This window comes from Rhodococcus sp. MEB041 (assembly GCF_030208955.1).
Taxonomy (GTDB): Bacteria; Actinomycetota; Actinomycetes; order Mycobacteriales; family Mycobacteriaceae; genus Rhodococcoides.
This window is the reverse complement of the sequence record NZ_JARVSZ010000002.1, coordinates 517,173-632,515: the sequence shown is the minus strand read 5'-3', so window position 1 is coordinate 632,515 and position 115,343 is coordinate 517,173. Positions and strand designations below refer to the sequence as shown.

Here is a 115,343-nt window from a genome sequence, read left to right as displayed (position 1 = left end):
ATGTCGCGCGCGCGGCGGGTGCCGATGATGCGGGGGAGAGCCCACGTCAGACCGCCGTCCGGAGTGAAGCCGAGCGCCGGATACGCGGGACGGAGCCGGGTGGATCGACCGCCGATCGCGATGTCGGCGTGACACACGAGCGACATGCCCGCGCCCGCTGCCCAGCCCGGTACTCCCGCCACGACGGGGACCGACACCGAGGTGAGCGCGCGGACGAAATCGTGGAACGTGTCGGCGAGCTGCCGGACGAACGCGCTTCTGTCGGGCGCCCCGTGGAAGGCGCGCACGTCGCCACCGGCGCAGAAGTTGGATTCGGCGCCGACGAGCAGCACGGCCCCCACGGACTCGTCGAGATCGGACAGCGACGCAGCGCCTGCGGCCATCGCCTCGCCGTTCAGCACGTTGCCGCCGCGGGGCGTCGCCACCCGTACGTACAGGACACCGTCCTCGACGGTGACGGGGGACGTGGCCGGGGGGTCGACTGATTCGGTCATCGTTCGAACTTAGACCAGGACCGCTCGGCTCCGGAAACGACAGAGTCGCCGGAGATGACAGAGGCCCCGATACCGAGGTATCGGGGCCTTGCCGTGAAAATGTCGTGCGGGAACGTCAGCCCCGGACCACCTTGCCGGCCTTGAGGCACGAGGTGCACACATTGAGCCGACGAGAGTTACCCGGCGCGACCTGCGCGCGGACGGTCTGGATGTTGGGGTTCCAGCGACGGTTGGTACGGCGGTGCGAGTGCGAAACCGACTTACCGAAGCCGGGTCCCTTGGCGCATACGTCGCAGACGGCAGCCATAGTCGCGAACTCCTTGGTTTTCGAGGTGAGACCGGGACACGATTCGAACCGTGGCCGGTGTGGGGCAAGATCTTCGTACAACTGCGCCCGATACCTCCGGGCATGCCGGACGCGTCAGACGCAACCGTGCAAGACTAGCCGCTCGGGTGCCCCGAGTCCAAACCGGCCCGCACGCGCCGATGCCGCAGGTGCCTGGTGGAATGGTCGTACGGATGGCGGCAGCATCAGGACGGGAGCAGCGCGGTGGTTCAGCTCGGTGACCGGCTCGACCACGTACTGGGTCGCAGGGCCGCCGATCCGCTCGAGACGGCGTTCGGTCTCGTCACGGTCGAGGACCTGCTGCGTCACTACCCCTTCCGCTACGTGACACAGGGTCAGGAGCTGGCCCGCAAGGACCCGGACGACGGTGAACGCATCACCGTCGTGGGGACGGTGTCCAAGGCGGACCTCGTGCCCATGAAGGCGCGCAAGGGCCACATGCTCAAGGTCGTGCTCACGTGCGACGGTCAGAACGTCTCCGCCACCTTCTTCAACGGTCACAAGGTGCGTCACAACATCACGGTGGGGTCGCGCGCGATGTTCTCGGGCACGGTCAAGTGGTTCCGGACGTCCTGGTCGCTGAACCACCCCGGTTACCTGATGCTCGACGGCGACGAGGACGACCTGGTGGGGCGCCCGCACGGCGGCGGCGAGCTCGCCGGCATGGCTCGCGGCGCCACGGACAGTTCCGGTGCGGTGAACATGTCCATGCTGTCGCTTCCGTTCCTTCCCATGTACGCGGCGACGCGGGAGGTCGAGAGCTGGACCTTCCTGCGCTGCGTGCGTCAGGTCCTGGACCAGCTCGATCGCGTCGAGGATCCGCTGCCCGAGACGGTGCGCGCCGAGCACGCGCTGATGAGCCTCGACGACGCACTGCGGGTCGTGCACTTTCCGGAGTCCGAGGACGACATCGAGAACGCGCGCTACCGTCTGCGCTTCGACGAGGCGACGGCGTTGCAGTTGGTGCTCGCCGAACGGCGCCACTCGGTGGCGGTGCGCACGGCGCCGGCCTGCGCGCGCGTGGCCGACGGTGTCGCCGCCGCCTTCGACGAGGTGCTGCCGTTCGAGCTGACCGACGGGCAGAAGGAGGTCGCCGAGGAGATCGAGAGCGACCTGTCCCGCACTCGGCCGATGAGCCGGCTCCTGCAGGGTGAGGTGGGATCGGGCAAGACGATCGTCGCTCTGCGCGCCATGCTGCAGGTGGTGGACGCGGGACTGCAGTGCGCGTTGCTGGCACCCACCGAGGTGCTCGCCACACAGCACCACCGGTCGATCACGCGGCAACTCGGGGCGCTCGCGACGGCCGGGGAACTGGGTGCGCCCGACCGCGCCACCCGAGTGGTGCTGCTGACCGGATCGATGTCGACGGCCGCGAAACGTGCCGCGCTGTTGTCGATCGTGACCGGAGACGCAGGCATCGTCATCGGCACTCACGCACTCATCCAGAGCACGGTGTCGTTCTTCGACCTCGGGATGGTGGTGGTCGACGAGCAGCACCGCTTCGGAGTCGAGCAGCGGGACGCGTTGCGCGCGAAGGCGAGAGAGGGCGTCAGCCCGCACCTGCTGGTCATGACGGCCACGCCCATTCCGCGGACGATCGCCATGACCACGCTGGGCGATCTCGAGACGTCCACCCTGCGTGAGCTTCCCCGCGGACGCGCGCCCATCCGCACCTCGGTCGTTCCCGCCCAGCACAGACCTGCCTGGGTCGAGCGAGCGTGGAGCCGGATCTCCGAGGAGGTGGCGGCCGGCCGCCAGGCCTACGTGGTGTGTTCGCGGATCGGCGACGAGAAGCCCGAGGATCTCGGCAAGGACACTCCGGACACCGCGTCGGCGGTCGATGTGTACGAGTCGCTCCGCGCCGGCGCTCTGTCGAACCTGCGCGTCGGGTTGCTGCACGGGCGGCTGCCCACGGAGGAGAAGGACGAGGTGATGTCCGCGTTCAACGACGGCGACATCGACGTCCTCGTCTGCACCACCGTGGTGGAGGTCGGTGTCGACGTCCCCAACGCCACGGTCATGGTCATCGTGGACGCCGACCGGTTCGGCGTGAGTCAGCTGCATCAGTTGCGTGGCCGCATCGGTCGTGGCGGCCACCAGGGTCTGTGCATCCTGCTCACCGAGCTCGCACCGGGCACCCCCACCTACGCGAGGCTCGACGCCGTCGCGGCGACGACCGACGGGTTCGAGCTCGCCGTTCTCGATCTACGGCAACGCCGGGAGGGTGACGTGTTGGGCGCAGCGCAGTCGGGCACCACGACGACCCTGCGACTGTTGTCGCTCCTCGATCACCTCGACATCATCACCGCGGCCCAGACCTTCGCCCGCGACGTCGTCGATCGGGACCCGGGGCTCGTGGAGCACCCCGGTCTCGCGGCGATGATGCGATCCGCCGTGGACGCGACCAGGGTGGACTTCCTCGACAAGGCGTGAACGCCCGACCCGGTCAGTGCATGTGGCTTCCCCCGTTGATGTCCAATGTGGTGCCCGTCAGGTAGGACGCGTCCTCCGACGACAGGAACGTGATGATCGCGGCGACCTCACGAGCAGTGGCGACGCGTCCCACCGGGATGCCGTCGGCGATCGCCTGCTCCTGCTCGGGCGTGCTCCCCACCCGGATGGCGGTGTCCGCGGCGCCCGGAGTGACAGCATTCACCGTGACCCCGGTGTGTCCGATCTCGCGGGCCAGCGCCTTGGTGAAACCGAGAACCGCCGCTTTCGCCGAGGAGTAGGGCACCTTGCCGAACACGCCGCCGCCGCGTTGAGCCGACACCGACGACATGTTGACCACGCGTCCCCACCCGGCATCGATCATCGCGGGGAGGAAGGCCTTCGTGACGAGGTAGGTGCCGGTCGCGTTGACCGCCATCACCTTGTTCCACAGGTCCAGCGTGGTCTCGAGAAACGGCACCGGTGACGTGATGCCGGCGATGTTCGCCAGGGCGCCCACGGTGGGGAGCGATCCCGACTCGACCTCGGCGGCCACGGCCGCACGAGCTCGCTCCACGGACGACTCGTCCGCCACGTCGACCTCGTGGCCGAAGGCCCGGACGCCGTACGCATTCGCGATGTCCGCGGCGACCTTGGCCGAGGCCTCCCCGTCGAGATCGAGGACGACGACTGCCCAGCCCTGCTCGGCGTACAACGCCGCGGTCGCGCGGCCGAGGCCCCGTTCCGAGGCAGCTCCCGTGACGACGGCGGTACGGCTGACGGTGGCCGGTCGGGCCAGAGTGTCGAACATGGTGATCTCCGATACGGGTGTGGGGGAACGGCTGTCGAGGCTGGTGTCACGGTTCGAGAGGGGCGACGGCCGGTGTCGGCCGCCTGCGAAGGCTCGTCGTGATGCAGCACACAGTAAGACCCGAACTGCGGTTCAGTCAACTGTTGCACACCAACAGTTGACTGTTGACAGTGAACGTGTGGTGGGTCACACTCGTAATCGATGACGGCATCCGTCACCCTTTCCTCACACCTCCAACACCTCGAAAAGGGGTAGTCATGAGCAGCGAGACTCTGGCCATGCGCGGGCAGGTCCACGGCACACCCGACGCCAAGCGCGTCGCCGTGGGGTCGTCCGTCGGCGCGGTGATCGAGACGTACGACTTCATCGGTTTCGGCACCGCCGCGGCGCTCTACTTCGGAACGGCGTTCTTCCCGGGCCAGAGTTCGGTGGCCGGCACCCTGGCCGCCTTCGCCACGCTCGGCGTCGGCTTCGCGGCACGCCCGATCGGAGGCATCATCGGCGGCCACCTCGGTGATCGTGTCGGGCGCAAGCCCGTTCTGGTGGCGTCGCTCATCGTGATGGGACTCGCGACGTTCGTCATCGGTCTGTTGCCCACCTACGCCCAGGTCGGCGTCGTCGCGCCCGTGCTGCTGGTCATCGTCCGCATCGTCCAGGGACTGGCGTTCGGTGCCGAGTGGGGCGGAGCGATTCTGATGAGCTACGAACACGCCCCGTGGCGGCGCAAGGGCGCGTTCACCGGCATCGTGCAGGCGGGATTCCCGGTGGGTCTCCTGCTCGCGAACCTGGTGTTCCTGTTCAGCGTGCACCTCGGCGGCGACTGGGCCTGGCGCGTTCCGTTCCTCGCCAGCATCGTCCTCGTCGTCGTCGGGCTGATCATTCGATCCAAGGTCCCGGAGTCCCCGGTGTTCGACGAGGTCAAGGAGTCCGGCCAGGTCCAGCGTGCGCCGATCGTCGAGTCCGTGAAGCAGGACTGGCGCAACATCCTGCGGGGTATCGGACTGCGCATCGCCGAGACCGCCGGCTACGCCGTGTCCATCACCTACATGATCTCGTACCTGCACAACGAGGAACTGGCGACGAAGTCCGAGACCCTGACCGCTCTCTGCATCGCGTCGGCGCTGGGCATCGGCGCGACCGTCGGTTGGGCGACTCTGACGGACAGGATGGGCCGCCGACCCGTCTACATCGGAGTGTGTGCGTTCGGGGTGTTGTTCGGAATCCCGATGTTCCTCCTCGTCAACACGGGCACCTTCATCCTCGTGGCCGTCACCTTCGTCCTGGCCTACACCGTGTGCCAGAACGCGCTCGCCGGTGCGCAGGGCGCGTGGTTCCCCGAACTCTTCACGGCGAGTCGCCGAGCGTCCGGAGCCTCACTGGCCTACCAGATCTCGGCCATGGTCTCCGGCTTCACTCCGTTCATCACCACGCTGCTCTTCGTCTCCTACGGCTGGATGGGGCCGGCAATCCTCTTCAGCGTCTACGCGCTGATCGGTCTCCTCGCCGCCCTGTCCACCCGTGAGACGTGGGGCCCCACCGAACGACGACTCGCACTGCAGGCCGAGCTCGACGAGAACCTCGTCGCGACCGCCACCTCTCGAAAGGAATCGCTGTGACCGTCACTGACAGCATCACCACCGACCGCACGACACGGATCCGCGCCGCGGAGCGATTCGCCTACGCCATGCGCCATCACGTCCTCGACATGGGCGAAGCGCAGGGTCAGGGATACGTGGGTCAGGCACTGGGAGCGGCGGACATGTTCGCCGCCGTCTACAGCGGACGGCTGCGCTACCGCCCGGCGGATCCGCACTGGGCGGAGCGGGACCGCTTCCTGCTCTCGACGGGCCACTACGCCATCGGGCTCTACGCGGCGCTCGCGGAAGCGGGCACGGTGAGCGTCTCCGAACTCGAGACCTACGGCTCCGACGATTCGCGGCTCCCCATGTCCGGAATGGCGTCCTACACGCCCGGGATGGAGATCAGCGGGGGCTCGCTGGGACACGGACTGCCGGTGGCGGTGGGAATGGCTCTGGGACTGCGTCACCAGGGGTCGCCGTCACTCGTGTTCAACTTCCTGTCGGACGGGGAACTGGACGAGGGCTCCACGTGGGAGGCCGCGATGGGAGCCGCTCATCACCGACTGGGCAACCTCGTCGCACTCGTCGACATGAACGCACTGCAGGCCGACGGACCCACCGCGGGAGTCCTGGGCATCGAACCGGTGCAGGACAAGTGGGCGGCCGCGGGATGGTCCGTCCACCGTGTCGACGGCAACGACGCGGGCGCGTTGCTGGACGCCCTGGACGACATCGCGACGCGGACGTCGCCGACCGGCACCCCGTCGGTCGTCGTGTGCGACACGCGGATCGGGTTCGGCGTACCCATGCTCGAGACCCGCGAGAAGGCGCACTTCATGCGTATCGACGAGGACGAGTGGAGCGTGTGCCGGGATCAGCTCACCGCTCGCTTCCACGACGCAGAATTTCACGAGGGAGACCACTCATGACCACCGCATCCGCCCCCAAGCTCAAGACGTCGGCGATGATCGCCTCGTTCGTCGACGAGGGTCAGCGCACCACGGCGGCCCCGTTCGGACACGCGCTCGTCCGTGCAGCGGAACAGGATTCGCGCATCGTCGGCCTCAGCGCCGACCTGGCGAAGTACACCGACATGCACATCTTCGCGCAGGCCTGCCCCGACCGTTTCTTCCAGATGGGGATGGCGGAGCAATTGCTGTTCGGCGCCGCGGCGGGCATGGCGGAGACCGGCCTGATTCCTTTCGCGTCCACCTACTCGGTCTTCGCGGCGCGCCGCGCGTACGACTTCCTGTGCCTCGACGCGGCCGAGCCGAATCTGAACGTCAACATCGTCGGGGGACTCCCGGGCCTCACCACCGGCTACGGGCCGAGTCACCAGGCGACCGAGGACATGGCGATCTTCCGCGGAATGCCGAACCTCACCATCGTCGACCCGTGCGATGCCGTGGACATCGAGCAGGCCGTTCCCCAACTCGCCGCGACTCCGGGCCCGACCTACCTCCGGTTGCTCCGCGGGAAGGTCGCGTCGGTACTCGACGAGTACGACTACACCTTCGAACTGGGCAAGGCCAAGGTCATTCGACCGGGCAACGACGTCGTGCTGGTGTCGTCCGGTCTGATGACCATGCGTGCGCTCCAGGCCGCCGAGCGACTCGCGAAGCACAGGGTGGACGTGTCGGTCGTGCACGTGGCGACGATCAAACCGTTCGACGCGGAGACCGTCCTGCGCGAACTCTCGACCGACCGGGCCGCATTCACCCTCGAGAACCACACCCGCATCGGTGGGCTCTTCGAGACGGTCGCCTCGGCGTGCGTCGAGTCCGGCACGGTGCGTCAGGTGACTCCCATCGCGCTGCCCGACGAGTTCCTGGCCGCCGGCGCACTCCCCACGCTCCACGATCGTTACGGGTTGTCCACCGACCGCATCGAGGAGCGTGTTCTCGCGGCGTTGCGGTGAGCAGTGCCGGATCGACACGGGCGGCCGTTACCCTGAGATCACTGTCGACCGGCAGCTGTCGACATCACCGTTTCGAGGAGGTCTCCATGGCCGCACAGCCCGCCACGCTCCTGGGGTTGCAGAAGACGAATCTGCGCGATCAGGCTCTCGACGCGCTGCGTCGGGCCATCACCAGTGGCGAGCTGCGTCCGAGTTCCGCGCTGGTGGAGACGGAGTTGTCGGAGCGCCTGCAGATCAGCCGAGGCACGTTGCGCGAGGCCCTGCGGCAGCTTCAGCAGGAGGGGCTCGCTGTCATCGGCGCTCGGGGTCGGCTGTACGTGCGGCATCTGGACGACAAGGAGATCAGGGACATCTTCGTCGTGCGCGCCGCGCTCGAGTCCACCGCTGCCGCACTGCTCGCGGAGCGAGACGACCGGCAGGAGTCGGTCGCCGGCCTGTCGAGCGCGCTCGACCTGATGGACGCCGCCGGTGACGGTGATCTCGAGGCCCGGATCGAGTCCGATCTCAGTTTCCACCGACTGCTCTGCCGGCTCACCGGCAACGAGACCCTGGTGCACTCGTGGACGTCCCTCGAGGGTTCGATCCGCATGTCCATCATGTGGGCCGGCAAGTCTCGCGCGGTCGGGAACATGGACACCGACCGACACCGCCGCATCGTCGAGGCGATCGGATCGGGCGACGGCGCGGCTGCCAGCGCCTCGGTGGCGGAACACATGACGTGGGCCGCCGCGAATCTCTCCGCCGACATTTCTGCATAGGAGATGCGAGCGGCGTGGACGTGATCGGCGCTACTGTCCCGGCACCACGACGGCTGCTCGCTGCGTTCCGCACATGTCTCATATCTGGACAAGTCATAGCTCCGTCTCGCCCGTACTGAAGGTAGGTTGACCGGAATGTTCTCCAAGGTGCTGGTGGCAAATCGCGGCGAGATCGCGATCCGTGCGTTCCGTGCGGCGTACGAACTCGAGGCGCAGACGGTGGCGGTGTTCCCGTTCGAGGACCGCAATTCGGTGCATCGGACGAAGGCCGACGAGGCGTACGAGATCGGCGAGCCGGGGCATCCGGTGCGCAACTACCTGTCGGTGGATCTGATCGTCGACGCGGCGGTGCGTGCGGGTGCGGACGCGATCTATCCGGGGTACGGGTTCCTGTCGGAGAATCCGGAGTTGGCGGCGGCGTGTGCGGCGGCAGGGATCACATTCGTGGGTCCGTCGGCGGAGGTGTTGGAGCTGACGGGGAACAAGGCGCGGGCGATCGCGGCGGCGAAGGATGCCGGGTTGCCGGTGTTGGCGTCGTCGGAACCGTCGACGGACGTCGATGCGTTGGTGGCGGCGTCGGAGTCGATGACGTTCCCGGTGTTCGTCAAAGCGGTCGCGGGCGGTGGTGGCCGCGGTATGCGGCGGGTTGCGGAGCCGTCGGGTTTGCGTGCGGCGATCGAGGCGGCGGCGCGGGAGGCGGAGTCGGCGTTCGGTGACGCGACGGTGTTCCTGGAGCAGGCGGTGGTCGAGCCGCGGCACATCGAGGTGCAGATTCTCGCGGACACCCACGGCGATGTGATCCATCTGTTCGAGCGTGACTGCTCGGTGCAGCGCCGTCACCAGAAGGTGGTGGAGCTGGCGCCGGCGCCGAACATCTCGGACGAGCTGCGGGCCCGGTTGTGCAGTGACGCTGTGGCGTTCGCGCGGAAGATCGGGTACTCGTGTGCGGGCACGGTGGAGTTCCTGGTGGACCGGGACGGTAACCATGTGTTCATCGAGATGAATCCGCGGATCCAGGTCGAGCACACGGTGACCGAGGAGATCACCGATGTCGACCTGGTGCAGTCGCAGTTGCGGATCGCCTCGGGGGAGTCACTCGAGGATCTGGGGTTGCGGCAGGAGGACATCCGGATCCGGGGTGCGGCGATGCAGTGCCGCATCACGACGGAGGACCCGGCGAACGGGTTCCGCCCGGACACCGGCCGTATCACCGCGTACCGCACCCCGGGCGGTGCGGGCATCCGTCTCGACGGCGGGACGACGTTGGGTGCGGAGGTGTCGGCGTACTTCGACTCGATGCTGGTGAAGCTCACCTGCCGTGGTCGCACGTTCGAGGACGCGGTGGCGCGGTCGCGGCGGGCGTTGGCGGAGTTCCGTATCCGCGGTGTCTCGACGAACATCGGCTTCCTGCAGGGACTTCTGCAGGACGAGGACTTCCGTGCGGGCAACGTCACGACGTCGTTCATCGAGGAGCGACCCGAGCTGTTGACGGCGCGGTCGTCCGGCGATCGCGGTACCAAGATCCTGACCTACCTCGCGGACGTGACGGTGAACAAGCCGCACGGCGAGCGTCCGAGCACGGTCTACCCACAGGACAAGCTGCCGGACATCGATCTGTCCGTCGCGCCGCGCGACGGGTCTCGGCAGCGGCTGCTCGAGCTCGGTCCCGAGGGCTTCGCCCGCGACCTGCGTCAGCGAAAGGCGTTGGGCGTCACCGACACCACGTTCCGCGACGCCCACCAGTCCCTGTTGGCCACGCGGGTGCGGACCTCGGGACTGCTGATGGTCGCCCCCTACGTCGCGCGGACCACACCCGAACTGTTGTCGATCGAGTGCTGGGGCGGTGCGACGTACGACGTGGCGCTGCGGTTCCTGCACGAGGATCCGTGGGAGCGGTTGGCGGCGCTGCGGGAGGCGGTGCCGAACATCGCCCTGCAGATGTTGCTGCGCGGGCGTAACACCGTCGGCTACACCCCCTACCCGGAGCGGGTGACGACAGCATTCGTCGAGGAAGCGGCGGCGACGGGTGTGGACATCTTCCGCATCTTCGACGCGCTGAACAACGTCGACCAGATGCGCCCCGCGATCGACGCCGTCCGCGAGACCGGCACGACGATCGCCGAGGTGGCGATGTCGTACACCGGTGACCTGTCGAACCCCGACGAGAAGCTCTACACCCTCGACTACTACCTGCGGTTGGCGGAGCAGATCGTCGACGCCGGCGCGCACGTGTTGGCGATCAAGGACATGGCGGGGCTTCTGCGGGCGCCGGCGGCGACGACGTTGGTGACGGCGCTGCGCAAGAATTTCGATCTGCCGGTGCACGTGCACACCCACGACACCCCGGGTGGTCAGTTGGCGACGTACCTGGCGGCGTGGCAGGCCGGCGCGGATGCTGTGGACGGGGCGTCGGCGTCGATGGCGGGCACGACCAGTCAGCCGGCGTTGTCGGCGATCGTGGCGGCGGCGGCGCACACCGAGCGGGACACCGGGTTGGATCTGGCGGCGGTGTGCGATCTGGAGCCGTACTGGGAGGCGATCCGAAAGGTGTACGCCCCGTTCGAGTCCGGGCTCCCCGCTCCGACCGGGCGGGTCTACACGCACGAGATTCCGGGTGGGCAGCTGTCCAATCTGCGTCAGCAGGCCATCGCGTTGGGCCTGGGGGACCGGTTCGAGGACGTGGAGAAGGCGTACGCGGACGCGGACCGGTTGCTGGGCCGGCTGATCAAGGTGACGCCGTCGTCGAAGGTGGTGGGCGATCTGGCGTTGCACCTGGTCGGTGCGGGGGTGTCGATGGAGGACTTCGCGGCGGATCCGGGGAAGTTCGACATTCCCGATTCGGTGATCGGGTTCCTGCGCGGCGATCTGGGCACCCCGGCCGGTGGGTGGCCGGAGCCGTTCCGCACCACCGCGTTGGCGGGGCGCGGCGCCGGGCGTGGGGAGGCGACGTTGACGACGCAGGACGAGGTGCTGCTCTCCGGCACCAGTGCCGAGCGGCGTGATCGTCTCAATCATCTGTTGTTCCCGGGGCCAGCGAAGGAGTTGGCGGAGCACCGGGAGAAGTACGGGGACACCTCGGGGTTGTCGGCGAATCAGTTCTTCTACGGATTGCGTCAGGGCGACGAGCATCGGGTGCGCCTGGAGAAGGGTGTGGATCTGCTGATCGGGTTGGAGGCGATCTCGGAGCCGGACGAGGCGGGGATGCGGACGGTGATGTGCATCCTCAACGGTCAGTTGCGGCCGGTGTCGGTGCGGGACAGGTCGATCTCGGCGGATGCGCCGACGACGGAGAAGGCGGATCGGGACGATCCGTCGCATCTGGCGGCGCCGTTCGCGGGTGTGGTGACGTTGACCGCGGAGGTGGGGCAGTCGGTGTCGGCGGGAGAGACCGTCGCGACGATCGAGGCGATGAAGATGGAAGCAGCCGTCACCGCGCCGCGGGCGGGCACCGTCACCCGTCTGGCTCTGTCCGGTGTCGCGCAGGTCGAGGGCGGGGACCTGATCTGCGTCATCGCCGTCGGCGACACCACCGACCGCTCCTGACAGGGTTCTCGCAGTGACCAGGATCGTGGCCGGGACGGCCGGCGGGCGTTCGCTCGTCGTGCCGTCCCGCGGCACCAGACCCACCGCGGACCGGGTCCGAGAGGCGCTCTTCAGTGCGCTCGAGAGCCGGATGTACCTCGACGGTGCGTCGGTGCTGGACCTGTACGCGGGGTCTGGCGCTCTCGGTCTCGAAGCGCTCTCGCGCGGAGCCGAGCACGTCCTCCTCGTCGAGAACGACGCGCGCGCGGCGGCCGTGGTCGCCCGGAACATCGAATCCGTGGGACTGCCGGGAGCGCAGGTGCGTACCGCGCCCGTCGCGGCCGTCGTCGGCGGGACACCGGAGCGCCGCTACGACCTCGTGCTCGCCGATCCTCCGTACTCCGTGTCGGACGGCGCCGTGTCCTCGGTGTTGGACCGACTCGTCGAGGGCGAGTGGCTCGCCGAGGACGCCCTCGTGGTCGTCGAGCGGTCCTCGCGCTCGCCCGCAACGGTGTGGCCCGCCGGGCTCGTCGAACTGAAGGCCAAGCGCTACGGCGAGGCTCGCATCGACATGGCCCGGTTCGAGGTCGCGCAGATCGAGCACCCCGCACGGGGAAGCTGATACGTTCACCCACCATGAGCCGCGCCCTGGTCCCGGGATCCTTCGATCCGATCCACAACGGTCATCTCGACGTGATCTCGCGCGTCGCAACGCAATTCGACGAGGTCATCGTCACGGTGGTGGTGAACCCCAACAAGAGTGGACTCTTCACCGTCGACGAACGGGTCGAGATGCTGGCGCAGGCCACCACTCATCTGCAGGGTGTGCGCGTCGCGACGTGGCAGGGGTTGCTCGTCGACTTCGCGTCGGAGTCCGGGGCCACCGCCATCGTCAAGGGTCTGCGCAACGCCGCCGACTTCGACTACGAGGTGCAGATGGCGCAGATGAACCGGCGACTCACCGGCGTGGACACAGTGTTCCTCGGAACCGACCCGGTGCACAGCAGCTTGTCGAGCTCGCTCATCAAGGAGATCGCGCGATTGGGCGGAGACGTCACGACGATGGTCCCGGCCGCCGTGCACGACCGACTGCTGGCCCGGCTCGCCGAGCGCTCCTGACCGGGCCGGACGGCGACACACCGGGGGACAATCGTGCGGACCGGTGCGCGTACCGGGCACACTGACACCGGAGATCGCGCCCGACGGGTGTGGTCGCCGAACTCAGAGACTGTCGATCGAAGTGAGGGCCGAGCACGGTGTACCGGGTATTCGAGGCGCTCGACGAGCTCGTCGCGATCGTCGAGGAGGCGCGCGGCGTCCCGATGACCGCGGGATGCGTCGTCCCGCGTGGTGATGTGCTGGAGCTGCTGGACGACGTCCGAGACGCCATTCCGGGTGAGCTCGACGACGCGCAGGACGTGCTGGACCACCGCGACAAGCTGGTGTCGGACGCACGGACCGGTGCCGAGAAGACGATCTCGTCGGCCGACGCGGAAGCCACCAGCACGGTGGAGAACGCGCGGGACGAGGCCGATCGACTCCTGGCCGACGCGAAGGCCCACGCCGACCGGATGGTCGCCGAGGCCACCGCGCACGCCGAGAGCCTCGTCGCCGACGCCACCGCGCGCGCTGACGCCACCATCGCGGACGCGGAGCACGAGTACGAGACGCTGACCGAGCGCGGCCGCGTCGAGTCCGCTCGCTCGATCGACGCCGGCAAGGCGGCCTACGAGCGTTCCGTCGCCGACGGTCTCGCCGAGCAGGAGCGCCTGGTCTCGCAGACCGAGGTGGTGCAGTCCGCGCACGCGGAGTCCGCTCGGGTCATCGACGCGGCGCACGCCGAGTCGGATCGTCTGCGTACCGAATGCGACCTCTACGTCGACACGAAGTTCGCGGAGTTCGAGGAGATCCTCTCCGGCACGTTGCGGTCCGTCGGTCGGGGACGGCAGCAGCTCCGCACCGGCAGTGGCGTTCCGAGTTACGACACCGATTTCGCCGACTCGCGTGGTGAGGGCCGCTCGCGCTACTGACCGCCACGCAGATCCCTCCTCGCAGGGTGGGCTGGTGTGATTTGGCGCTGACCTGACGCTCCCGTATCGTGGAGTGGTTGCCCGCACCGCCCGTGAAAGGATCGTTCGTTGTCTCCCGCTGCTCGTCGCCACTCCGCCGAACCCGTCTCGGGGCTGGTGGTGGACACCCGTCGTCTGGGTCGCCGCGCAGGGTCGATGATGCCGGTCGCTCGCACCGTTCCCTCCCCGTCGCGCATCGGTCTGGACCTGATCGCGATCCAGGAGGGGGCCGACATCGATCTCGATCTCCGGTTCGAGTCCGTGTCCGAGGGTGTGCTCGTCAGCGGCACGGTCGACGCCGACACCGTCGGTGAGTGCTCGCGGTGCCTCGAGCCGTTCACGTCACACGTGCAGCTCCACCTCACGGAGCTGTACGCGTACCCGAACAGCGTCACCGAGGCCACCACGGACGAGGACGATCTCTACCGGGTCGAGGACGACGCGATCGATCTCGAACCACTGATCGTGGACGTGGCGGGGCTCACCCTGCCGCTGCGACCCCTGTGCACCGAGGACTGCCAGGGACTGTGCCCGGAGTGCGGCATCCGCCTGTCGATTGCGGAACCGGGTCATGCGCATGAGACAATTGATCCTCGCTGGGCCGGTCTCGCGGCGAAGCTGCAGACCGACACCGACCAGACCTAGTCGGCCGGCGCACCCTGCGCCTGCACGACCCGTGCTTCACCAGCACGACATTGCACCGAACGAGTACGAGGAGAAGTAGAAGTGGCTGTTCCGAAGCGCAAGATGTCGCGGTCCAACACCCGATCGCGACGCAGCCAGTGGAAGACCACTGCACCCACCCTCATCACCTGCCCCAACCGCGGGTGCGGCGAGAAGACCCTGCCCCACACGGTGTGCCCGAACTGCGGCACCTACAAGGGTCGCCAGGTCACCGCGGCAGTCTGACGGTGACCTCTCAGTCGCCAGCGACAGACCGGAGCGGCGAGGACGATCATGCATCGCTTCTCGCCGCTCTTGGCGTGTCTCTGGACCACGACCTGCTCGTCCACGCTCTCACCCACCGCTCGTACGCGTACGAGAACGGTGGGCTGCCCACGAACGAACGCCTCGAGTTCCTCGGAGATTCCGTTCTGGGTCTGAGCATCACCGAGCAGCTGTACAGCGCCCACCCCGACAAGTCGGAGGGCGAGCTGGCCAAGATCCGCGCGAGCGTGGTCAACATGCACGCGCTCGCCGAGGTGGCTCGCCAACTGGGTGACGGCGGACTCGGTGCGCACCTGCTTCTGGGCAAGGGCGAGGAGATGACCGGTGGGCGCGACAAGCCGTCGATCCTCGCGGACGGCATGGAATCGCTTCTCGGCGCCATCCACGTCGAGCACGGCATCGACGTCGCACGCGAGGTGGTGCTGCGTCTGTTCGACGCGTTGCTCGAGCGTGGACCGCGTCTCGGTGCCGGCCTCGACTGGAAGACCAGCCTGCAGGAGCTCACGGCCGAGAAGGGTCTCGGTGTTCCCGCGTACGAGATCACCGCGACGGGACCGGACCACGACAAGGAGTTCACGGCCACCGTGCTCGTCGGCGGATCGCCGCACGGGCAGGGCGTGGGTCGCTCGAAGAAGGAAGCCGAGCAGCGCGCCGCCAGCGCGGCCTGGAACGCTCTCAGTGAATCGGCCTCCGCAGCGCTGATCGCCGGCCCGACCCCGGAGATGTCGTCCGACCGGAATGCCTGAACTTCCCGAGGTCGAGGTGGTGCGACGCGGACTCGCGTCGCACGTCGTGGGGGAGACCCTCGTCGACATCGAGGTCCTTCATCCGCGTGCCGCTCGACGGCATCTCGAGGGAAGTCTCGATCTCCAGTCGCGACTGGCCGGCACCACCGTCGTGTCCGCCGAGCGCCGTGGCAAGTACCTCTGGCTCGTGGTCGCCGCGAACGACGACGCGACCGGGCCGCTCGAGTCGATCGTGGTGCACCTGGGCATGAGCGGGCAGATGCTCGTCCAGCCCGCGGACGCACCCGACGAGAAGCATCTCCGCATCCGCGCCCGACTGGGCAGCGGCACGGATCTGCGATTCGTCGATCAGCGGACGTTCGGCGGGTGGGCCGTCGCCGACCTCGTGGAGGTCGACGGCTCCCGGGTCCCGGTTCCCGTGGCGCACATCGCCCGCGACCCACTCGACCCCCAGTTCGACGCGGAGTCCGTGGTGACGGCGATGCGGGGGAAGCACACCGAGATCAAGCGCGCGCTCCTCGATCAGACCGTCGTGTCGGGCGTGGGCAACATCTACGCCGACGAGTCGTTGTGGCGCAGCAAGATCCACGGCAATCGACTCACCGATTCACTGACTCGCCCGGCGCTGCGCAGGTTGCTGAACAACGCGCACGCTGTCATGGGGGAGGCACTGGCGCAGGGCGGCACCTCGTTCGACGCGCTGTACGTCAACGTGAACGGTCAGTCGGGGTACTTCGACCGGTCACTGGCCGCATACGGCCAGGAGGGACTCCCGTGCCCTCGCTGCGGCGCTCCCATCCGCCGCGAGAAGTTCATGAATCGGTCGTCCTTCAGCTGTCCGAAGTGTCAGCCGGCGCCGAGGGTTCGGCGGGGGTAGGGCGACTCCCGGCACGTCGGTCGTAAAGATCTCATAAACACGCCTGCTCGCAGCGTCAACAGAGTGTCAGTGAGGCCGAGATGGGCGCGTAGGGGGTGGACGCTGGCGTAGCTGCCGAGCAACCGCCGGCAGTTCGTCGCCGTTTCACGAGGATTGCATCCATGGCTGACCTGGCCTATCTACTCACCGCCGCAGCAGGTTTCGCTGTGCTGGTATTCACCGTTCTTCGACTCGGGCGATCCGCATGACCGCCGCCGGAATCGAGAGCGTGATCTTGATCGTGGTGTCCGCGGCACTTGCGGTGTACCTGCTGATCGCGTTGCTCGACCCCGAAAGGTTCTGAGCCGTGACCCCCGCACTTGCGGCCGGCGTGCAGATCGCGGCCGTCGTGATCGTGCTCGCTGCCGCCTACGTTCCACTCGGCGACTACATGGCGCGCGTGTTCACCACCCCGCGAGATGCACGTGCTCGTGAAGAATTGGTCAGCTCTGCCGCGAACCAGGCAGAGGGATCGACGATCACCACGACCACTGCTCTCGACCCTCCGCAGCCGACGAGCAGGTCGGTATCGGCAACAGCGGACTGGCGGGTGGAATCCCTGCTGTATCGCGTGTGCCGGATCGACCCCCGCTCGGAACAGACGTGGGTCGGCTACGCCTTGTCGCTGCTGGGCTTCTCTGCGGCCGGCGTCTTCTTCCTCTATGCCCTCCAACGCGTTCAAGGTGTTCTGCCGCTGAACAATTCGCTGCCCGGTGTCAGCCCGTCGGTTGCGTTCAACACCGCCATCTCCTTCGTGACCAACACCAACTGGCAGTCGTATTCACCCGAGACAACGATGAGCAACCTCACGCAACCGCTCGGCCTCGCAGTGCAGAATTTCGTCTCTGCCGCAGTGGGATTGGCCGTGGCGGTTGCAGTGATCCGCGGGTTCGTTCGTGTGCGCAGTGGAGGCGAACTCGGAAACTTCTGGGTCGATCTCACACGCGGCGTACTTCGGATCCTGCTGCCGTTGTCGTTCGTCGTGGCGCTGATCCTGCTGACGCAGGGCGTGGTCATGTCGTTCCACAGCAGCTTCGCGTCGACGGGTCTGGACGGTAGCTCGATCACGAATGCTCTCGCTCCCGTCGCCTCTCAGGAAGCGATCAAAGAGCTCGGCACCAACGGCGGCGGAATCCTGGCAGCCAACTCGGCGCACCCGTTCGAGAACCCGACGCCGTTGTCCAACATCGTCGAGATCATCGCCCTGTTGTTGATCCCAGTCGCGTTGACGCGAACCTTCGGAACCCTTGTCGGAGAACGTAAGCAGGGTCTGTCGATCCTCGCCGTCATGACGCTGCTGTGGGGCGCCGTTCTCGCCGTGACCCTTGCGGCGGAATCCGGTACTCGCGGTGTCGCCGCGCAGGCCGCGGGCGCCATGATGGAGGGTAAGGAACAGCGTTTCGGCATCCCCGCGTCCGCCCTGTGGGCAGTCAGCACCACGGGAACCTCGACCGGCGCAGTGAATTCGGCGCACGACTCGATGTCGCCCCTGGGCGGTGGAGTCGTCATCCTCAACATGCTTTTCGGTGAGGTCGCTCCCGGCGGAGTCGGGACCGGCCTCTACGGAATGCTGGTCCTGGCCATCATCGCCGTGTTCGTCGGTGGGCTCCTGGTGGGACGCACGCCGGAGTACCTCGGTAAGAAGCTCGGCAAACGCGAGATCACCATGGCGGCACTGTCGGTGCTCGTCATGCCGGCGCTCGTTCTGATCGGGACCGGTATCACGGTGATCCTGGGTTCCACGAGCGGAGCGCTCGGCAACAGCGGGGACCCCGGAACTCCGGGTTCGATCCACGGATTCAGCGAGGTGCTCTACGCCTACGCGTCCGCGTCGAACAACAACGGAAGTGCGTTCGGCGGACTGACCGTGACCAACGACTGGTTCCAGACCTCCCTTGGCATCGCGATGCTGCTGGGCCGGTTCCTTCCGATCGTGTTCGTTCTGGCCCTGGCCGGCTCACTGGTCACCAAGCGTCGAAGTCCGGCTGGACCCGGCACCCTGCCCACCACGGGACTGCTGTTCACCGGCCTTCTCACCGGCACGATCGTCCTCGTCGCTGCGCTCACATTCTTCCCAGCGCTCGCGCTGGGCCCCTTCGCGGAGGCTTTGCAATGACCCTCGTCAACGACCATCCCACTCTGTCGGAGGCGACACCCGACAACGGCGCGCCGGCTCCCGTCAAGTCCGGCTACTTCAGCCCCAAGCAGCTGTGGACCTCGTTACCCACCGCATTCCGCAAGCTCGATCCGCGTCACCAGGCCCGCAACCCGGTCATGTTCGTCGTTCTGGTCGGCTCGGTCATCACCACTGTCATGGCGATCGCCGACCCGTCGGTGTTTTCCTGGCTCGTCACCGGGTGGCTCTGGTTCACCGTGTTGTTCGCGAACCTCGCCGAGTCCGTTGCCGAGGGTCGCGGCAAGGCCCAGGCGGCCAGTCTGCGCAACGTCAAACGGGACACGCTTGCCAATCGTCGGCTGCCCGACGGGTCCGTCGAGAGCGTGCCCGGCACCGAACTGAAGGTCGGTGACGAGGTGGTCGTCACCGCAGGGGAAGTCATTCCTGGTGACGGTGACGTGGTCGACGGCATCGCATCGGTGGACGAATCCGCCATCACGGGTGAATCCGCACCGGTGGTGCGTGAATCGGGCGGTGACCGAAGCGCCGTCACCGGCGGCACCACCGTGCTGTCGGACCGGATCGTCGTGAAGATCACCGCCGCACAGGGTGAGACGTTCGTCGACCGGATGATCGCGCTCGTCGAGGGTGCGTCGCGACAGAAGACTCCGAACGAGATCGCTCTCAACATCCTGCTCGCGTCCCTGACCATCGTGTTCTTGCTTGCCGTCGTGGCCATCGGTCCCATGAGCATCTACGCGGGGTCGGCGCAGGATCCGGTCAAGCTCATCGCACTTCTCGTCTGCCTGATCCCGACGACCATCGGCGCACTCCTGTCCGCCATCGGCATCGCCGGCATGGACCGACTGGTGCAGCGCAACGTTCTCGCCATGTCGGGCCGCGCGGTCGAGGCCGCCGGTGACATCGACACCCTGCTGATGGACAAGACCGGCACGATCACCTTCGGAAATCGCAGAGCCACGGCACTGCATCCGGCACCAGGGGTCGAGGTTCGGGAACTCGCCGATGCGGCTCGCCTGTCTTCGCTCGCTGACGGAACACCCGAGGGACGCAGCATCGTCGAACTCGTCGCACGCGACTTCGGCGGGGAAGCAGATCCCGCAGCAGGGGGTGAGTTCGTTCCGTTCACCGCTCAGACCCGCATGAGTGGGCTGGACGTCGACGGTCGGCAGATCCGAAAGGGCGCCTCCGACAGCGTGTTCGCCTGGGTCCGTGAACGCAGTGGCGACGCCACCGACACTGCGGTACGTGATTCGGTCGAGTCGGTGTCCGAAGCGGGCGGTACTCCGCTCGTCGTTGCGGTCGCCGAATCCGGTTCGAGCGCCCGAGTTCTCGGAGTCGTCGAGTTGTCCGATGTGGTCAAGCCTCACATCGCCGAACGATTCGAACGGTTGCGCGCCATGGGCATTCGGACCGTGATGGTGACCGGTGACAACCCCCTCACCGCTCGGGCCATCGCTGCTGAAGCCGGGGTCGACGATTTCCTCGCCGAAGCGACACCGGAAGACAAACTCGCATTGATCCGCCGTGAACAGAACGGTGGTCGGCTGGTCGCAATGACGGGGGATGGCACCAACGACGCTCCCGCGCTGGCTCAGGCCGACGTAGGCGTGGCAATGAACACCGGCACGTCCGCAGCGAAAGAGGCGGGCAACATGGTGGATCTCGATTCCGATCCCACCAAATTGATCGAGGTGGTCGAGGTCGGAAAGCAACTCCTCATCACCCGCGGAGCGCTCACCACGTTCTCGTTGGCGAACGACCTCGCCAAGTACTTCGCGATCCTGCCGGCAATGTTCTCCACGGTGTATCCCCAGCTCGACACGCTGAACATCATGCGGCTGGCAACTCCACAATCAGCGATCGTCTCGGCCGTGGTGTTCAACGCACTGGTCATCGTGGCGCTGATTCCCCTTGCGCTGAAAGGTGTTCGGTACACGCCGTCCACCGCGTCGACACTGCTCGGCCGCAACCTCGCCGTCTATGGCGTCGGAGGCGTGATCTCGCCCTTCGTCGGCATCTGGCTGATTGACCTCGTGGTCCGACTTATTCCTGGAATGGGCTAGCAATGCGTATTACTTCGGTGTTCTTCAAACAGGTCGTCGCCGGGTTCACGGTCCTGTTGGCGTTGACGGTACTTCTCGGCATCGGGTACCCGGCTGCGGTGTGGGCGGTCAGCCGGATCGGGTCCGATTCGGCGGAAGGCTCACCCATCCGCGATGCCTCGGGATGTGTTGTCGGCAGCTCGCTCATCGGCGTCGACACCACTGTCGCAGACGGACAACCCGATCCGTATTTCCACACGCGCGTCACGGGGTCGGTCGCCGATGACGACGCCTTTGCCGCGGGCGACCCCTCCGCCGCTCTCCCTCTGAACCAGGGTCCGAGCAGTGACACTCTCGCGTCGTTCATCGAGCAACGTCGCGCTGCGATCGCCGAGCGTGAGAACGTCGATCCGGCGGCGGTGCCCGTCGACGCGGTGACGGGTTCGGGTTCGGGTATCGACCCGGACATCAGCCCGGCGTATGCAGAGCTTCAGGTCGCCCGCGTGGCGGCAGCAACAGGGAAATCACAGGACGAGGTGCGCACGCTGGTCGCGGAGAACACCGACGGTCGGCAGCTCGGTTTCCTCGGACAATCGGTGGTGAACGTCGCCACGCTGAACGTCGACCTGGGACTGACTGCACCCGACTGCTCGACTACGGGTGGATGATGAGCAGGTGAGCATGCACGCCGACGCCGCAGACGAACGCACGACTCCGGGGGGCAGGGGAGAACTGCGTATCTATCTCGGCGCGGCGCCGGGCGTGGGAAAGACGTTCGCGATGCTCGGCGAGGCGCACCGTCGCCAGTCCCGCGGGTGTGACGTCGTCGCCGGTGTCGTCGAGACTCACGGACGCACTCGAACGGCAGAGATGCTGGACGGCATCGCGGTACTGGCGCCGAAAATGGTCGAGTATCGCGGAGCCTCGGTGCCCGAACTCGACGTCGACGGCGTCTTGGCCAGAATGCCGGAATTGGTGCTCGTCGACGAACTGGCCCACACGAACACTCCGGGCAGTCGTAACGCCAAGCGCTGGCAGGATGTCGAGGAGTTTCTGGCCGCCGGGATCGACGTGGTGTCGACTCTGAACGTGCAGCACCTCGAGAGTCTCAACGACGTGGTCCAGCGCATTACCGGTGTGGTGCAACGGGAGACGGTTCCCGACGCCATCGTGCGGGCCGCAGCCCAGGTCGAGCTGGTCGACATCACCCCGGAAGCGTTGCGGCGCAGGCTGTCACACGGGAACGTCTACGCGCCCGAGAAGGTCGACGCAGCGCTCAGCAACTTCTTCCGACGGGGTAATCTCACTGCGCTGCGGGAGCTGGCACTGCTGTGGCTGGCCGATCAGGTCGACGCGGCGCTGGCCCGCTACCGTGCGGACAACGCCATCAAGGACACGTGGGAAGCACGAGAACGTCTCGTTGTCGCGGTGACCGGCGGTCCCGAATCCGAGACGCTGCTGCGCCGGGCGAGCCGAATCGCCGCCAAGTCCAGCGCGGAACTGATGGTGCTGCATGTGGTCCGAGGCGACGGACTCTCCGGTGTCTCCGCCTCGCACATGGGCAAGGTCCGTACCCTGGCCACCGCGCTCGGTGCCTCCGTGCACAGCGTCGTCGGCGACGATGTTCCGGCGACGCTTCTCGAGTTCGCGCGGGGCGTCAACGCGACACAGCTGGTGCTCGGGACGTCACGTCGCTCGCGGTGGGCCCGCATCTTCGACGAAGGCATCGGATCGTCGGTGGTGCAGCATTCCGGCAAGATCGACGTGCACATGGTCACTCACGAGGAGGCGCGCCGCGGAATCAGACGCACTGCCGCGCCGGCGTTGCGACGCCCGTTGGCGTGGGCCGCGTCGGTCGTGGTTCCTGCACTTGCGGCCGCGATCATCTCGCTGTTCGACGATTCCCTCGAACTCGGCGGTGAGAGCGCCCTGTTCTTCGTGGTGGTGCTGGCGGTGTCCCTGCTCGGCGGTGTCGCTCCGGCCGCGCTGTCGGCACTGTTCTCGGCTCTGCTGTTGAACTACTTCTTCACCGATCCGCGCTACAGCTTCACCATCGCCGAACCGGACAACTTCGTGACGACAGTGGTGCTGCTCGTCGTCGCCGTGGCGGTGGCCGTGCTCGTCGACGCGGCCGCCCGGCGGGCACGGGACGCCCGCAGCGCGTCGCAACAGGCGGAACTGCTGGCGCTGTTCGCCGGATCGGTGCTGCGTGGAGCCGACCTGCCCGCTCTGCTCGAGCGGGTGCGCGAGACGTACGGGCAGCGCGCCGTGGCGGTGCTGCGCTCGGGGCACGGCGTCGTCAGTGCAGTGGGGGAGAACCCGCCCACGAGCGTGGACGCCGCCGACACCGCGGTGGAGGTGGGCGACGAGGAGTACGCCCTCGTCCTCGCGGGGCACCGCACCCGCGCGACCGACCGGCGTGTCCTCACGGCGGTCGCCAATCAGGCGGTCGGCTTGATCCGCCAGAGCGAACTGGCCGCGGAGGCGAGCACCGCCGCGGCCGCCGTCGAGTCGGACACACTGCGGCGGGCACTGCTGTCCGCCGTGGGACACGACCTGAGGACGCCGCTGGCCGCGGTCAAGGCCGCCGCCTCGAGTCTGCGCAGCGAGGACGTCACCTTCTCGCCCGAGGACACCGCGGAGTTGCTGGCGACGGTCGAGGAGTCGGCGGATCAGCTCACCGCGCTGGTGGAGAACCTGCTCGACTCCTCGCGCCTGGCCGCCGGCGTGGTGCGGCCGGTGTCGGCGCGTGTGTTCCTCGACGAGGTGGTGCACCGCGCCTCGGCCTCCGTCGGTCCGGCGCGGTCCCGCCTGCAGGTGGAGGTGGGGGATCTGTCGGTGCTGGCGGACGAGGGTCTGCTGGAGCGAGTGGTGGCGAATCTGATCGACAACGCTGTGCGGTACGCACCCCACGGCGAGATCCGCGTGTCCGCTCGTGTGGACGACGACCGCGTCCGGCTCGCCGTGGCCGACCACGGGCCCGGTATCGCGGACGGCTCGGAGGAGACCGTCTTCGACGCGTTCCAGCGGCTCGGGGATCGCGACAACACCACCGGCGTCGGCCTCGGACTGTCCGTGGTGCGCGGCTTCGTCGAGGCCATGCACGGCACGGTGTCGACGCAGCGCACCGTCGGCGGCGGGCTGACCGTCACCGTCGACCTGCCGGCGGCGTCGTGACCGAGGACGGGGGAACGACCGAGACGCCGCGGCCGGGACCGCCGCCCACCCGTGTCCTCGTCGTCGACGACGAGCCGCAGTTGCTGCGGGCGCTGCGCATCAATCTCGGGGTGCGGGGCTACGACGTGTCGACGGCGTCGACCGGAGCGGGAGCTCTGCGCGCCGCCGCCGAGAGGCATCCGGACGTGATCGTCCTCGACCTGGGTCTGCCGGATCTCGACGGCCTGGAGGTGCTCGCCGGACTTCGCGGGTGGACCACCGTGCCCGTGATCGTGCTGTCCGCCCGTTCGGACTCCGGCGACAAGGTCGACGCGCTGGACGCGGGTGCGGACGACTACGTGACCAAGCCGTTCGGCATGGACGAGTTCCTCGCCCGGCTGCGCGTCGCGGTTCGGCGCGCCGCACGCACGGCGGACGGCGACGGCGAGGCGGTCGTCGTGACCGACTCGTTCACCGTGGATCTGGCCGCGAGATCGGTGACGCGCGACGGGCAGCCGGTCCACCTCACCCCCACTGAGTGGGGCATGCTCGAGATGCTGGTGCGGCACCGCGGCAAGCTGGTCGGACAGCGAGAACTGCTGCGCGAGGTGTGGGGTCCGGCGTACGAGACCGAGACCCACTATCTCCGGGTGTATCTCGGTCAGCTGCGGCGCAAACTCGAGCCCGATCCGGCGCATCCACGCCACCTGCTGACCGAGGCCGGCATGGGGTATCGCTTCCGAACCTGATGCGCCTCACCGCCGGCGGCCCACCGCTCCGATAGGTTGGCCGGTGTGCTGGTCGACGGAAGAGACATCCCGGTCACCGGGAGCGTCCTGCAACCGTTGACCCGGCGAACGAGCGACATCCTGCGGGTCGTGACCGCGGCGATCGTCCTGGGGGCGATCGTCGTCGGTTCGTTGGTGACCCGCAACGAGTGGACAGCGCTGGAGCGCTCGATCTCCGACATCGTCGGCGTGCTCACCCCGAGCCAGTCCAATGCCGTCTATCTCGTGTACGGCGTCGCCATTCTGGCTCTTCCGTTCACCGTGCTCGCCGGACTGGTGGCGGCACGCCGCTGGCGGCTGCTCGCGGGTTACGTCGCTGCGGCCGTGGTGGCCGCACTGGCGTTGTCGGTCAGTGGCAGCGGGATCTCCGCGCCGAAGTGGCACATCGACGAATCGACGCGCCTGGACACCCTGCTCTCGCAGATCCTCGACGATCCGCGCTGGATCGCCATCGTCGCGGCCGTGCTCACCGTCTCCGGCCCGGGGCTGCCGATCCGCTGGAAGCGGACGTGGTGGGTGCTGCTGCTGGCTTTCGTCCCGATCCATCTGCTCATCAGCACCGTCGTCCCCGCGCGCTCGCTGCTCGGTCTCGCCGTGGGGTGGCTCGCCGGATCGCTCGTGATCTGGGTGGTGGGCACCCCGGCACTCGAGGTGCCGCTCGCCGAGGCCGTCCGTGCCCTGAAGCGCCGGGGAGTCGACATCGCCGGGTTCGTCGTTCTGCGCCCGGCGGGTTCGGGTCCCCTGGTGCTCTCGGGACGGATCGGGCCGGTGGGCCACGACGTCGTCGTCGAGCTGTTCGGTCCCAATCAGCGCAGCCGCGGCGCCCTGCGTCTGCTGCGCCGACTGGTGACTCTGCGGTCGTCGGAGAGCCCGCCCCTGCACGCCTCACAGCGCCGCGCGGTGGAGCATCGCGCGTTGATGGGCATCGCGCTGAACGACCTGGGCGTGGCGGCCTGTGTCCCGACGGCGGTGTCGGCCCTCGAGCGTGGCTGGGTCCTGTACGCCCACAGCGTTCCCCGCGGTCGGCGCGTGGACCCCGAGCGTCCGGAGGATGCGCACGCACTGTGGCGGACTCTGGGAGTGCTGCGCTCCCGGCAGATCTCGCACGGAGACCTCCGGGTCGACGACATCCGGATCGACGAGGACGGCACCGCGTTGCTCGGTGGCTTCGACACCGCGGAACTCGGCGCGTCGCAGGCCCAGTTGCACTCGGACGCCGCGCAGCTGATGCTGACCACCGCATCGCTGTACGGGCCCGACGTCGCCGTCGACGCCGCGATCGACAGGCTCGGCCCGGCGGACGTTCTCACCGCCTCACGCCGGCTGACGCCGTCCGCTATCCCGACCCGCGTGCGCCGGGCGGTGCACGACGCCAAGGGGGTGCTCACGGCGACGCGGGACACGGTGCTGGCCCGGACCGGGACCTCGGCGATCGCCACCGAGCAGGTGACGCGGTTCTCGCGTAACCAGGTCGTGCAGTTGGTCCTGCTCATCGCGCTGGTCTACGTCGCGTATCCGTTCATCAGTCAGGTCCCGACCTTCGCCTCCGAGCTGGCCTCGATCAACTGGTGGTGGGCACTGCTCGGTCTCGCGATCTCCGCCGCGACCTATTTCGGAGCGGCCGCGGCGCTGTGGGCGTGCGCCTCGGGCGCCGTGGGTTTCCTGAACACGACGATCATGCAGGTGGCCAACACGTTCGCGGCGACGACGACTCCGGCGGGTGTCGGCGGACTGGCGCTGAGCGTCCGCTTCCTGCAGAAGGGCGGTTTGACGCTCACGCGCTCGACCGCCGCGGTAGCTCTGCAGCAACTGGTGCAGGTGATCTCGCACGTGACGCTGCTCGTGGTGTTCAGCGTCGCGGCGGGCCAGTCCGCCGACCTGTCCCGCTTCGTCCCGAGCGCCACGATCCTGTACCTCATCGCCGGTGTCGCGTTCGGCGCCCTCGGCGCCTTCCTGTTCGTGCCCACCCTGCGGCGCTTCCTGCGCACCGCGGTGCGGCCTCAGCTCGCGGAGGTCTACTCGGACCTCTCGGAGCTCGTGCGGCATCCGGCACGCTTCACCGTCATCGTGCTGGGCTGCGCCGCAACCACTCTCGGTGCTGCCTTCGCGCTGTGGGTGAGCATCGAGGCGTTCGGCGGGGGAACCACCTTCATCACGGTCACCATCGTCACGATGATCGGTGGGACGCTCGCCTCCGCAGCCCCGACGCCGGGTGGCATCGGCGCCGTGGAAGCCGCTCTCATCGGCGGTCTGGCGGCGTTCGGGTTGCCCGCCACCATCGCGGTGCCGTCCGTTCTGCTCTATCGCGTGCTCACGTGCTGGATCCCGGTGTTCCTCGGCTGGCCGATCATGCGGTGGTTGGCGCGCAAGGACATGATCTGATCCCGGCCGTCACGACATCCGCAGTGCCAGATAGAAGTTCACGCGGTCCTCGAGTCCGGAGAGATCCCGACCGGTGAGTTCCTCGATGCGCTGGATGCGGTAGCGCACCGAGTTGACGTGCAGGTGCAGCCGGGTCGAGCACGCCGTCCACGATCCGTTGCAGTCGAGGAAGGCTCGCAGAGTCGGGACGAGATCGCTCTGATGGCGGTCGTCGTACTCCACGACAGGATCCAGCAGACGCGAGCGGAACAGCCGTCTCATCTCGTCCGGCACGCTCGCCAGGAGCAGCACCAGATCCGCCAGTTCGTCGTGCCCCACGATGCGGACCCCGTCGCTGCGGCCGGCCGCGAGCCGGCGGGCATACCTGGCTTCGTCGACGGCGCCGCGGAGTTCGCCCGCCGTCACCGCGCTGCTGACGCCGAGCGAGACGTCGCTGCCGGCAAGTCCGGGAACGAGGCGATCCATCCCCGACCGCACTCGCGGCGTCAGGTCGTCGTCGGTGGGAACGATCGCGACCACCTCACCGTCCGTCACACCGATCGCGCCGCCGCTCGGGAGCAACTCGCGCAGGACCACCCGGAGTTCGCCGGGGCGGAGGGGGCCACTCGCGACGGCCGCGGCGACCACCGCGTACCGAGCGTCGGTGTCGAGGCCGACCACCGTCATCTGGGCGAGGGTGTCCGCGACCGATCCGCCCGCGGTGATCACGCGGATCAGCTGGTGCGCCGAGCGTCCGGACGACCCGAGGCGGTCGTCGGTGCGCTCACGTTCGAGCGCGACGATCGACGCCACGTCCTCGGCGAGTGCGAGCCGCTCGGGAGTCCAACTGCGCCAGTCGCTGCGGAAGGCCACCATCGCGTCGGCGACGCGCGACGTCCGGTCACCGTCGACGGCGAGGAGGGACAGGCCGTGGGACACCACGGGAAGTCCTCGTGCCGTGAGGAAGTCGTGCGCCAGATCGTCGGGACGGATCTCGTCGGGAAGCGGATGGGACGAGGCCACGACGCGCCCGCCGGGGGTGAGCACCCAGCATTCCAGTCCGAGATCCTCGGACACCAGGTCGAGAAGTGGCCCGATGCCGTCCCCGGCGCCGGCGCCCGACACCAGGCGGCGGTGCCGGTCGAGGACCGACCGGAGATCGGTCGCGCGCTCGCGCGAGAGCGAGCGCACCACGCTCTCCGTGATCGTCGCGAAGGCCACGGCGGCGGACACCCGGAACAGGGGCAGCCCGTGTCGGCGGCACGACTCGACGAGATCGGCGGGCACCACGCCGTCGTACGAGGCCGCCAGTGCGGCGACGCCGGCACCGGTGATCGCACGGACGAAGACGTCTGAATCCTCGGGTCTCGTGTGCCACATCAGTCCGGTGAGGACCAGTTCTCCGCCCTCGAGATAGCGACCGGGATCGAGCATGTCGGTCGTCACGACCCATCGGATGACCGTGTCTCGTCCGTCGTCGGACACGAGGGGGTCGAGTCCGAGATGGGGCATGTCGAGTAGGTCGTGCACCTTCATTCGGAGGAACCTACAGTGATTCGCGTGTGATGCGGGTCATAGTCTGTCGTTCCTGCGTCTCGTCCGCCGGACGGCGGGCGGGTGTACTTCTCCCATGGACTTTCTTCGGCCACAGACCTGGGCGGACGCACTCGCCGCCGCAGCCGATCGACCCGATGTCGTCCCCGTGCAGGGGGGTACCGACGTCATGGTCGAGATGAACTTCGATCTGCACAGACCGACGGCGCTGCTCGACCTGAACCCGATCACGGAGCTCACCACCTGGGAGGAAAATCCAGACGGGTCGCTCCGCGTCGGTGCCGGCATGCCGTACGTGCGGATCATCGCCGAACTGGGCGATCGGCTGCCGGGAATCGCGCAGGCCGCGCGCACGGTCGGTTCGCCCCAGATCCGCAACAGGGGGACGGTCGGCGGCAATCTCGGGGGCGCATCCCCCGCCGGCGATCTGCACGCGCCGCTGCTCGCGTGCGGCGCGATCGTCGAGGCCGAGTCGGCCGCTCGGGGCACACGCATGATTCCGGCCGAGGAGTTCTACGTCGGCGTCAAGCGTCACTGCCTGGAACCGGACGAGTTGATCCGCGCGTTCCACGTGCCGCCGGCCACCGGGCCGCAGTACTTCTCGAAGGTCGGCACGCGCAACGCCATGGTCATCGCGGTGTGTTCGTTCTCGCTCGCCCTGTTCCCGGCCGAGCGACGTGTCGGCACGGGTATCGGTTCGGCCGCCCCGACGCCGCGGCGGGCCACCGCCGCCGAGGTATTTCTCGCTGCGGAACTCGACTGGGACGGCCCGCTCGACGACGCCGTCGCCCGCCGGTTCGGCGACCTGGTCCGTGAGGCGGCGAGCCCGATCGACGACGTACGCGGTACCGCCGACTATCGGCGACATGCGCTGGCGGTCATGGCGAGACGCACTCTCGCCTGGTCGTGGCGCGACCACAGGAACAACGGAGAGGCGGCGTGAGCATGAGAGTGAACTGCACGGTGAACGGCACCGACCAGAGCGCGGACGACGTGTGGGAGGGCGAGAGTCTTCTCTACGTGTTGCGCGAGCGCATGGGCCTGCCCGGATCGAAGAACGCGTGCGAGCAGGGGGAGTGCGGTTCCTGCACCGTCTATCTCGACGACGTGCCGGTGTGCTCGTGCCTGGTGGCGGCCGGCCAGGTCGAAGGTCGACGCGTGCGCACCGTGGAGGGACTCTCCGACGGGGAGGCGCTGGGCCCGATCCAGAAGGCCTTCGTGGAGTGCGGCGCCGTCCAGTGCGGCTTCTGCACACCCGGGCTGGTGGTCCAGGCGCACGACCTCGTCGAGCGGGTGCCCGATCCGTCCGATGCGGAGATCCGCGAGGCCCTCGCCGGAAACCTCTGCCGCTGCACCGGTTACGAGAAAATTCTCGACGCCGTCCGACTCGCCGCCTCACGAAGGGCCGATTCCCGATGAGTGTTCGCATCGTCACCAACGCCTACATCGCACCCGTGGTCGGTGCCGAGATCCCGCACGGGTACATCGTCGTCGACGGGCCGCTCGTGACCGCGATCGGCGCGGGTCCTGCGCCGATCGTTCCCGGCGCCGAGATCATCGACGCGCGTGGCGGACTGGTCACGCCCGGTCTGGTCAATGCCCATCACCACCTGTACCAGTGGGCGTCGCAGGGACTGGCGAAGGACAGCACCCTCTTCGAGTGGCTCGTGACCCTGTACCGACCATGGGCGAAGATGGACGCCGAGGTGGTCGGCGGGGCCGCGCTGGCGGGGCTCGGCTGGCTCGCGAAGTCCGGGTGCACCACCAGCACCGATCACCACTACATCTTCCCGAAGGGACGGGGCGATCTGTTCGCCGCCGAGATCGACGCGGCGGCGCGGATCGGAGTGCGTTTCCACCCCTGCCGCGGGTCGATGGACCGGGGCGTGTCGGACGGCGGGCTCCCTCCCGACGAGGTGGTGGAGAAGCTCGACGACATCCTGACCGCCACCGCGGATGCGATCGACACGTACCACGACGCGTCGTTCGGCTCGATGCTGCGGATCGCCGTCGCGCCGTGCTCCCCGTTCTCGATCAGCAAGGACCTGCTCGTGGAATCGGCGAGCCTCGCCCGAGTGAAAAGTGTTCGGCTGCACACACATCTGTCCGAGACGGTGGACGAGGAGGAGCACTGCCTCGCCCAGATGGGCTGCACGCCCGTGCAGTACATGGAACAGGTGGGGTGGCTGGGCGACGACGTGTGGTTCGCCCACGCCGTCCACCTCCACGATTCCGACATCACCTCGCTCGCGGCAACGGGTACCGGCGTCGCGCACTGCCCCAGTTCGAACGCGCGACTCGGCGCGGGAATCGCCCGTGTCGCCGATCTGCTGCACGCCGGCGCGCCGGTCGGTCTCGGCGTGGACGGATCGGCGTCCGCCGAGATGGTCTCGCTCGCCGGCGAGATCCGTCAGGCCGTGTACATGCAGCGGGCACGCTACGGGCCGACCGCGTTGAGTGCTCGCCAGGCTCTCGAGGCCGCGACACTCGGTGGCGCCACGGTCCTCGGCCGGCAGGACGAGATCGGGTCCCTCGAGGTGGGCAAGCTCGCCGACCTCGCGATCTGGCGTACCGACGGCTTCTTCGCCGCGATAGACGATCCCGTCGTCGCGCTCGCGTACGGGCAGACGCCGCCACTGGGCCACCTCATGGTCGGCGGTCGGACGATCGTGGAGGACGACACGCTGATCAGCGTGTCGCAGGACGAGGCGGCGGCGGCCGGAGCGAACGCACACCGTCGTCTCATGGCTCTCGCGAAGGACGTCCTGTGAGCGCCCCCGGACGGACGCGCCCCGGCGCCTTCCCCGCACCCGTGGACGCACCGGGCCTCGGACGCGTGGGAGACAGTCCACTCCGCCCCGACGGGACCCTGAAGGTCAAGGGAGAGTTCGCGTACTCGTCCGATCTGTTCATCGACGGCATGCTGCACGGCGCCACCCTGCGGAGTCCGCATCCCCGCGCGCGCATCGTGTCCGTGGACATCTCGGCGGCGCTCGCCCTCCCCGGCGTGGAGGCCGTGCTCACCCACGAGGACGTGCCGGGACGCCCGTGTTTCGGCCTCGACGGCACATGGGACCAGCCTGTCCTCGCCTTCGGCGAGGTGCGTCACGAAGGCGAGCCCATCGTCCTCGTCGCGGCGGATCACCCCGAGACCGCGCGCCGGGCGATGGAACGGATCGAGGTGGTCTACGAGGTGCTCGAGCCACTGTGCGACGCCCGCCGTGCCGCACTGGATCCGACCTACCCGAAGGTGCAGGAGCGCGGCGGAATCGCACGCCACCAACCGGTGCGCGTCGGCGACGTGGCCGCTGCGCGTGCGCGGGCCGACGTGATCGTCAGCAGCGCCTTCTCGGTCGGCATCCAGGACCAGGCCTTCCTCGGACCCGAATCGGGTCTCGCGGTTCCCGGCGACGACGGCGGGGTGGACCTGTACGTCGCGACGCAATGGATGCACAACGACCTCGAACAGATCGGGCCGTGCCTCGGACTGCCGAAGGAGAAGATCAGGATGACGCTCTCCGGAGTCGGGGGAGCGTTCGGCGGGCGCGAGGACCTGTCCATGCAGATCCACGCGGCCATGCTCGCGATGTACACGGGCAAGCCGGTCCGGATGGTCTACAACCGCTACGAGTCGTTCTTCGGGCATGTGCACCGGCACCCGGCGCAGATGCACTACGAGTACGGCGCCACGAGCGACGGCCGGCTGTTGTTCGCGGACGTCGAGATCATCCTCGACGGCGGCGCCTACACGTCGGCCACGCTGAACGTCGTCGGCAACGCTGCGTCGCTGGGCGTGGGACCGTATGTCATCCCGAACATCGAGATCGACGCGTACGGCGTCTACACGAACAACCCGCCGTGCGGCGCGATGCGCGGATTCGGCGCCGTACAGGCATGTTTCGCGTACGAGTCGATGATGGACCAGCTCGCCGAGGCGTGCGGTCTGAGCCCGGTCGAGGTCCGCCGCGTCAACGCCGTCGCACAGGGTTCGCTCCTCGCCACCGGTCAGGTGATCGAGGCTCCCGCGCCCCTCGCCGAGATGCTCCTCCGGGCCGAGGCGATGCCCATGCCCGCGCCACTGGACACCTCCGACATCCGCAACCTTCCCGGAGGCGCGTCGCAGACCACGCACGGTGAGGGCGTCGTGCGGGGAGTCGGCTACGGAGTGGGACTCAAGAACATCTGCTTCTCCGAGAACTACGACGACTACTCGACGGCGCGGGTCCGACTCGAGGTCATCGGCGGCGAGGTCACCGCTCTGGTGCACACGGCCGCCGCCGAGGTGGGACAGGGCCTGGTGACACTCGAGGCGCAGATCGCCCGCACCGAGCTGGGGGTGTCGCGCGTGACGATCCATCCTGCCGACACCACCGTCGGGAACTCCGGGTCGTCGTCCGCGTCCCGCCAGTCCTACATGACCGGCGGTGCGGTGAAGGCCGCGTGCGAGGCGGTCCGGGAGGCCGTGTTCGTCCTCGCCGGACTGCATCTCGGTCGCGCCGCGACGGACCTGACTCTCGACGGCGGCAAGGTCGTCTCCCGCACCGACGGCGTCCTGGCCACGATCGAGGACGTTCTCGGCGACCGAGTGGTAGAGCAGACCCGCGAGTTCCACCACCGTCCCACCACCGGCATGGATCCGGTGACCGGGCAGGGCGCGAGCCACACCCAGCTCGCGCTGTGCGTGCACCGCGCGGTGGTCGACGTCGACGTCGAGCTCGGTCTGGTGAAGGTCGTCGAGATGGCCGCCGTCCAGGACGTCGGCAGGATCCTCAACCGGCTCTCCCTCGAGGGGCAGATCCACGGCGGATCGGCTCAGGGACTGGGCCTGGCTCTGATGGAGGAGATCGTCGTCGTGGACGGGCTGGTGAAGAACCCGTCGTTCACCGACTACCTCATCCCCACCATCCTCGACATGCCGCCGATGAAACTCGACATCCTGGAGAACCCGGACCCGCTGGCGCCGTACGGCCTTCGCGGCGCCGGCGAGCCTCCGACCCTGTCCTCCACCCCCGCAGTCGTCGCTGCCGTTCGCGACGCCACCGGTCTCGCCCTCACACGAGTACCGATACGACCCGAACACATCACGGACCCGGGAAGGCCCTGACCTCATGACGAAACTCGATCCCGCGACGACGGTGGGCAGCGGCGGACGCCGCTCCCGACTCGACACCTTCTTCTCCATCACGATGCGCGGCTCCACGATCACCCGTGAGATCCGCGGCGGCATCACGACGTTCGTCGCGATGGCCTACCTGATCGTGCTGATCCCGCTCATCATCGGCGACGCGCAGGACGTCACCGGTGCGACCCTCGACCCGGCACAGTTGAGCACCATGGTCGCGCTGTCGGCGGGGCTGACGACCGTGCTGATGGGCGTGGTGGGCAACGCGCCGCTCGCCATGGCGGCAGGGCTGGGAGTGACGCCGATCGTGGTGTTCCAGGCCGCGCCGTTCATGACCTGGCCCCAGGCGATGGGGCTGGTCGTCCTCGAAGGTGTCATCATCGTCGTCTTCGCGCTGACCGGTGTCCGCCAACTCATCATGGACGCGATCCCGCGCGTGCTGAAGCAGGCCATCGGAGTGGGCATCGGAGCGTTCATCGCTCTCATCGGTCTCGTCGACGCCGGGTTCGTCGGCTACGGCGACAACGCCTCCACCGCAGTCACACTCGGAATCTTCGGCAAGCTCGCAGGCTGGCCGGTCCTCGTATTCTGCGTCGGCCTCGTGGTCATGATGGTGCTGTTCGTCCGGCGCGTCCCCGGTGCGATGCTCATCGGCATCTTCGTCGCCACCAACCTCGCCATCGTGCTGAACTCCGTGGTCGACATCGACCCACGCGCATGGGGTCCCGTGGTGCCCTCGGTACCCGATTCCATCGTCGCCACACCGCGATTCGACCTGCTGTTCGAGGTGGACGTGTTCGGCGGCTTCGCCCGCGCCGGCGTCGTCACCGCGTCGGTCGTGTTGTTCACGCTGGTGCTCTCGGGCTTCTTCGACGCCATGGGAACCATTCTGGGAGTGGGCGAGGAAGCCGGTCTCGTCGACAAGCAGGGCCGGCTGCCCGGACTGAGCCGCATCCTCACCGTCGACGGCATCGGCGCCATCCTCGGCGGCGCGATCAACGGTTCTGCCAACACCGCGGTGGTCGAATCGGCCGCCGGAGTCGCGGAGGGTGCTCGCACGGGACTGGCCAGCGTGGTCACCGGTGGACTGCTCACCAGCCTCATCTTCTTCACACCACTCGCCGGCGTCGTCCCGGTCGGCGCGGCAGCACCTGCCCTGGTCCTCGTCGGCGCGTTGATGATGACCCACGTCCGCAAGATCGACTGGGAGGACACCGAGATCGCGATCCCGGCCTTCCTGACCATCGTGCTCATGCCCTTCACGTACTCGATCACGGTCGGTGTGGCGGCAGGGGTGTTGTCTTACACGATCATCCGCCTGGCCAAGGGAAAGGTGCGGCAGACGCACTGGCTGCTGTACGTCATGAGCGCGGTGTTCGTCGTGTACTTCGCACTGCACCCCATCGAGGAAGCGCTGGGCATCTCCTGATGCGGGACATCGCGGACCGGTTGATGGCCTGGCACGACGCGGGACTGGCGTACGCCGTCGCGACCGTCGTCGCCGTCTCGGGCAGCGCGCCCCGGTCACCCGGTGCCGCGATGGCCGTCGCCTCCGACGGGCGGGTGGTGGGGAGCGTGTCGGGCGGCTGCGTCGAGGGTGCCGTCTACGCGCTCTGCCAGGAGGTCCTGGACACCGGCGTCGCGGTCCGGCAGAGTTTCGGCTACAGCGACGACGACGCGTTCGCCGTCGGGCTCACCTGCGGGGGCGAGATCGAGGTGTTCGTCTCGCCGGCGCCCGACCCCGCGGTCCTGCGGTCGTTCGACGGCGCCGTCGCCACCGTTCAGCTCCTCGACTCCGTCGGCACGGTCCTGGCCGTGCGGCCGGACAGGCACCTCGGATCGACCGGCTTCGCCGACATCGACCGCATCGCTGTCGACGAGGCTCGCGCGATGCTGGACGCCGGCAGCACCGGAATCCGTTCCGTCCGATGCCGGCCCGGAGTGGAGATGTTTGTCGTGTCGTACGCCCCACCGCCGCGGCTGCTCGTGTTCGGGGCGATCGACCATGCCGGCGCCCTCGCCCGCCTCGGCAGCTTCCTCGGCTACCGCGTGACGGTGTGCGACGCGCGCCCGGTGTTCGCCACACGGGCACGGTTTCCGGACGCCGACGAGGTGATCGCCGAATGGCCGCACTCCTATCTCGCGCGCACCGAGGTCGACGCGCGCACGGTGGTGTGCGTCCTGACCCATGACGCGAAGTTCGACGTGCCGCTGCTCGAGATCGCGCTCAGGTTGCCGGTGGCGTTCGTCGGGGCGATGGGATCGAGGCGGACCCAACGTGACCGGCTGGCACGGCTGCGCGAGGTGGGGATGACCGAGACCGAGCTGTCTCGACTGCGGTCACCCGTCGGCCTCGACCTGGGTGCGAGTACACCCGAGGAGACCGCGGTGGCCATCGCGGCGGAGTTCGTGGCAGCGCGGCGCGGCGGCAGCGGCATGTCCCTGACACTCGGGGACGGCCCGATCCACCACGCGACCGTGCCCGACCGTCGTCAGGCGTAGCCGAGTTGTGTGCAGTGATCCGCGGTGGGCGCGGATCACTGCACACAGGCGGACCGGGAACGACCGTGCCGCCCTGCGCGTCGAACCACTCGTGATCGACAGACTGCTCGCGGCTCAGGACGGCGTGGTCACGTCCGCACACGCTCGAGCTGCCGGCCTGAGCTCGGACGCTCTCGAACGACGAGTCCGCTCGGGACGGTGGCGACGGGTGAGTCCCGGCGTGTACGTCGCCCTCGACCGACCGTTCACCGACACAGCGCGGGTGCGGTGCGCAGTGTGGTCGACCACCAGCGGAGTGCTCACCGGGACGAGCGCCGCGTTCTGGTTGGGCCTGACGACGCATCTCCCGCCGCTGGTCGAGGTCACCGTTCCGCTCACCGCGTCGGGACGCCCCGCGCCGGGGGTTCGGTTGCGCCGCCGCACTCTCGACGCGGCAGACATCGTCGAGGTCCGCCGTGTCCGCGTCTCCGGTCTGGCGCTGACGGTGCTCGAGGCGTCGGTCGTTCTCGGCCAGGAGGTCATGGACCGGCAGCTGCAGCGGCACGCGACTCTTCTGGGCCTACGGCGGGCGCAGGACCGCAATCGCGGACGACACGGCAGCACGAAAGCAGAGCGATTATTGCGGGCGGCCGAGTCCGGCGCTCGATCGGAGGCGGAGCGGCTCGTTCTTCGCCTGCTCACCGCATCCGGGCTCCGCGGGTGGGTGGTGAACCATCCGTTCGGCGGGTACGTGCTCGACATCGCGTTCCCGTTGCAGCGCTTGGCGATCGAGATCGACGGGTGGGCATTCCACTCCGACAGCGCGGCCTTCCACCGTGACCGTATCCGGCAGAACGTGCTGAGCGCGTCGTGGACGGTGCTGCGCTACACCTGGCGCGACCTGACCGAGCGTCCCGGCGACGTGATCGCGGAGATCCGCGCGCTCGTCGATCGTGTGCAGTGATCCGCGGTATCCGCGGATCACTGCACACAAGCCAGCGCTACTCGGTGGGACGCGAGGACGACCAGCGTTCGCGGGCCGCGGTGGCCGAGGCGTCGTCGAGCTCACCGAACAGCCGCAGCCTCGACAGTCCACCGTCCGGGTAGACGTCCAGACGCAGGTGCGTCGCGGCAGGCGAGGTATCCAGGGCGAACCGGTGCCGCGTGTCCGGAGCGACGGCCGTTCGCGGTAGCAGTTCGTGCCACGCGCCCTCGTCGTGGACGTCGGCGGTGCGCGCGTCCACGGTGGTGACACGGACCCACCCGGGGGCATTGCCGACGTAGTAGCTCGTGTCCACCTCGAGGTGGCGGAGAACGCCGGCGGCCGCCATCGCGAACACCGCGAAGTCGTTGCCTCCGTGTCGTCGTCGCGCGTTCTCCCAGCCCTCACCCATGTTGCGGGCGCGGCCCGGCATGATGATGTTGGCCGGCGAGGAGTAGAACGCGTCGGAGCACTCCGTCAGGACAGCGCCGTTCTCCGCGGCGAGCAGGTCGACCGTCCCCGTCAGGAACCTCGGGTCCGGGACCACCTCGCCGTGCACCCGGAGTCGGGCCACGCCCCCGTCGGGAAAGATGTTGAGGCGCAGATGTGTCCACCGGTGGTGATCGTCGACGCTGTAGGCGTTCGCGGTGCCGCCGAGTGCCGGCGATCTCTCGACGAGGGTGTGCCAGTCGGCCTTCTCCAGCTCCTCGCTCGACGGGTGGCCCTCGACGCAGGCTCCGTCGACGGACACGAACGGCGGGTAGTTGCCGAGGAAGTGTGCCGTGTCGACGATGACGCCGTGCACGATGCCGGCGGCACCGAGTCGAACGATCGCCCAGTCGTGTCCGTCGTCCCGGCGGCGACGGGTCTCCCACCCGTCGTAGACCTTGCCCTTGTGCCCGAAGTCGTGGGGATCGAAGAACGGGGGTTCGGGCCGGATCAGGTTCTCCCGCTGGGCGAACAGTTCGTCGTTCGCCGCGCTGACGCTTCCTCCCAGGGCGCGGGAGGCGAGGTCGACATGGGCGGTGAACGCAGCGGTGGTCATGAAACTCCTTCGGTAAAATACGAGGTGGCGATGGTCGCGCCGATCCGCTGGAGCAGCGTCGGAGCGTGGCGCATCGACGCGGCAAGATCGGGTTCGAGATCGGCGAGCGAGTAGGAGCGGACGATGCCGTGGTCGAGTAGGCGATCGAGTGCGAGCGTGATTCGGCCGGCGACGGCGAAAACCGGGATGCCTTCGTCGCGGGCGACCTGGGCGACGCCGACCGGGACTTTGCCGTGCAGGCTCTGCTCGTCCAGTGATCCCTCACCGGTGACCACGAGGTCCGCCGACGCCAGCCGGCGACGGAAGTCGACCAGGTCGAGCACGGTGTCGATTCCGGACCGCACCGTCGCTCCGAGCACTGCCATCGCGCCGAAGGCAGTTCCGCCGGCTGCGCCCGCACCGGGCCGATCGGCGTGGGCAGCGCCCGCGACCTCCGCCCATCGCGTCATCGCCTGCTCGAGGACACGCACTGCGTCCGGGCCGGCGCCCTTCTGTGGTGCGTACACGGCGGTGGCGCCTGCCGGGCCGAGCAGTGGATTGTCGACGTCGCACGCGAGCTGGAAGGAGACGCCGGCCACCGCGGACGTCATCGCGTCGAGATCCAACGTCGCCGCCTCGCGCAACGCCGCACCGCCGCCGGTGATCTCACGGCCACGGGCGTCGAGGATGCGCACACCCAGTCCGCGGAGCATGCCGGCGCCGCCGTCGGTGGAGGCGCTGCCGCCCAGTCCGATGACGATGGTCCTGGCGCCGTCGCCGAGAGCGTGTAATACGACCGTCCCCAGTCCGAACGTGCTGGTTTCCAACGCGTTCGGGGCACCGCCGGGCAGTCGCGACAGTCCCACCGTCGACGCGAGTTCGACGACGGCGGTGGATCCCCGGCGCGCATACGAGGAGTCGACAGGCATGCCCGTCGGACCGGTCGTGGACACGGGCACGCGGTCCCACCCGGCGGCGACGGCGGCGTCGACCGTGCCGTCGCCGCCGTCCGCCACCGGCAGTCGCACGACGTCCCACGACGGTGCGGCGGTCGCGATGCCCTCGGCCAGGGCATCGGCGACCTCGATCGCCGTCGCCGACCCCTTGAACTTGTCGGGCGAGAGGAGAACGCGCGGCATCCTCAGTCCAACATCAGCAGTGCCGTGGGTGCATCGGCGGACGATCGCGCGAGATCCTCGAACTCGCCGACATTGTCCAGCTCGGTGCCCATCGCGATGTTCGTGACGCGCTCCAACACGATCTCGACGACGACGGGGACCTTGTGCTCGGCCGCCAGGGTGCGGGCCGAGGCGAGTGCGTCCGCGATCGCATCCGGGTCGGTGACGCGCAACGCCTTGCAGCCCAGCCCCTCCGCGACGGCGACATGATCGACGCCGTAGCCCTTGGGGATGCCCGGTTCACCGTCGACCGGGTCGTGGTGATTGATGTTGTCGAAACCGAGCTGCACACAGAAGTCCATGTCGAAGGCACGCTGGGCCTGTCGGATCAGACCGAGGTACGAATTGTTCACCAGCACGTGCACGTAGGGCAGGTTGAACTGCGCGCCGACGGCCAACTCCTCGATCATGAACTGGAAGTCGTAGTCGCCCGAGAGACCCACGACGGGGGTGCTCGGGTCCGCCGCGACCACACCGAGCGCGGCGGGGATCGTCCACCCCAGTGGACCGGCCTGGCCACAGTTGATCCAGTTGCGCGGCTCGTACACGTGCAGGAACTGCCCGCCGGCGATCTGCGACAAGCCGATCGTGGTGACGTAGCGGGTGTCGCGGCCGAAGACACGGTTCATCTCCTCGTACACCCGTTGCGGCTTGATCGGGACGTCGTCGAAGTGCGTGCGACGCTGCATGGTCCGCTTCCGCGTCGCGCACTCCTCCACCCAGCCCGTGAGGTCGCGGAGCGCACCGGCCGCGCGGCGGTCCCGTGCGACGGCGACGAACTGTTCCAGTGCTGCCGCCGCGTCCGAGATGATGCCGTAGTCGGGGGCGAACACCCGTCCGATCTGAGTCGGCTCGATGTCGACGTGGACGAACGTCCGCGTCCCGCGGTAGGTGTCCAGGCCACCGGTGTGCCGGTTGGCCCACCGGTTCCCGATGCCGATGACGAAGTCCGAGGCAAGCAGCGTCGCGTTGCCGTAACGGTGCGAGGTCTGCAGCCCCACCATGCCCGCGGCGAGACGATGATCGTCGGGAATAGTGCCCCAGCCCATCAGCGTGGGGATCACGGGGACGTTCAGGATCTCGGCCAACTCGACCAAGAGGTCCGATGCGTCGGCGTTGACGATGCCGCCGCCGGCGACGATCAACGGTCGCTCGGCGGCGAGCAGCATGTCGATCGCCTTTTCGGCTTGTGCCCGCGAGGCACGCGGCTTGTGCACCGGCAGTGACTGATACGTGTCGGGGTCGAACTCGATCTCGGCCATCTGCACGTCGATGGGCAGGTCGATCAGGACGGGACCGGGGCGCCCGGACCGCATCAGGTGGAACGCCTGCGCGAAAGCGCCGGGCACCTGCGCGGGCTCGAGGACCGTCATGGCCATCTTCGTCACCGGTGCGGCGATCGACGCGATGTCGACGGCCTGAAAGTCTTCCTTGTGCAGTCGGGCCACCGGTGCCTGGCCCGTGATGGCCAGTACGGGAACGGAATCCGCCATCGCGGAGTAGAGACCGGTGATCATGTCGGTGCCGGCCGGCCCGGAGGTGCCGATGCAGATGCCGATGTTGCCGGCCTTCGCTCGGGTGAATCCCTCCGCCATGTGTGACGCGCCTTCGACGTGGCGGGCCAGGACGTGCCGGATCCCGCCGTGCGCCCGCATGGCCGAGTAGAAGGGGTTGATCGCAGCGCCGGGGAGACCGAATGCTGTGGTTGCACCCTCGAGTTCGAGAATCTTCACCGCGGCGTCGGCCGCGCGCATGCGGGTCATCGGCTCGCCTTCCCGGACAGCTGCTCGACGCCGCGGAACAGGGCCGAGTGGTCGAGTCCGCCGTCACCGTTCGCGCGTGCCGACGCCATCAGTTGGGCGAGCAGGGCGCCCATCGGCGTGACGACACCCGCCTCGCGTGCCGCGGAGCCGACGATGCCGAGGTCCTTGTGGTGCAGGTCGATCCGGAACCCGGGCTCGAACGATCGGTCGAGCATCTTCTGTGCCTTCTGCTTCAGGACTGCCGATCCGGCGAGGCCGCCTCCCAGAACCTCGACGGCGGCGCGCATGTCGACGCCGTAGGCCTCGAGGAAGACGATCGCCTCCGCGAGCACCTGGATGTTGCCGGCCACGATCAATTGGTTGGCGGCCTTGACGGTCTGCCCGGAGCCGTTGGGTCCGACGTGGACGACGGTCGAGCCCACCACGTCGAGAATGGGCCTGGCCGACTCGACGTCCTCGGCGCTGCCGCCCACCATGATCGACAGGGCCCGGTTCTCGGCGCCGGCCTGACCGCCCGACACCGGCGCGTCGATGATGCGGAACCCTCGTGACCGGGCCTCCTGCGCCAGCGCGCTGGTGACGTCCGGTCGGATGCTGGAGAAGTCGATGATCAGGGCGTCTGCAGGTGCGTTGTCGAACACCCCGCCCTCGCCGGTGAGGACGTCCTGGACGTCGGGGGAGTCGGGCACCATGACCGCGATGACGTCCGCGCCGGTCACCGCCTTGGCGATCGACTCGGCCGCGGTGCCGCCGGCCTCGACCAGTGGTGCGGTGCGGTCGGGTGTGAGGTTGTACCCGACCACCTGATGGCCGGCCTGTGCGAGGTGGACGGCCATGGGGCTGCCCATGATGCCGAGTCCGATGAATGCGATGGTGCTCATGGCGGATCCTTACGTGGAGTGCGAGTGGGTGAGCCAGTCGAAGGCGGTGTCCCGAGCGGCCTTGTATTCGAGTCCGATGACACCGCGGTAGCCGTTCTCGGCGAGGCGCGCGAGGTGCGCGTCCAGATCGAGGGCGCCGCTGCCGGGTGCACCGCGACCGGGCGCGTCAGCAATTTGGACGTGTCCGATCAGGGCGGCCCGGGTGTCGATGACCGCGGCGACGTCGTCACCGTTGACGTCGAGGTGGTACAGGTCGGCGAGCAGTCGGAGCGAGTCGACGCCGCGGGCGGCGACCCGGTCGATCACGGCGACCGCGTCCGCGGCCGTCGTCAGCGGGTAGGCGGGAGCTCCGCTCACCGGCTCGATCAGGACGACTCCACCGAGTCGGGCGACGGCGGTGCCGGCGGCCACCAGGTTGTCGGTGCCGACGCGGTCCTGTTCGACGGGATCGACCCCCTCGAGCCGATTGCCGTAGAGCGCGTTGAACGCTCGGGTACCGAGTCGCTCACCGATTCCGACCGTGACGTCGATGTTGTCGCGGAACGCCGCGATCTGTGCCGGGTCTGACAGGATTCCCCGATCACCGGCCGGCATGTCGCCCGCGGCGAAGTTCAGCCCGGTCAGTCGGACCCCGGCATCCTCGACCGCGGTGACGAAGGCGTCCACCTCGCGGTCGGCGGGCACGGGAGAGGCGAAGGGCCACCAGAACTCGACGGCGTCGAAGCCGAGATCCCGAGCGAGCCGAGGGCGTTCGAGGAGGGGCACCTCGGTCAACAGGATCGAGCAGTTGACCGCGTACGTCCACGTCTCGCCGCCGCTCACGAGACGTCGCCGGACGACGGGGCGGTGAGCCCGCGATACCGCCGCCAGCTGCCGGCGGCGGTGATGTCCGTCAGGCCCGTGTGGTCGTCGAGCAGTATGCCGGGCCGAAGACCCACGGCGAGAACGGAATCACCGTTCTCGAGCTGCACGACCGTCAGTTCGAGCTCGGGTGGCTCGTCGGGCAGGAACCGAGCGCGGATGTCGTTCATCGGGACGTCGTACAGCTCACCCTCGATGGCGGCGCCGACGTTCGGGGCGAGCACCAGGGCCGGGAACTCGTCCCGTACCGAGTAGAAGCGGTAGTCGGGTGTGGTGCGCACGGTGCCGAGGAAGGTGTGGGCGGCGACGTTGTGGTGCAGAACGCCACCACGCATAGCGTCGCCGTTGCAGAAGAGTCGAGCCATCGAATGGACCTCCAGAATCCGTATTGTGGAATAATTATTCCGCGGATACGTCGAGTGTCACGGGTCACAGTGGGGATGTCAACTCCTGGACCGCGCCGTGCGAGGCGCTGCGGATCGAGGGTTGACAGCGCGTGTGACCGCTGTCACTCTTCGTTCTATGGAATTGCTGTTTCGCGATACGGAATCCAAGACCCCCGCGAATGACGGCGGAGAAGAGCACCTCCGACACTGCCTCGACATCCCCCGGTGGGGCCGGGCGCTGCTCGCGCTGACGCCCTTCGCGGACGAGAGATCGCTGCACACCGCGGTGATGTCGGTGGCCGCCCCGTTCACGCCCGCCGAGATCGACGGTGCGCTCCGGCACCATCCGCGCATCGGGGACCGGCCCGTCGGTGACGGCGCCGGCGCCGCGTTCGCACGCTCGGAGCAGTCCGGCGTGGACAGCTCCGATGCGCGGGTCGGCGCTCGGCTCGCCGCCGGCAACGAGGAGTACGAATCGCGATTCGGTCGGGTGTTCCTCGTCAGAGCGGCCGGCCGGAGTGCTGCCGACGTGCTCGCCGAGCTCGATCGGCGGCTGGGTCACGACGAGTCGACCGAACTCCGCGAGATCGAGGACGCTCTGCGTCAGATCGCCGCTGTGCGGCTCCTGGGACCGGGTGTCCTGTGACCGAGCCCGCTCACGTCACGACGCACGTACTCGATGCAGCCGATGGTGTTCCCGCACAGGGCGTGTCGGTGGTACTGGTGCGTGAACGCGACGGCGTGACGCTGGCCTCGCGCGTGACGGACGCGCAGGGGCGCATCACCGATCTCGGTCCCGCCCGCCTCGAACCGGGCGTCTACCGGCTGACCTTCGACACCGCGTCCTACTTCACGCGCGGGGGCCGTCCGACCTTCTATCCACGGATCGACATCGCCGTCGACATCCGTTCCGCCGACGAGCACTACCACGTACCGATCCTTCTCAGCCCGTTCGCGTACACGACCTATCGAGGGAGCTAGACATGAGCACGATCGTTCTCGGAGCCAACCAGTACGGCAAGGCCGAATGCCGCCTCGTGCGCATCGACAGGGAGACCCCGCGCCACCGCATCACCGACATCTCGGTCACGTCGCAGTTGCGAGGAGATCTGTCCGCGGCGCACACCGACGGCGACAACGGTCATGTCGTCGCGACCGACACACAGAAGAACACCGTGTACGCGTTCGCACGCCACGGGATCGGTGCCATCGAGGAGTTCGCACTGCGTCTCGGGCGGCACTTCACCACCGATTTCGACTGGATCACCGGCGGCCGCTGGGAGATAGAGCAGTACTCGTGGGACCGCATCCCGACGGGACCGGAAGGGCACGATCACTCCTTCGTCCGTGCCGGCGACGAGAAGCGCACCACCATCGTGACCGTGGACGGCGACGACACCTGGATCGTCTCGGGCCTCAGCGATCTTGTGGTGCTCAAGTCGACGGGCTCGGAGTTCTGGGGCTTCCCCACCGACAGATACACCACTCTGCAGGAGACGACGGATCGCATCCTCGCCACCTCGGTGAGTGCACGGTGGCGGTACCTCACCACCGAGCTCGATTTCGACAAGACGTTCACCGACGTCCGCTCCATCATGCTCGAGACCTTCGCGACGGTGCATTCACTGGGGTTGCAGCAGAGCCTGTTCCAGATGGGGACGAAAGTTCTGGAGGCGCATCCCGAGATCGGCGAGATCAGGTTCTCGATGCCCAACAAACACCACTTCCTCGTCGACCTGGAACCGTTCGGGCTCGACAACCCCGGCGAGGTGTTCTACGCCGCGGACCGGCCCTACGGGCTCATCGAGGCCACCGTCGAACGTGACGACGCCCCCGACGCCGGCCGGGCGTGGGACACCGTTCCCGGATTCTGCTAGGAGACGGCGATGACACGCGCAGCGCACGATCCCGCCCGCCCGGAGGACGAGCGGCTGAGTCTCGGCAAGACCTACGTCTACGGCCTGCAACACATCCTGACGATGTACGGCGGGGTCATCGCGCCTCCGCTCATCGTCGGCGGCGCCGCCGGTCTGTCCGGTACCGACATCGCGATCCTGGTGTCGGCGGCCCTGTTCGTCAGCGGCGCGGCGACTCTTTTGCAGACACTCGGGTTGCCGTTCGTGGGCGCCAAGCTACCTCTGGTGCAGGGCATCTCGTTCGCCTCCGTGTCCACGATGGTGGCCGTCGCGAGTGGGCCCGGTGGGCTGAACGCGGTGTTCGGCGCCATCATCGCCGCCGGTGCCATCGGCATCCTCGTCACACCGTTCTTCAGCAGGATCGTCCGCTTCTTCCCACCGGTGGTCACCGGCACCATCATCACGGTCATCGGAATCTCGTTGCTGCCCGTGGCCTGTCGGTGGGCCATGGGTGGGACGGAGTCCGCGCCGGACTGGGGGTCGACCTCGAACATCGGGTTGGCCGGTGTCAGTCTCCTCGTCGTCCTCGTCGTCAGCCGGTTCGCGCAGGGCACATTGTCGCGCCTGTCCATCCTGATCGGCATCGTCGTCGGCACAATTGTCGCGTCGCTCGTCGGCGAGGCCGACTTCGGTGACGTGGGCACGGGCGCGATCTTCAGTCTCCCGGAGCCGTTCGCCTTCGGGACGCCCGTCTTCCAGATCGGGGCGATCATCTCGATGGTCGTGGTCATCCTGGTGATCATGACCGAGACGACGGCCGACATCCTCGCGGTGGGCGAGATCGTCGGCACCGACGTCGATTCCCGCCGCGTCGGGGACGGTCTCCGGGCCGACATGCTCGCCACCACCGTTGCCCCGATCTTCGGAACGTTCCCCGCGAGTGCCTTCGCACAGAACGTCGGCCTCGTGGCGGTGACGGGCATCAAGAGCAGGTTCGTGGTCGCCGCCGGTGGATCGGTACTGCTGGTGCTGGGGTTGTTTCCCGTCCTCGGACGTCTCGTCGCCGCGGTACCACTGCCCGTGCTGGGCGGCGCCGGCATCGTGTTGTTCGGTTCGGTGGCGGCGAGCGGCATTCGCACCCTGTCGAAGGTCGACTTCGACGGCAACCTGAATCTCGTGATCGTGGCCGTGGCCATCGGATTCGGCGTGCTTCCCATCGCCGTGCCCGGATTCTGGTCGGCGTTCCCGGAGTGGGTGCACGTGGTGTTCGACTCGGGAATCAGCGCGGCGAGCATCGTCGCGGTGATCCTCAACATCTTCTTCAACGAGATCACTGCCGGTCGACGGTCGTCGCCGTCGGTGGTCGCAGCGGCACCACCCATCGTGGTCGAGCGAAGGGAATGAGCCGTTTCTTCCGCCTGGTGGAATAGGCTCGGCGGCATGGAGTCCAGTGGCGGCGTGCAGTCGGTCGAGCGCGCGTTCGACCTTCTCGAGATCATGGCCGGTGCGGGCGGGTCGGTCGGTGTCAGCGAGCTGGCCGAGGCGGCCGAGCTGCCGATGCCGACCATCCACCGTCTGCTCAAGACCCTGGTGGCGCTGGGATACGCACGCCGACTCCCGTCGCGCCGGTACGCCCTGGGGACACGGCTCATCGCCCTCGGTGAGCGATCCGCCAAGCTCATCGGCTCGTGGGCTCGTCCCTATCTGGCGGAGCTCGTGTCGATCACGCACGAGACGTCCAACATGGCGTTCCTCGAGGACGACATGGCCGTGTACGTCGCGCAGGTGCCGTCCGAGCATGCGATGCGCATGTTCAACGAGGTGGGTCAGCGCGTGTTCCCGCACAGCACCGGGGTGGGGAAGGCGTTGCTCGCGCAGTTGCCCGACGAGGAGGTGCTCGCACTGCTCGCCCGGACGGGGATGGCGCCGAAGACGGTGAACACCCACACCACACCCGCGGCGCTCCTCGCAGATCTCGCCGTGATCCGCGAGCGCGGGTATTCAGTGGACGAGGGGGAGCAGGAGGTGGGGGTGCGGTGCTTCGCGGTTCCGGTGATCGGCGCCCCGACACTCACCGCGATCTCGATCGCGGGCCCGTCCGCCCGCGTCACCCCCGACACCGCGAACGACTATGTGCCACTGCTCGTCTCGGCCGCCGAACGACTGGCGAAGGACCTGGCCGCGGACGGTCTCGGTCGCCGCTGACTAGACTCGATCCATGGCTGAACTGTGGGTCGATCGCACCGGGACACGTCGTTACACCGGCAAGAGTTCGCGCGGTGCCGAAGTGCTCATCGGGTCCGAGGACGTCGAGGGTGTCTTCACTCCCGGTGAGCTGCTCAAGATCGCTCTCGCGGCGTGCACGGGCATGAGCTCCGACCGTCCCCTCGCCCGCCGACTCGGTGACGACTACGACGCGACCGTCCGGGTGTCGGGCGTCGCCGATCGTGACGAGGAGCGCTACCCGCGGCTCGAGGAGGTGCTGACGGTCGACCTCAGCGCCCTCGATCCGGAGGCCAGGGAACGGTTGCTCACCGTCGTCACCAAGGCAGTCGACAAGGTGTGCACGGTGGGGCGCACGTTGAAGGCGGGCACCGAGGTGGACCTCCGTATCGAGGTCGAGGAGTGACGGCAGTCGACCTCGAACGGCTGAGCGCGTGGGTCCACGGCAGTGTCCAGGGCGTCGGTTTCCGCTGGTGGACGCGGTCGCGCGCGTTGGAACTCGGGCTCGTCGGATCAGCGACCAACACGTCCGACGGCCGGGTGCACGTGGTCGCCGAGGGAGATCGAGCTGATCTCGAGGCGCTGCTCGCCGCTCTGCGATCGGGTGACACCCCGGGCTCGGTGACCACCGTGGTGGACAACTGGGAATCCGCGCGCGGCGGACTCGACGGGTTCGTCGAACGCTGAGAGAGCAGGGCTGGGTAGTCTGAACCGCCATGCACCTCAAGAGTCTGACGCTGAAGGGCTTCAAGTCCTTCGCCTCGGCGACGACTCTGCGTTTCGAGCCCGGCATCACCTGCGTGGTGGGGCCCAACGGATCGGGCAAGTCGAATGTCGTCGACGCGCTGACCTGGGTCATGGGGGAGCAGGGCGCGAAGGCGCTGCGCGGCGGCAAGATGGAGGACGTCATCTTCGCCGGCACGTCCGGCCGCGCCCCGCTGGGCCGGGCCGAGGTGACGCTGACCATCGACAACAGCGACGGCGCGCTGCCGATCGACTACTCCGAGGTCTCGATCACCCGCCGCATGTTCCGCGACGGTGCCGGCGAGTACGAGATCAACGGCAGCTCGTGCCGACTGATGGACGTCCAGGAACTGCTCAGCGACTCGGGTATCGGCCGTGAGATGCACGTCATCGTCGGTCAGGGTCGGCTCGCCGCCATTCTCGAGTCGCGGCCGGAGGACCGTCGCGCCTTCATCGAGGAGGCCGCCGGCGTCCTCAAGCACCGCAAGCGCAAAGAGAAGGCCGTCCGCAAGCTCGACTCCATGCAGGCCAACCTCGCGCGTCTGACGGACCTCACCACAGAACTGCGTCGGCAGCTCAAGCCCCTGGGCCGACAGGCCGAGGTGGCCCGGCGCGCGCAGACCGTGCAGGCGGACCTCCGCGACGCGCGCCTGCGCATCGCCGCCGACGATCTGGTGACACGCCGGACCGAACTGGCGGAACAGTCGCACGACGAGACGAAGGCTCGCGAGGAGTACGCCGCTGTCCAGGACGCGTTGGCCGAGGGCGAGGCGGTGCTGGCCGAGGGCGAGCAGGACCTCGCGCGACTCACCCCGAGCGCGGAGGCGGCGGCGCAGACGTGGTTCCAGCTGTCCGCTCTCGCCGAGCGTGTCGGCGCCACCGTACGCATCGCGACCGAGCGGGCACGTCACCTCGGTGACGAGCCGGAGGACCGCCGCGGTCCCGACCCGGACGAGCTCGAGCAGCGTGCGGACCGGGTCGCCGAGGAGGAGCTGCAGCTGACCGAGGCGGTGGAGTTCGCGCGCGCCACCCTCGATGCCGCGAGGGAGCAGCTCGCGGAACGGGAAGCGGCCGCGGCGGACGCGGAGCGCGCCCACGCCGCTGCCGTGCGCGCCGTCGCCGACCGCAGGGAGGGCCTCGCGCGGCTCTCCGGTCAGGTGGACGGGCTGCGCGCTCGGGCCGAGTCGTACGACACGGAGGTGGCCCGTCTCGCGACCGCGATCGAGGACGCGAGGCACCGCGGCGACGCCGCACAGGCCGAGTTCGACATCGTCCAGGAGAAGGTCGGCGAACTCGACGCCGGTGAGGCGGGACTGGACTCGCAGCACGAGAATGCTGTCGAGGCACTGGCCATCGCTGACGCCCGCGTCGCGGAACTGCAGACGGGAGAACGGGAGTCGAGCCAGCGAGTGGCATCGCTGCGCGCCCGGATCGACGCTCTCACGATGAACCTGGAACGCGGCGACGGCGGTGCGTGGCTGGGGGAGAAGCAACAGCACGGCGTCGTCGGCAGGTTGGGCGATCACCTCTCCGTGCGGCCGGGCTACGAGGTGGCGGTGGCCGTGGCGCTGGGAGCCGCGGCCGACGCCGTGGTGGTCTCGTCGGTCGAGAACGCCCGCGAGGCGGTGTCGGCGCTCAAGAGCGAGGACGCCGGCCGCGCGGCGATCGTCTACCCCACGGGCGCGGCGTCCGAGGAGCGGAGGATCGGCTCCGGCACCTCGATCCTGTCGGTGATCGAGGCGTCCGAGTCGGCGCGCGGCGCGCTCGCCTCGTTGTTGGCGGGCACCAGCGTCGTCGACACGCTGGAGGAGGCCACCGCCCTGGTCGAGGACAGCGCCGACGTGCGCGTCGTGACACGCGGCGGCGACCTGGTGGGGCGCGGGTGGATCACCGGTGGGTCGGACCGCCGACCCAGCACGCTCGAGGTGCAGGCGGCCATCGACGAGTCGGTGACCGAACTGGCGGCGACGGAGCGTCGGACCGAGGAACTCGCCGCGGCGCTGTCCGGGGCGCTCGCCGAACAGGCGGACCGCCGGGAGGCCGCCGATCAGGCGTTGGCCGCGCTCACGGAGTCCGACGCCGCGATGTCCGCGGTGTACGAGCAACTCGGCCGACTGGGCCAGGTCGCCCGTGTCGCGCATGCCGAGTCGACCCGGCTGCAGTCCCAGCGCGAACGGGCCGAGCATCAGCGGGACGAGGCGGTGACCGCGCTCGCCGAACTGGAGGAGCGCGTGCGCCGGGCCGAGGACGACCAGGGCGGCGACGCCGACGGGGACGGTGAGGCGGAGGAGTGGGCGCGGGCCCGCGAGGACGCTGCCGCAGCGGTCACCGAGGTGCGGTCCGTCGAGGTCGACGCCAGATTGTCCCTACGCACCGCCGAGGAGCGCGCCGACTCGGTCCGCGGCAAGGCCGACCAGCTCCGTCGGCAGGCACGGATGGAACGAGAAGGCCGTGCGCGGGCCGAGCGGGCACGGGCACGCCGCGTGCAGTCCGCTGCGGTGGCCGCCGCGGTCGCCGAGGCCGGGACTCGTGTCGCCGGACGGCTGGAGCGCGTCGTGGCGGACGCTGCCGTGCGCCGCGACGAACTGGCTCGCCGTCGTTCCGGCCGAGCGGCCGAGCTGGACCGGACGCGGGAACAGGTTCGCGCCCTCGCCGCGCGCGCCACGCAGTTGACCGACGCGGTGCACCGCGACGAGGTGGCCAAGGCGCAGGCGGTGCTCCGCATCGAGCAGCTCGAACAGAACGTGGTGGAGCAGTTCTCCATCGCGCCCGACGACCTGATCGCCGAGTACGGACCCGACGTCACGCTGCCGCCGACCGACCTCGAGATGGCGGAGTACGAGCAGGCGAAGGAACGCGGCGAGCAGGTGGTGGCCCCGGCCCCGATGCCGTTCGACCGCGCGGAGCAGGAGCGCCGGGTCAAGCGTGCGGAGAAGGACCTCGCGACGCTGGGCAAGGTCAACCCGCTGGCTCTCGAGGAGTTCGCCGCCCTGGAGGAGCGCTACAACTTCCTGTCCACCCAGCTCGAGGACGTGAAGTCGGCGCGCAAGGATCTGTTGGGCGTGGTCGCGGACGTCGACGCCCGCATCCTGCAGGTGTTCACCGAGGCCTACGCCGACGTCGAGCGCGAGTTCGTCGGCGTCTTCGCCAAGCTCTTCCCGGGCGGTGAGGGCCGACTGGTACTGACCGACCCCTCGGACATGCTCACCACCGGCATCGAGGTCGAGGCCCGTCCGCCGGGCAAGAAGGTCAAGAGGTTGTCGCTGCTGTCCGGCGGCGAGAAGTCGCTCACCGCGGTCGCGATGCTCGTCGCCATCTTCCGGGCCCGGCCGTCCCCGTTCTACGTCATGGACGAGGTCGAGGCGGCGCTGGACGACACGAACCTCCGTCGCCTCATCGGCCTGTTCGAGCAGCTGCGGGAGAAGTCGCAGCTCATCGTCATCACGCACCAGAAACCCACCATGGAGGTGGCCGACGCGCTGTACGGCGTGAGCATGCGCGGCGACGGCATCACGACGGTGATCTCGCAGCGGTTGCCCAAGCGTGCCGTCCTCGAGCCTGCGGGGGAGGTGGCGACTCCCGAGCCACCGTCCTGACAGGATGGTCGACGTGACTACCGAACTGTGGATCGTCGTGGCGGCCGTCCTCGCACTGCTCGTCGTCGTTCTCGTCGTCGGGTTGGTGTTGCAGCGTCGTCGCCGCATCTCCCTGGCCCGTCCGGACACCACCGAGCAGGTCCGCGAGGTCGACCGATCGGGTGGCTACAAGGCCGGGACCGGATTCGACTTCTCGCAGGGCACGGCGGCTCCGCCCGCGCCGGCGCCCCGGAAGCCGATCCCCGAACCCACCCTCGAGCGCACCGACACCGACGATCAGCCGCGGGTCGGTGACGACGCTTCGGTTCCTCGCGACGCGCCCAAGCGGGGCATCACCGACATCTCGCTGCCCGACCCGGTGCTCGACGAGCCCGCTCCGGCCACGGAGGCACCGCCTGTCGAGACCCCGCCCCTGGTCGTCCCTCCCGTGGAGGAGGAGACGCCGACAGAACCGGCGAGCTCCGCTCCGGTGCTCGACGAGATCGAGCCCACGTCGGGCCGCCTCACCAAACTGCGTGGTCGACTGTCTCGATCGCAGAACGCCGTGGGCCGGTCGTTGCTCGGACTGCTCGGTGGCGGCGACCTCGACGAGGACTCGTGGGAGGAGGTCGAGGACACCCTCCTCGTCGCCGACCTGGGGAGTGCGGCGACCGCCGAGATCGTCGCGACGCTGCGTGAACAGATGGCCGTGCGCAACGTGCGGACGGAGCCCGAGGCCCGCGCCCTGCTGCGCGAGGTGCTGATCGAGCAGCTCACCCCGTCGTTCGACCGCTCGATCCGTGCGCTGCCGCACGGTGACCGGCCGTCGGTCCTGCTCGTCGTCGGCGTCAACGGCACCGGCAAGACCACGACGACCGGCAAGCTCGCCCGCGTCCTGGTGGCGGACGGTCGTCGGGTCGTGCTGGGCGCGGCCGACACCTTCCGCGCCGCGGCGGCCGACCAGCTGCAGACGTGGGCCGAGCGCGTGGGCGCCGAGGTGGTGCGCGGCAAGGAGGGCGCCGATCCGGCCGCCGTCGCGTTCGACGCCGTGACGCGCGGCATCGCCGACGGAGTCGACGCCGTGCTCATCGACACGGCGGGCCGACTGCACACCAAGACCGGACTGATGGACGAGCTGGGCAAGGTCAAGCGCGTCATCGAGAAGAAGGCGCCCGTCGACGACGTCCTGCTCGTGCTCGACGCGACCATCGGTCAGAACGGTCTCGCGCAGGCCCGGGTCTTCGCTCAGGTCGTCGACATCACCGGCGTCGTGCTGACCAAGCTGGACGGCACCGCCAAGGGCGGCATCGTGTTCCAGGTGCAGCGTGAACTCGGTGTCCCGGTGAAGCTCGTGGGCCTCGGTGAGGGCGCCGACGACCTCGCTCCGTTCGAGCCCGGCGCGTTCGTCGACGCTCTTCTCGGCTGACCGCGAGCTCCGCTCGGGCCGCCGAGAATTCGACTCTCGTCGAGTCCTCGGCGGCCGAATCGGGTGAAAAGACCGAGACGCAACACGGTCGCAACATGATTCGGCTGTGCGTTCACACCGACGAAACACCGCAGTGTCGTCGCCGAAACGTCGAGTGAGCACCCTTCTCCTCAGGTCGTCAGCCGCCATCGGCTGGGGCGAGGAAGAAGGAGGAGGCTCAAGGTGGATTTTCCCACTATCGGTGCGCCCGACACCGGTGACACCGCATGGATGCTGACAAGCGCGGCATTCGTGTTGCTCATGGTTCCGGGTCTTGCGTTCTTCTACGGCGGCATGGTCCGCGCGAAGAGCGTGCTGAACATGATCATGATGAGCATCAGCGCGATGGGCGTCGTCGGCGTTCTCTGGGTGCTGTACGGCTACTCGCTCACGTTCGGCGAGGACAAGGGCAACCTGATCGGTGACCCGTTCCAGTACTTCGGGCTCAAGGGCCTGATCGGCGGAACGTACCTCGCGTCCGAGGACGAGGCCGGTGTGCTCACCGATGCCGCGATCCCGCTCGTCGGCACCATCCCCGCGACCGTGTTCGTCTCCTTCCAGGCCATGTTCGCGATCCTGACGGTCGCGCTCATCTCCGGCGCTGTCGCCGACCGCATGCGCTTCGGACCGTGGCTGCTGTTCGCCGGACTGTGGGCGACCCTCGTCTACTTCCCGGTCGCGCACTGGGTCTTCTCCTTCGACGAGGTCACCACCACGACCGGTGGCTGGATCGCCAACAAGCTCGCGGCGGTCGACTTCGCCGGCGGTACCGCCGTCCACATCAACGCGGGTGCCGCGGGTCTGGTGCTCGCCGTCATCCTGGGCAAGCGCAAGGGATGGCCGGGCACTCCGTTCCGCCCCCACAACCTGCCGTTCGTCATGCTGGGTGCCGGCCTCCTCTGGTTCGGTTGGTTCGGCTTCAACGCCGGTTCCGCCGTCGGCTCCAACGGCATCGCCGGTGCCACCTTCGTCACCACCATCGCGGCCACGGCCGCAGCCATGCTGGCCTGGCTCCTCACGGAGCGCATCCGTGACGGGCACGCGACGAGTCTCGGTGGTGCGTCGGGCATCGTCGCCGGACTCGTGGCGATCACCCCGGCCTGTTCCTCGGTCAACATCCTCGGTGCACTCGTCATCGGCGTCGTCGCCGGTGTGCTCTGCGCACTGGCCGTCGGCCTGAAGTTCAAGTTCGGTTTCGACGACTCGCTCGACGTCGTCGGCGTCCACCTCGTCGGCGGTCTGGTGGGCACGCTGCTCGTCGGACTGGTCGCCACCTCCGAGGCGCCGGCCGGTGTCGAGGGGCTGTTCTACGGCGGCGGATTCGACCAGCTGTGGCGTCAGGCAGTCGGTGCCGGTGCGGTGCTGCTCTACTCTCTGGTGGGTACGACCATCGTCGCGCTCATCGTCAAGTACACCGTGGGCCTCCGGATCGACGACGATGGTGAATCCATGGGAGCCGACGAATCGGAACATGCCGAGACCGCCTACGACTTTGCGGCACTCGGTGGGTCAACACTGGGACGTGTTCCCAGCAAGGAGGCGTGAGACATGAAGTTGATCACTGCAATCGTCAAGCCGTTCACTCTCGAGGACGTCAAGACGGCTCTCGAGCAGGCAGGCGTTCTCGGTATGACCGTGAGCGAGGTACAGGGGTACGGCCGACAGAAGGGCCACACCGAGGTCTACCGCGGTGCCGAGTACTCCGTGGACTTCGTTCCCAAGGTGCGCGTCGAGGTCGTCGTGGACGATGCGGCCGTGGACAAGGTCGTCGAGGTGATCGTCGAGGCAGCCCGCACCGGCAAGATCGGTGACGGCAAGGTCTGGGTCTCGCCCGTGGAGGCAGTCGTGCGCGTGCGCACCGGCGAGCGTGGCTCCGACGCTCTGTAGTTCCCGTCAGTCCGGCCGCGGATCCGCCTCGTTCGACGGGGCGGATCCGCGGCCGATCTGTTTCTCGGCGACACGACACCAGAAGGAGTGAGCCCCGTGGGAGGTTCCGAAGCAGCGGCGGATCTCGTCCGAGCGCGCGAGCAACTGCTCGCCGGCCAGGGCCGGAATCGACGACTGGACGCGACGGCGCTGCGCCAGGCGCTCGTCGATCTCCACGAGTTCTGGCTGACCACCAAGGGTTCCGAGGTGGGTATCAAGCCGGACAGCGGATTCGCCATCGTCGCTGTCGGCGGGCTGGGTCGTCGCGAGATGCTGCCGTACTCGGACCTGGACCTGGTGCTGTTGCACGACGATCTCGATCCCGCGCTCGTCAGCGGTGTGGCCGACCAACTCTGGTACCCGCTGTGGGACGCGCACATCAAGCTCGATCACAGTGTCCGCACGGTTCCGCAGGCTCTGGACGTGGCCGCCCACGACATGACCGCGGCCCTCGGTCTGCTCGACGCCCGACACATCGTGGGCGACGCCGAACTCAGTTCGATGTTGATCGACGGGATCCGGCGTCAGTGGCGCATCGGGATCCGCGATCGGTTCGACGAGTTGCACGCGCTGACCCGCACTCGCTGGGGGCGTAGCGGCGAGATCGCCCACCGGGCCGAGCCCGATCTGAAGAGTGGACGCGGCGGACTGCGCGACGTGCAGCTGCTCGACGCGCTCTCCATCGCGCAGCTCACTGACGCGATGCCGGGCCTCGGGCCCGAATCACCGGGCGGTGGACTGGATTTCGCTCACCGGCGGATCCTCGACGTCCGTACCGAGCTGCACCGGGTGGCGGGCCGTGCCCGTGATCAGCTGCGAGCGCAGGACGCGGACGAGATCGCCGCCGCGCTCCGTATCGGCGATCGGTTCGATCTCGCACGCGTACTGAGTGATTCGGCGCGCACCATCGTCTACTCGACTGACGTGGGCCTGCGTACCGCCGGGAATGCCATACCGCGACGCGGACTCTCGCGGCTCCGCCGGGTACCGGTGCGTCGGCCCCTGGACGAGGGGGTCGTCGAGCACGCCGGCGAGGTGGTGCTGGCGCGGGACGCCCGCCCCAACAAGGATCCTGGACTGATCATGCGTGTCGCGGCGGCCTCCGCGGTGACAGGGATGCCGATGTCCGCGTCGACCCTGGGCCGGCTGTCCGACAGTGCACCGGAACTGCGCGAGCCGTGGCCGAAGGAGGCACTGAACGACCTGCTGGTGGTCCTCGGCTCCGGCCGCCGCGCCATCGACGCGATCGAGGCTCTGGACCGGACGGGCCTGTGGGGGCGTCTGCTTCCCGAGTGGGGGGCGGTGCGCGACCTCCCGCCGCGCGACGCCGTGCACACCTGGACGGTGGATCGCCATCTCGTCGAGACCGCCGCGCACGCGAGTGGTTTCACCACCCGGGTCGCGAGGCCGGACCTGCTGGTCCTCGGCGCACTGCTGCACGACATCGGCAAGGGCCGCGGGGGAGACCACAGCATCGTCGGCGCGGATCTGGCCACGCAGGTGGGCAAGCGGCTCGGTCTGTGGCCGTCGGACGTCCGGCTGCTCGAGGCGATGGTGCGCCACCATCTGCTCCTGCCGGACACCGCGACCCGACGCGACCTGGACGATCCCGCGACGGTGCAGCGGGTGGTCGACGCGCTGGACGGCGATCCGATCCTGCTCGAACTCCTGCACGCGCTGGCCGAGGCGGACTCGCTCGCGACGGGACCCGGTGTCTGGGGGGACTGGAAGTCCTCGCTCATCGGTGAGCTCGTGCGGCGCTGCCGCATGATCATGGCCGGTGAATCACTGCCGACGCCCGATCCGATCGACGCGGCGCTCGCGGCCCGCGCCGCCGAGGGCGGAGTCGACGTCGATCTGCAGCCGTCGGACAGTCCGCACACGTTCGAGGTGACGGTGACCGCGCCGGACAGGCTCGGCCTGCTGTCCAACGCGTCGGGCGTGCTCGCTCTGGCCGCGCTGCGGGTACTGTCCGCGTCCGTGGTCAGCGCGAACGGGTTCGCGATCAACCGCTTCGTCGTCACGCCCACCTTCGGGGCGCCGCCCCAGCCCGGCCTGCTGCGCCAGGAGCTCATCCGGGCACTCGACGGGGACCTCGACCTGCTCGCGCAACTCGACCTCAAGGAGGCCGGGGCACGGATCGCCGCGTCGGACGGCGAACTCGGAACGCTCGACTCGTCGGAGGTGCTGCTGTACGCGCAGGCGCCGCCGCGGGTGCTGTGGTTCGACGGTCCGGACGGCGACTCCGTGATCGTGGAGGTCCGCGCCGAGGATCGGCTCGGGCTGCTGTGCCGGCTCTCGTCCGTCTTCGAGAAGCACGGTGCCGACGTGCGCTGGGCCAAGGTCACCACCCGCGGATCCTCGGTGGTGGACGCGTTCTGCGTCGACACCAGCGGGGCGTCGGAGGGCGGCGCCGGATCGCGGGCACAGCGCGAGGAGCTCGAACGCGCGCTGCTGGCCGTCGTCCCCGCCCTGCGTCCGAAGGAGCCCGAGTCGGACGACTGAGGTACGCGTCGGGCCGGGCCACCGCCGGGTCGATCGACCGTTAGTCTGGTCGACGGAGTCTTCACTTCTCTCGCGATGTTCAGGAGTATCGGTGTTCGAATCACTGTCCGACAGATTGACCGGAAGCCTCAAGGATCTGAGAGGCAAGGGTCGGCTCTCGGGCGCCGACATCGATGCGGTGTGCCGCGAGATCCGCCTGGCACTGCTCGACGCCGACGTCGCGCTGCCGGTCGTGCGCGCTTTCATCACTCGGATCAAGGAGCGCGCGAAGGGCGCCGAGGTCTCCGCTGCTCTCAACCCCGCGCAGCAGGTCGTCAAGATCGTCAACGACGAGCTCGTCGGCATCCTCGGTGGCGAGACCCGGCGGGTGGAGTTCGCGAAGAACCCGCCGACCGTCATCATGCTGGCCGGTCTGCAGGGCTCCGGTAAGACGACACTCGCCGGCAAGCTAGCCAAGTGGCTCAAGGACCAGAACCACACCCCGCTCCTCGTGGCCTGCGACCTCCAGCGCCCCGGTGCGGTGAGTCAGCTCCAGATCGTCGGCGAGCGTGCGGGCGCCGCCGTCTTCGCGCCGCATCCGGGCACGTCGATCGGCGGCGGCGAGAATGCCCTCGGCGTGACCGCGGCCGATCCGGTGGAGGTCGCTCGCGCCGGTGTCGCGGAGGCCAGGGCCAAGCAGTACGACGTCGTCATCGTCGACACCGCGGGCCGTCTCGGTATCGACACCGAGCTCATGGGCCAGGCCGCCGGTATCCGCGACGCGACGAACCCCGACGAGATCCTGTTCGTGCTCGACGCGATGATCGGCCAGGACGCCGTCAGCACGGCGCAGGCCTTCCAGGACGGTGTCGGCTTCACCGGCGTCGTGCTGACCAAGCTCGACGGCGACGCCCGCGGTGGCGCCGCGCTGAGCGTCCGCGAGGTCACCGGTCGACCGATCATGTTCGCGTCGACGGGCGAGAAGCTCGAGGACTTCGAGATCTTCCACCCGGATCGCATGGCGAGCCGCATCCTCGGCATGGGCGACCTGCTCAGCCTCATCGAGCAGGCCGAGACCGTCTTCGACGCGAAGCAGGCGGAGGACACCGCCGCGAAGATCGGGTCCGGCCAGTTGACGCTCGAGGACTTCCTCGAGCAGATGATGGCGATCCGCAAGATGGGACCGATCGGCAACCTGCTCGGCATGCTGCCCGGTGCCGGTCAGATGAAGGACGCCCTCGCGTCGGTGGACGACAAGCAGCTCGACCGCGTGCAGGCCATCATCCGCGGTATGACACCCGCCGAGCGGGCCGATCCGAAGATGATCAACGCCTCCCGTCGTCTGCGCATCGCCAACGGTTCCGGTGTGAAGGTCTCCGACGTCAACCAGCTCGTCGACCGCTTCTTCGAGGCCCGCAAGATGATGGCGTCGATGGCCGGCCGCATGGGCATGCCCGGCGCGCGCAAGCAGGTTCAGCGCAGCAACAAGAAGGGCAAGAAGGGGAAGAAGGGCGGTCGCGGACCCACACCGCCCAAGGGCGTGCGGGGAGGCTTCCCCGGTATGCCGGGCGGAATGCCCGCGGGGATGCCCGATCTGTCCTCGATGCCGAAGGGCCTCGACCAGCTTCCGCCGGGCCTCGAGGGCATCGACCTGTCGCAGCTGAAGCTCCCCAAGAAGTAGGGCGGAGCACGCGGTGCGCATCTCGCCGAGTCTGCATCTGCGCGGCGTCGTGCTGCCCGGCCACGACGAGGTGGACGTCTGGGTGCGAGACGGCCTCGTCTCACTGGATCCGGTTCCCGGTGCCACCACGGTGGCGCGGGGCGGCTGGATCGTTCCGGGTCTCGTCGACGCGCACTGCCATGTCGGTATCACGTACGGCGGCGGGCACGAGGATCACGACGGCACCGTCGCGCAGGCCACCACCGAGCGCGAGGTGGGTGCGCTGCTGCTGCGTGACGCGGGATCGCCTGTCGATACCCGCGCCCTGGACGACCACGAGGATCTGCCGCGCATCATCCGTGCGGGTCGGCACATCGCGATGCCCAAGCGCTACATTCCCGGCCTCGCCGTCGATCTCGAGGACGAGTCGCAACTGCCCGAGGCCGTGGCTCAGCAGGCGCGCCTCGGCGACGGGTGGGTCAAGCTGGTCGGCGACTGGATCGACCGCGAGGTCGGCGACCTCGCACCCTTGTGGGACGACGCGGTCCTGCGCCGGGCCATCGACGCCGCCCACGCCGAGGGCGCCAAGGTCACTGCGCACGTCTTCGGCGAGGACGCGCTGCCCGGGCTGATCGGTGCCGGCATCGACTGCATCGAACACGGCACCGGCCTGACCGACGAGACCATCGAGATGATGGTCGAGCACGGAACCGCACTGGTGCCCACGCTCATCAACATCGAGACCTTTCCGTCGATCGCCGACTCGGCCACCCGTTACCCGCGCTACGCCGATCACATGCGCGATCTGCACGCCCGAGTGGCGGACACGGTGGGGCGCGCGCACGACGCCGGAGTCCCGATCTACGCGGGCACCGACGCGGGCGGCAGCATCGAGCACGGGCGGGTGGCCGACGAGGTGGCGGCGCTGGTGGGCGTGGGCCTGTCGCCGACCGACGCCCTGGGTGCGGCCAGTTGGACGGCGCGGCGGTGGCTCGGGCGTGCGGGCATCGAGCACGGCGCACCCGCGGATCTGGTGTTCTACTCCACGGACCCACGAACTGGGCCGGACGTCCTGTCGGCGCCGGACGTGGTGGTCTTGCGCGGCCGGATCTGGTGACCGTCGGCTCCGATGGTCAGCGTGCTCGGTATCGGCGTTCCGGGCGCCCCGCCCGGCCGTACTGCAGACGGACGTCCAGCACGCCGCAGGCCAGATAGTGTTCGAGGTACCGGCGCGCGCTGACTCGCGAGATGCCGACCGCTTCGGCGCATTCCGTGGCCGACAGCTCGGCTCCTCCGGTCATCTGCCCGAGTACCACGCCGCCGGTCTCCGGCGACAGACCCTTGGGCAGCCGGGCGGCGTCCGAGGTCGACTGGTCCGGCCGCGCTGCGGCACCGAACAGCGAATCGACGAGTGACTGATCAGCCTGCCCGGAGGACAGGGCATCGAAGCGCGCGGCGAAGGCGTCCAGCTTGTCGCGCAGCTGCGGATACTCGAAGGGTTTGATCAGGTAGTCCGCGGCGCCGCCGCTCAAGGCATCCGCGACGGTGTCGAGTTCCCGTGCGGCGGTGATCATGATGACGCCGACGGGATTCTTCTCGGCCCGCAAGGTACGGAGCACGTCGAGTCCCGAGGCGTCGGGCAGGTGCACGTCGAGAAGGACGAGGTCCGGGGTCAACTCCGTGATGCTGGTCCGGGCTGCCGCCGCGGAGTGCGCGACACCGACCGCCGTGAAGCCAGGTGTGTGGTCGACGAAGCGGCGGTGGATGTCCGCCACCATGAAGTCGTCGTCCACCACCAGCACCGTGGGCACTCGGGGTACGTCCTCTCTCGTCGGGTCGGGAATGTGCAGAACCTAACCGAGCGGCATGCGGACGCGGAAACGGGCACCGCCGGAATCTGCGTCCTCGATGGTCGCGGTGCCGCCGTGCTGCACGCTGACCAAGCGGACGAGCGCGAGACCGATGCCGCGTCCGCCGGGAACGTCCGTCTTGGACGTCACGCCCCGCGAGAAGATCAACTCGCGCATCTGCGGGGGAACTCCGGGGCCGGAGTCGACGACCTCGACACACAGTTCCGGATCGTCACGGACGAGCACGGTGATGGAGCGATCGCCGTGGTCGCGGGAGACGTCGAGCGCGTTGTCCACGAGGTTGCCGAGGACGGTGATGACGTCCGTCGACAGCGCCGGATCGAGCGCACCCAGATCCGACTCCGGATCCAACACGAGCCGCACCCCGGCCTCGGCGGCGAGCGACGTCTTCGCGATGAGCAGTGCCGCCACCGCCGGGTCGTGGACGTGCGCCGTGATCGAATCGCTGATCTCCGCGCGGCGGCGGGTGAGCGTGCCCACCAACCGGGTCACGTCGTCGTAGCTGCCCAGCTGTGCCAAGCCGGAGATGGTGTGCAGCTGGTTCGCGAATTCGTGGGTCTGGGCGCGCAGGGTGTCGGTCACACTCTTGTGCGACGTCAGTTGGCTCTGCATCGAGGCGAGTTCGGTGCTGTCACGCATTGTGGTCACGGTGCCGATGTGCTGCCCGCGGTTCTCCGCACGGCGACTGGTGGCACTGCGGCGATTGAGGGCCAGGACCCGCGTCGAGGTGGTGACGACGACGTCCTCGACGTCACCGTCGGACAGAAGTACCTCGCGTATCCCGGCGTCGATGTCGACCTCGGCGACGTGACTCCCGACGACGCTCGGCTGTAGATCCAGCAGGGCGCACGCGCTGTCGTTGATCATCGTGATCCGGCCGTCGTTGCCGACGGCGATGACGCCTTCACGGATGCTGTGCAGCAACGCTTCTCGGTGGTCGGCAAGGCTCGCGATCTCGGTGGTCTCGAGCCCGAGAGTGTGGCGACGGATGCGCCGGGAGAGCAGCCACGATCCCGCGGCGCCGACGCCGGCGCCTATTCCGAGATAGATCAGGAGGCGAGCACCGGAGTCGGACAACAGCATCCACGTCGAGGGATAGTTCTCCGACACGGTGACCACAGCGATCACACCACCGTCGGTGTCGAGGATCGGCACGTGTCCGGCAATGGAAGGGTGGCCCTCCACGTCGACGTCGCCGTACCAGCCGCGGCCGCCGAAGACGTCGCTGTCACCGAGTTCTGCGGCGGATCCGACGCGGGTCGGATCGGTGGACACCAGAACCTCGCCTTCGGTCGAGACGATCTCGGCCAGGGTGGCTCCGGAGAGAGACACCGCGCGGTCGACGTCCGGCGCGAGCACTTGTTCCACCAGCGGCGCGTTCAGCTGCTCCCGCACGATCGGGGTGGAGGCCAGGCTCTCCGCGACGGACAGCATGCGCCCGCCCTGGATGTCCCGGAACTCGGTGGTCGACTGATGAATCGAGATCGCGGCCACGGCCCCCAACACCACGGCGACGACGGCCAGTTGCAACACGAGGAACTGGCCGGCCAGCGACCTGCCGCGCGCGTGCCGGACCAGGGCGGTCCGGATCGACCGTCGTGACCACAAAGAACTCAACTTTCCTTGGTAACGAATGGGTGACCTGAATCACTGAAACATCCATGATTGCTCTCGATCACAGTCTTACATCACGATCGAGACGAATCGAGGACCGATGCCGAGAAGGCTGACAGCCGTTCTGGCGCTCGTACTCCTGCTGGCGGGGTGCGGCGTCACGCGGGGCGACGAGGGCGAAGGGCTGCACCGCATCCGCATGATGGTGCCCAACAGCCCCGGCGGCGGATACGACCTGACGGCGCGCACGGCCGTGAAGATCATGGAGGACGACGACATCACCGGTCGTGTCGAGGTGTTCAACGTCATCGGCGCCGGTGGCACTGTCGCCATGGCCCGTCTGATGAACGAGTCGGGTAACGACGACCTCATGATGATGATGGGCCTGGGTGTGGTCGGCGCGGGATACACGAACGGGTCCGCTGCCCGAGTGTCCGACGCGACTCCGCTGGCCAAGGTGGTCGAAGAGCAGGAGGGCATCCTGGTACCCGCCGATTCGCCGTTCACCACGGTGAACGAGCTGGTGGAAGCGTGGCGCGCGAATCCGGGGTCGGTGACGATCGGTGGCGGCTCGTCGCCTGGCGGCCCGGACCACCTGTTCCCGATGGAGACCGCGCAGGCGGTGGGCGTCGATCCCACCGCGGTCAACTACATCTCCTACGACGGCGGCGGCGATCTGCTGACGGCGTTGCTGGGCAACAAGATCACCGCGGGCACGTCGGGTCTGGGGGAGTACGTCGACCAGATCGAGGCGGGCCAGGTCCGTGTTCTCGCCGTCTCGGGAGCGGAGCGCGTTCGCGGGGTCGACGCCCCCACGCTGCGCGAGGCCGGCATCGATCTCGAATTCACCAACTGGCGCGGCATTCTCGCGCCGCCCGGACTCTCCGACGAGGTCCGCGCCGAGATGGTCGAGGCGCTGACAGAGCTGCACGCCACGACGGAATGGAAGGACGCACTGATGACCAACGGCTGGACCGACGCTTTCGAGACGGGACCGGGCTTCGAGCAGTTCCTGCGCGAGCAGGACGAACGGGTCGAGTCGACTCTGACCGAACTGGGGCTGGTGTGACGGCCACGGTGGAACGACCGGACGACGCGGCTGCGCAGAACCGTCCGGACTGGGCGCAGTTCGTCGTCTGCGCGGTCATGCTGGTGGTGGGGATCTTCCTGATCGTCGACGCCCTGTCCCTGACGGCGGAGTTCGCGAAGGTGGACCCGGTGGGCCCCAAGCTGTTCCCGCTCGTCATCGGCGCCGGCCTGCTGGTGTGCTCCGTGCTGCTGGCCATCGCCACCGCGCGCGGCAGCAAGGGCACCCCCGACGACGGTGAGGACATCGACACGTCCACGCCGGCCGACTGGAAGACGGTGGGACTGCTGGTTGCCCTGTTCGTCGCCACGATCGCACTGGTCGACGTTCTCGGCTGGGTGATCATGGGCGCCGTGCTGTTCGGCGGCGCCGCGACGATCCTGGGCAACAGGCATTGGATCCGCAATCTCGGGATCGGTCTGGTGCTCTCGCTCGTCAGCTTCTACGCGTTCTACGTCGGACTCGGGATCCCGCTGTCCGCAGGCATCCTGGACGGAATTCTCTGATGGACAATCTGAACTGGCTCATGGAGGGGTTCTCCCAGGCTGCGACGCCGATGAACCTGCTCTACGCCTGCATCGGTGTGCTTCTCGGCACCGCCGTGGGAGTGCTCCCCGGAATCGGCCCGGCCATGACGGTCGCGCTGCTGCTCCCCATCACCTACAACGTCAGTCCCAGTGCGGCGTTCATCATGTTCGCCGGCATCTACTACGGCGGTATGTACGGCGGTTCGACGACCTCGATCCTGCTCAACACGCCGGGTGAGTCGTCGTCGGTGATCACGGCCATCGAGGGCAACAAGATGGCGAGAGCGGGTCGAGCTGCACAAGCGCTCGCGACCGCTGCCATCGGGTCGTTCATCGCCGGCTCGATCGGCACGATGCTGCTGGTGCTCTTCGCCCCGATGGTCTCTCGGTTCGCCGTATCCCTGGGTGCGCCGTCCTATCTGGCCATCATGCTGCTGGCCCTCGTCGCCGTGACCGCGGTCCTCGGCTCGTCCAAGCTCCGCGGGTGCATCTCGCTGCTGCTCGGACTGTCCATCGGACTGGTCGGCATCGACTTCCTGACCGGCCAGCCGCGTGCCACATTCGGTATCCCGCAGCTGTCGGACGGCATCGACATCGTCGTGATCGCCGTCGCCGTGTTCGCCCTCGGCGAGGCTCTCTGGGTCGCCGCGCACCTGCGTCGCAAGCCGGCCGAGGTCATTCCCGTCGGGCGTCCGTGGATGGGTAGAAGCGACTGGAAGCGGTCGTGGAAGCCCTGGCTGCGCGGAACCGCGTACGGCTTCCCGTTCGGTGCTCTTCCCGCCGGCGGCGCCGAACTACCGACATTTCTGAGCTACATCACCGAGAAGAAGCTGTCGAAGCATCCCGAGGAATTCGGCAAGGGCGCCATCGAGGGCGTCGCCGGACCCGAGGCCGCCAACAACGCGTCCGCGGCCGGCACCCTGGTCCCGATGCTCTCACTGGGGCTGCCCACCAATGCCACCGCCGCGGTCATGCTCACAGCGTTCGTCTCCTACGGCATCCAGCCCGGCCCTACGCTGTTCGACAAGGAACCGCTGCTGATCTGGACGCTCATCGCCAGCCTCTTCATCGGCAACTTCCTGCTGCTCGTGCTGAACCTGCCGCTCGCGCCGGTGTGGGCCAAGCTCCTGCGTACTCCGCGTCCGTACCTGTACGCCGGCATTCTGTTCTTCGCCGTCCTGGGTGCGTACGCCGTCAACCTGCAGTGGCTCGACCTGGCGATGCTGTTGATTTTCGGCCTGTTGGGGCTGATGATGCGGCGCTTCGGACTCCCCGTGCTCCCGCTGATCATCGGTGTGATCCTCGGACCGCGCATCGAACGTCAGCTCCGCCAGACGCTGCAACTCAACGAAGGCGACTGGAGCGGCATCTTCACCGAGCCCATCGCCGTGGTGGTCTACGCGATCATCGCCGTCCTGTTGATCGCGCCGTTGCTGGCCCGTCTCGTCCGACCCCGTGTGTCCGCCACCGCGGACCGGGAACTTCAGAAGGAGAACGCATGATCGTCGTCGGCTACACCCCGGACAAGTATGGCCGAGCCGCCCTCGAGCACGGCATCGCCGAGGCGAAGGCGCACGGCACCGAGGTGACCGTGGTCAACGCCTCGAAGGGCGATGCGCTGGCCGACCCGCACTTCGCCGACTCCGCGGCGGTGGACCAGTTGCAGAGCACGCTCGAGTCGTCCGGCGTGCCCTTCACCGTCGAGCAGGACACCACCACCGATCCGGTCGAGGCTCTGCTCACCGCGATGGAGAAGCCCGACGCCGACGTCCTGGTCATCGGCATCCGGCACCGCACTCCGGTGGGCAAGCTGTTGATGGGCAGCACCGCGCAGCGGATCCTGCTCACGTGCCCCAAGCCGGTGCTGGCGGTGAAGCCGGAGGACTGACGGGCGGGTCCCCGGGGACGGGAAGGCCGAGGATTATGAGGGGCGGGCAGCGTCTGGCAGAATAAGTCGCTGTTCGCCCGTCTCCGGTTCCGTACCGAGCGGCGGTCACAACACCCATCCACCGCAAAACCGGGTGCGCATGCCGTGCGCATCGCTGAATTGCGCCGTGACCAGCGGTCGCGTCCTGCGACCACATCGAAAGAGGCTTCGTTTCACATGGCAGTCAAGATCAAGCTCACCCGTCTCGGCAAGATCCGCAACCCGCAGTACCGCGTCGTCATCGCCGACGCGCGTACCCGTCGCGGTGGCCGTGCCATCGAGACCGTCGGCAAGTACCACCCGAAGGAAGAGCCGTCGCTGATCGAGATCGATTCCGATCGCGTGCAGCACTGGCTGAGCGTGGGCGCACAGCCCACCGAGCCCGTCGAGGCACTCCTCAAGATCACCGGTGACTGGCAGAAGTTCAAGGGCCTGCCGGGCGCCGAGGGCACGCTCCGCGTCAAGGAGCCGAAGCCGTCCAAGCTGGACCTGTTCAACGCTGCGCTCGCCGCCGCCGACAACGAGCCCGTCGCCGAGGCCACCACGCCGAAGAAGAAGAAGGCCGCCAAGGCGGACGACGCCGAGAGCGCACCGGCAGACGAGACCGCGGACGCCACCGCCGAGTCCACCGAGAAGTAGGACCCACCTGTGAGCACCATGGTCGCCGACGCCGTCGAGCATCTGGTTCGCGGCATCGTGTCCAATCCGGACGACGTTCGTGTCGAGATGATCACCGGTCGCCGTGGCCGGACCGTCGAGGTGCATGTGCACCCCGACGATCTGGGCAAGGTCATCGGCCGTGGCGGTCGTACCGCCACCGCGCTCCGTACCCTCGTCTCGGGTATCGGCGGCCGTGGGATCCGTGTCGACGTCGTCGACACCGATCGCTGATCACCGACGTGGAGCTCGTCGTGGGCCGCGTGGCCAAGTCGCACGGCATCAAGGGCGAGGTCGTCGTGGAGGTCCGCACGGACGATCCTGACGAGCGGTTCGCTCCGGGATCCGTTCTGCACGGCCGTGCGCGTCGCGACAACAGCACGACCGACTACACGGTGGAAGCCGCCCGGGAGCATTCCGGGCGGCTTCTGCTGCGTCTGAAGGGAATCGACGATCGCAGTACCGCCGACGCGATGCGCGGCACCCTGTTCGTCGTCGACACCGCGGATCTACCCCCGTCCGACGATCCGGACGAGTTCTACGACCACGAGCTCGAGGGCATGACGGTGCAGTTCGCTCCGGATCACGAGTCGGCGGGCACGGTGATCGGCACGGTCAGCGAGGTGCTGCACTCCGCTGCGGGGGAGTTGCTGTCGATCACGCCGGCCGACGAGAACGTCGGCCGCGAACTGCTCGTACCGTTCGTGTCCGCGATCGTGGTGTCGGTCTCCCGCGAGACGCGGACCGTCGAGATCGACCCGCCCGAAGGGCTTCTGGACGGCGAGTGACCATGCGTATCGACGTGGTGACGATCTTCCCCGAGTACCTCGAGCCCATGCGTACCGCGCTGCTGGGCAAGGCCGTGCAGAACGGTCTGGTGACCCTCGGTGTCCACGACCTCCGGGACTGGACACACGACGTGCACAAGGCGGTCGACGACTCGCCCTACGGCGGCGGCCCCGGCATGGTCATGAAGCCGACGGTGTGGGGAGACGCGTTGGACGACGTCATGCGCGACGCCGACCCGATCCTGGTGGTGCCCACGCCCGCCGGAGTGCCCTTCACCCAGCGCACCGCCGAGAGATGGTCGCGCGAGGATCATCTGGTGTTCGCATGCGGCCGCTACGAGGGCATCGATCAGCGAGTCTTCGATGACGCGGCGACTCGGGTGCGCGTCGAGGAGGTCAGCATCGGGGACTACGTGCTCATCGGCGGCGAGGCCGCGGTGCTGGTGATGACCGAGGCCGTGACGCGGCTGCTGCCCGGCGTCCTGGGCAATCAGCTCTCGCACCAACAGGACTCGTTCTCCGACGGTCTCCTCGAGGGGCCTGGCTACACCCGACCGGCCACGTGGCGCGGCCTGGACGTGCCGCCGGTTCTGTTGTCCGGCAACCACTCCCGCATCGAACAGTGGCGGCGGGAACAGTCGCTCGAGCGTACCGCTCAGCGCCGGCCCGACCTCCTGCCCTGACGCGATCCCTCAGGCGACGACCCCGGTGGGGAACAGGATCTTCAGCGCGCCGGTGACGGTGACGCGCGCGTGCTTGGCGCCGTCGTCGTCCGTCACCGCGGTGTCCGCCGTCGTCTCCGCGCTGCCGCCGTCCGCGCCGTACCAGGGATCCTCCCGCGAGAGCACCGCCACCACGTAGCGTTCTCCGTCGCCGACGAACCCCGTGCTCAGGTGGATCCACCGACCGTCGACGCAGCACATCCACCCTTGCTTGACCCCGCGGACCGTCTCGCCCGGGAGTGCCCGCGGGATGCCGAAGGTCTGGGGATAGCCGTCCGCTCCCTCGGGGGTGAAGGCCTCGAGGTCTCCGACGACGGTCGCCCGGTCCGCCGGGTTCAGTCCGCCGGTGCCGTCGAGGACGGCGTCGTAGTACCGCACCAGGTCCGCCGCGGTGGTCCGGGTGTTCCACCAGATCCCGTCCGCCGACGCGGCGGTGGCGGGCAGGCCGTAGCGGCCGGCGACGCGTGCCACGACGTCGGATCCACCGGCGGCGTCCCACAGGACCTGTGCCGCACTGTCGTCCGACGACGAGAGCATCGGCGCGATGAGGGCACGGAACTCCTCGTCGAGGGCGAACTCGCCGCGCGACGAGCGGTAGAGCAGATCGTCGGCGATGAACAACTTGACCACCGACGCCGTCTCGATCGGATCGTTGTCACCGGAACCCATGTACGTCCCGGTCTCCCGATCGAGGAAGCCGATGGAGAGCGTCGCGCCGCGAGCGGCCGCGCCGTCGAGTGCCTGCTGCAGGCGGCCGGTGAGGTCCGGTGCCATCGGCATCTCGGGTTCGGGGAACTCCGGTGCGACCGGGATCGTCGTCGCCGCCGGCTCGGCCGGCTGCGCGCAGGCCGCCGCCATCGTGGTGGCGAGCGCCACCGCCGCCATCATGGTGGAGGCTCGTCGCAGGCGCGCCGAAGGAGTTGTCACGTGACTACCGTTCTGTCATCGAGTGCCCCCACATTCGAGAGTGGACGTACCGGGCGCGTCGGCGCTCGGAACCCGGGGCGGCACCGTCACTCCACGGTACCGGCGCGGTAGGGTCCATCGCCGTGACGACCGCTGTGAAATCTGTCAATCGCCGGATCGCCGAGGAGCTCGACGTCGCGGAGGAGCGCGTACGCGCCGCCGTGGACCTGCTCGACGGGGGTGCGACGGTGCCGTTCATCGCGCGCTACCGCAAGGAGGTCACGGGCACGCTCGACGACACCCAGCTGCGCACGATCGACGAGCGACTGCGATACCTGCGCGAGCTCGACGAGCGCCGCGCCGCGATTCTCGAGTCCATCCGCTCGCAGGGCAAGCTCGACGACGCGCTCGAGGACTCGATCGTGCTCGCGGACACCAAGGCGCGCCTCGAGGACATCTACCTCCCGTTCAAACCGAAGCGCCGCACCAAGGCGCAGATCGCGCGCGAGGCCGGCCACCAGCCCGTGGCGGACGCCCTGCTGTCCGATCCGACCACCGATCCGACGTCCTTCGACGAGGAGCAGCTCGCCGGTGCGCGCGCGATCCTCGTCGAGCACTTCGCCGAGGACGCCGACCTCGTCGGGTCGCTGCGCGAGCTGATGTGGACCCGTGGCCGGTTGACCAGCGCGGTGCGACCGGGCAAGGAGACGGACGGTGCGAAGTTCTCCGACTACTTCGCGTTCTCCGAGTCCTTCACCTCCGTTCCGTCCCATCGAGTACTGGCAGTCCTGCGCGGGGAGAAGGAGGAGGTGCTCTCCCTCACGATGGATCCGGAGCCGAACACCGACGAACCCGCACCCGGTACCGCGTCGGTGTACGAGACCCGCATCGCGGCGCGCTTCGGTATCGGCGACCACGGCCGTGCGGCCGATCGGTGGCTCCTGGACACGGTGCGATGGGCGTGGCGGACCAAGCTTCTGGTCAGCCTGGGCATCGACACCCGCATGCGCCTCCGGCAGTCCGCGGAGGAGCGCGCGGTCGACGTCTTCGCCTCCAACCTTAAGGACCTGCTGTTGGCTGCGCCCGCCGGCAGTCGCACCACCATGGGCCTCGACCCCGGGTTCCGCACGGGAACCAAGGTCGCGATCGTGGACCCCACCGGCAAGGTCCTCGCGTACGACACCATCTATCCGCACAAGCCCCAGGGCAAGTGGAACGAGGCGCTCGCGACGCTGGCCGCACTGGCGGCGAAGCACCGTGTCGATCTGCTGGCCATCGGCAACGGCACCGCGTCGCGTGAGACCGACGCGCTGGCGGCGGAACTCATCGCGAGGTACCCGGACGCGAACTTGACCAAGGCGATGGTCTCCGAGGCCGGCGCCTCCGTGTACTCCGCGTCCGCCTACGGGTCGCGCGAACTGCCCGATCTCGACGTCTCGATCCGCGGCGCGGTCTCCATCGCCCGTCGTCTGCAGGATCCCCTCGCGGAACTGGTGAAAATCGACCCGAAGTCGATCGGCGTGGGGCAGTACCAGCACGACGTCTCGGAATCCATGTTGGCGCGTTCCCTGGGCGCCGTCGTCGAGGACGCGGTGAACGCGGTCGGCGTCGACGTCAACACCGCCAGCGTGCCTCTGCTCGCGCGCGTCTCCGGCGTGGCCACCACTCTCGCCGAGTCGATCGTCGCGCACCGCGACGAGAACGGCCCCTTCCGATCCCGATCCGCACTGCAGAAGGTTCCGCGGCTCGGGCCCAAGGCCTTCGAGCAGTGCGCCGGGTTCCTCCGCATCACCGACGGCGACGACCCCCTCGACCGGTCGAGCGTGCACCCCGAGGCGTATCCCGTGGTGCGCCGCATCGTCGACAGGGCCGGCATGGGAGTCCGTGAGGTGATCGGCAACGAGCGAGTGCTGCGGTCCCTGCGCCCGCAGGACTTCGTCGACGACCGGTTCGGACTCCCGACCGTCACCGACATCCTGTCCGAGCTCGAGAAGCCCGGCCGCGATCCGCGTCCGGAGTTCGCCACCGCCACCTTCGCGGCCGGTGTCGAGAAGGTCGCCGACCTCCGACCGGGCATGGTGCTCGAGGGAGTGGTGACCAACGTGGCGGCCTTCGGCGCCTTCGTCGACGTGGGCGTGCACCAGGACGGACTCGTCCACGTCTCGGCGATGTCCGACCGCTTCGTCTCGGACCCGCACGACGTCGTCAAGTCCGGACAGGTCGTGCGCGTGAAGGTCATGGAGGTCGACCTGCCGCGCCAGCGGATCGGTCTGTCCTTGCGACTGACCGACGAGATCGGCGGTACGGCAGCGGCATCGGCTCCACGCGGCGGGTCGGGAGGCCAGGGCGCCCGGAACCGGCAGAAGACCGGAGCCGGACCGCGCAAGGGAGCGCAGTCCTCGGCACCGGCCGCGGCAACGGGATCGATGGCCGATGCCCTGCGGAAGGCGGGCTTCGGAAAGTAGAGGGTGTCGCGGCGGCGCGGATAGACTTCCTCGTCACAGGACGGGCACGGCAGGAAGGCGCTGCGATGGAGCGGTGGATGCACCACGTCTCCGACGAGGGGCGCATCCCGCTGCTGTTCTTCCTCGTCGGGTTCATCGCCGGGTTCGTCTTCATCCGGTTCAGCGTCCGCATGATCCGCGCGCAGGTGTCCTGGTGGCCGGGCAACGTCACGCCGGGCGGACACCACGTGCATCACGTCGTGTTCGGTGTGGTCGCCATGCTGGTCTCGGGTATCGCGATGATCACCGTGTACGTCGACGGCACCCAGACCACGGGCGCGGCGCTCGCGGCGTTCTTCGGTATCGGTGCGGCACTGGTACTCGACGAGTTCGCGCTCATCTTCTATCTGGAGGACGTGTACTGGGCCGAGCAGGGCCGCACCTCCGTCGACGCGGTCTTTGTCGCCGTGGCCGCCACCGTCATGCTGCTGTTCGGTCTCAAACCGCTCGAGTTCTTCGACGTGGCCGGCTTCCGTGACGATCCCAGCGTCGCGGTGCGGAGCATCATCGTCGTCCTGGCCGCGCTCAATCTCCTCCTCGCCGCGATCGTCCTCGCGAAGGGCAAGATCTGGACCGGGCTCGCCGGCCTGTTCTTCCTGCCGCTGCTCGTGATCGGCGCGATCCGGATCGGCCGGCCGGGGTCACCCTGGGCGCGCTGGCGCTACACCCGACGCCCGCGGCGGATGGAGAAAGCCCTGCGGCGCGAGCGCAACCTGCGCCGTCCCGTCGTCCGCGCGAAGATCTGGATGCAGGACGCCATCGCGGGCACGCCCGACGTCGCGCACGTGCGCGCCGCTGCCGAGGACGAACTCGATCGCATCGTCGTTCCGGCGCCGGCGCCGGGGGAGTCGCGCCCCGATCGCGAATCGATCGGCGCGGGCTGATCCGGCCGATTTCGTCGGGCACCGGTTCTCTGGCACAATCGTGGGGTTGCCTGACACCGGGCGTGCTACTCGCATGCCCGGCATCCGGTGGACACCTATTCGGAGTACGAACCAGTCGAGCGTCGACGGCATCCGCCGACGGCAGCCGCTCGGGTCCTCTGCTCGAGATCTCGTCACAGCAAGGATGAACCATGAACACCCTGGATTTCCTGGACAAGCAGTCGCTGCGCAGCGACATTCCCGAGTTCCGCCCGGGCGACACACTGAACGTGCACGTGAAGGTCATCGAGGGCTCCAAGGAGCGCGTGCAGATCTTCAAGGGCGTCGTCATTCGGCGTCAGGGTGGCGGCATCCGCGAGACCTTCACGGTCCGCAAGGTGTCCTTCGGCGTCGGCGTGGAGCGCACCTTCCCCGTCCACACCCCGAACATCGCCCAGATCGACGTGCTGACCCGCGGTGACGTGCGTCGCGCGAAGCTGTACTACCTGCGCGAGCTGCGCGGCAAGGCAGCCAAGATCAAGGAGAAGCGCTGATCTTCGGCGTTCCACTCGCTGGACGGCCGGACACAGGGGACTCGTTCCCCGGTGTCCGGCCGTTCTGCGTCCCGGCCGTTCTGCACCGCGGCGCTGCCGCTAATCTTGACCCGTGACGGACGAGCGCGCGGGCGACGACAACGACGAGGCGCAGCGAACCAAGAAGCCACGGTCCTTCTGGCGTGAGCTCCCGATTCTCATCCTGGTCGCCCTGGTGCTCAGCTTCCTCTTGCAGACCTTCGTCGCGAGGGTGTACCTGATCCCCTCGGAATCGATGGAGCCGACCTTGCACGGCTGCACTGGTTGCACCGGTGACCGCATCGTCGTGGAGAAGATCGGGTACCGCTTCGGCGATCCGACGGCCGGTGACGTCGTCGTGTTCCGCGGACCGCCGTCCTGGGACGGCGACTACGTCTCCACGCGGTCGTCCAACGTCGTCGTCCGCGGCGCCCAGGAACTCGGATCCCTCGTCGGCCTGGTCGCACCGGACGAGAACGATCTGGTCAAGCGCGTCATCGCCACCGGCGGTCAGACCGTCGAGTGCTGCGACGAGCAGGGACGCGTTCTCGTCGACGGCAAGCCGCTCGACGAGCCGTACATCACCATGGACTTCGACTTCGTGCCCGGCACGCTCACGTGCGACACCCCGATCCGTTCCGGGCGGTGCTTCGGGCCCGTCACCGTGCCCGAGGGCAACGTGTGGGTCATGGGTGACAACCGCAGCAACTCCGCCGACTCGCGCTTCCACGTCGCCGACGAACTGCAGGGAACCATCCCGCTGGACAACGTGATCGGCAAGGCGCAGGCCATCGTGCTGCCGCCCGGTCGCTGGGGTCTCATCGACGATCCGGACATCCAGGGGCAGTGAGTTCGGGGCCCATGAAGTCGACCACGCGGCTCTCCCGGACGTCGTGGCCGCCGCGCACCGTCATCCGGCGTGCGGGTGGTATGCGCACCATGGAGTCGGCACTTCTCCGGTCGGGTCTCGGGCCCGTGGCGGGCGTGGACGAAGCGGGTCGTGGCGCCTGTGCGGGCCCACTGGTCATCGCCGCGTGCATCCTGGGCGATCGCGCCCGCGCCGCGCTGGACCTTCTGGACGACTCGAAGAAGTTGAGCGAGAAGACGCGGGAGTCGTTGTTTCCGAAGGTGATCCGCTGGGCGACGGCATACTCGATCGTCACCGTCCCCGCGGCCGAGATCGACCGCATCGGTATCCACGTCGCCAACATCGAGGGCATGCGCCGCGCGGTCGCCGGACTGTCGGTCGACCCCGGGTACGTCCTGACCGACGGTTTTCGGGTGCCCGGGCTTCCCGCGCCGTCACTCCCGGTGATCGGTGGTGACGCCACCGCGGCATGTATCGCCGCCGCGAGCGTGCTCGCCAAGGTGCATCGCGACCGCATCATGCGCTCACTCGACGGAGACATTCCCGGCTACGACTTCTCCGTACACAAGGGCTACAACACGACGCTGCACACGGACGCCCTCGCCCGTCTCGGGGCGAGCCGGGAGCACCGTCGCTCGTGGTCGAACGTCGCCTGCCTCGAGGATGCCGGCGCCGCACCGACGGTGTCGCCGCAGGAGCGGGGTCGATGGGAACACGAGGGCGCCGATGCGCGATGATGGCGGCATGAGTGCCGAGGATCTCGAGAAGTACGAAACCGAGATGGAACTGTCGCTGTACCGGGAGTACCGCGACATCGTCGGCCAGTTCACCTACGTGGTGGAGACCGAGCGTCGCTTCTATCTCGCGAACTCGGTGGAGATGATCCCGCGGAACGCGGACGGTGAGATCTACTTCGAGGTGCGGATGTCCGATGCGTGGGTGTGGGACATGTACCGACCCGCGCGCTTCGTCAAGCACGTCCGGGTGATCACGTTCAAGGACGTCAACATCGAGGAACTCGACAAGCCGGATCTGCGACTTCCCGAGTGACGGGGACTTCCCGAGTGAATCAGCGCTGATCCGTTCCCAGGATTCGCGCGTTGAGGTGCCACCCCTCGTAGCCGTCGTCCACGCCGCCGCGCTGGTCGTGCTCGATCGACGCGCGCGGAATGGACAGGATGCGTGCCGTCCGTAGCGCCCACGAGTAGTCGCCGCACCCCACCTCCCTGGTCGATTCCCGACCCAGCGCATCGTTCGACGTCCACAGCAGTGCGTAGGGGTGAGCGGGCCGCCGATCGTCCGGCACGCGGCGGAGAAGGAACTCACTGCCGGACGGCGTCCCGCTCGCCGACGAGTCGCGTGCAGTGTTCATGACCCGATCATCGCAAACCCCACGGCCGAGCGCCGCGCAACAGGGGGTTTCGGTGGTCCGTCATCCCCGGGTCGAGCGTCGTCCCCGGGTTTTCTGCGGCCGCAGGTCGGCGCCGCGGCACGGTCGCCGCGTGCCTGCACAGTCGTGCTCCGACACCGGGTGTGCCCACCACCGGGCACCGGGTCGGCGAGGAGAGCCATGGCGACGAACGCGGAAATGGGCAGAGCGGGCGAGGAAGCTGCCGCGTCGTATCTGACGACGGTGGGTCTGCGCATTCTCGACCGCAACTGGCGGTGCCGGCACGGCGAGGTCGACATCATCGGCGTGGACGGCGACACCGTCGTGTTCGTCGAGGTGAAGACCCGCTCCGGCGACGGGTACGGCACTCCGGCCGAGGCGGTCACGCCGGCGAAGGCGCAGCGCATCCACCGGCTGGCCGGGCTGTGGCTCGCCGAGCGGTCCGGTCCGTGGGTGCCGGTGCGGTTCGACGTCGTGGAGGTCGTGATCGCCGACGGCCGGGGGCCTCTGCTCTCGCATCTGAGGGCGGCGTTCTGATGGCGCTGGGACGGACGTTCTCGGTCGCCGTCACGGGCATCGACGGCATCCTCGTGGAGATCGAGGCCGACGTGGGGCGGGGCCTGCCGGGCGTGCACGTGGTCGGACTCCCCGATGCGGCGCTGCAGGAGTCACGGGACCGAGTGCGGGCCGCGGTGAACAACTCCGGCCAGAGCTGGCCCGCGTCCAAGGTGGTGCTCGCGCTGTCGCCGGCCACACTCCCCAAAGTGGGATCCGTGTACGACCTGGCACTGGCGTGCGCGGTGCTCGGCGCCGCCAAGGTGGTGCCGCCGGGTCTGTTGGCCTCGACGGTGCTGGTGGGTGAGCTGGCACTCGACGGGCGGGTGCGGAGCGTGCGAGGGGTCCTTCCCGCCGTGCTCGCCGCACGCGGAGCGGGGTGGACCCGCGTGGTGGTGCCGCAGGACAGCCTCGCCGAGGCGGGCCTGGTGGGCGGGATCGAGGTTCTCGGGGCCGCGCATCTGCGGCAGGTGATCGAGTGGCTCTCGCACCGGTGCACTCTCCCGGAACCGATGCCGACACGGCCGGGTCCGGAGCCCCGGTACGGCGATCTCGCCGACGTGGTCGGACAGTCCGAAGCACGCTGGGCTCTCGAGGTCGCGGCCGCCGGCGCACACCATCTGATGTTCACGGGGCCGCCCGGTATCGGCAAGACGATGCTCGCGGGTCGGCTGCCCGGACTGCTGCCGCCGCTGACGGAGGGTCAGGCCCTGGAGGTGACGGCGGTGCACTCCGTCGCGGGGACACTCACGGCGGAGTGTCCGTTGATCACCACCGCCCCGTTCATCGCGCCGCATCACACCACCTCGGTGGCGGCACTGGTGGGCGGCGGAAGCGGCATGGCGCGACCGGGTGCAGTGAGCCGGGCGCACCACGGCGTGCTCTTCCTCGACGAGTGCGCCGAGATGTCGGTGCGCGTGCTGGAGGCACTGCGTACCCCGCTGGAGGACGGCGAGGTGCGCATCGCGCGGCGCGACGGGGTCGCCCGCTATCCCGCTCGCTTCCAACTGGTGCTGGCGGCCAATCCGTGTCCGTGCGCCTCGCCGCGGACCGCCGACTGCGTGTGTGCGCCGAACGCCCGCCGGCGCTACCTCGGCAAGCTGTCCGGACCACTGCTCGACCGGGTGGACCTGCGGCTGTCGATGCAGCCCGCTGCGACCGGAATGTTGACCGATGACGTGGGGGAGACGACCGAGGTGGTGCGCGGCAGAGTGACGGCAGCGCGGCAGGCGGCGGCGGAACGGTGGTCCGAGTTCGGCTGGCGGACCAATGCCGAAGTACCCGGATCGGCTCTGCGCCAGCGCTTCCGGCTCGAACGCGAAGCATTGATTCCGATCGAACGGGCGCTGCGGCGCGGTGGCATCACGGCGCGGGGCGCGGACCGCATCCTGCGCTTGGCCTGGACGCTCGGCGACCTCGAGGGGCGGATGTCTCCGGGACCCGAGTGCGTGGCGTCGGCGATGAGTTTTCGCGAACAGGGGAGTGGCGTGTGAGTGGAGCGCAGAATCCGGAGACCCTGGCGTGGGCGTACGTCTCGACGGTGGTGCAGGGTCCGTCGCGCGCCGTCGAGCAGCTCATTGCCTCGCGCGGAGTGGTGGACGCCGCGGCGACGATGCGCACCGGGGACGTTCCGAAGGCGGTGTGGGACCGCGTGTCGGCGCGGGCACATCTCGACACCGCCGCGGCGAGCCTCGACCTGATGGCTGCGATGGACGGTCGACTGGTGGTGCCGTCGGACGAGGAGTGGCCCGCCTGGCGGTTCCTCGGATTCGAGCGGCCGGACGGGGCTCTGCCCACTCGCGACGGCGGTGCGCCGTTGGCGTTGTGGGTGGTGGGTCCGGCGCCGGTGGCGTCGTCCACGGAGCGGGCGGTGGCCGTGGTGGGAACGCGCGCCGCGACGAGCTACGGGGAGCACGTGACGGGTGAGATCGCGGGAGACCTGGCCGTGGACGGGTGGACGGTGGTCTCCGGCGGCGCGTACGGCATCGACGGTGCGGCGCATCGCGCCGCGCTGGGCGTGGGCGGCTGCACGGTGGCGGTGCTGGCGTGCGGCGTCGACCGGGCGTACCCGGCGGGGCACGGGCGTCTGCTGCGGAGAGTGTCGGAGACGGGTGCGGTGGTGTCGGAGTATCCGCCGGGCACACCACCCGCCCGGTACCGCTTCCTCTCCCGCAACAGGCTGGTGGCCGCACTGTGTGACGGCGTGGTCGTGGTCGAGGCGGGATGGCGCAGCGGGGCGCGTAACACGGCGTCGTGGGCACGGGCACTGGGGCGACCGGTCATGGCGGTACCGGGGCCGGTGACGTCCGCGTCGTCGACGGGGTGCCACCGGATGATCCGCGAGGGCGAAGCGCGTCTGGTGACGGGTGCCCGGGACGTGGTGGCCGAGGCGGGTGCGGTGGGTGCGGGTGTCGAGGACGACGACGACCGGGACGCCCTGTTCGGCCGCGATCTCGATCGCCTGCCGCAGACTCCCGCCCGCGTGCTGGACGCGTTCCCGGCCACGGGAGCCCGAACGGTGCAGCAACTGTCCGTGGACTCCGGCGTGCCCGTGTCGGCGGTGCGGTCAGCGCTGGTGGTCCTCGAGATCGAGGGACACGCCGGCCGCGACGAGGCGGGATGGGTGCGCATCGAGAAGATCCGGTGAGGGCTGTGCCGGGAGCAGGTCCTCTGCCCGCAGGGAGGTGCCGGGCAGGATCGCGTCGCGCAGGTCCGGCTTGACGCCGCTGATGATCCAGGTGCACAGCGCGGCGAGCTGAGCGGACACGAGCGGCGGTACCGCGTCCCCGACGTGGCGGTACATGTTCGACAGCGATCGCGCGCGGAACACGTAGTCGTCCGGAAAACCGTTCAGCAGGGCCAACTCTCGCACCGTGCACAGCCGGTCCTGCTCGGGATGGGTGTAGCGGCCGTTGCCGAAGTGGGCGCACTCCCGTTTGACGGTGGGCGCGGGACGGTCCCACCACAGTCGGCCGTAGACGTCGGGGTGCGACCCCAGGCGCCCGGCGGCGACGAGGCGCTGCATCGCGGGCGTCAGGTGGTCGTCGCCGCCGGGGGCGGACCTGAGGTCGAGCCAGGAACCGCCGTCGTGGGGGAGGGCGTGGAGGCGGCGGCGGGTCGACTCACGACCGATGCTGGGCGAGAGGTGCATCGGATCGCCGGACGCCGTCTCACCGGCCTCGACGCGGGGCAGGTGGCCGATCGCGCGACGCACCGTGATCGCCTCCGGTGCGATGGTCGTGCCCTCCCACAATTCGGAAAGAGTGTGCAATTCGTGATCGCGCCGCACCGCGACCACCAGGGATCTCTCGCGTCGTTGCGGTAAGCCGACCGTACTGAGCATGTGCACCGAGGCATCGACGTCGTAGCCGAGGTGATCCAACCGCAGAGCCAACGCGTCGAGATGACCACGGAAATTACCGCCGACCAATTCTCGTGCGTTTTCCATGACGAGGACGATCGGGCGCAGAGCCTCGACGGAGTCGGCGACACGGGTCACGAGCGAATTGCGTGGATCGTCGGTGAGATGATTTCGAGGATTTGCACGGGAGAAGCCGGTGCACGGCGGGCACGCACTGAGTACGTCGAGTGGTCGTCCGTTCAGACGCGGGGCGAAGAGTCGCGCCAACTCGGCCCCGGTGACAGCGGAAAGATCCACGGCGTGCGGCACCGTTCCGATATTCGCCTCGTAGGACGCATTGCATTCGAGAGATCCGCGCGCACTGCTCGGTTTACCCAGTTGTGCGTCCGCCGCGCCGACTACCTCGAACGCGCCGTGTCGTGCGAAGCCGCAACTCATTCCGCCCGCACCGCTGAAGAGATCGACGAAGGTCAGCGAACCGGACGGTCTCGTCGTCGACGACACGGCACGCGTTTCCGAGAAACTCTGTGCGGTCATCCGTGAACCCTTCGTGGCCGACGTCGACGGGAGTGGCCGCGTCGAGTATGCGTTCGTCACAGTACCGGCGACCGCGGTGAGCCCGATCGTCCCGTGTCGGTCACGAACAACAGGTCGGCGAATTCACGACCGAGATGTCGTGATTCGGATGTTGTCAGGGCGGTGTCGGGTCGGTGTCACGATGTCGGCCATCTCGGCTGTTATCTTGGAGGAAATTCTTTCTCCACCCGGTATCGAGGAGCGCAGAACAATGGCACGACGCACCACCGTCCAAATGATCGACGATGTCGACGGTTCACTCATCAAGGACGGGCAGGGCGAGACGGTCGAGTTCGCGGTCGGAGGCGTGTCCTATTCGATCGATCTCAACAGCAAGCACGCCAACGAGTTGTACGACCAATTCGCATTCTGGATCGAACACGCGGAGAAGGTGGGCGGCAAGAAGTCTCGCCGGAACGGGTCCGCCGCGGCGCCGAAGAAGGGCCGCCAGAATCTGCAGGACGTGCGGGCGTGGGCCAAGGAGAACGGCTTCGAGGTCAGCACCCGCGGGCGCATCAGCCAGGAGATCCAGGACGCGTACGACGCCGCGCACTGACCTGTCGTGGGGCCGGTCGGCGAATTAGGGTAGGCTAACCACGTCTTGCGCCCCACCGGCGGCAAGGCCCGTACCCGATGGAGGTGCCCTGTGGCGCGACGACTGACCACCCTGACCGTTCTCCGCACCGAGCGGCTCACCCCGCACATGGTGCGCGTGGTGCTCGGCGGTGCGAACTTCGACGAGTTCGCGCAATCCGAGTTCACCGACAGCTACGTCAAGCTGCACTTCGGTGACGCCGACGAGCCGACGTTGCGCACCTACACGGTGCGATCGGTGGACACGCAGGCCCGCGAAGTCGCCATCGACTTCGTCGTCCACGGCGACGAGGGTGTCGCCGGCCCGTGGGCGCTGAGCGCCGCGGCGGGGGACCAGCTCTCGTTCTTCGGTCCCGCCGGCGCGTACTCGCCTCGTGCGGACGCAGACTGGCACCTTCTCGCCGGCGACGAGACGGGCGTGCCCGCCATCTCCGCAGCACTCGCGGCGCTTCCCGAGGGAGCCGTCGCGCGAGTGGTGCTCGAAGCAGCGAGTCCGGAGGACCGCGTCGAGATCGCGGCGCCGACCTCTGCCGACATCCGCTGGGTGTACCGCGACCAGGATCCGGGTGGCTCACCGCTGGCCGCCGCCGTCCGTGCGGTGGAGTGGCTGCCCGGTCAGCCTCATGTCTTCGTGCACGGTGAAGCGCAGTCCGTGATGCACGAGATCCGGCCTTACATCCGCAAAGAGCGTGGCGTGACTGCGGAATGGGCCTCGATATCGGGATACTGGCGTCGTGGCCGCACCGAGGAGGGATTCCGCACCTGGAAGCGAGAACTCGCTGCCAGCGAATCCTGACGATCTCGCGCTCCTCGCGAGATTCACCGAGCATCTCGCTCTGCAACGCAACCGCTCCGAGCACACCGTGCGCGCGTACGTCGGCGACGCCCGTGCTCTGATCGGCTTCTGTCGAGACGCGCACGGTGATCCGTCCGCGGCACTCGACGACGTGATCACACTTCGCTCCCTGCGCTCGTGGCTCGCCTCGATGTCGGTCGCGGGAGTGTCCCGCTCGACTCTCGCGCGTCGAGCGAGTTCGGCGCGCACCTTCACCGCGTGGTCGTGCACCGTCGGAGCACTCACCGCGGACCCGGCGGTGCGGCTGTCGGCACCGCCGTCGCGTCGGACGCTCCCGGGCGTGCTGCGTGAGCGTGACGCTCGGGACGCGATGACGGCCGCGACATCCGGTGCCGAGCAACAGGATCCGATGGCCCTGCGCGACAGGGTCGTCGTAGAGCTCCTGTACGCGACCGGAATCCGGGTCGGCGAACTGTGCGGTCTCGATGTGGACGACGTGGATCTCGACAGACGGGTGCTCCGCGTCCTCGGCAAGGGCGACAAGGAACGCGTCGTACCGTTCGGCGCGCCCGCGGAGGACGCGGTGGTGCAGTGGTCGACCGTGGGCCGCCCCGCCCTGGCCACACCGGACTCCGGCGCGGCCCTGCTCCTGGGGCGTCGCGGCGGACGCCTGAATCAGCGGCAGGCGCGCTCGGTGGTGCACGAGGTGCTGTCCGCCGTGCCCGGTGCCCCGGACCTGGGTCCGCACGGCCTCCGACACTCCGCCGCGACCCACCTGCTCGAGGGCGGCGCCGATCTCCGCGTGGTGCAGGAACTGCTCGGGCACGCGTCGCTCGCCACGACGCAGATCTACACCCATGTCTCCGTGGAGCGGCTGCGCGCGGTCCACGATCAGGCGCATCCGCGAGCCTGACGTCGGGTCCTGTCGACCACCTCGCACGCTCGTGCACGTTTGGTACCGTCTGCACGGGGGATGTGACCGTGCCGGCGCTGTGAACCACACCGTTCGTCCCTGATCGGCAATCGGAGCAGACCGTCGACAGGAGGGTGGGGACCGTGGATCGTCGAGACGACAGCCCGCACTCCTCTGGTCCCGGCAGCCGGGCGGGTACGAACGGAGCCTGGTCTCCGCCCGAACCGGAACGATTCTCTCGGCCGTCCGTTCCGCCCTCCCACGTTCCCGCACCGCACCATCCGGGCCTCGCCGATCCGCGACGCGACTCGGCCGCCTTCGGTGCGGAGAGTCCGGTGCGCCGACCCGGGTCGCCCTTCGTCTCGCCGGCCCCGTCCTCCACTCGGCCGGGGTGGCGCCGCACCCTGGATCGCGTCCTGGGCAGTGGGCGACCGGGTGGCCGTGGTGCGGTCGCCTCCGAGGCGGAGCGTCGCCACCAGATCGACCGCATTCGACAGCCGCTGCGCAGCGATTACCGGATCGCCTTCCTGTCCCTCAAGGGCGGGGTGGGCAAGACGACCGTCACCGTCGGGCTGGGGTCGGTGTTCGCTTCCTTGCGACGCGACGACGTCATCGCCGTCGACGCGAACCCCGACTTCGGAACGCTGGGGGAGCGCGTCCCGCGGCAGACGATGTCCACGGTGCGCGATCTCCTCGCTGCCCGGCCGACCATCCGGAGTTACGCCGACATCAGGGAGCACACCTCCCAGTCGTCGAGTCGTCTCGAGGTCGTCGCGGGGGAGCGTGACCCGGCCGCGTCGGAGGCGTTCACCGAACAGGACTACCGCGCGGTCATCGACACCCTCCGAGCGCACTACAACCTGATCCTCACCGACTGCGGCACGGGCATCATGCACTCGGCGATGGAGGGGGTGCTGTCGCTGGCGCACGCACTGGTGCTCGTCAGCTCGCCGGCGGTCGACGGCGCCAAGAGCGCCGCCGCGACCCTCGACTGGCTCGGGCTGCACGGGTACGCGCACCTCGTCGAGCGGACCGTCGTCGTCATCAGCGCCCACCGACCGGGCGCCGCGAGCATCGACATGGACGAACTCACCCGGCACTTCCTCGCGCGCTGCCGCGCCGTCGTGGTGATTCCCTTCGACGATCATCTGGCGGAGGGCTCCGTCGTCGATCTCGATCGACTGCGCCCCCGCACGCGCGCCGCCTTCATGGACCTGGCGGCGATGATGGCGGACGATTTCCCCGACGCGGAGGGCCGGCACGCGTCCGCGCCGCAGTCGACGCCGCAGCGTCACCGCGCGTACTGAAGGCGCGTCACTCGGGGTCGGCCAGGGGTTTCAGCACCACCGCACCGCGGTCGACGAGAGCTGTGGGATCGAGGTAGTCACGGCCGCGACGTGCTCCCCAGTGCAGGCACCAGGCGGCGCCGCACCCCTGGTGACCTGCCTCGAGTACACCGATCGGCTGACCTCGTCGCAGCCGGGTGCCGACCGTGACGGTGGGCGTGACCGGCTCGTACGTCGTCCGGAGGCCGCCGGCATGGTCGATCGAGACGACGGGGCGGCCGGCGACCGCACCTGCGAACACGACGACGCCGTCCCCGGCCGCGACGACGGTGTGTGTCGGATCGGAGCCCGCGTCGAGGTCGACGCCGCGATGGCCCGGCAGCCACCGCTCGGGTGGCGGGTCGTACGGGGTCACCACGGCGGGACGGGGCTGCAGCGGCCAGTCGAACGGGCGTCCGTCCGTGCCCGCGGCGGCTACGGATCCGGACGCCAGCAGGGCTGCCGTCAGCGCCGCGGACACGAGCGCCGAACGCGGCGACCAACGGCGGGCGGAGCGGAGACAGGTCATCCCCGCACTCTTGCGAACGCGACGACAGTGGTCCCGCGTCGAGCCACCGTACCCGGGGACGGACCGTCCTCCGTGCACAGGCGGTCGACCCGGTTATGACCTGCGGCGTCGCGGACGTACACTGACTTCTGCGGCCTGTCCACACGGGTCGACTTCGCGCGCTCGTCGCGCTTCGGTACGGAACGGCACCTGTCGATCCTCCACCGGAGCACGGGTTCGTCGGCTGGTCCTGCACTGCAGGTCCGACGGACGACGAGCGCCAGGGCACGACACACCAGCGGTACGGCGGACCCACGGGTTCGGCGATCGACGGTGCTCGCGCATCAACCGGCACACGAAAGAGAGATCCACAGCTATGGCTGTCGTTACCATGAAGCAGCTGCTCGACAGCGGCACGCACTTCGGGCACCAGACCCGTCGTTGGAATCCGAAGATGAAGCGATTCATCTTCACCGATCGCAACGGCATCTACATCATCGACCTGCAGCAGACGCTGACGTACATCGATCAGGCGTACGAATTCGTCAAGGAGACCGTCGCCCACGGTGGCACCGTTCTCTTCGTCGGGACCAAGAAGCAGGCACAGGAGTCCATTGCGGCCGAGGCGACTCGGGTCGGAATGCCCTACGTGAACCAGCGCTGGCTCGGCGGCATGCTCACCAACTTCACCACTGTCCACAAGCGTCTGATCCGGCTCAAGGAACTCGAGTCGATGGAGCAGACCGGTGGCTTCGAGGGCCGCACGAAGAAGGAAATCCTCATGCTCACGCGTGAGATGACCAAGCTCGATCGCACCCTCGGTGGTATCCGGGACATGTCCAAGGTCCCGTCGGCGATCTGGATCGTCGACACCAACAAGGAGCACCTCGCGGTCGCCGAGGCTCGCAAGCTGAACATCCCGGTCATCGCGATCCTGGACACCAACTGCGACCCCGACGTCGTCGACTACCCGATCCCGGGCAACGACGACGCGATCCGTTCCGCAGCACTCCTCACCAAGGTCGTGGCGTCCGCCGTGGCCGAGGGCGTGCAGGCGCGTGCCGGCCGCAACGCCGGTACGGACGAGAAGCCCGAGGTCGGTGCCGGCGAGCCCCTGGCCGAGTGGGAGCTCGAGCAGCTCTCGCAGGCCTCCCCGGCCGCCGAGGCGACGCAGCAGGCCGCTGCCGAGACCCCGGCAACCACCGACGCACCTGTCACGGAGGCTCCGGCCGCCGAGGGCGCGAACGGTGCGGCGGCTCCCGCCGAGACCGAGGCACCCGTCGCGGACGTTCCCACCGCGCAGAACTGATCACGGTCGAGACCCGGTGTGCCCGTTAGTGGCGCACCGGGTCTCGTTCTGATTCACCCCCTCTCTCGTCACACACGAGACGCATCACCCGTGCGTCTCCACGAGCAATGCAAGGAGGCTCGCCCACGATGGCGAACTACACTGCCGCCGACGTCAAGCGGCTCCGTGAGCTGACCGGCTCCGGCATGTTGGACTGCAAGAACGCGCTCGCCGACAACGACGGCGACTTCGACAAGGCCGTCGAGCAGCTCCGTATCAAGGGCGCGAAGGACGTCGGCAAGCGCGCCGAGCGTTCCACCGCCGAGGGTCTCGTCGTCGCGAAGAACGGTGTCCTCCTCGAGATCAACTCGGAGACCGACTTCGTCGCCAAGAACGAGGAGTTCCAGAACTTCGCGCAGTCCATCGCGGACGTGGCGGCCGAGGGCAAGCCGGCCGACGTCGACGCCCTGAAGGCGCTGCAGCTCGACGGCAAGACCGTCGACGCCGCACTGCAGGAGCTCTCGGCCAAGATCGGCGAGAAGCTCGAGATCCGTCGCGTCGTCTCCTTCGACGGTCCGGTCGCGACCTACCTGCACAAGCGCAGCTCTGACCTCCCGCCCGCCGTCGGTGTCCTCGTCGAGTACACCGGTGAGGGCGAGGCCGCAGCCGAGGCCGCTCGCGGCGCAGCGATGCAGGTCGCCGCGCTCAAGGCCAAGTACGTCACTCGCGACGAGGTCCCCGCCGACATCGTCGAGGGCGAGCGACGCATCGCGGAGCAGACCGCCCGCGAGGAGGGCAAGCCCGAGCAGGCACTGCCCAAGATCATCGAGGGTCGCGTCAACGGCTACTACAAGGACGTCGTGCTGACCGAGCAGTCCTCGGTCCAGGACAGCAAGAAGACCGTCAAGGCTCTTCTCGCCGACGCCGGAGTCACCATCACGCGCTTCGTGCGTTTCGAGGTCGGCTCCAACTGAGCCTCGTGACACCCGAGTGACGTCATGACCGTGCCGTCCACCCCGATGGGTGGACGGCACAGTCATGTGCGCCCCGTGCCGACGCATGGGGCAAGATCAGGCGCAACAGTGTCGTGCGGACACCGACCCGCACACGCCCCACGGACAGGAGCCTTCATGACCGAGTCGTCGCCCGCCCGCACCGGATTCTCCCGAGTGCTGCTCAAACTGGGCGGTGAGATGTTCGGTGGTGGCCAGGTCGGGCTCGATCCCGACGTGGTGCAGAAGGTGGCGGAGGAGATCGCGGACGTCGTCCGTTCGGGTGTCCAGGTCGCCGTCGTCATCGGCGGCGGGAACTTCTTCCGCGGAGCCGAGCTCCAGGTGCGCGGTATGGACCGGTCCCGCTCCGACTACATGGGCATGCTGGGCACCGTCATGAACTGCCTCGCCCTGCAGGACTTCCTCGAGAAGCAGGGCATCACCACGCGCGTGCAGACGGCCATCACCATGGGGCAGGTCGCCGAGCCGTACATCCCGCTGCGCGCCGAACGCCACCTCGAGAAGGGGCGCGTGGTCATCTTCGGAGCCGGCATGGGCATGCCCTACTTCTCCACCGACACCACGGCGGCGCAGCGTGCGCTCGAGATCGGCGCGGAAGTGGTGTTGATGGCCAAGGGCGTCGACGGGGTCTACTCCGCGGACCCGCGAGAGGATCCGACCGCCACGATGTACACCGAGATCTCGCACCGCGAGGTCATCGAGAAGGGGCTGAAGGTGGCCGATGCCACAGCCTTCAGCCTCTGCATGGACAATGGGATGCCGATCATGGTCTTCAATCTGCTCACCGAGGGAAACATCGCGCGAGCGGTGTCGGGTGAGAAGATCGGAACCCTGGTCAAGTGAGTCACCACGTGCAGTCGCTGCACACTCGAGGTTTTCGGAAGGAACGGTCGTGATCGACGAAGCGCTCTTCGACGCCGAAGAGAGAATGGAAAAGGCCGTCACGGTCGCGCAGAACGATCTGTCGTCCATTCGGACGGGTCGCGCGAACCCGGGGATGTTCTCGAAGATCGTGGTCGAGTACTACGGCTCGCTGACCCCCATCACCCAGCTCGCGGGCATCAACGTGCCCGAGGCGCGCATGGTGATCGTCAAGCCGTACGAGCAGGCCCAGTTAGGCCCCATCGAGACTGCGATCCGCAACTCGGACCTGGGGTTCAACCCGTCCAACGACGGACACATCATCCGGATCTCGATCCCGCAGCTCACCGAGGAGCGGCGCCGCGAGTACGTCAAGCAGGCCAAGAGCAAGGGTGAGGACGCGAAGGTGTCCATCCGCAACGTCCGCCGCAAGGTGATGGACGAGCTCAAGCGCATCCAGAAGGACGGCGAGGCAGGCGAGGACGAGGTCACGCGTGCGGAGGCCGAGCTCGACAAGACCACCGCGAAGTACGTGGCGCAGGTGGACGAGATCGTGAAGAACAAGGAAGCGGAACTGATGGAGGTGTGACCTCCGCACGTCCCGGTGGCCCAGATGAAGTGAAACGAGAAGCAGTGTCCGTATCGGCCGACAACGGTTCGACCGCCGATCCCGCCCCGAAGACCTCGCGGGCGGGCCGCGACCTCCCCGCGGCGATCGCGGTCGGCGGCGCACTGGGCGTGTCGCTCATCGTCGTCCTGGTCCTGGTTCCGCTCGTGTTCATCGGCATCGCCGCGGCCGCGGTCGCCGTCGCCTCGTGGGAGGTGACGAAGCGGCTGCGGGAGTCCGACATCTCCGTGCCCCGGATCCCGGTGATCCTCGGAGGTCAGGCGATGATCTGGCTCGCCTGGCCGTTCGGCGCACTGGGCGCGCTCAGTGCGTTCGCCGCGACGGTACTTGTCACGATGGTCTGGCGCCTGTTGTCCGGTGGTCTGGACGTGGCACCGAAGAACTACCTGCGCGACTGCGCGATCTCGATCTTCGTCCTGTCGTGGCTGCCGCTGTTCGGTGCGTTCGCGGCGTTGCTGACCCTCGAGGACGACGGCGGCTCGCGCGTCCTCGTGCTCATGATCGCGGTGGTGTGTTCGGACGTCGGCGGCTACGCGGCCGGAGTCCTGTTCGGACGGCATGCGATGGCGCCGGCCATCAGCCCGAAGAAGTCCTGGGAGGGGCTCGGCGGATCGCTGCTCTTCAGTGTCGTCGGGTGCGTCCTCACCGTCACGTTCCTGCTGGACGCGAACCCGTTCGTGGGGGCCCTGCTGGGCGTGCTCATCGTTTTCTCCGCGACGCTCGGCGACCTGGTCGAGTCGCAGGTCAAGCGGGAGCTCGGGATCAAGGACATGGGGACGATGCTTCCCGGTCACGGCGGACTGATGGACCGCCTCGACTCCGTTCTGCCCAGCATCCTCGTGACGTGGATCGTTCTGACGATCTTCGTCTGATCCTGTGCCCGGTCGCGACGGCGTGATCGCCAGTCCGAACATCTGGAACTGGCCCGACGTGTACGAGGCCGAGAATCGCGCCCAGGACGTCACCGGCGAGATCGAGGCGGTGCTGCGGGATCTCACGCCGTGGGCGGGACGCGACGTCGTCGACGTCGGATGCGGAACCGGATTCCATCTGCCTCTGTTCGCCCGCGAGGCACGGTCCGTGGTCGGTGTCGAACCACACCCACCACTGATCGAGCGTGCTCGGCACCGGGTCGCGGGCTCCGCTGCGCGGGTGCTCCGGGGGACTGCGGATCGGCTGCCGCTGGAGGACTGCTCGGCGGACGTCCTGCACGCCAGGACGGCCTACTTCTTCGGGCCGGGATGCGGGCCGGGCATCACCGAGGCCATGCGCGTCCTGCGCCCCGGGGGTGTGGTGGTGGTGGTGGATCTCGACGCCACGGTCGATCCGTACGGAGGATGGATGCGCCGCGACCTGCCGCACTACGACCCCCTCACCGTCGAACGATTCTTCGCCGCGCAGGGTTTCGACCTGCGCCGGGTCCGGACGCGGTGGTCGTTCGCGGACCGCGAGGAGGCCGCTGCGGTGCTGGGAATCGAGTTCTCGCCGCGGGTGGCCGCTCGCGCGCTGCGGCAGCTCACCGGCACGTCCGTCGAGGTCGGATACCGGGTGCACACTCGTCGCAGACCGCACGGACTCGAGACGGCCTGAGCCGCCGCGTCGGCGATCAGGAATCGAGAAGCAGCCCCGATGCGCACCGGCTACCGTGTCCGCTGACCCGTTCGCTGCACCACGAAGGACATCAGCCATGGCCACGAAGTCGAGTACCGCACGGCACGTCGCCGACACCCACGATGTAATCCGAGTGCAGGGGGCGAGAGTCAACACTCTGCAGAACGTGAGCGTCGACCTCCCGAAGCGCCGTCTGACGGTCTTCACCGGCGTGTCCGGATCGGGCAAGAGTTCGTTGGTGTTCGGCACGATCGCCGCCGAGTCCCAGCGCATGATCAACGAGACGTACAGCGCGTTCGTGCAGGGGTTCATGCCCAGTCTCGGGCGGCCCGACGTGGATCTGCTCGACGGTCTGACGACGGCCATCATCGTGGACCAGCAGCGGCTCGGCGCCGATCCGAGGTCCACCGTCGGTACCGCCACCGACGCCAACGCGATGCTGCGCATCCTCTTCAGCCGTCTCGGACAGCCGTACGTCGGCTCCCCGCAGGCGTTCTCGTTCAACGTGGCGTCCATCTCCGGTGCGGGAGCGGTGACGGTGGAGAAGGGCGGACGTCAGACGAAGGAGAAGCGCACCTTCAGCATCACCGGCGGGATGTGTCCGCGGTGCGAAGGGCGCGGCTCCGTCTCCGACATCGACCTCACGGCGCTCTTCGACGACAGCAAGTCGCTCAACGAGGGTGCGATCACGATCCCCGGCTACAGCATGGAGGGGTGGTACGGGAGGATCTTCCGCGGCTCCGGCTACTTCGATCCGGACAAGCCCATCGCGAAGTTCACCAAGCGCCAGCGCGAGGACCTGCTGTACCGGGAGCCGACCAAGATCCAGGTGGACGGCATCAATCTCACGTACTCCGGACTGATTCCCCAGATCCAGAAGTCGTTCCTGTCCAAGGACGTCGACGCGATGCAGCCGCACATCCGGGCGTTCGTCGAACGCGCGGTGACCTTCGCCGTGTGCCCGGAGTGCGACGGCACGCGGCTCAACGAGGGTGCGCGGTCCTCGAAGATCGACGGCGTGTCGATCGCCGACGCGTGCGCCATGCAGATCAGCGATCTCGCGACGTGGATCCGCGGAGTGTCGGCACCGTCCGTGGCCCCGCTGCTCACCTCGCTGGGAGACACCCTTGACTCGTTCCGGGAGATCGGACTGGGCTATCTGAGTCTCGACCGGCCGGCGGGCACGCTCTCCGGTGGTGAAGCGCAGCGCACCAAGATGATCCGACACCTCGGATCGTCGCTCACCGACGTCACCTACGTCTTCGACGAACCCACCACCGGACTCCATCCCCACGACATCGCCAACATGAACGATCTGTTGATCCGGTTGCGCGACAAGGGAAACACGGTGCTCGTCGTCGAGCACAAGCCCGAGACGATCGTCATCGCCGACCACGTCGTCGATCTCGGACCCGGCGCCGGAACGGCCGGTGGCACGGTGTGCTTCGAGGGCACCGTCGAGGGGCTGCGGACGAGTGACACCATCACGGGCCGGCACTTCGACGACTGCGCCGCGGTGAAGGACGCGGTGCGCACGTCGACCGGAGCGGTGGAGATCCGCGGCGCCGATTCGCACAACCTGAAGTCGGTGGACGTCGACGTGCCCCTCGGTGTCCTGGTGGTCGTGACCGGGGTCGCCGGGTCGGGCAAGAGTTCGTTGATTCACGGCTCGCTCTCGGGCCGCGAGGACGTCGTGGCCGTCGATCAGGGCGCGATCCGCGGCTCGCGGCGCAGCAACCCCGCGACCTACACGGGCCTCCTCGAGCCGATCCGGAAGGCCTTCGCCAAGGTCAACGGAGTGAAGCCGGCTCTCTTCAGCGCGAATTCGGAGGGAGCGTGCCCGACGTGCAACGGCAACGGGGTGATCTACAGCGACCTCGCGATGATGGCCGGAGTCGCCACCGTGTGCGAGCTGTGCGAGGGCCGACGGTTCCAGAACTCGGTCCTCGAGTACCACCTCGGCGGCCGCGACATCAGCGAGGTGCTCGCGATGTCGGTGGCGCAGGCACAGGAGTTCTTCGCCGGCGGTGACGCTGCGCTACCGGCGGCGCATCGAATCCTGACCCGGCTGAACGACGTGGGCCTGGGCTATCTGAAGATCGGTCAGCCGCTGACCACACTGTCCGGCGGCGAGCGTCAGCGGCTGAAGCTGGCGACGCACATGGGGGACAAGGGCGGCATCCTGGTCCTCGACGAGCCCACGACGGGACTGCATCTCGCCGACGTCGAGCAGTTGCTCGCCCTGCTCGACAGGCTGGTGGACGCCGGGAAGTCGGTGATCGTCATCGAACATCACCAGGCCGTGATGGCCCATGCGGACTGGATCATCGACCTCGGACCGGGCGCCGGGCACGACGGTGGCACCGTGGTCTACGAAGGAACACCCGCGGACCTGGTCGCGGCACGGTCCACCCTCACGGGTGAACACCTCGCCGCGTACGTCGAGCGGTGACCGTCAGCCGATCGAGAAGACCGCGGCCTGAGCGGTGATCTTCTTCGCCTTGGCCAGGCGGGGGAGGTCGCTGCCGTCGCGCACGCCGGAGCCGTCCTCACCGAGCTGGGCGATGACGTCCCGAGCCCACGCCACATCGGCAGCGCTGGGTGCGAGTTCGCGGTTGACGATGGGGCCCTGATCGGAGTGCATGCACAGCTTGCCGGTCATGCCCATGGAGACGGTGAGCTGGCTGTCGCGGCTCAGCATGCTGTCGTTGACGGCGAGGGTGGGGCCGTCGATGGGGCCGGGAAGCCGGGCGGCGCGGCTCGACACGACGAGCCGGGCGCGCGGGTAGGCCATCGCCATCGGGTCGTCGCTCATGCCGGTGTCGCGCCGGAAGTCGCCGCTGCCGAACGCCAGGCGGAAGGTGGCCTCGGCGCGCGCGATCTCGGGGGCAGCCTCGAGACCCATGGCCGACTCCACCAGCGCCACGATCCGACAACCGTGACCCAATCGGTCGGCGGTGGCCTCGACCTGGCTTCCGCTCTCGGTCTTGGCGAGCATGACGCCCTCGAGGGTGTCGATGCCGCGCAGCGCGTCGAGATCGTCGGCCCAGTACGGCGTGGTGGCGTCGTTGATGCGCACCCAGGCGCGGCCGCCGGCACGGAGCCAGGACACGACGGCATCGCGTGCGGCGGGCTTCGCGCCCGGTGCCACGGCGTCCTCGATGTCCAGGATCACGGCGTCGACGGCGGACTCCGCGGCCGGGGTGAAGAGTTCCGGCTTGCTCGCAGGAACGAGAAGCCACGAGCGCGCCTTGTCGGCGGCCACTCCAGATAGCACGGGGTTCTCCAGGAAGGTCGTCACGTGTGCAGTCCTCGCTCGGTGTGTCGCTCGTGGGTCGCGTCGAGCTGCGACTCGTACCGTTCGACCACCACTGTGCACGGCAGACCACCACACGTGAAGGTTGTGTCAATAGTGTTCACGTGCGCGACGGAACACCGACGGGCGCGACGTGAGATCGCTCACGACGGCGGCCGAGGAACTACTTGCGCTTGGCGGCCCGGCGGACCTGCAGGATGCGCACTCCACCCGCGGTGGCCATGACGAGCGCACCGGCGACGGCGGCGAGGAGCATGCCGATGCCGATGGGCAGGTCGAAGGTCCAGCCGAACAGGTGAATCGGGACGCTGTCGAGGTTCTGGATGATGAACACCATCAGGACGACCAGGATGATCGCGCCCACCACGAGACCGGTGTAGAGCGCCGCCGCACGGGTGTGCTTGACGCCGTCGGGCGTCTTTCCCTGCGCCAGGCGGGTGTCCGTGGGCCCGGTCTGCTCGACGGGGAGACCCGCGGCGGTGGAGGAGGTGTCCAGGGGAGCGTCCGTGCCGGTCAGGGCGTTCGGATCGGATGCGTCGTGCGATGAGCGGGCCATGTACAGATCATGCTGTACGGAGGTGGCGAATGCACGTCTGCCCCGACCGTGCCCGACAGTGTCGCCGAACAGTGAGAGAATGGTGCTCACTATGGCACCCATCGCTCTCCCTCTCGTGTTCGACGCTCCCCGTCGCGGCATGCCCGCGAAGCACCTCGCCGACCTCGACGCGGACCAGCGTCGAGCGGCCGTCGCCGAGCTGGGCCTGCCCGCGTTCCGCGCCGACCAGCTGGCGCGGCAGTACTACTCCCGGCTGGAGGCGGACCCGGCGAAGATGACCGATCTTCCGGCGTCGGTCCGCGAGAAGGTCGGGGACGCGCTGTTCCCGACGTTGCTCACGCCCGTCAAGCACATCGCCTGCGACGGCGGGGACACGCGCAAGACGCTGTGGAAGGCCGCCGACGGCACACTGCTCGAGTCGGTTCTCATGCGGTACCCGGATCGCGCGACGCTGTGCATCTCGAGCCAGGCCGGGTGTGGCATGGCCTGCCCGTTCTGCGCCACCGGCCAGGCGGGCCTGCAACGCAACCTCTCCACGGCCGAGATCGTCGACCAGGTGCGGAGCGCTGCGGCGGATCTCCGCGACGGTGCGGTCGAGGGCGGCGAGGGGCGACTGTCCAACGTCGTCTTCATGGGGATGGGGGAGCCGCTCGCGAACTACAAGCGCGTCGTCGCGGCGGTCAAACGGATCGTCTCGCCCGCGCCGGAGGGCCTCGGCCTGTCACAGCGCTCGGTGACGGTGTCCACCGTCGGGCTCGCGCCCGCGATCCGCAAGCTGGCCGACGAGGGTCTGACGGTGACGCTGGCCGTGTCGCTGCACTGCCCGGACGACGAACTGCGCGACACGCTCGTCCCCGTCAACAACCGCTGGCCCATCGCCGAGGTCCTCGACGCGGCGCGCTACTACGCCGACACCACGGGGCGACGGGTCTCGATCGAGTACGCGCTGATCCGCGACATCAACGATCAGCCGTGGCGAGCGGACATGCTGGCCAAGAAGCTCAAGCGCGCCCTGGGGGCGCTGGTCCACGTGAACCTGATCCCGCTCAATCCGACACCCGGCAGCGAGTGGGACGCCAGTCCGAAGCCGGTGGAGCAGGAATTCGTGCGACGCGTCCGTGCGCACGGAGTCTCGTGCACCGTGCGTGACACGCGGGGTCAGGAGATCGCGGCGGCCTGCGGGCAGCTGGCCGCCGAGAACTGAGCCGTCAGGAGCGGCGCGGCTTGCGGCGGAGCAGGATGTCGCGGACCAGCAGGCCCGCGATGGCCACGGCGAAGCCGACGAGCCAGATGTCCTCGACCCGGCCCGTGTGGTTACCGATGATCATGACCAGCAGGATCGCGACGGTGACCCAGCCCGCGATGCGCGAGGTACGGGGGCCTTCGCCGCTCCACCCCCACTCCGCGGACGGCACCTCGGCGGTGCTGACCTTGGTCGTGGGAACGCGCTCGACGTCCGAAGCCTGGTTGCGGCTGATGTCGGTCACGGCCGATCCTCCTGAAAGTCTGTGATGCAGGTGGTCCCTGGTGGGCTGAATCCTAGCGCGCTGTACGACCGGCCGTCGTAGGGGCAGTCGCCACGACGTGTCAGGCGGTGAGGGCCGCGATGTAGCGACCGGTCGCGATGCGCTGGGTCGCCCTGTTGAGGGGCCCGCCCAGTGCGACGACCCTGTTGCCGGGCCGCGAGAAGGCGCGGATGTGGGCGGTCACGGCGTCGGTGACCGGATCGTGTCGGACGGTGAAGCGCTCCTCACCCGACTCGGGGTGACCCGGCAGCGTGCCGTACGCGAAGCCCCGGTGGTGCGGTTCGTCGATCACCTCGACGACCCGGCACGGAATGCGGACCGGACCGAGCAGCAGGACCACCACGGTGTCGACGGTCGCCGACGCCGCGCTCGACCGCACCCGCAGCCCGGCGCCGCGATGCATGTCCCACTCGACGATGCGGCGTCCGGCCCGCTCGAAGAGTTCGAGGCCGGTCCCGATGGCCTTCTCCACGTCGACGTGGTGGTAACCCGCCGGCATCGACTCGTGCGCGGTCCCTCCGATCTCGGCGTACGTGAGGGGCGTCGAGAAGTACGAGTCCGGATCGGCGGACGGGAGCAGGGGCACGCCGTCCATCCTCACACGGTGAGCCGCAGTTGCCCGCTCACCGTGCTCTCAGTGAGGTCGTCCACACTGTCCAGGTGACGGAACAGAAGGCACGTGGGACCGACGGACCCGTGCGGGTGCTGGTGCTCGGCAGTACGGGGTCCATCGGCACCCAGGCGCTCGAGGTGATGGCGGCTCGACCGGACCGTTTCACCGTGGTCGGGCTGGCCGCCGGCGGCGGCAACGTCGATCTGCTGCGTCGACAGATCGCCGAGACCGGTGTCCGCGACGTGGCGGTGGCCGACGTCGACGCCGCGCGGACCGTGGACACGCCGGGGCTGCGCTCGGGGGCCGACGCGGCGACGTCGTTGGTTCGCGAGGTGCAGGCCGACGTGGTCCTCAACGCGCTCGTCGGGTCTCTCGGTCTGCCGCCGACGCTCGCTGCGCTGGAATCGGGAGCTCGACTGGCGTTGGCGAACAAGGAGTCTCTCGTGGCGGGCGGCTCGCTGGTCACGTCCGCGGCGGCTCCGGGCCAGATCGTTCCCGTCGACTCCGAGCACTCGGCTCTCGCCCAGTGCCTGCGCGGCGGTCGCGCCGACGAGGTGGCCCGACTGGTGGTCACGGCGTCCGGTGGGCCGTTCCGCGGCTGGGATCGCGAGGGCCTCGAGTCCGTGACGCCGGAGCAGGCCGGCAAGCACCCCACCTGGTCGATGGGTCCGATGAACACGTTGAACTCGGCCACCCTGGTGAACAAGGGCCTCGAGGTGATCGAGGCGCATCTGCTGTTCGGCATCCCGTACGACCGCATCGACGTCACCGTGCATCCGCAGTCCATCGTCCACTCGATGGTCACGTTCACCGACGGATCGACGCTCGCTCAGGCCAGCCCGCCGGACATGAAGCTGCCGATCGCGCTGGCACTCGGATGGCCTGATCGCATCGCCGGCGCCGCGACGGCCCTGGACTTCACCCGAGCCCACACGTGGGACTTCGAACCACTCGACGACGAGGTGTTCCCCGCGGTCGAGCTCGCGCGCACCGCCGGCGCGCTGGGCGGCTGCATGACGGCGGTCTACAACGCGGCGAACGAGATCGCCGCCGAGGCGTTCCTCGACGGGCGCCTGTCGTTCCCGCAGATCGTGGACGTCGTGTCCGACGTGGTCGACGCCGGACGCGGCGACTGGTCCGCTGAACCGTCTACGGTGGACGACGTTCTCGCAGCGGACACGTGGGCTCGGGGCACCGCCCGCACACTCGCCGCCACACGATCGAAAGGCTGAACGAGAAGATGGTGTTCGTTCTCGGTGTGATCGCCTTCGCGATCTGCATCGGCATCTCGATCGCGCTCCACGAGTGCGGGCACATGTGGGTGGCCAAGGCCACCGGCATGAAGGTGCGCCGCTACTACATCGGGTTCGGGCCCAAGATCTTCTCCTGGCGTCGCGGCGAGACCGAGTACGGACTCAAGGCGATCCCGGCCGGTGGCTTCTGCGACATCGCGGGCATGACGGCGGTCGACGAGCTCGCTCCCGACGAGGTCGAGCGCGCGATGTACAAGCAGAAGACCTGGAAGCGCCTCGCCGTGATGTTCGGCGGGATCGCGATGAACTTCGTGCTGGCGTTCGTGCTGGTGTACACCCTCGCCCTCGGCTGGGGTCTGCCCAATCGCGACACGACGGCCACCGTGGCGGGGACCCAGTGCGTGGCCCCGCAGAACGTCGAGGGCGACATGGCGCCCTGCTCGGGTCCCGGTCCCGCGGGTGCCGCGGGCATCCGGGACGGTGACGTCATCACCGCCGTGAACGGCGAGTCGACGCCCACGTTCGGCGACGTCGTCGCGGCGATCCAGGACGAGCGTGGATCGGTGTCCGTCACGGTCGAGCGGGCCGGTGAGACCCTCACCGTGCCCGTCGACGTGCAGGAGACGGACCGTCTCTTCGCCGTCGAGAACGGCGCACCCGACGCCACGGAGCTGCGCACGGTCGGCGCCATCGGCGTCGCCCGCACCCCACTCACCCTCGACTACGACGCGGTGTCCGCCATCGGCGGATCGGCCTCCTACACGGTGTTCATCGCGGGGCAGACGGTGCAGGCCATCGTCGATCTCCCCAGCAAGGTGGGGGCACTGTGGACGTCGATCACCGGTGGTGAGCGGGATCCGAACACTCCCATCAGCGTGGTCGGTGCCAGCGTCATCGGCGGTCAGGCGGCGGAACGCGGCCTGTGGGAGGTCTTCGTCACTCTGTTGGCGACCCTCAACTTCTTCCTCGGTGCCTTCAACCTGCTCCCGTTGCTCCCGCTCGACGGCGGTCACATCGCGGTGACCGTCTACGAGGGCATCCGGAACAAGATCCGCTCGCTGCGGGGGCTGGGCAAGGGTGCGCCCGTGAACTACCTCAAGCTGATGCCGGTGACGTATGTCGTCATTCTCATCGGCGGCGCGTTCATGCTCCTGACCCTCACCGCCGACATCGTGAACCCCATTCAGATCTTCCGCTAGAAGCGCAGGTCCGGCGTGACGGCGCGAACACACGGCGGTCCTCCCGGCGCGACTACAGTGGGAAGAGTCAGTCGGCACCAGATGCCGTCAGAAGCTCGAAAGGATCGAAGTGACCGTTGGACTGGGCATGCCGGCCGGACCCGTACCGGTGCTCACACCGCGACGGAAGACTCGTCAGCTTCAGGTGGGCAGCGTCGGTGTCGGCAGCGACTCGCCGATCTCGGTGCAGTCGATGTGCACCACCAAGACTCACGACATCAACTCCACCCTGCAGCAGATCGCCGAACTCACCGCCGCGGGATGCGACATCGTCCGCGTCGCGTGCCCGCGTCAGGAGGATGCGGACGCCCTGGCGACCATTGCGCGCAAGTCGCAGATCCCTGTCATCGCGGACATCCACTTCCAGCCGCGGTACATCTTCGCGGCCATCGATGCCGGGTGCGCCGCGGTGCGCGTGAACCCCGGCAACATCAAGGAGTTCGACGGCCGCGTCAAGGAGGTCGCGAAGGCGGCCGGTGACGCGGGCATCCCCATCCGTATCGGAGTCAACGCAGGATCCCTCGATCCGCGCCTGATGCAGAAGTACGGCAAGGCCACGCCCGAGGCGCTGGTGGAGTCGGCGCTGTGGGAGGCCGGCCTCTTCGAAGAGCACGGTTTCGGCGACATCAAGATCTCGGTCAAGCACAACGACCCGGTCATCATGGTCGAGGCCTACCGTCAGCTAGCCGCCAAGTGCGACTACCCGCTGCACCTCGGCGTGACCGAGGCCGGGCCGGCGTTCCAGGGCACCATCAAGTCCGCCGTCGCCTTCGGGTCGCTGCTGGCCGACGGCATCGGCGACACGATCCGCGTCTCGCTGTCCGCGCCGCCCAACGAGGAGATCAAGGTGGGGACGCAGATCCTGCAGTCCCTCAACCTCCGTCCCCGCAAGCTCGAGATCGTCTCCTGCCCGTCCTGCGGACGCGCACAGGTCGACGTCTACACCCTCGCCGACCAGGTGACGGCCGGACTCGAGGGCATGGAGATCCCGCTCCGCGTCGCCGTCATGGGTTGCGTCGTCAACGGTCCCGGTGAGGCGCGCGACGCCGATCTCGGTGTGGCGTCCGGAAACGGCAAGGGACAGATCTTCGTCAAGGGCGAGGTCATCAAGACCGTGCCCGAGGCGATGATCGTGGAGACCCTGATCGAGGAGGCTATGCGTATCGCCGAGTCGTACGAGTCCGACCAGGAAGCCGCCGGCGGATCGCCCGTCGTGTCGGTCAGCTGATTCTCCTCGTCTGCGGCGACATTTCCTGGCAGTGTCACCATGACAACGGGTGTGCTCGGTGTGGATCGGTGGTCACGGAGGTGGCGGGATGCTCAAGCTGCTCGGCGCTAAGGCGCTGACGAGCCGCGACACGAACGAGGTCGTCCGTGTGCTGCGCAGTGATCCCGTCGCATCGTGCATGGTGCTGGCACGTGTCGAGGAATCGGGCGTGGAGCCCCGCGACAACCACGGTGAACTGTGGTCACGCGGAGGTCCGGCATCGTCCCTGTGTTTCTCGGGAGCCAATCTCGTGCCGTTGTTCGGTACCTACGACGATCTCCGGAGTTTCGCCGAGCGGGCGTTGCGCTCTCCCCGCGTCTGCTCGTCGCTGGTGGGGCGAGCCGAACTGACGCTGCCGTTGTGGGACATGCTCGCCGCGGACTGGGGGACCCCGCGTGAGGTGCGTGCCGAGCAGCCACTGCTGGCGTTGACGAGCGCGCCCACCGCCGTGGACCCCTACGTCCGACGCGTCACCGTCGACGAGCTGGACGTGTACCTCACCGCTGCCGTGGCGATGTTCATCGAGGAGGTGGGCGTCGATCCGCGCGCGGGCGACGGCGGACGCGGCTATCGGCGGCGCATCGCCTCGTTGATCGCGGCGGGTCGCGCCTGGGCGAGGTTCGAGGAGGGCCGCGTCGTCTTCAAGGCCGAGGTCGGATCGCTGTCCACCTCGGTCGGTCAGATCCAGGGCGTGTGGGTGCACCCGCTCTACCGCGGGCGCGGGCTCGGCACCGCGGGAACCGCATCCGTGGCGGCCGCGGTGGTCGACAGCGGCCGCACGGCCAGCCTGTACGTCAACAGCTTCAACGTGCCCGCCCGCCGTGCCTACGAGCGTGTCGGGTTCGAGCGCGTCGCCACCTTCTCCACAGTTCTGCTCGACTGACACGCTGTCAGGGTGAGGGCCGCGGGCGTCCCGTCGCCCTACGATGAGGATCGATGACCTCTCGTGAACACGGCCGTGCCACCCGCGTCCTGATCGTGCTCGTCGCGGCGATCACCGCGGTGGCGGCCTCGGCGTGCACCCCGAAACCGCAGGGCCCCGAGTCCGCGGCCGATTCGTTCGTCTCCGCGCTGGCCGAGCGTGACAGTGCCGCCGCGGCGCAGGCCACGGATCGGCCGGACCTCGCGACTGCCGCCGTCGATCAGGCGTGGGACGGCCTGCAGGCCGAGTCGCTCGACGCGGCGACCGGCGCGGTGAGCGTGAACGGCGACACCGCGACCGTCGACTACACCTACACGTGGCACCTTCCGAAGGACCGCACCTGGACCTACGAAGGGGCCCTGCAGATGGGCCGACGCGACGGGGCCTGGGTGGTCCGGTGGAACTCGACCGATCTGCACCCCAAGCTCGGGGACACCCAGTCGATGGTGCTGCGGTCCACGTCGGCGCCGCGCGCGCGGGTCAACGAGCACGCGGGGTCGGACGTCCTGGTGCCCGGGGTGGTCCAGGGGGTGTCCTTCGACGCCGCCGAGTCGACCGATGTGGTGGGCACGGCGCGCACCCTCGAACGCATCCTGAAGCCCTTCGACGCGTCGATCACGGCGCAGTCCATCGTGGAGTCGGCAACCGCGACGCAGGGCTCGTACCGCCTGATGACCCTCCGGGACGAGGACTACGACGCCGTCGCCCCCGGTCTGCTCGCATTGTCCGGGGTGTCGGTGACAGAGCAGTCCGACCTGGTCTCCACCGATCGCACGTTCGCCCCCGACCTGGTGAGCCAGGTGAAGAAGACCGTGATGGATCGCGTCGACGGTGCCGCGGGCTGGAGCGTCGTAGCGGTCAATACCAACGGCGCCGACATCGGTGTGTTGACCGAGACGGCGCCGCAGCCGGTTCCGTCGATCAGTATCAGCCTCGACCGTCCGGTGCAGGTGGCCGCACAGAACGCCGTCAACGTGTCACGGGACCAGGCGATGATGGTGGTGATCCAGCCGTCGACAGGCGACATCCTCGCGGTGGCGCAGAACCCGGCGGCGGATCGGGACGGTCCCGTGGCCTCGACCGGCCTCTACCCGCCGGGCTCCACCTTCAAGATCATCACGGCGGGTGCGGCGATCGAGGAGGGACTCGCGACGCCCGAGACCACCGTGCCGTGCCCGGGCCGCATCGTCATCGGCGAGCGCAGCGTGCCCAACTACAACGAGTTCTCCCTCGGGGACGTCTCGATGAACACGGCCTTCACGCGCTCGTGCAACACCTCGTTCGCGAAGCTCGCCAGTGAGATGTCCGCGAGTGCTCTCACCGACGCGGCGGCCATGTTCGGCGTCGGGCCCGACTACGGCGTCGTGGGTCTGCCCACCGAGTCGGGATCCGTCCCGCCCGCAGAGGAATTGGTGCAGCGCACCGAGGACGGGTTCGGACAGGGAAAGGTGCTGGTGTCGACGTTCGGCATGGCTCTCGCCGCCGCGACCGTCGCACACGGATCGACGCCCGTTCCCCGGCTGATCCAGGGGGAGGAGACCACGATCGACGGTGACCACCCGCAGATCGAGCCGGCCATGGTCGACGGACTCCGCGGGATGATGCGCTCGGTGGTCACGAGCGGCACCGCGGACCGGATCGCCGACCAGGGCGAGGTGTACGGCAAGACGGGTGAGGCCGAGGTCGAGGGCGGATCCCATGCCTGGTTCGTCGGATACCGCGGTGATCTCGCGTTCGCGACCCTGGTCGTGCGCGGTGGCAGCTCGGACAATGCCGTCGCCGTGACGCGGGACATGATCACCGCGTTGCCCGCCGGATACTGACCGCGACCGGCGGCGACTACGCTGGTGCCATGTCCGTCCGCACCGTTCTCGAACCCGGCACCGTCTCACCCGTTCTCGATGTTCCCAAGTCCGTCGAGCGTCCCGAGTACGCGTGGAAGAAGACTGCGCGCGAAGGCCACGAGCCGTGGGTGCAGACCCCGGAGACCATCGAGAAGATGCGTCTGGCGAGCCGCATCGCCGCGCAGGCACTGCAGGAGGCCGGAAAGGCCGTCGAGCCGGGCGTCACGACGGACCGACTCGACCGTATCGCCCACGAGTACATGGTCGACCACGGCGCGTACCCGTCGACGTTGGGCTACAAGGGATTTCCGAAGTCCTGCTGCACCTCGCTCAACGAGGTCATCTGCCACGGCATCCCTGATTCGACGGTCGTGCAGGACGGCGACATCGTCAACATCGACGTCACGGCGTACATCGACGGGGTGCACGGTGACACGAACGCCACCTTCCTCGCCGGGGACGTCTCCGAGGAAGCGCGCCTGCTCGTGGAGCGCACCCACGAGGCCACCATGCGGGCGATCAAGTCGGTCAAGCCGGGTCGCGCTCTGAACGTCGTGGGACGGGTCATCGAGGCCTACGCCGATCGTTTCGGGTACGGCGTCGTCCGGGACTTCACCGGCCACGGCATTGGCACCACCTTCCACAACGGCCTGGTGGTGCTGCACTACGACGAGCCCACCGTCGAGACGGTGCTGGAGCCCGGGATGGTCTTCACCATCGAGCCGATGATCACCCTCGGCGGCATCGACTGGGACCAGTGGAACGACGGCTGGACCGTCGTCACGCGGGACCGATCCTGGACCGCCCAGTTCGAGCACACTCTCGTCGTCACGGAGACGGGCGCCGAGATCCTCACTCTCCCTTGACCCTTCGCGGCGCCATTCTGGTCGCGGGAACCACCTCGGACGCGGGCAAGAGTGTCGTCGTGGCGGGGTTGTGCCGCCTCCTCGCTCGACGCGGTGTGAGGGTGGCGCCCTTCAAGGCGCAGAACATGTCCAACAACTCCGTCGTCACGTTGGACGGAGGGGAGATCGGCCGTGCGCAGGCACTGCAGGCCCGGGCATGCGGTCTCGAGCCCAGCGTGCGGTTCAATCCGATACTGCTGAAGCCAGGCGGGGACAGGACGTCGCAACTGGTGGTCCGCGGCCGGGCCACCGGCACCGTGGGCGCCGCCGACTACATGACGCACCGACAGTATCTGCGCTCGGTCGTGGCGGAGGAACTCGACGCTCTGCGGGCCGACTTCGACGTGGTGATCTGCGAGGGCGCCGGATCACCCGCCGAGATCAACCTGCGGGCCACCGATCTGGCGAACATGGGACTGGCGCGCGCTGCGAGCCTTCCCGTGATCGTCGTGGGCGACATCGATCGCGGGGGAGTGCTGGCCCACTTCTTCGGCACTCTGGCCGTGCTCGACGCGGCGGATCAGGCACTGATCGCGGGGTTCGTCGTGAACAAGTTCCGCGGCGATCCCGCGCTGCTGCAACCGGGACTCGACACCCTCGAGGCTCTCACGGGCCGACCGACGTTGGGCATCGTTCCGTTCAGCGACGAGTTGTGGCTCGACGCCGAGGACTCCCTCGGGACCGTGGCCGACGCACCGCTGGGCCGGCCCGCTCCTCCGATCGGATCGCAGTGGCTCCGCGTCGCCGCCGTGCGGTTACCGCGTATCTCGAACTCCACCGACGTCGAGGCCCTGGCGTGCGAACCGGGGGTGACGGTGCACTGGGCGACCGAGGCCTCCCGACTGGCAGATGCCGATCTGGTGGTGCTCCCCGGCTCCAAGGCCACGGTCCAGGACCTGGACTGGCTTCGTCGCACCGGTATCGCGGACGAGCTGGCGCGGCGCGTGGCTCGCGGTGCTCCGGTCCTCGGGATCTGCGGCGGTTACCAGATGCTGGGAAGAACGATCACCGACGCCGTGGAGTCGGGTGCCGGGCAGGTGCAGGGGCTCGGCCTCCTGGACCTCGACATCGAATTCGCGGCGGACAAGGTGCTCTCTCGGGTCAGCGGGTATGCCGGCGCGGTCCCCGTGACCGGCTACGAGATCCACCACGGCCGGGTGACCCGAAGCGGCGACGAGCCCTGGTTCACGGGCACCGGTGACGAACCCGAGGGCAGCGTTCGTGGACGGGTGCGCGGCACCCACTGGCACGGCCTCCTGGAGAACGACGACTTCCGTCGGGCCTTCCTCACGGAGGTGGCGGAGCAGGCCGGCCGCACCGGTTTCGTGGTGGCCCCGGACACCGATGTCGACGCGATGCGCACGGCCCAGGTGAATCTGTTGGCCGACCTCATGGAGAGCTCCCTCGACGTCGACGCGCTTCTCACGCTCGTCGCCGAGGGAACGTCACCGTCGCTGCCCGTGCTGCGCGTCACGCAGTCGTCCTCCGCAGGATGACGTGTGTTCCCAGACCGGCCGCGGATGCGACGAGAAGCGGCAGCAGCACCATGGTCGACAGTCGTGGTGCGTCGGCGATGGTCTCGGTGATCGTGCCCCACCACCCCTGCCAGGTGACGACGAAGATCACGGCGCCGATGACGACGGACTCGACCAGTACGGCAGTCCAGATACCGGAGACCCGCCAGCGCAGGTAGACGGCGCCGGCCAGCATGCCGACGAGGTTGCACATCAGGAACGCCGCAAGGAGGAAGAGTAGCTCGGTGACGGCATTGCCGGCGAGCGGCGTTGCGAGCGCGAACATTTGCATTCCCACCCCGAAGCCGTTCGTCGCCGTCTCCACGACAGACAGCACGAACATGCCGATTCCGAACACGAGAGCATGCGCCGCTGCGACGCACAGAGTCCCGCGGAAGAACTCGCGGCGCGTGACCCCCAGCCCCAGAACGAACGGGAACACCTGCGTCACCATCTGCGCGAACAGCACCAGGCCGAAGAAGAAGACGAACAGCGACCCGCCCGTCTTGATCTCGGTACTGCCTTCGGGAGCGAGGGACAACACCGCCCACGTGACGCCGACGATGACGGCCAGGATGCCGAGTGGCCATGCGAAGGCGAGCGTGCGGTAGTTGATGTGGACGCGCATCACGGAGACGATGCGGTCACGAGCGGGGGCTGTCCGAGTGTCGAGTGCGGTGGTCATGACGGGACGTCCTCTCGGGTGTCGGACACGGCGGGCAGCGTGGCTCGTCCGCGCGAGGTGCAGTGGACGACGAACTGTTGCAACGACACGGGTTCGACGGCGAGCCCGTCTGCGGCGACCCGGTCGAGGTCTGCCTCGGTGAGCGGGCCCACGACGGTGGTGCGGGCCATCGATCCGAATGACTCACGATGCAGCACTGCGCGATCCGCGACGAGTCGCTCGACGGCGTCGGTGGACCCACCGATGGTGACCGCGCGTCCGCGAAGATTCTCCGCATCGTCGTCGACCACGACGGTGCCGTCACTGATGACGACAACGCGGTCGACGAGCTCGCTGACCTCGTCGATGAGGTGGGTGGACAGCACGACAGTGCGCGGGTGTTCCGCGAAGTCCGCGAGCAGGTGGTCGTAGAACATCTGCCGGGCCACGGCGTCGAGACCGAGGTACGGCTCGTCGAACAAGGTCAACGGTGCTCGGGACGCCAGTCCGACGACGACGCCGAGTGCCGACGTCATACCGCGAGAGAGCTTCTTCACCTTGCGCTTCCGAGGAAGTTCGAAATCGTCGGTCAGCCGGCGGGCGAAGTCCTCGTCCCAGTCACGCATCACTGTCGCAGCGGACGAGAGAACCTGGCCGACCGTGAAGTCCTCGGGGTACTTCTGGCTTTCCTTGACGAAGCAGACGTCGCGCAGGACGGTCGCGTTCTCGAATGGGCGGGCGCCGAACACTTCCACGTCGCCGGCGTCCTGCCACGCCTGACCGGTGAGGATCTGCATCATCGTCGTCTTGCCGGCACCGTTGCGCCCCAGCAGTCCGTGGATGCGATGCTCCTGCAACTCGAAGGTCACGTCCCGGAGTGCGGCCACGTCGCCGAAGGTCTTGACGACACCACGGACCGTCGCCACTGCCGCGGTCATCGCCGGACCTCCGTGGTCATGGGGTCGACAGTCGACGCGTGCGAGAGCGCGTCGATCATGTCCTGAAGTTCGGCGGTGCCGAGGCCGAGTTTGCGTGCCTCGGCCACGAGCGGCCGGACGTACTGCTCGGCGAAGCCCTCGCGCCGACGGAAGCGGAGCGCATCTCGTGCGCCCGAGGTGACGAACATTCCGATTCCTCGCTTCTTGTGGAGAATTCCGGCCGTGACCAGATGGTTCAGGCCCTTGCCTGCGGTGGCGGGGTTGATGCGGTGGAAGGCTGCCAGCTCGTTGGTCGAGGGAACCTGGCTCTCCTCGGCGAGCGAACCGTCGATGATCGAGTTCTCGATCATCTCGGCGATCTGCAGGAAGATCGGCCGGCCGTCGTCCATCACCGGGACCACCGCGCCCGGAGGCGCCGCAGCCTCATTGGTTCATTACTCATGTAATGAACCATACAACCTTAGTCTCGGTCGTGGCAAGGGCTGCGAACGTGCAGGGTCGGGTAGCGTCGGGTCCCATGCAGCAGCAGACCGTCTCCCTGCCCTCCGGCGATCTGACCGTGCGAATCGACGGGCCGGACAGTGGCCACGCGGTGCTGTTGCTCCCGGCCGACGACGACGGCGCAGACGTCTTCGACGACACGGCGGCGCGGCTGACGACCTCGGATCTGCGCACCGTCACGCTCGAGCCCGGCGTGAGTCCGAACGACACCGATCTCGTGGCGCTGCTCGATGCTCTCGGGTTGCCGTGGGTCAATCTGGTCGGCAGGGGAGAGGGCGCCGACCGCGCCTGGTCGCTCGCCGCCCGCACGTTCGGGCGCGTGTCGAGCCTGGTCGTCATCGACCGGGGTCACCCGGCTGTTCGTGACGGCTCCGGTTGCCCGGCAGTCGAATTGCGTACGACGATGGTGGTCGTGGACCCGACCTTCGCGGAGGAGGCGTCCGCGACGAGCCGCTACGTCTACGGCGACTACCGCGTCGTCACGCTCGACTCGTCGACCCCGGACGCCGCGGCCGCAGCACTGGCCACCGAGATCGTGATGCGCACCAGCGCCTGGTGATCATTCGCCGGGCGCGGTGAGGTAGTCGTTCCCCTGCGAGTCGCAGATGTGGACGATGCCGTTGCAAAGCTTCCGGTAATGCCACTGCCCCCGTGTCTTCAACCCGTGATGCCGGCGGCACAGGGGTTGAAGGTTGGCGGCGACCGTCATCCGGCTCTCCGGGGGTCGGTGTGGTCGAACGGGACGACGTGATCGAGGTCGCAGTCCTCGCTGGGCACAGCACATCCCGGATGGACGCACGTCGGATACAGGGCTGTCACCAGCGACGCGATCGCCTCGGACGGCCGGTAGGTCAACGCCCCGGCCGGGGGTACGGCGAAGTCACCGTGGCCGTCGGGGTCGGCGACGGCGCGGTCCAGCGCCGATGGTGGGAGCGCGCGGAGATAGTCGACCTGCTCCCTGGCTTTGCGGGCTGTCGTGCTGCCCAGCTTCCCCGCGGTCGGTGTCCAGCCTGCGGGCATACGGTGGGTGCGGCGGACTTCCCGCCCGGCGGCGGGCACCGGCGGGCCCGGTGGTTCGGAGTCGGTCGGTGGGTCGTGCTCCGGGCAACGGCAGCTGCACCCCGCCCGCGGTTCAGTTCCGCGGGCTGCGGTGATGAGTGCTTGCCACGTCGCATCCCCGGCGATCCTCCGTACAGTGTCCGCAGGAACCGGCCCCCAACCCACGAGGTGCCCCGGCTCCCCTGCCAACCCCGCCGCCGTGGCGGCGTCGAGGACGATGACGGCATGATGGGCCGGTGCGGCCGGCGACGGCGCGTGGGCGCACCTCTCGTCAACGCAGTCGCACGGCAGAGGTGTGCCGGTGATGATCGCATGCGCAGCGTCGAACAACCGCGCCGGCAGCGAACTCGGATCGCACACCCCTCGGGCCGCCTCGACGATGGCCCGCTTCATCCCGGCGATCTGCTCTGCGGGGCCACGAACCTTCAGCTCGGCTTGACCTCGCGGCAGCTTCCTGACCGAGACGTACCGTTCCGTCGTCGCGCGCCCCCGAGCGATGCGGTGCCACTCCGCGTCGAACTCCGCGAGAATCCGATCGACCGCCGCTGCCACCGCACCCGGAGTGCACCTCGACGCGGCAGCGATCACCCGCTGCAGCAGCTCTTCGGTGGCGTTCGGAACCCCGGCCACCGACCGGCACACCGCATACGCCAACAGGCCCGCATCGAACGCCTCCGCCACCGCAGGGTGCGCGGTGCGAATCAGGAACAGCCACTCGGTCACCGTGCGCGTCGACACCGACAACGCCGCCGCGACCTCCGCCACCGCACAGATCTCAGCAGCCTCGGCGTCGAACACCCCACCCGGACCGAGCACCGCCGGCCGACGCGACGACTCCTGCACATACGCACACGACGCCGTGACTGAAAGCGCCAGAGCGGCCTGAGCATCACTCTTGGCAGCCGTCAGCTGGTCCACCGACAGTGTTGTCTCGTACATCGATTCACCCCCCGGTGACGTCCGAACGCAGCGCCCCCCGACGCCAGATCAGACGGTAGCTCACCCCACCGACACACTCCGGGCCAGGAATGTCACGCCAGACGGACACGCCAGTCTTCTACGTCGCACTGCCCGTCATCGCCGTTGCCCGCCGCGATCACGGTGCCGTCCGACCTCAGCCCGAGGGTGTGCGTCGACCCGGCCGCCACTGCGACGATGTCTCGCCACGACGCGACATCGCACTGACCTCGATCGTCGTATCCCGCTGCGACCACGTGACCGTCGTCGAGCAGACCCACTGTGTGCCGACTGCCGGCCGATACGGCGACGACGCCGACCCAGTCGTTCGCATTCCCACCGCTCGCGCCGACGATCGCCACTCTTCCGTCGACGGTCAGAGCGACGGAATGGAGATGGCCCGCCGCGACCGACCGCACGTTCGTCCACTCTGTCACCGAACACTGACCTCGCGAATCGGTGCCTGCCGCGATCACGGTTCCGTCCGAGCGCAGTCCGACGGAGTGCCAGTCCCCGGCAGCGACCGCCACGACACCGGCCCACGACGACACCTCACACGCACCCTCGTCGGTGCGACCTGCGGCCCTGACGGTGCCGTCTGCAGCCACACCCAGTGTGCGTCGCCACCCAGCCGCAACGCCCACGATGTGCGACCAGTCGGTGACGTCGCACTGTCCGTGCGCGTTCCAGCCGGTCGCCACGACAGAGCCGTCGGCTCGCAGCCCCACGGTGTGCGACTGTCCGGTGTTGCGAGCGGTGTGCACGTTCCCTGCGGCCACGGCCACCACGTCGGACCATTCCTCGACGCGGTGACCCGTCACGTCACCCGCGAGAGTGACCGAGCCGTCGGCGCACAGTCCGACGGAGTGGCGACGTCCCGCGGCGAGGACATCCGCGTGTTGTCGCACCCGGCGTCCGATCAGTCGAGATCGAGTCCGAGGAGCGCGTTCTCGACCACCTCGGGCAGTGCCGGGTGGATCCAGTACTGGCCCCGTGCGACGTCGCGGACGGACTGCCCGAACGTGAGGGCCTGGATCAGCGGTTGGATCACGGTCGGCGCCTGCTCACCGATGATGTGCGCGCCCAGCAGACGGCCGGTCGCGCGGTCGGCGATCACCTTGCAGAGACCCTCGTCGTCCTCCATCGCCCAGCCGTACGCGACGTCGGCGTACTTCTGGACCTTGACCGCGATGTCGTATCCCTGGTCACGAGCCTCCTGCTCGGTGAGACCCACCTCGGCGATCATCGGATCGGTGAACACCGCGGAGGGGACGTAGCGGTGATCGAAGCGCTTCCACCCCGTCGTGTCGTCCCACGACGGCTTCAGGACGTTCTCCTGCACCACACGCGCCTCGGCATTGGCGACGTGCTTGAGCTGGTACGGCGACGAGACGTCGCCGAGTGCGAAGACGCCCTCGGCCGACGTGCGGCCGAACTCGTCGACCGCGATGCGGCCGTCGTCGTGCAGGTCGATGCCCGCCTCGTCGGCGCCGAGCTGATCGGCGTTGGGAGCGCGACCGATCGCCACCAGCAGCGCGTCCCCGCGTACCTCGGTGCCGTCCGACAGGGACACCACGACGTCGTCGCCGTCCTGACGGACACCGGTGGCATCGACCGAGAGCCGGACGTCCCACTTGTCCTGCGCGAGCGTGGTGAACTGCTGCGAGATCTCGAGATCCGACTTGCGGAGGAGGCGCTCCTTGCGTGCCAGGACCGTCACGTGCGAGCCGAGGGCCGAGAACACGTGCGCGAACTCCGCGGCGATGTAGCCCGACCCGAGCACGATCAGCCGCTCCGGAAGGGACGGCAGCCGCATGATGTCGTCGTTGGTGTGGAACGTGACGCCACTGTCGCGGATGAAATCGGGGACGGTGGCACGCGAGCCGCTCGCGACGACGACCTTGTCGGCGGTGACGACACGGCCGTCACCGGTGTCGATACGGCGCGGTCCGACGAAGCGCGCGTGGCTGCTGAACAGCGTCACGTTGGGCGAACCTTCGCGGCGGTACTTCTCCCCGCCGTCCGCGATGGGGTCGATCCGGCCGAAGACGCGGTCCACGATGTCGGTCCACCGCACCTTGTCGATGTGGGCGTCGATGCCGTACTTCGACGCCGTGGTGACAGCGCGGGCCACCTCCGCCGCGTAGACGAACATCTTCGTCGGGATGCATCCCACGTTGATGCAGGTGCCGCCGAAGATGGACTCCTCGAACATCGCGACTGTCAACCCGTCGAAGCGCTCGTCGAGAATCGAGTTGCCGGAACCGGTTCCGATGATCGCGAGGTCGAAATGCTGGACATCGGACCCGGTGTCCGCCGTGGCGCTCACGATCCGGTCGCCAGTTCTGCGTGGTCGCCGCCCGAGGGCGCGTCGGACAACCCGCTGCCGCGGTGCCGCAGCCAGTCGTCCATCTCGGCGAAGGCGCGTTCCAGCGGCTCGGGTGTGGAGAGGAAGACGTCGTGGCGGGCGCCCTCGATCGGCACGATCGTCGTGCGGTTGCCCAGGCATCCCGCCCACCGCGCGATCTGTCGGACGTCGAGAACGGCGTCCGCGGCGTCGACGTCCGGCACGTACGTCTTGGAGAAGCGGGTGACCTTGGAACGCAGGATCAGGGACGGTACGCCGATGTCGAGTCCCCGGTGCAGTTCCGCGTGGCCGCGACGGACCGCGCGGATCCAGCCGAGCTTGATGGGGAAGCCTGCCAACGGTTTCCACGACAGGTCGTAGTCCCACTCGCCGTTGCCACCCGAGCTGATGGAGAGTCCGTAGGTGTCCAGACCCTGGCCCGGCAACGCGCGCAGGGGAGCGACGCGGCCCAGGACACCGATCGCGACGGTTCCGACACTGCGCACCAGAGGCGGGCCCTGGAGGTCGAACCACGGACTGTTCAGCACCAGACCGGAGATGCCGGCGGCAGCGGCGCCCCCTCGGGTGCGTTCGAGACGATCGAGCCACAGCGGGACGATGAGGCCGCCCGTCGAGTGCGCCGCCATCAGGACCTCGGCGCCCGTCTCCTCGCGCACGATCGCCAGCGCCCGGTCGAGTTCCTCGTCGTACAGCGCCAGGTCGGACACGAAGTGCGGCGACTGCCCCTCGCCGATGGAGCGTCCGCACTTGCGCAGATCGAGTGCGTAGAACGCGTGTCCCAGATCGGCGAAGTGCTCGGCCAGATGGCGCTGGAAGAAGTAGTCGGTGAAACCGTGCACGTAGAGAACTGCGCCCTTCGGCGTCGCGGAACCCGTCACGGACCGCGTCAGGCGCACGAGAGTGGCCCGCACCTCGCCCTCGCCGTCCGGGTCGGAGCCGAGCGGTATGGTCAGTTGCTCGTAATCGTCACCGAGTACATCGGGCGCCCATGTAGTCACACTCACACAGTAATGGCCGCTTCGCAGGGGTGGCGAGGGGCACAATCGGGTACAGAGACGGTGACTGTCGCGGTGACGCGGCACGGCGCCGCGGACAGCAGCATCCGCACCGCACTCCCTGTCGGGAGTGCCGATGGACGAAGGAAGTCGATCCAGCAGTGGGCGAACACGATCAGAACAGTCAGTCCGGCACCAAGTCGGGATCGAAGGTGGAGAGGACCGACGTCGTCCTGATCGGCGCGGGCATCATGAGCGCCACGCTGGGCACGCTCCTCCGTCAGGTCGAGCCCACCTGGTCCATCTCCGTCTTCGAGCGTCTCGACGCCGCGGCCGCGGAGAGCAGCGACCCGTGGAACAACGCCGGCACGGGCCACTCCGCCCTCTGCGAGCTCAACTACACCCCGCAGGGCAAGGACGGCTCCGTCGACATCAGCAAGGCGCTGAACGTCAACGAGCAGTTCCAGGTCTCGCGGCAGTGGTGGTCGCACGCGCTGGAGGCCGGCGTGCTCGCCGACCCCAAGAACTTCATCAACCCCATCCCGCACGTCAGCTTCGTGCACGGCGAGGACAACGTGAAGTACCTGCGAGCGCGGTACGACGCGCTCTCGGGCAACCCGCTGTTCCCCGGTATGGAGTACATCGACGACGAGACCGAGTTCGCCCGTCGCCTCCCGCTGATGGCGAAGGGGCGCGATTTCAGTGATCCGATCGCGCTCAACTGGTCCGACGGCGGCACGGACGTCGACTTCGGCGCACTGACCAAGCAGCTCCTCAACCACCTCGCGGTGGAGGGCGCGTCGGTCAACTTCGGGCACGAGGTCCGCGACCTGTCCAAGAACTCCGACGGCACCTGGACCGTCAAGGTCTACAACGGGCGGACCGGCGTCACGCGCAAGATCGTCACCAAGTTCGTCTTCGTCGGCGCGGGCGGCGGCGCCCTGCACCTCCTGCAGAAGTCGGGCATCGCGGAGGCCAAGGGCTTCGGCGGTTTCCCCGTCAGCGGTGAGTGGCTGCGGTGCACCACCCCCGAGCTCGTCGAGCAGCACTCCGCCAAGGTGTACGGCAAGGCCTCGGTCGGTGCGCCCCCGATGTCGGTGCCGCACCTCGACACCCGCGTCATCGGTGGCAAGCCCGGGCTCCTGTTCGGGCCTTACGCCGGCTGGTCGCCCAAGTTCCTCAAGCAGGGCAAGATGACCGATCTCGTCAACTCGGTCAAGCCGAACAACCTGTTCTCGATGCTCGGTGTCGGTGTCACCGAGATGGCCCTCACCAAGTACCTCGTCACCGAGCTGCTGCAGTCTGAGACCGACCGCGTGGAGACGCTGCGGGAGTTCATGCCGTCCGCTCAAGGCAAGGACTTCGAGCTGGTCACCGCCGGACAGCGAGTCCAGGTGATCCGTCGCAAGGGTCGCGGCGGCGTGCTCGAGTTCGGCACCGCCGTGATCAACGCGGGCGACGGCACCATCGCGGGCCTGCTCGGGGCGTCACCCGGCGCGTCCACCGCCGTGCCGGCGATGCTGGACGTGCTGAAGCGCTGCTTCTCCGACAGGTACAGCTCGTGGGAGCCGACCCTCAAGGACATGGTTCCGTCCCTGGGCACCAAGCTGGCCGAGAACCCGCGTCTGTTCGACGAGATCTGGTCGCACACCACGCGAGTGCTGCAGCTCGACACGACCTCGGCCACCGGCCGGCAGGTCGCGCACTCCGGAACTGTGTGATACCACCATCACATGACGACGGCGACTGCAACACTCAAGCGATCCTGGGCACTCGACCTGTCGAACGAGACCCTCTACGAGCTGCTCAAGCTGCGCGTGGAGGTGTTCGTGGTGGAGCAGGCCTGCGCCTACCCCGAGCTCGACGGTAAGGACCTGCTCTCCGACACCCGCCACTTCTGGCTCGAGCGCGACGGCAGCGTGGTCTGCACACTGCGTCTCCTCGAGGAGCACGACGACGGCGAGAAGTCGTTCCGCATCGGGCGCCTGTGCACCCACCGCTCCTCGCGCGGGCAGGGCCACACCACGCGTCTGCTGCGGGCTGCGCTCGCGGAGGTCGGGTCGTCCCCGTGCCGCATCAACGCGCAGAGCTACCTGGTGGAGATGTACGCAAAGCACGGCTTCTACCCGGACGGCCAGGAAGTTCTCGAGGACGGCATCCCGCACACGCCCATGCGGCGCGGCGGCGGCAGTCCCTGGAGCGAAGGCGACAAGAACTGACTCGCCTGCACCGACACTGAACAACCGACGAACGTCTCGGAGAAGCCCGTGTGACTCGGGCGCGGTCCCGCCACTGTGACGTGGTCCGGCCTCCTTCAGGAGGTCGGATCACGGAGCCAGATCGCCGAGCGTTCGTGTCACTGCTGCGTGAGGAGACCACGCGCAGCATCGTCTCGACTCCTCGGCGCGGTCACCGAGGTCGAACAGGACCACACGCGTGAATCCCGGATATCCGTTCTCTGCCATCGTCGGTCAGGACCGACTGCTGTTGGCGCTCTCACTCTGTGCCGTTCACCCCGGCATCGGCGGCGTGCTCGTACGCGGTGAGAAGGGCACGGCGAAATCGACCGCCGTGCGTGCGCTGACGGCGCTGATGCCTCCCGTCACGGACTCGGCGGGCACCCGGCCCGCTCGGCTCGTCGAACTGCCCGTCGGTGCGACCGAGGACCGCGTCGTCGGGTCCATCGACTTCGAGCGCATCGTCCGCGACGGCGAACGCGCCTTCACCCCCGGCCTGCTCGCGTCAGCGGACCGTGGCCTGCTGTACGTCGACGAGGTCAACCTTCTCCACGACCATCTCGTCGATCTGCTGCTCGATGCGGCAGCCATGGGCCGGGTACACGTGGAGCGGGACGGTATCTCGCACTCCTACCCGTCGACCTTCGTGCTGGTCGGCACCATGAACCCCGAGGAGGGGGAGCTGCGCCCGCAGCTGCTCGATCGCTTCGGCCTCGCCGTGGACGTCTCCGCCTCCCGCGACGTCGACACGCGGATGACGGTCGTCCGTCGCCGACTGGACTACGAACGCGACGCCGTGGCGTTCGCCGAGGCGCATGCCGACGCCGACGCGGAGATCGCGGCCCGCATCGCCGGTGCGCGGGACCGTGTCGCCGACGTCGAGCTGCCCGACTCGGAACTGCGTCGTATCGCGGCCGTGTGTGCGGCCTTCGACGTCGACGGGATGCGCGGTGACCTCGTCGTCGCGCGCACCGCGACCGCTCACGCCGCGTGGCGGGGCGGCACCACGGTGACCGAGGACGACGTGCGCGTCGCCGTCGAACTGGCGTTGCCCCATCGGCGTCGGCGCGATCCGTTCGCTGCTCCCGGACTCGCGGACGGCGAGCTGGACGACGCGATGTCGCAGGCGGACGAGGACGTGCGACGTTCGGAACC

Annotated in this window: 107 protein-coding genes and 1 pseudogene (2 of these 108 cut by a window edge); 81 read left to right on the top strand and 27 right to left on the bottom strand. The window is 68.5% G+C overall.

Features of this window, described 5'->3' with window-relative positions; translation table 11 throughout:
• A protein-coding gene (locus QRN16_RS06935; protein WP_222630710.1) for an enoyl-CoA hydratase/isomerase family protein crosses the window boundary here: on the bottom strand, window positions 1-494 show its 5' portion. Its footprint begins 298 nt before the window's first position; only the first 494 of its 792 coding nucleotides appear in the window; its start codon is at window positions 492-494; its stop codon lies off the left edge, out of view.
• A gap of 115 nt (window positions 495-609) precedes the next feature.
• Window positions 610-801 (bottom strand): 50S ribosomal protein L28, encoded by a 192-nt coding sequence (gene rpmB / locus QRN16_RS06930; RefSeq protein ID WP_042576517.1) that lies wholly within the window; start codon window positions 799-801, stop codon window positions 610-612.
• Window positions 802-1,044: 243 nt separating this feature from the next.
• Between rpmB and recG the strand changes: the two genes are divergently transcribed.
• The gene (gene recG / locus QRN16_RS06925) at window positions 1,045-3,273 is read left to right on the top strand and encodes an ATP-dependent DNA helicase RecG (protein WP_285186077.1); all 2,229 of its coding nucleotides are present in this window, start codon (window positions 1,045-1,047) and stop codon (window positions 3,271-3,273) included.
• Between the two features lie 13 nt (window positions 3,274-3,286).
• On the opposite strand, the gene QRN16_RS06920 is transcribed toward recG, so the two are convergent.
• Window positions 3,287-4,081: an SDR family NAD(P)-dependent oxidoreductase gene (locus QRN16_RS06920; RefSeq protein WP_037187033.1), complete on the bottom strand. Its 795-nt coding sequence runs from the start codon at window positions 4,079-4,081 to the stop codon at window positions 3,287-3,289.
• 257 nt (window positions 4,082-4,338) lie between these two features.
• Between QRN16_RS06920 and QRN16_RS06915 the strand changes: the two genes are divergently transcribed.
• The 19 genes and pseudogenes from QRN16_RS06915 to QRN16_RS06825 all read left to right on the top strand — a co-directional run bounded on the left by QRN16_RS06915 (window position 4,339) and on the right by QRN16_RS06825 (window position 27,046).
• Window positions 4,339-5,697, top strand: a complete 1,359-nt coding sequence (locus tag QRN16_RS06915) for an MFS transporter (protein WP_285185237.1) — start codon at window positions 4,339-4,341, stop codon at window positions 5,695-5,697.
• Window positions 5,688-6,590 (top strand): transketolase, encoded by a 903-nt coding sequence (locus tag QRN16_RS06910; protein ID WP_374197725.1) that lies wholly within the window; start codon window positions 5,688-5,690, stop codon window positions 6,588-6,590. The genes QRN16_RS06915 and QRN16_RS06910 overlap by 10 nt, the downstream gene beginning before the upstream one ends.
• Window positions 6,587-7,579: a transketolase family protein gene (locus tag QRN16_RS06905; protein ID WP_285185234.1), complete on the top strand. Its 993-nt coding sequence runs from the start codon at window positions 6,587-6,589 to the stop codon at window positions 7,577-7,579. Before QRN16_RS06910 ends, QRN16_RS06905 begins: the two co-directional genes overlap by 4 nt.
• Before the next feature lie 86 nt (window positions 7,580-7,665).
• Entirely contained in the window at window positions 7,666-8,337 is a 672-nt protein-coding gene (locus QRN16_RS06900) for a GntR family transcriptional regulator (RefSeq protein WP_027506987.1), read from the top strand.
• Between the two features lie 135 nt (window positions 8,338-8,472).
• Window positions 8,473-11,880 (top strand): pyruvate carboxylase, encoded by a 3,408-nt coding sequence (locus QRN16_RS06895; protein WP_222637742.1) that lies wholly within the window; start codon window positions 8,473-8,475, stop codon window positions 11,878-11,880.
• Between the two features lie 13 nt (window positions 11,881-11,893).
• Window positions 11,894-12,481: a 16S rRNA (guanine(966)-N(2))-methyltransferase RsmD gene (gene rsmD, locus QRN16_RS06890; RefSeq protein ID WP_222637741.1), complete on the top strand. Its 588-nt coding sequence runs from the start codon at window positions 11,894-11,896 to the stop codon at window positions 12,479-12,481.
• 14 nt (window positions 12,482-12,495) lie between these two features.
• Complete coding sequence (gene coaD, locus QRN16_RS06885) at window positions 12,496-12,978, top strand: pantetheine-phosphate adenylyltransferase (protein WP_027504973.1); 483 nt, start codon at window positions 12,496-12,498, stop codon at window positions 12,976-12,978.
• A 137-nt stretch (window positions 12,979-13,115) separates the two neighbouring features.
• Entirely contained in the window at window positions 13,116-13,889 is a 774-nt protein-coding gene (locus tag QRN16_RS06880; protein ID WP_285185224.1) for a DivIVA domain-containing protein, read from the top strand.
• Window positions 13,890-14,084: 195 nt separating this feature from the next.
• Window positions 14,085-14,573, top strand: a complete 489-nt coding sequence (locus QRN16_RS06875; RefSeq protein ID WP_081821208.1) for a YceD family protein — start codon at window positions 14,085-14,087, stop codon at window positions 14,571-14,573.
• Window positions 14,574-14,654: 81 nt separating this feature from the next.
• Window positions 14,655-14,837, top strand: a complete 183-nt coding sequence (rpmF, locus tag QRN16_RS06870; protein WP_027504976.1) for a 50S ribosomal protein L32 — start codon at window positions 14,655-14,657, stop codon at window positions 14,835-14,837.
• Window positions 14,838-14,839: 2 nt separating this feature from the next.
• Window positions 14,840-15,622: a ribonuclease III gene (rnc, locus tag QRN16_RS06865; RefSeq protein ID WP_027504977.1), complete on the top strand. Its 783-nt coding sequence runs from the start codon at window positions 14,840-14,842 to the stop codon at window positions 15,620-15,622.
• Complete coding sequence (gene mutM, locus QRN16_RS06860) at window positions 15,615-16,499, top strand: bifunctional DNA-formamidopyrimidine glycosylase/DNA-(apurinic or apyrimidinic site) lyase (RefSeq protein WP_056445093.1); 885 nt, start codon at window positions 15,615-15,617, stop codon at window positions 16,497-16,499. Before rnc ends, mutM begins: the two co-directional genes overlap by 8 nt.
• 244 nt (window positions 16,500-16,743) lie before the next feature.
• Complete coding sequence (kdpF, locus tag QRN16_RS06855; protein ID WP_027504979.1) at window positions 16,744-16,842, top strand: K(+)-transporting ATPase subunit F; 99 nt, start codon at window positions 16,744-16,746, stop codon at window positions 16,840-16,842.
• Window positions 16,843-17,085: 243 nt separating this feature from the next.
• Window positions 17,086-18,654, top strand: a pseudogene (kdpA, locus tag QRN16_RS06850) (potassium-transporting ATPase subunit KdpA); the annotation flags it as partial.
• Entirely contained in the window at window positions 18,651-20,741 is a 2,091-nt protein-coding gene (gene kdpB / locus QRN16_RS06845) for a potassium-transporting ATPase subunit KdpB (protein ID WP_056445087.1), read from the top strand. The pseudogene kdpA and the gene kdpB, both read left to right, overlap by 4 nt.
• A gap of 2 nt (window positions 20,742-20,743) precedes the next feature.
• The gene (locus QRN16_RS06840; RefSeq protein ID WP_027504982.1) at window positions 20,744-21,388 is read left to right on the top strand and encodes a potassium-transporting ATPase subunit C; all 645 of its coding nucleotides are present in this window, start codon (window positions 20,744-20,746) and stop codon (window positions 21,386-21,388) included.
• A gap of 13 nt (window positions 21,389-21,401) precedes the next feature.
• Window positions 21,402-23,897 carry a sensor histidine kinase gene (locus QRN16_RS06835; RefSeq protein WP_056445354.1) on the top strand — a complete coding sequence of 832 codons (2,496 nt, stop codon included), beginning with the start codon at window positions 21,402-21,404 and terminating at the stop codon, window positions 23,895-23,897.
• Window positions 23,894-24,625, top strand: coding sequence for a response regulator (locus QRN16_RS06830; protein ID WP_027504984.1), 732 nt, complete (start codon window positions 23,894-23,896; stop codon window positions 24,623-24,625). Before QRN16_RS06835 ends, QRN16_RS06830 begins: the two co-directional genes overlap by 4 nt.
• Before the next feature lie 45 nt (window positions 24,626-24,670).
• Window positions 24,671-27,046, top strand: coding sequence for a lysylphosphatidylglycerol synthase transmembrane domain-containing protein (locus QRN16_RS06825; RefSeq protein ID WP_027504985.1), 2,376 nt, complete (start codon window positions 24,671-24,673; stop codon window positions 27,044-27,046).
• Window positions 27,047-27,055: 9 nt separating this feature from the next.
• Here QRN16_RS06825 and QRN16_RS06820 read toward each other — a convergent pair whose 3' ends face one another.
• A complete protein-coding gene (locus QRN16_RS06820; RefSeq protein ID WP_285185219.1) occupies window positions 27,056-28,561 on the bottom strand; it encodes a PucR family transcriptional regulator in 1,506 nt (501 codons plus the stop codon).
• A 94-nt stretch (window positions 28,562-28,655) separates the two neighbouring features.
• On the opposite strand from QRN16_RS06820, the gene QRN16_RS06815 reads away from it, so the two are divergent.
• The 7 genes from QRN16_RS06815 (at window position 28,656) to QRN16_RS06785 (ending at window position 37,146) form a co-directional block, all read left to right on the top strand.
• Entirely contained in the window at window positions 28,656-29,522 is an 867-nt protein-coding gene (locus QRN16_RS06815) for an FAD binding domain-containing protein (protein WP_285185217.1), read from the top strand.
• Between the two features lie 2 nt (window positions 29,523-29,524).
• The gene (locus QRN16_RS06810; RefSeq protein WP_027504988.1) at window positions 29,525-29,998 is read left to right on the top strand and encodes a (2Fe-2S)-binding protein; all 474 of its coding nucleotides are present in this window, start codon (window positions 29,525-29,527) and stop codon (window positions 29,996-29,998) included.
• Window positions 29,995-31,350, top strand: a complete 1,356-nt coding sequence (locus QRN16_RS06805) for an 8-oxoguanine deaminase (protein WP_285185215.1) — start codon at window positions 29,995-29,997, stop codon at window positions 31,348-31,350. The genes QRN16_RS06810 and QRN16_RS06805 overlap by 4 nt, the downstream gene beginning before the upstream one ends.
• Window positions 31,347-33,683, top strand: a complete 2,337-nt coding sequence (locus QRN16_RS06800) for a molybdopterin cofactor-binding domain-containing protein (RefSeq protein WP_285185213.1) — start codon at window positions 31,347-31,349, stop codon at window positions 33,681-33,683. Before QRN16_RS06805 ends, QRN16_RS06800 begins: the two co-directional genes overlap by 4 nt.
• Window positions 33,684-33,687: 4 nt before the next feature.
• Window positions 33,688-35,130 (top strand): NCS2 family permease, encoded by a 1,443-nt coding sequence (locus tag QRN16_RS06795; RefSeq protein WP_285185211.1) that lies wholly within the window; start codon window positions 33,688-33,690, stop codon window positions 35,128-35,130.
• Window positions 35,130-36,203, top strand: a complete 1,074-nt coding sequence (locus QRN16_RS06790; RefSeq protein ID WP_285185209.1) for an XdhC family protein — start codon at window positions 35,130-35,132, stop codon at window positions 36,201-36,203. Before QRN16_RS06795 ends, QRN16_RS06790 begins: the two co-directional genes overlap by 1 nt.
• A gap of 91 nt (window positions 36,204-36,294) precedes the next feature.
• Window positions 36,295-37,146 carry a type IV toxin-antitoxin system AbiEi family antitoxin domain-containing protein gene (locus QRN16_RS06785; RefSeq protein ID WP_285185207.1) on the top strand — a complete coding sequence of 284 codons (852 nt, stop codon included), beginning with the start codon at window positions 36,295-36,297 and terminating at the stop codon, window positions 37,144-37,146.
• A gap of 37 nt (window positions 37,147-37,183) precedes the next feature.
• Here QRN16_RS06785 and alc read toward each other — a convergent pair whose 3' ends face one another.
• From alc to QRN16_RS06755, 6 genes are read right to left on the bottom strand one after another with little or no spacing between them, the layout of a single operon-like run.
• Window positions 37,184-38,209: an allantoicase gene (gene alc / locus QRN16_RS06780; RefSeq protein ID WP_285185205.1), complete on the bottom strand. Its 1,026-nt coding sequence runs from the start codon at window positions 38,207-38,209 to the stop codon at window positions 37,184-37,186.
• Complete coding sequence (locus QRN16_RS06775; RefSeq protein WP_285185203.1) at window positions 38,206-39,327, bottom strand: glycerate kinase; 1,122 nt, start codon at window positions 39,325-39,327, stop codon at window positions 38,206-38,208. Before QRN16_RS06775 ends, alc begins: the two co-directional genes overlap by 4 nt.
• Window positions 39,328-39,329: 2 nt before the next feature.
• The gene (gcl, locus tag QRN16_RS06770; RefSeq protein ID WP_222637732.1) at window positions 39,330-41,129 is read right to left on the bottom strand and encodes a glyoxylate carboligase; all 1,800 of its coding nucleotides are present in this window, start codon (window positions 41,127-41,129) and stop codon (window positions 39,330-39,332) included.
• Entirely contained in the window at window positions 41,126-42,010 is an 885-nt protein-coding gene (locus QRN16_RS06765; protein ID WP_222637731.1) for a 2-hydroxy-3-oxopropionate reductase, read from the bottom strand. Before QRN16_RS06765 ends, gcl begins: the two co-directional genes overlap by 4 nt.
• 9 nt (window positions 42,011-42,019) lie before the next feature.
• The gene (locus tag QRN16_RS06760) at window positions 42,020-42,832 is read right to left on the bottom strand and encodes a hydroxypyruvate isomerase family protein (RefSeq protein ID WP_285185197.1); all 813 of its coding nucleotides are present in this window, start codon (window positions 42,830-42,832) and stop codon (window positions 42,020-42,022) included.
• A complete protein-coding gene (locus tag QRN16_RS06755; protein WP_285185194.1) occupies window positions 42,829-43,236 on the bottom strand; it encodes an allophanate hydrolase-related protein in 408 nt (135 codons plus the stop codon). The genes QRN16_RS06760 and QRN16_RS06755 overlap by 4 nt, the downstream gene beginning before the upstream one ends.
• 157 nt (window positions 43,237-43,393) lie before the next feature.
• Between QRN16_RS06755 and uraD the strand changes: the two genes are divergently transcribed.
• The 14 genes from uraD to QRN16_RS06685 all read left to right on the top strand — a co-directional run bounded on the left by uraD (window position 43,394) and on the right by QRN16_RS06685 (window position 60,307).
• Window positions 43,394-43,903 (top strand): 2-oxo-4-hydroxy-4-carboxy-5-ureidoimidazoline decarboxylase, encoded by a 510-nt coding sequence (uraD, locus tag QRN16_RS06750; RefSeq protein ID WP_222649219.1) that lies wholly within the window; start codon window positions 43,394-43,396, stop codon window positions 43,901-43,903.
• Window positions 43,900-44,238: a hydroxyisourate hydrolase gene (gene uraH / locus QRN16_RS06745; RefSeq protein ID WP_027505001.1), complete on the top strand. Its 339-nt coding sequence runs from the start codon at window positions 43,900-43,902 to the stop codon at window positions 44,236-44,238. Before uraD ends, uraH begins: the two co-directional genes overlap by 4 nt.
• Before the next feature lie 2 nt (window positions 44,239-44,240).
• Entirely contained in the window at window positions 44,241-45,134 is an 894-nt protein-coding gene (gene pucL, locus QRN16_RS06740) for a factor-independent urate hydroxylase (protein ID WP_204867885.1), read from the top strand.
• Between the two features lie 9 nt (window positions 45,135-45,143).
• Window positions 45,144-46,517 (top strand): nucleobase:cation symporter-2 family protein, encoded by a 1,374-nt coding sequence (locus QRN16_RS06735; protein WP_285185186.1) that lies wholly within the window; start codon window positions 45,144-45,146, stop codon window positions 46,515-46,517.
• Window positions 46,518-46,553: 36 nt separating this feature from the next.
• On the top strand, window positions 46,554-47,318 hold the full coding sequence (locus tag QRN16_RS06730; RefSeq protein WP_027505003.1) for an IclR family transcriptional regulator: 765 nt from the start codon (window positions 46,554-46,556) through the stop codon (window positions 47,316-47,318).
• A gap of 13 nt (window positions 47,319-47,331) precedes the next feature.
• On the top strand, window positions 47,332-47,742 hold the full coding sequence (locus QRN16_RS06725; RefSeq protein ID WP_027505004.1) for an OsmC family protein: 411 nt from the start codon (window positions 47,332-47,334) through the stop codon (window positions 47,740-47,742).
• Complete coding sequence (locus QRN16_RS06720; RefSeq protein ID WP_027505005.1) at window positions 47,739-48,023, top strand: acylphosphatase; 285 nt, start codon at window positions 47,739-47,741, stop codon at window positions 48,021-48,023. The genes QRN16_RS06725 and QRN16_RS06720 overlap by 4 nt, the downstream gene beginning before the upstream one ends.
• A 29-nt stretch (window positions 48,024-48,052) precedes the next feature.
• Window positions 48,053-51,676, top strand: a complete 3,624-nt coding sequence (gene smc / locus QRN16_RS06715) for a chromosome segregation protein SMC (protein ID WP_285185182.1) — start codon at window positions 48,053-48,055, stop codon at window positions 51,674-51,676.
• A 4-nt stretch (window positions 51,677-51,680) separates the two neighbouring features.
• Window positions 51,681-53,081 (top strand): signal recognition particle-docking protein FtsY, encoded by a 1,401-nt coding sequence (gene ftsY, locus QRN16_RS06710; RefSeq protein WP_222649215.1) that lies wholly within the window; start codon window positions 51,681-51,683, stop codon window positions 53,079-53,081.
• Between the two features lie 222 nt (window positions 53,082-53,303).
• Window positions 53,304-54,665, top strand: a complete 1,362-nt coding sequence (locus QRN16_RS06705; protein ID WP_285185178.1) for an ammonium transporter — start codon at window positions 53,304-53,306, stop codon at window positions 54,663-54,665.
• 3 nt (window positions 54,666-54,668) lie between these two features.
• On the top strand, window positions 54,669-55,007 hold the full coding sequence (locus QRN16_RS06700; RefSeq protein WP_027505009.1) for a P-II family nitrogen regulator: 339 nt from the start codon (window positions 54,669-54,671) through the stop codon (window positions 55,005-55,007).
• 57 nt (window positions 55,008-55,064) lie between these two features.
• The gene (locus QRN16_RS06695; protein ID WP_056445069.1) at window positions 55,065-57,551 is read left to right on the top strand and encodes a [protein-PII] uridylyltransferase; all 2,487 of its coding nucleotides are present in this window, start codon (window positions 55,065-55,067) and stop codon (window positions 57,549-57,551) included.
• Window positions 57,552-57,642: 91 nt separating this feature from the next.
• Entirely contained in the window at window positions 57,643-59,211 is a 1,569-nt protein-coding gene (gene ffh, locus QRN16_RS06690) for a signal recognition particle protein (protein WP_056445067.1), read from the top strand.
• Window positions 59,212-59,242: 31 nt separating this feature from the next.
• Complete coding sequence (locus QRN16_RS06685; RefSeq protein ID WP_285186071.1) at window positions 59,243-60,307, top strand: amidohydrolase family protein; 1,065 nt, start codon at window positions 59,243-59,245, stop codon at window positions 60,305-60,307.
• Window positions 60,308-60,323: 16 nt separating this feature from the next.
• Here QRN16_RS06685 and QRN16_RS06680 read toward each other — a convergent pair whose 3' ends face one another.
• Together QRN16_RS06680 and QRN16_RS06675 are read right to left on the bottom strand one after the other, a co-directional pair.
• Window positions 60,324-61,001, bottom strand: coding sequence for a response regulator (locus QRN16_RS06680; RefSeq protein WP_285185173.1), 678 nt, complete (start codon window positions 60,999-61,001; stop codon window positions 60,324-60,326).
• A 42-nt stretch (window positions 61,002-61,043) separates the two neighbouring features.
• Window positions 61,044-62,669 (bottom strand): sensor histidine kinase, encoded by a 1,626-nt coding sequence (locus tag QRN16_RS06675; RefSeq protein ID WP_285186068.1) that lies wholly within the window; start codon window positions 62,667-62,669, stop codon window positions 61,044-61,046.
• A 106-nt stretch (window positions 62,670-62,775) separates the two neighbouring features.
• Here QRN16_RS06675 and QRN16_RS06670 point away from each other — a divergent pair, with 106 nt between their 5' ends.
• The 8 genes from QRN16_RS06670 (at window position 62,776) to trmD (ending at window position 68,344) form a co-directional block, all read left to right on the top strand.
• Window positions 62,776-63,744 (top strand): Bug family tripartite tricarboxylate transporter substrate binding protein, encoded by a 969-nt coding sequence (locus tag QRN16_RS06670; RefSeq protein WP_027505015.1) that lies wholly within the window; start codon window positions 62,776-62,778, stop codon window positions 63,742-63,744.
• Window positions 63,741-64,268 carry a tripartite tricarboxylate transporter TctB family protein gene (locus QRN16_RS06665; protein WP_269320092.1) on the top strand — a complete coding sequence of 176 codons (528 nt, stop codon included), beginning with the start codon at window positions 63,741-63,743 and terminating at the stop codon, window positions 64,266-64,268. Before QRN16_RS06670 ends, QRN16_RS06665 begins: the two co-directional genes overlap by 4 nt.
• On the top strand, window positions 64,268-65,791 hold the full coding sequence (locus QRN16_RS06660; RefSeq protein ID WP_051613188.1) for a tripartite tricarboxylate transporter permease: 1,524 nt from the start codon (window positions 64,268-64,270) through the stop codon (window positions 65,789-65,791). Before QRN16_RS06665 ends, QRN16_RS06660 begins: the two co-directional genes overlap by 1 nt.
• Window positions 65,788-66,177, top strand: a complete 390-nt coding sequence (locus tag QRN16_RS06655) for a universal stress protein (RefSeq protein ID WP_027505017.1) — start codon at window positions 65,788-65,790, stop codon at window positions 66,175-66,177. The genes QRN16_RS06660 and QRN16_RS06655 overlap by 4 nt, the downstream gene beginning before the upstream one ends.
• A 216-nt stretch (window positions 66,178-66,393) precedes the next feature.
• Window positions 66,394-66,855 (top strand): 30S ribosomal protein S16, encoded by a 462-nt coding sequence (gene rpsP / locus QRN16_RS06650; RefSeq protein ID WP_027505018.1) that lies wholly within the window; start codon window positions 66,394-66,396, stop codon window positions 66,853-66,855.
• 9 nt (window positions 66,856-66,864) lie between these two features.
• On the top strand, window positions 66,865-67,107 hold the full coding sequence (locus QRN16_RS06645) for an RNA-binding protein (RefSeq protein ID WP_027505019.1): 243 nt from the start codon (window positions 66,865-66,867) through the stop codon (window positions 67,105-67,107).
• Between the two features lie 8 nt (window positions 67,108-67,115).
• Window positions 67,116-67,661 carry a ribosome maturation factor RimM gene (rimM, locus tag QRN16_RS06640; RefSeq protein WP_056445061.1) on the top strand — a complete coding sequence of 182 codons (546 nt, stop codon included), beginning with the start codon at window positions 67,116-67,118 and terminating at the stop codon, window positions 67,659-67,661.
• A gap of 2 nt (window positions 67,662-67,663) precedes the next feature.
• On the top strand, window positions 67,664-68,344 hold the full coding sequence (trmD, locus tag QRN16_RS06635) for a tRNA (guanosine(37)-N1)-methyltransferase TrmD (protein WP_056445343.1): 681 nt from the start codon (window positions 67,664-67,666) through the stop codon (window positions 68,342-68,344).
• Window positions 68,345-68,353: 9 nt separating this feature from the next.
• Here trmD and QRN16_RS06630 read toward each other — a convergent pair whose 3' ends face one another.
• Entirely contained in the window at window positions 68,354-69,310 is a 957-nt protein-coding gene (locus tag QRN16_RS06630) for a serine hydrolase (RefSeq protein ID WP_285185163.1), read from the bottom strand.
• A gap of 122 nt (window positions 69,311-69,432) precedes the next feature.
• On the opposite strand from QRN16_RS06630, the gene QRN16_RS06625 reads away from it, so the two are divergent.
• The 6 genes from QRN16_RS06625 (at window position 69,433) to QRN16_RS06600 (ending at window position 75,146) form a co-directional block, all read left to right on the top strand.
• On the top strand, window positions 69,433-71,754 hold the full coding sequence (locus tag QRN16_RS06625; RefSeq protein ID WP_285185161.1) for a Tex family protein: 2,322 nt from the start codon (window positions 69,433-69,435) through the stop codon (window positions 71,752-71,754).
• A 65-nt stretch (window positions 71,755-71,819) separates the two neighbouring features.
• Window positions 71,820-72,677 (top strand): hypothetical protein, encoded by an 858-nt coding sequence (locus QRN16_RS06620; RefSeq protein ID WP_502943982.1) that lies wholly within the window; start codon window positions 71,820-71,822, stop codon window positions 72,675-72,677.
• Between the two features lie 191 nt (window positions 72,678-72,868).
• The gene (gene rplS / locus QRN16_RS06615) at window positions 72,869-73,210 is read left to right on the top strand and encodes a 50S ribosomal protein L19 (RefSeq protein WP_027505024.1); all 342 of its coding nucleotides are present in this window, start codon (window positions 72,869-72,871) and stop codon (window positions 73,208-73,210) included.
• A gap of 112 nt (window positions 73,211-73,322) precedes the next feature.
• Window positions 73,323-74,078, top strand: coding sequence for a signal peptidase I (gene lepB / locus QRN16_RS06610; protein ID WP_222630753.1), 756 nt, complete (start codon window positions 73,323-73,325; stop codon window positions 74,076-74,078).
• An 11-nt stretch (window positions 74,079-74,089) separates the two neighbouring features.
• Window positions 74,090-74,833 (top strand): ribonuclease HII, encoded by a 744-nt coding sequence (locus tag QRN16_RS06605; RefSeq protein WP_056445340.1) that lies wholly within the window; start codon window positions 74,090-74,092, stop codon window positions 74,831-74,833.
• Between the two features lie 7 nt (window positions 74,834-74,840).
• Window positions 74,841-75,146 carry a DUF2469 domain-containing protein gene (locus QRN16_RS06600; protein ID WP_027505026.1) on the top strand — a complete coding sequence of 102 codons (306 nt, stop codon included), beginning with the start codon at window positions 74,841-74,843 and terminating at the stop codon, window positions 75,144-75,146.
• A gap of 19 nt (window positions 75,147-75,165) precedes the next feature.
• On the opposite strand, the gene QRN16_RS06595 is transcribed toward QRN16_RS06600, so the two are convergent.
• The gene (locus QRN16_RS06595) at window positions 75,166-75,468 is read right to left on the bottom strand and encodes a hypothetical protein (protein ID WP_204867859.1); all 303 of its coding nucleotides are present in this window, start codon (window positions 75,466-75,468) and stop codon (window positions 75,166-75,168) included.
• 198 nt (window positions 75,469-75,666) lie between these two features.
• Between QRN16_RS06595 and QRN16_RS06590 the strand changes: the two genes are divergently transcribed.
• The 3 genes from QRN16_RS06590 to dprA are packed head-to-tail and all read left to right on the top strand — an operon-like array spanning window position 75,667 to window position 78,688.
• Window positions 75,667-76,023, top strand: a complete 357-nt coding sequence (locus QRN16_RS06590; RefSeq protein ID WP_027505028.1) for a YraN family protein — start codon at window positions 75,667-75,669, stop codon at window positions 76,021-76,023.
• Window positions 76,023-77,534, top strand: coding sequence for a YifB family Mg chelatase-like AAA ATPase (locus tag QRN16_RS06585; RefSeq protein WP_285185143.1), 1,512 nt, complete (start codon window positions 76,023-76,025; stop codon window positions 77,532-77,534). Before QRN16_RS06590 ends, QRN16_RS06585 begins: the two co-directional genes overlap by 1 nt.
• Window positions 77,531-78,688, top strand: a complete 1,158-nt coding sequence (gene dprA, locus QRN16_RS06580; protein ID WP_285185140.1) for a DNA-processing protein DprA — start codon at window positions 77,531-77,533, stop codon at window positions 78,686-78,688. Before QRN16_RS06585 ends, dprA begins: the two co-directional genes overlap by 4 nt.
• Here the strand turns inward: dprA and QRN16_RS06575 are convergent.
• Window positions 78,608-79,939 (bottom strand): DNA cytosine methyltransferase, encoded by a 1,332-nt coding sequence (locus QRN16_RS06575; RefSeq protein ID WP_285185138.1) that lies wholly within the window; start codon window positions 79,937-79,939, stop codon window positions 78,608-78,610. The genes dprA and QRN16_RS06575 overlap by 81 nt on opposite strands.
• 250 nt (window positions 79,940-80,189) lie before the next feature.
• Between QRN16_RS06575 and QRN16_RS06570 the strand changes: the two genes are divergently transcribed.
• The 4 genes from QRN16_RS06570 (at window position 80,190) to QRN16_RS06555 (ending at window position 83,588) form a co-directional block, all read left to right on the top strand.
• The gene (locus tag QRN16_RS06570) at window positions 80,190-80,534 is read left to right on the top strand and encodes a histone-like nucleoid-structuring protein Lsr2 (RefSeq protein WP_027505031.1); all 345 of its coding nucleotides are present in this window, start codon (window positions 80,190-80,192) and stop codon (window positions 80,532-80,534) included.
• Window positions 80,535-80,624: 90 nt separating this feature from the next.
• Window positions 80,625-81,368, top strand: a complete 744-nt coding sequence (locus QRN16_RS06565) for a siderophore-interacting protein (protein WP_285185136.1) — start codon at window positions 80,625-80,627, stop codon at window positions 81,366-81,368.
• Window positions 81,352-82,281, top strand: coding sequence for a tyrosine recombinase XerC (locus tag QRN16_RS06560; RefSeq protein WP_027505033.1), 930 nt, complete (start codon window positions 81,352-81,354; stop codon window positions 82,279-82,281). The genes QRN16_RS06565 and QRN16_RS06560 overlap by 17 nt, the downstream gene beginning before the upstream one ends.
• Before the next feature lie 134 nt (window positions 82,282-82,415).
• A complete protein-coding gene (locus QRN16_RS06555) occupies window positions 82,416-83,588 on the top strand; it encodes a MinD/ParA family ATP-binding protein (protein ID WP_502943981.1) in 1,173 nt (390 codons plus the stop codon).
• 7 nt (window positions 83,589-83,595) lie between these two features.
• On the opposite strand, the gene QRN16_RS06550 is transcribed toward QRN16_RS06555, so the two are convergent.
• Window positions 83,596-84,135, bottom strand: a complete 540-nt coding sequence (locus QRN16_RS06550) for a M23 family metallopeptidase (RefSeq protein ID WP_285185134.1) — start codon at window positions 84,133-84,135, stop codon at window positions 83,596-83,598.
• Window positions 84,136-84,490: 355 nt separating this feature from the next.
• Here QRN16_RS06550 and rpsB point away from each other — a divergent pair, with 355 nt between their 5' ends.
• From rpsB to QRN16_RS06515, 7 genes are all read left to right on the top strand, one after another.
• Window positions 84,491-85,423 (top strand): 30S ribosomal protein S2, encoded by a 933-nt coding sequence (gene rpsB, locus QRN16_RS06545; protein ID WP_056445046.1) that lies wholly within the window; start codon window positions 84,491-84,493, stop codon window positions 85,421-85,423.
• A 128-nt stretch (window positions 85,424-85,551) separates the two neighbouring features.
• Window positions 85,552-86,376, top strand: a complete 825-nt coding sequence (gene tsf, locus QRN16_RS06540; protein ID WP_027505036.1) for a translation elongation factor Ts — start codon at window positions 85,552-85,554, stop codon at window positions 86,374-86,376.
• A gap of 156 nt (window positions 86,377-86,532) precedes the next feature.
• Complete coding sequence (gene pyrH / locus QRN16_RS06535; RefSeq protein WP_027505037.1) at window positions 86,533-87,258, top strand: UMP kinase; 726 nt, start codon at window positions 86,533-86,535, stop codon at window positions 87,256-87,258.
• A 49-nt stretch (window positions 87,259-87,307) separates the two neighbouring features.
• The gene (frr, locus tag QRN16_RS06530) at window positions 87,308-87,865 is read left to right on the top strand and encodes a ribosome recycling factor (protein ID WP_027505038.1); all 558 of its coding nucleotides are present in this window, start codon (window positions 87,308-87,310) and stop codon (window positions 87,863-87,865) included.
• A gap of 44 nt (window positions 87,866-87,909) precedes the next feature.
• Window positions 87,910-88,776 (top strand): phosphatidate cytidylyltransferase, encoded by an 867-nt coding sequence (locus QRN16_RS06525; RefSeq protein WP_037185291.1) that lies wholly within the window; start codon window positions 87,910-87,912, stop codon window positions 88,774-88,776.
• A gap of 22 nt (window positions 88,777-88,798) precedes the next feature.
• Window positions 88,799-89,494: a class I SAM-dependent methyltransferase gene (locus QRN16_RS06520; protein WP_285186053.1), complete on the top strand. Its 696-nt coding sequence runs from the start codon at window positions 88,799-88,801 to the stop codon at window positions 89,492-89,494.
• A 97-nt stretch (window positions 89,495-89,591) separates the two neighbouring features.
• The gene (locus tag QRN16_RS06515; RefSeq protein ID WP_285185124.1) at window positions 89,592-91,967 is read left to right on the top strand and encodes an ATP-binding cassette domain-containing protein; all 2,376 of its coding nucleotides are present in this window, start codon (window positions 89,592-89,594) and stop codon (window positions 91,965-91,967) included.
• 3 nt (window positions 91,968-91,970) lie between these two features.
• Here QRN16_RS06515 and QRN16_RS06510 read toward each other — a convergent pair whose 3' ends face one another.
• Both QRN16_RS06510 and QRN16_RS06505 read right to left on the bottom strand, forming a co-directional pair.
• Complete coding sequence (locus tag QRN16_RS06510) at window positions 91,971-92,816, bottom strand: HpcH/HpaI aldolase/citrate lyase family protein (RefSeq protein ID WP_197027755.1); 846 nt, start codon at window positions 92,814-92,816, stop codon at window positions 91,971-91,973.
• A gap of 178 nt (window positions 92,817-92,994) precedes the next feature.
• Window positions 92,995-93,387, bottom strand: a complete 393-nt coding sequence (locus QRN16_RS06505) for a LapA family protein (RefSeq protein WP_027505043.1) — start codon at window positions 93,385-93,387, stop codon at window positions 92,995-92,997.
• A gap of 91 nt (window positions 93,388-93,478) precedes the next feature.
• On the opposite strand from QRN16_RS06505, the gene rlmN reads away from it, so the two are divergent.
• Window positions 93,479-94,591 carry a dual-specificity RNA methyltransferase RlmN gene (gene rlmN / locus QRN16_RS06500; RefSeq protein ID WP_027505044.1) on the top strand — a complete coding sequence of 371 codons (1,113 nt, stop codon included), beginning with the start codon at window positions 93,479-93,481 and terminating at the stop codon, window positions 94,589-94,591.
• 4 nt (window positions 94,592-94,595) lie between these two features.
• On the opposite strand, the gene QRN16_RS06495 is transcribed toward rlmN, so the two are convergent.
• A complete protein-coding gene (locus QRN16_RS06495) occupies window positions 94,596-94,874 on the bottom strand; it encodes a DUF2631 domain-containing protein (RefSeq protein WP_037185298.1) in 279 nt (92 codons plus the stop codon).
• Window positions 94,875-94,974: 100 nt separating this feature from the next.
• Window positions 94,975-95,508 (bottom strand): DUF1990 domain-containing protein, encoded by a 534-nt coding sequence (locus QRN16_RS06490; protein ID WP_285185121.1) that lies wholly within the window; start codon window positions 95,506-95,508, stop codon window positions 94,975-94,977.
• 107 nt (window positions 95,509-95,615) lie between these two features.
• Between QRN16_RS06490 and dxr the strand changes: the two genes are divergently transcribed.
• The 7 genes from dxr (at window position 95,616) to QRN16_RS06455 (ending at window position 104,451) form a co-directional block, all read left to right on the top strand.
• Window positions 95,616-96,758, top strand: a complete 1,143-nt coding sequence (dxr, locus tag QRN16_RS06485; protein ID WP_056445324.1) for a 1-deoxy-D-xylulose-5-phosphate reductoisomerase — start codon at window positions 95,616-95,618, stop codon at window positions 96,756-96,758.
• 8 nt (window positions 96,759-96,766) lie between these two features.
• Entirely contained in the window at window positions 96,767-97,978 is a 1,212-nt protein-coding gene (locus QRN16_RS06480) for a M50 family metallopeptidase (protein WP_222630776.1), read from the top strand.
• 103 nt (window positions 97,979-98,081) lie between these two features.
• Complete coding sequence (ispG, locus tag QRN16_RS06475; RefSeq protein ID WP_155956970.1) at window positions 98,082-99,245, top strand: flavodoxin-dependent (E)-4-hydroxy-3-methylbut-2-enyl-diphosphate synthase; 1,164 nt, start codon at window positions 98,082-98,084, stop codon at window positions 99,243-99,245.
• Window positions 99,246-99,333: 88 nt separating this feature from the next.
• On the top strand, window positions 99,334-100,167 hold the full coding sequence (locus tag QRN16_RS06470; protein WP_027505050.1) for a GNAT family N-acetyltransferase: 834 nt from the start codon (window positions 99,334-99,336) through the stop codon (window positions 100,165-100,167).
• Between the two features lie 53 nt (window positions 100,168-100,220).
• Entirely contained in the window at window positions 100,221-102,029 is a 1,809-nt protein-coding gene (locus QRN16_RS06465) for a penicillin-binding transpeptidase domain-containing protein (RefSeq protein ID WP_285185115.1), read from the top strand.
• Between the two features lie 29 nt (window positions 102,030-102,058).
• Window positions 102,059-102,916 (top strand): type I methionyl aminopeptidase, encoded by an 858-nt coding sequence (gene map / locus QRN16_RS06460; RefSeq protein ID WP_027505052.1) that lies wholly within the window; start codon window positions 102,059-102,061, stop codon window positions 102,914-102,916.
• Complete coding sequence (locus QRN16_RS06455) at window positions 102,913-104,451, top strand: cobyric acid synthase (RefSeq protein WP_285185112.1); 1,539 nt, start codon at window positions 102,913-102,915, stop codon at window positions 104,449-104,451. Before map ends, QRN16_RS06455 begins: the two co-directional genes overlap by 4 nt.
• Here QRN16_RS06455 and QRN16_RS06450 read toward each other — a convergent pair.
• The 3 genes from QRN16_RS06450 to QRN16_RS06440 are packed head-to-tail and all read right to left on the bottom strand — an operon-like array spanning window position 104,426 to window position 106,463.
• A complete protein-coding gene (locus QRN16_RS06450; RefSeq protein WP_285185111.1) occupies window positions 104,426-105,154 on the bottom strand; it encodes an ABC transporter permease in 729 nt (242 codons plus the stop codon). The genes QRN16_RS06455 and QRN16_RS06450 overlap by 26 nt on opposite strands.
• A complete protein-coding gene (locus tag QRN16_RS06445; protein WP_027505055.1) occupies window positions 105,151-106,071 on the bottom strand; it encodes an ABC transporter ATP-binding protein in 921 nt (306 codons plus the stop codon). The genes QRN16_RS06450 and QRN16_RS06445 overlap by 4 nt, the downstream gene beginning before the upstream one ends.
• On the bottom strand, window positions 106,068-106,463 hold the full coding sequence (locus QRN16_RS06440; protein ID WP_197027756.1) for a GntR family transcriptional regulator: 396 nt from the start codon (window positions 106,461-106,463) through the stop codon (window positions 106,068-106,070). The genes QRN16_RS06445 and QRN16_RS06440 overlap by 4 nt, the downstream gene beginning before the upstream one ends.
• 125 nt (window positions 106,464-106,588) lie before the next feature.
• On the opposite strand from QRN16_RS06440, the gene QRN16_RS06435 reads away from it, so the two are divergent.
• Complete coding sequence (locus QRN16_RS06435) at window positions 106,589-107,131, top strand: alpha/beta fold hydrolase (protein ID WP_056445022.1); 543 nt, start codon at window positions 106,589-106,591, stop codon at window positions 107,129-107,131.
• Window positions 107,132-107,277: 146 nt separating this feature from the next.
• On the opposite strand, the gene QRN16_RS06430 is transcribed toward QRN16_RS06435, so the two are convergent.
• The 4 genes from QRN16_RS06430 to QRN16_RS06415 all read right to left on the bottom strand — a co-directional run bounded on the left by QRN16_RS06430 (window position 107,278) and on the right by QRN16_RS06415 (window position 111,954).
• Window positions 107,278-108,570 (bottom strand): DUF222 domain-containing protein, encoded by a 1,293-nt coding sequence (locus QRN16_RS06430; RefSeq protein WP_285185104.1) that lies wholly within the window; start codon window positions 108,568-108,570, stop codon window positions 107,278-107,280.
• Between the two features lie 92 nt (window positions 108,571-108,662).
• Window positions 108,663-109,496, bottom strand: coding sequence for an RCC1 domain-containing protein (locus tag QRN16_RS06425; protein ID WP_082544492.1), 834 nt, complete (start codon window positions 109,494-109,496; stop codon window positions 108,663-108,665).
• Between the two features lie 11 nt (window positions 109,497-109,507).
• The gene (mtr, locus tag QRN16_RS06420; RefSeq protein WP_056445014.1) at window positions 109,508-110,917 is read right to left on the bottom strand and encodes a mycothione reductase; all 1,410 of its coding nucleotides are present in this window, start codon (window positions 110,915-110,917) and stop codon (window positions 109,508-109,510) included.
• On the bottom strand, window positions 110,914-111,954 hold the full coding sequence (locus QRN16_RS06415; RefSeq protein ID WP_027505059.1) for an alpha/beta hydrolase: 1,041 nt from the start codon (window positions 111,952-111,954) through the stop codon (window positions 110,914-110,916). Before QRN16_RS06415 ends, mtr begins: the two co-directional genes overlap by 4 nt.
• 158 nt (window positions 111,955-112,112) lie before the next feature.
• On the opposite strand from QRN16_RS06415, the gene mqo reads away from it, so the two are divergent.
• The 3 genes from mqo to QRN16_RS06400 all read left to right on the top strand — a co-directional run.
• On the top strand, window positions 112,113-113,672 hold the full coding sequence (gene mqo / locus QRN16_RS06410; protein ID WP_081821172.1) for a malate dehydrogenase (quinone): 1,560 nt from the start codon (window positions 112,113-112,115) through the stop codon (window positions 113,670-113,672).
• A gap of 12 nt (window positions 113,673-113,684) precedes the next feature.
• On the top strand, window positions 113,685-114,170 hold the full coding sequence (locus QRN16_RS06405) for a GNAT family N-acetyltransferase (RefSeq protein ID WP_027505061.1): 486 nt from the start codon (window positions 113,685-113,687) through the stop codon (window positions 114,168-114,170).
• Between the two features lie 217 nt (window positions 114,171-114,387).
• Window positions 114,388-115,343, top strand: the 5' portion of a protein-coding gene (locus QRN16_RS06400; RefSeq protein WP_285185097.1) for a VWA domain-containing protein. It continues 943 nt past the right edge of the window; 956 of the gene's 1,899 nt are visible here — the first part of the coding sequence; it begins with the start codon at window positions 114,388-114,390; its stop codon lies off the right edge, out of view.

Bases quoted from the DNA above. Each gene is read 5' to 3' on its own strand.
- QRN16_RS06875 (WP_081821208.1), top strand. From the start codon at position 14,085: ATGATGCCGGTCGCTCGCACCGTTCCCTCCCCGTCGCGCATCGGTCTG.
- coaD (WP_027504973.1), top strand. From the start codon at position 12,496: ATGAGCCGCGCCCTGGTCCCGGGATCCTTCGATCCGATCCACAACGGT.
- QRN16_RS06490 (WP_285185121.1), bottom strand. From the start codon at position 95,508: ATGGACGGCGTGCCCCTGCTCCCGTCCGCCGATCCGGACTCGTACTTC.
- QRN16_RS06840 (WP_027504982.1), top strand. From the start codon at position 20,744: ATGCGTATTACTTCGGTGTTCTTCAAACAGGTCGTCGCCGGGTTCACG.
- kdpB (WP_056445087.1), top strand. From the start codon at position 18,651: ATGACCCTCGTCAACGACCATCCCACTCTGTCGGAGGCGACACCCGAC.
- QRN16_RS06470 (WP_027505050.1), top strand. From the start codon at position 99,334: ATGCTCAAGCTGCTCGGCGCTAAGGCGCTGACGAGCCGCGACACGAAC.
- QRN16_RS06505 (WP_027505043.1), bottom strand. From the start codon at position 93,387: ATGGCCCGCTCATCGCACGACGCATCCGATCCGAACGCCCTGACCGGC.
- QRN16_RS06445 (WP_027505055.1), bottom strand. From the start codon at position 106,071: ATGACCGCGGCAGTGGCGACGGTCCGTGGTGTCGTCAAGACCTTCGGC.
- uraD (WP_222649219.1), top strand. From the start codon at position 43,394: ATGGAATTGCTGTTTCGCGATACGGAATCCAAGACCCCCGCGAATGAC.
- QRN16_RS06590 (WP_027505028.1), top strand. From the start codon at position 75,667: ATGGCGACGAACGCGGAAATGGGCAGAGCGGGCGAGGAAGCTGCCGCG.
- QRN16_RS06670 (WP_027505015.1), top strand. From the start codon at position 62,776: ATGCCGAGAAGGCTGACAGCCGTTCTGGCGCTCGTACTCCTGCTGGCG.
- QRN16_RS06700 (WP_027505009.1), top strand. From the start codon at position 54,669: ATGAAGTTGATCACTGCAATCGTCAAGCCGTTCACTCTCGAGGACGTC.
- QRN16_RS06480 (WP_222630776.1), top strand. From the start codon at position 96,767: ATGGTGTTCGTTCTCGGTGTGATCGCCTTCGCGATCTGCATCGGCATC.
- QRN16_RS06575 (WP_285185138.1), bottom strand. From the start codon at position 79,939: ATGACCGCACAGAGTTTCTCGGAAACGCGTGCCGTGTCGTCGACGACG.
- QRN16_RS06790 (WP_285185209.1), top strand. From the start codon at position 35,130: ATGCGGGACATCGCGGACCGGTTGATGGCCTGGCACGACGCGGGACTG.
- QRN16_RS06810 (WP_027504988.1), top strand. From the start codon at position 29,525: ATGAGAGTGAACTGCACGGTGAACGGCACCGACCAGAGCGCGGACGAC.
- QRN16_RS06915 (WP_285185237.1), top strand. From the start codon at position 4,339: ATGAGCAGCGAGACTCTGGCCATGCGCGGGCAGGTCCACGGCACACCC.
- QRN16_RS06550 (WP_285185134.1), bottom strand. From the start codon at position 84,135: ATGACCTGTCTCCGCTCCGCCCGCCGTTGGTCGCCGCGTTCGGCGCTC.
- QRN16_RS06405 (WP_027505061.1), top strand. From the start codon at position 113,685: ATGACGACGGCGACTGCAACACTCAAGCGATCCTGGGCACTCGACCTG.
- QRN16_RS06450 (WP_285185111.1), bottom strand. From the start codon at position 105,154: ATGACCACCGCACTCGACACTCGGACAGCCCCCGCTCGTGACCGCATC.
- QRN16_RS06765 (WP_222637731.1), bottom strand. From the start codon at position 42,010: ATGAGCACCATCGCATTCATCGGACTCGGCATCATGGGCAGCCCCATG.
- QRN16_RS06920 (WP_037187033.1), bottom strand. From the start codon at position 4,081: ATGTTCGACACTCTGGCCCGACCGGCCACCGTCAGCCGTACCGCCGTC.
- QRN16_RS06755 (WP_285185194.1), bottom strand. From the start codon at position 43,236: ATGGCTCGACTCTTCTGCAACGGCGACGCTATGCGTGGTGGCGTTCTG.
- alc (WP_285185205.1), bottom strand. From the start codon at position 38,209: ATGACCACCGCTGCGTTCACCGCCCATGTCGACCTCGCCTCCCGCGCC.
- pyrH (WP_027505037.1), top strand. From the start codon at position 86,533: ATGACCGAGTCGTCGCCCGCCCGCACCGGATTCTCCCGAGTGCTGCTC.
- QRN16_RS06585 (WP_285185143.1), top strand. From the start codon at position 76,023: ATGGCGCTGGGACGGACGTTCTCGGTCGCCGTCACGGGCATCGACGGC.
- QRN16_RS06805 (WP_285185215.1), top strand. From the start codon at position 29,995: ATGAGTGTTCGCATCGTCACCAACGCCTACATCGCACCCGTGGTCGGT.
- QRN16_RS06795 (WP_285185211.1), top strand. From the start codon at position 33,688: ATGACGAAACTCGATCCCGCGACGACGGTGGGCAGCGGCGGACGCCGC.
- QRN16_RS06835 (WP_056445354.1), top strand. From the start codon at position 21,402: ATGCACGCCGACGCCGCAGACGAACGCACGACTCCGGGGGGCAGGGGA.
- mutM (WP_056445093.1), top strand. From the start codon at position 15,615: ATGCCTGAACTTCCCGAGGTCGAGGTGGTGCGACGCGGACTCGCGTCG.
- pucL (WP_204867885.1), top strand. From the start codon at position 44,241: ATGAGCACGATCGTTCTCGGAGCCAACCAGTACGGCAAGGCCGAATGC.
- QRN16_RS06595 (WP_204867859.1), bottom strand. From the start codon at position 75,468: ATGAACACTGCACGCGACTCGTCGGCGAGCGGGACGCCGTCCGGCAGT.
- QRN16_RS06730 (WP_027505003.1), top strand. From the start codon at position 46,554: ATGGAGTCCAGTGGCGGCGTGCAGTCGGTCGAGCGCGCGTTCGACCTT.
- tsf (WP_027505036.1), top strand. From the start codon at position 85,552: ATGGCGAACTACACTGCCGCCGACGTCAAGCGGCTCCGTGAGCTGACC.
- rpsP (WP_027505018.1), top strand. From the start codon at position 66,394: ATGGCAGTCAAGATCAAGCTCACCCGTCTCGGCAAGATCCGCAACCCG.
- QRN16_RS06820 (WP_285185219.1), bottom strand. From the start codon at position 28,561: ATGAAGGTGCACGACCTACTCGACATGCCCCATCTCGGACTCGACCCC.
- trmD (WP_056445343.1), top strand. From the start codon at position 67,664: ATGCGTATCGACGTGGTGACGATCTTCCCCGAGTACCTCGAGCCCATG.
- ftsY (WP_222649215.1), top strand. From the start codon at position 51,681: ATGGTCGACGTGACTACCGAACTGTGGATCGTCGTGGCGGCCGTCCTC.
- QRN16_RS06895 (WP_222637742.1), top strand. From the start codon at position 8,473: ATGTTCTCCAAGGTGCTGGTGGCAAATCGCGGCGAGATCGCGATCCGT.
- QRN16_RS06900 (WP_027506987.1), top strand. From the start codon at position 7,666: ATGGCCGCACAGCCCGCCACGCTCCTGGGGTTGCAGAAGACGAATCTG.
- QRN16_RS06620 (WP_502943982.1), top strand. From the start codon at position 71,820: ATGGAGCGGTGGATGCACCACGTCTCCGACGAGGGGCGCATCCCGCTG.
- QRN16_RS06600 (WP_027505026.1), top strand. From the start codon at position 74,841: ATGAGTGCCGAGGATCTCGAGAAGTACGAAACCGAGATGGAACTGTCG.
- rpmB (WP_042576517.1), bottom strand. From the start codon at position 801: ATGGCTGCCGTCTGCGACGTATGCGCCAAGGGACCCGGCTTCGGTAAG.
- QRN16_RS06655 (WP_027505017.1), top strand. From the start codon at position 65,788: ATGATCGTCGTCGGCTACACCCCGGACAAGTATGGCCGAGCCGCCCTC.
- rpsB (WP_056445046.1), top strand. From the start codon at position 84,491: ATGGCTGTCGTTACCATGAAGCAGCTGCTCGACAGCGGCACGCACTTC.
- QRN16_RS06435 (WP_056445022.1), top strand. From the start codon at position 106,589: ATGCAGCAGCAGACCGTCTCCCTGCCCTCCGGCGATCTGACCGTGCGA.
- QRN16_RS06605 (WP_056445340.1), top strand. From the start codon at position 74,090: ATGAAGTCGACCACGCGGCTCTCCCGGACGTCGTGGCCGCCGCGCACC.
- gcl (WP_222637732.1), bottom strand. From the start codon at position 41,129: ATGACCCGCATGCGCGCGGCCGACGCCGCGGTGAAGATTCTCGAACTC.
- QRN16_RS06660 (WP_051613188.1), top strand. From the start codon at position 64,268: ATGGACAATCTGAACTGGCTCATGGAGGGGTTCTCCCAGGCTGCGACG.
- QRN16_RS06775 (WP_285185203.1), bottom strand. From the start codon at position 39,327: ATGCCGCGCGTTCTCCTCTCGCCCGACAAGTTCAAGGGGTCGGCGACG.
- QRN16_RS06735 (WP_285185186.1), top strand. From the start codon at position 45,144: ATGACACGCGCAGCGCACGATCCCGCCCGCCCGGAGGACGAGCGGCTG.
- map (WP_027505052.1), top strand. From the start codon at position 102,059: ATGTCCGTCCGCACCGTTCTCGAACCCGGCACCGTCTCACCCGTTCTC.
- smc (WP_285185182.1), top strand. From the start codon at position 48,053: ATGCACCTCAAGAGTCTGACGCTGAAGGGCTTCAAGTCCTTCGCCTCG.
- QRN16_RS06430 (WP_285185104.1), bottom strand. From the start codon at position 108,570: ATGTACGAGACAACACTGTCGGTGGACCAGCTGACGGCTGCCAAGAGT.
- QRN16_RS06465 (WP_285185115.1), top strand. From the start codon at position 100,221: ATGACCTCTCGTGAACACGGCCGTGCCACCCGCGTCCTGATCGTGCTC.
- rlmN (WP_027505044.1), top strand. From the start codon at position 93,479: ATGGCACCCATCGCTCTCCCTCTCGTGTTCGACGCTCCCCGTCGCGGC.
- QRN16_RS06725 (WP_027505004.1), top strand. From the start codon at position 47,332: ATGGCTGAACTGTGGGTCGATCGCACCGGGACACGTCGTTACACCGGC.
- QRN16_RS06815 (WP_285185217.1), top strand. From the start codon at position 28,656: ATGGACTTTCTTCGGCCACAGACCTGGGCGGACGCACTCGCCGCCGCA.
- QRN16_RS06570 (WP_027505031.1), top strand. From the start codon at position 80,190: ATGGCACGACGCACCACCGTCCAAATGATCGACGATGTCGACGGTTCA.
- QRN16_RS06515 (WP_285185124.1), top strand. From the start codon at position 89,592: ATGGCCACGAAGTCGAGTACCGCACGGCACGTCGCCGACACCCACGAT.
- QRN16_RS06905 (WP_285185234.1), top strand. From the start codon at position 6,587: ATGACCACCGCATCCGCCCCCAAGCTCAAGACGTCGGCGATGATCGCC.
- kdpF (WP_027504979.1), top strand. From the start codon at position 16,744: ATGACCGCCGCCGGAATCGAGAGCGTGATCTTGATCGTGGTGTCCGCG.
- rplS (WP_027505024.1), top strand. From the start codon at position 72,869: ATGAACACCCTGGATTTCCTGGACAAGCAGTCGCTGCGCAGCGACATT.